Origin of the sequence: Paenibacillus sp. 203, from assembly GCF_037027525.1 — a bacterium.
Classification (GTDB): Bacteria; Bacillota; Bacilli; order Paenibacillales; family Paenibacillaceae; genus Paenibacillus; species Paenibacillus polymyxa_B.
On the sequence record NZ_JAXCHD010000001.1, the window covers coordinates 1 to 115,343 of the forward strand.

Here is a 115,343-nt window from a genome sequence, read left to right on the forward strand (position 1 = left end):
GCAGGAAAAGGATGTATCGGGTATTAGCTACCGTTTCCGGTAGTTATCCCTGTCTTGTGGGCAGGTTGCCTACGTGTTACTCACCCGTCCGCCGCTAGGTTATGTAGAAGCAAGCTTCTACATAACCTCGCTCGACTTGCATGTATTAGGCACGCCGCCAGCGTTCGTCCTGAGCCAGGATCAAACTCTCCATTAAAGACCAACCGAAGTTGATTTATAGAAAGAGCGATAAGCTCATTTTGAAACTGACGAGATAAAATATCTCTTGTTTGATTTTGCGAACAAAATCATTTACTCACTCGTTGTTCAGTTTTCAAAGATCAAACATTCATTGTCTGCCTCGGCGTTTCTTTCAACCCCTCAGCAACTTTTATAGTGTATCATATTTCCTAGAGTTATGTCAACACTTTTTTTCAAAAGTGTTTTTCACTCTTTTTGATAACACTTGAAGCGACAAGAAATAATATATCATACTTTCTTTATATTGTGCAACTGTTTTTTTAAAAATACTTAGTTAAGTAACAATACACTCGATATAAAGCTCTCTTTGCAGCATTAGGTTAATGATTTCCCCATCTACTTGAATCAACGGACGAGTCGGATGATCTCGATCAGCAAATATAATTTCCCCTGTACGGTTATCATTGAGGCGCACCTTGGTTCCATTATTGAATTGGGTTAGCTTATGAATAAAAACTTGTACGACACTTGGGTCCAGCTTTCCAAATGATTCTGACTTGATTTGCTCCAGAACCAGATACGGTGATTGGGCAGGCCGGTATGTTTTCTCTAGAGTCATAGCATGGAACACATCAGCTACTCCAACGATTTTAGCGTAGATGTGGATTTGTTCCCCTTTAAGACGCAGTGGATATCCAGTACCGTCCACTTTCTCATGATGCTGAAGAGCTGCCAAACGCACACCTTCGTTAATGGCTTTCACATTTTTAAGCAGCTGGTATCCTAGTGATGTATGACTACGTATTTCTTCTTGCTCTTCCCACGTTAGTTTGGAGGGCTTGTACAGAATGGCCGGGTCCATTTTAGCGTTCCCTATGTCATGAAGCAATCCAGCAAAAGCCACCTGCATCCAATCCTTTTGAGGTAATCCGATCCATTGTGCAATGGAGTAGGAAGTAAGGGAGGTTAGCACGGCGTTGTGAAAAATATAGTCCACTTCGATCATGGCAGGCGGAGTATAGGTCATTACATTATAGCGCTGAATGTGCACCAGTAAGGACTCCAATTGTCCTCGCAGTTCATATATAGATAAATTAGAGACGAGTACCGATTGAAATGCGTTCTTAACGAGCATCACCATTTTGTCATACTCATCCTGAAATTGTTCAGATTCATCTCGCCCATCTAACGAAGGACCTTGCGATTCCGATATTCCAGATCGAACAGTCGTAGACTCGCCACTGGATTTTGTAAGATCATCCGTTCCTACCTCAACTTGCTGGATCAGGAACGCCTGTAAAATCTCCAAGTCACGCGGTAGCAGAATGCGCCCTTTTGGTAGCAGCAAGCTGCCCATTTCTGTAAATACATCGCTTTGCAATCTAAGTCCTGCTTTTAATTCGGGTACGGGTACAGTTGTCATGGTCAACCTCTCTGTTCTCACAACAGCTGCTCCAGCTGCCAGTTATGATGTCATTATATTACTTGGGATTGATCCTGTACATTCATTTTATGCCATTTAAAGCATACTTGTCTGAATTCGTTAGCCAGAAAAAGAAAAAGGCTCCCCGACCAAATAGTCAGAGAGTCTCTTCCATCTAAAATTTAATAACTAATGTTGTTTCCATATGCAGGCTCTTATTCGCCCTCAGAAGATTCTGGGTCGTTACCTTCCGTATCTTCTGTATTCATTTCGAGAGTTGGTTCAACAGATGATAGAGAGGAGCCCTCTCCAGCTTCCCCATCCTCTAATAATTCTTCAAGCAGTTCATCCTGCTCCTCATTCTTGTTCGCTCGACAAACAGTTGCAACCGAATCATCATCGCGAATATTAATCAGCCTTACCCCTTGTGTATTCCGACCCATCGTGGAGATTTCCCCCATGCTAGTCCGAATCAAGGTGCCACTAGCTGTAATGATCATCAGATCCTCTTCGGTTTTTACAACCTTGAGACCGACAACCGGACCATTTTTATCCGTAACATTAATCGTCTTGATCCCCTTACCTCCACGGCTTTGGATACGATAATCCGCAACAGGGGTACGCTTGCCATAACCTTTGGCCGTTACAATCAGGATATCCAGGCTGGTATCTACGATGTCCATACCTATTACAGCATCACTCTCATCAAGGTTGATCCCTTTAACCCCTGTAGCGCTACGGCCCATAGACCGTACATCACTTTCAGGGAAACGGATAGACATGCCTTGTGCTGTACCAATAATCATTTCCTGCTGTCCGTCCGTCAGCTTCACTTCGATCAGGGCGTCATCTTCACGCAAGTTAATGGCAATCAAGCCACCTTTGCGGATATTTGCATAGTCGTCAAGTGGTGTCTTCTTAATGATTCCATGCTGGGTCGCAAAGAATAGATAGCTATCCTCCACAAATTCCTCGATTGGAATTACCGCATTGATCGACTCACCCTGTTCAATCTGAATCAGGTTAATAATCGGTGTCCCCCGGGCTGTCCGGCTAAGGTCAGGAATCTCATAGGCCTTAATCCGATATACCTTGCCCTTGTCGGTAAAGAATAACAAATGATGATGTGAATTCGTAATGAACAGATGCTCTACGAAATCCTCATCTTTGGTATCCATCCCCACTACACCACGACCACCGCGCTTTTGACTGCGATAGGTAGTAACAGGAAGGCGTTTGATATATCCCGTATGGGTTACAGTAATAATAACATCTTCACGCGGAATGAGGTCCTCATCCAGAATACTCTCTTCACCCACTGTAATTTCAGTGCGACGGTCATCAGCGAAACGTTCCTTAAGTTCATTCAGCTCTTCGCTAATGATGTTGAGTACCAGATGCTCGTTCGCCAAAATCTCACGGTATTCCGCAATCTTTTGTATTAACTCGTTATATTCGTTCTCGATCTTCTCACGTTCCAAACCGGTTAAGCGTTGCAGACGCATATCCAGAATAGCCTGAGACTGCTCAAGAGTGAGCGAGAAACGCTCAATCAGTCCTTCACGAGCTGCTTCTGCAGTTTGGGAAGAACGAATCAAGGCAATAACTTCGTCCAGATGATCAAGGGCAATGCGCAAGCCTTCCAGAATGTGTGCTCTAGCTTCGGCTTTTTTCAGATCAAATTCTGTCCGGCGACGAATAACCTCGACCTGATGTTTGAGATAATGATACAAGACATCCTTCAGGTTCAAAATCTTCGGTTCGTTGTTTACAATGGCCAGCATATTAATACCGAAATTCGACTGCATGGCCGTATGTTTAAACAAATTATTCAGAACGACATTCGGGTTCACGTCTCTACGCAACTCAATAACGACACGCATACCCGTACGGTCCGATTCATCCCGAAGATCCGTAATGCCTTCAATACGTTTGTCACGTACTAATTCGGCAATTTTCTCGACCAGACGAGCCTTATTCACTTGGTAAGGCAGCTCATGCACGATAATCCGTGCTTTATTGCCAATCTCTTCTATGGTGGTCTTCGCACGCATGGTCACAGATCCGCGACCAGTCTGGTACGCCTGACGAATACCAGAGCGTCCTAAAATATAACCTGCTGTCGGGAAATCCGGCCCTTGAATATAATCCATAAGTTCCATCGGCGTAATGTCAGGGTTTTCGATCAGTGCTTGTACACCATCGATAACCTCTCCCAAGTTATGCGGAGGAATATTGGTAGCCATCCCGACTGCAATTCCGCCGACGCCATTCACCAGCAAGTTAGGATAACGTGCAGGTAATACAACGGGCTCGCTCTCTTCACCATCGTAGTTCGGCATAAAATCAACGGTCTCTTTGTTCAAATCACGTAGCATTTCCATGGCAATCTTGGACAACCGTGCTTCGGTGTAACGCATCGCAGCCGCCATATCTCCATCCACGGAGCCAAAGTTACCGTGTCCGTCCACCAACATATAACGCAAGGAAAAATCCTGCGCCATCCGTACCATCGTATCATATACAGCCGTATCACCATGAGGGTGATATTTACCGATAACTTCGCCGACGATTCTTGCCGATTTTTTGTAAGGCTTATCTGGCGACATGCCTAGCTCGGACATCGCGTACAGAATACGACGGTGTACCGGCTTCAGTCCGTCCCGCACATCAGGCAAGGCACGGCTAACAATAATACTCATGGCATAATCCATAAAGGATTCGCGCATTTCCACTCCGATATCCCTATTGATGATTTGCGAGTTATTTTGATCCGCCATGCTGGTCCTCCTTCTTATCCTTCAATACAATGCTCTCTATGTGAAAAGCCTAACAAGATACTGCCTATACACTCCGCTCTCTGCGCAGGATTTTGGCTGAAATCCTCATCTGTGTAATTATATTACTTTCACAAAAAGAGCACAATTAAACGCATTGTCCTCTTTACAGCGTAAATCCCTCGTCATTCTCTTTCTGCGTGTAGCAGATTGCTATCTCTTGTACAACTCACAAGCCCTGATCATAACAAATTCCCCAGAGCTGGGGATTAGCCCCCACCCTAAGGGCCTTTTCCACATACAATACGTATACGGTCAGGGTTCACTTAGCAAAATTCCGAAAAACGCCGTATTTCTCTATTATATCATTGTTTTACGCGCTTGTCCTTTAGTTTCCCTTGTTTTGTCAAAGTGTTGCGGATTCCAAGTACATGACTCATATTTCGAAAAGAAAGGGATGAGATTACTTGTCTATTCAGCGAGTATCCAGTAAGTGGACCAAAACAAATGCCATTCTCCCCAATCCGACATTGGCGGCTTATGTACCAGAAACACGGTTGTACACATTTGATCACTTGAACGAAATGTTGGCCGTGTATGGTACTGTCTATATTAAGCCGGATAACGGTACTTATGGAAAAGGGGTTATGCGGGCAGAGAGGCTGACAGAGCCGCTTCCACCGACAGAAGAAGGAATTATCGAAGAGAGAACTTGGTATGTGCTTCGCTATGAAGTAGATACCTTCACCTTCGAAAGTCTAGAAGATCTGCATAAAGTGGTTACTTCCCGCATACGAAAACGTCCATATCTGATCCAGCGTGGAATTCCACTTCTTCAGCATGAAGCACGCCCTTTCGATCTGAGGGTATTAACCCAGATGAATTTGAGACACCAATGGGAAACAACGCTTATTGTAGGACGCGTAGCTGCTCCTGACAAAGTCGTCACCAATCATCACAGCGGTGGGACAACGCGCTTTTTCAATGAGCTAGTCGCTCCATACATGGATGTAAAGGAAGCTGTACGACTGGAGCAAAAATTATCAAAAATGGGCGAACGGGTAGCCTGGCAGTTGCAAAAAAGATACCCACGTTTAAGGGAAATTGGATTAGATGTGGGACTGGATCAGCAAAATTATCCGTGGATTCTGGAGGTTAATACGAGACCAGCAATTAAGGTGTTCTCTTCTCTTCCAAACAAGAGCCTCTATCATAAAATATTCAGATATGCAGTAGGCTACGGCCGGTACTCTTCATCCACGGGTAAAACCATACGCTCTAAGAAAAAAGCCTAAAACAATGAGTTCAAATATTCAAATACACCCGGGCTGGTTAATGAGAAGAAAAGGGACGCCCATTTGGGCGCCCCTTGTGAACTCCTACAAAATACTACCTAATGAGCACATAAAACAGTCACTAGGAAGGAACGTTAACATTAAAAATCAAGATTTTTCACGTACTTCGCATGTTCTTGGATAAAGTCGCGGCGAGGTTCTACATTATCACCCATTAAGGTATTGAACAGTGTATCAGCCAACATCGCGTCACTGACAGTTACCTGAAGCATAGTACGACTCTCAGGGTCCATCGTAGTTTCCCAAAGTTGGGTCGCATTCATCTCACCCAAGCCTTTATAGCGCTGTACATTGTATTTCGCGTTTTCTCCAAATTCCCTGATGATCTCATCACGTTCCGCCTCGGAGTTCGCATAACGTACAACTTTGTTACGCTCCACTTTGAATAGTGGTGGCTGAGCAATATAAATATAGCCTGCATCAATGATTTTACGCATGTACCGATAGAAGAACGTCAGCAACAACGTACGAATATGGGCACCATCGACATCCGCATCTGTCATGATAATGACCTTGTGATAACGGGCTTTGGCGATGTCAAAGTCGTCTCCGATCCCTGTACCCATTGCTGTTACCATCGACCGGATTTCATCACTGGACAAAATACGGTCCAAGCGTGCCTTTTCAACATTCAGGATTTTACCGCGAATCGGCAAAATAGCTTGAAAGTGACGATCACGACCCTGCTTGGCCGATCCTCCTGCTGAGTCACCTTCGACGATGTACAGTTCACTAATCGAAGCATCCTTAGAGGAGCAATCCGCCAGTTTGCCTGGGAGCGAACTGATTTCCAGCGCACTTTTACGACGTGTAAGCTCACGCGCTTTACGCGCTGCTTCCCGGGCACGTGCTGCTTGTAAAGATTTATCAACCACCCGGCGGGAAACAGACGGATTTTCCTCTAGGAATTCCTGGAGTTTCTCTGCGAATAGGGATTCGACAATCCCTCGCACCTCACTGTTACCAAGCTTTGTCTTGGTCTGACCCTCAAACTGTGGTTCTGGAATTTTGACGGAGATAATCGCCGTCAATCCTTCACGCACATCGTCACCGGTCAAGTTGGCGTTGTTGTCCTTAATCAAGCCATTTTTACGTGCATAATCGTTAATAATCCGGGTTAATGCACTCTTGAAACCTGATTCGTGAGTTCCGCCCTCATGGGTGTTGATGTTGTTGGCAAAAGAATAAATATTCTCGGTATAGCTGTCGTTATATTGCAATGCCACTTCGACTTGAATCATATCACGCGAGCCTTCGACATAAATCGGCTGTTCATGCAGCGCTTCTCTTTTTTGATTCAAAAATTGCACATATTCACTGATTCCGCCCTCGTAGTGAAATGTATCGCTGGCGCCCGTCCGTTCATCAGTCAAGCTGATTGCAATACCTTTGTTCAGGAAAGCCAACTCACGAATCCGTGTCTGGAGCGTATCATAGTCATATACGGTCGTTTCTGTAAAGATTTGATCGTCAGGATAAAAAGTCGTTTGGGTACCCGTCTCGTCTGTGTCACCGATGACTCTGACATCATACTGCGGAGCACCACGATGATATTCCTGCTCATACAGATGTCCGTCCCGTTTAACATGCACGATCATTTTGCTGGAGAGGGCATTTACTACGGATACACCAACCCCGTGCAGACCACCGGATACCTTGTACCCTCCGCCTCCAAATTTACCACCTGCGTGAAGCACGGTCATAACGACTTCCAGCGCAGATTTTTTCATTTTGGCGTGTTCACTTACTGGAATACCGCGACCGTTATCTGTAACGGTAATGCTATTGTCTTCGTGAACGACAACTTGAATGCTGTCACAGTAACCCGCCAGCGCTTCGTCAATGCTGTTGTCCACAACTTCCCAGACCAAATGATGGAGACCTTTGGCGCTCGTGGAGCCAATATACATCCCGGGACGTTTCCGAACCGCTTCCAGGCCCTCAAGGACCTGAATCTCGCCCGCATCATAAGACGGTTGATTCATAGACATGCCTTTCACCTACTTCTATAGATTCTATGGTTAAGCATTGGCAACAAACTGGTTTGCCCGCTTTTTGAGTGTTGTTGAGGAGATGGGGGAATAATACACCGTATTCTGAGTCACTACGATGGACTTGGCTTCCTCTTCGCCAATCATCTCGACATGCTTCTGCTGTTGGGCGTGGTTCACGTATTGCTTGGAGATTTTAGAGGATTTTTCAATCGAGATATCGAAAATAGCCACAAGCTCTGAAGAGCGGATGATTTTTTCTCCACCCAGATGAATATACATAGCGGTCACTCACTCCTTAGTGTTCCACATGCCCGTCGTGGACGTGATAAATATTGGCATCCTTGAGTCGTTCTGCGTTCAAAGTCTCAACCCCGGTTGCCGTGATAAAGGTCTGTACCTTGCTTTGGAAAGTCTCGATCAGCTGAGTCTGACGATAGGGGTCCAGCTCGGACAAAACATCATCCAGCAGCAGGACAGGATATTCACCAATTTCTTCATGAATTAACTCTATTTCGGCCAGCTTCAAGGACAGGGCCGTCGTCCGCTGTTGCCCCTGCGAGCCATACGTATGCACTTCTCTGCCGTTAATGGCAAAGGCCAAATCATCACGATGGGGTCCCGCCAAAGTCATGCCACGGCGGATTTCCTGTTCCCTCATTTGGGATAACTTTATCATAAATCGCTCCAATAAGACAGCTTCATCTTCTTCCTCTGGCTCACTGAAGGAGGGAACATAGGTTAATTTTAACTCTTCTGTCCCACCTGCAATCCCTTCATGAATGGCCTGAGCCCACTTTTGTAGCTTTGTTATAAATTGTTTCCGCTTTTTAACAATTTTAACACCATGCTCAACAAGTTGCTCATTCCATACCTCCAGCATCAGCTGCACTGAAGCCATATCCTTACCCCAAGCTTGCTTGAGCAGGTTATTTCGCTGCACCAATACTTTCTGGTATTGCTGCAAATGATACAGATATCCTGGCGCAACCTGTCCAATTTCCATGTCAAGAAACCGGCGGCGAACCCCCGGTGTTCCTTTGACGATTTCGAGATCCTCAGGTGCAAACATGACCACATTTAACGAACCGATAAAATCGCTCAGTTTTCGCTGCTCCAGTCCGTTGATCTTTGCTTTTTTGCCTTGTGTGGATAACGCGAGATCCAGTCTGATTTTCCCGTATTTTTTATCCACATCCGCAGCTAGGTGAGTGGAAGTAGCCCCGAAAGAGATTAACTCTTTGTCGCGGGACGTTCGATGACTTTTGGTTAAAGCCAATACAAAAATCGCCTCTACCAGATTCGTTTTGCCCTGCGCATTTTGTCCGATTAGCAAATTAACGGGACCAAATTCATTCAGCTCCAGCTGTTCATAGTTCCGGTACTGCTGCAAAACAATGTTGTTCACAAACACATAGGGTCCCCCTTGTTACTCCGTACCTAAAAGGAGTCCTTGCCACCCAGGCGATCATGCTCCTGCTGTAACTTCGAAACTTCCATTGTCCTCTACTTCTACGGTGTCACCTGGGTACAGTTTTCTTCCGCGACGTTCTTCCGGTTCACCATTCACACGGACTTGTCCCTCTTGCAGCAGGGCTTTAGCCATGCCTCCTGTGGATACACAATCGGCTAATTTTAAAAATTGATCGAGCTTGATGTATTCGGTCTGTATAGATATCTGTTTCAAGGCTTGTTCATCCTTTCGCTTGTCCTCGGGTGGGTTAAAGCTAAACGTCAGTTGGTTGTGCGATATGGCAGGATGATATACAGCGCATTGCTGGAATCTGCCGGTTTTAAAATAATGGGACTCATAATGCCGGTAAAAGCAATCGTCAGCTGCTCGCTATCAATCACCTTGAGCACGTCGAGCATGTATTTGGAGTTGAACGAAATTTTGAGCGGCTCTCCCTCAAATTTGGACACAGTTACTTCCTCACGCACTTTGCCAAGCTCAGAGGAACTAGAGGAAATTTCCAAGCCGCCATTTTCCAGCGACTGCATTTTTACAATATTCGTTTTTTCCTCACGGGACAGCAAATAAGCACGGTCAATTGACTCACTTAAACTTTTTGTATCCACAATCAGTTCTGTTTTGTAGGAGGTCGGAATAATTCTAGAAGTATCAGGATAGGTGCCGTCCAAGATGCGGGAATAAAATAGCACCCGATCTACTTTGAATAATACCTGATTGTCCGCTACTACGATATCCACAAGCATATTTTGGTCTGGAATAATTCTGCTCAGCTCATTTAGCGTTTTGCCCGCAATGACAACATTGCTAAAGCGCAAGCCTTCAGACGTCTCCAAATGAGCGCTGCGGGTGGCAAGGCGGTGGCGGTCCGTTGCCACAAACTTCAGTTCCCCCTCAGCCAGATTCCACAACACGCCGGTTAAAATCGGTGTCGTTTCGTGGGTGGAAATGGAGAACACCGTCTGTTTAATCATATTTTTAAGTAAATCTCCTGGCACAGAGATGACTTGATTTTCTTCAATGTTGGGAAGCACCGGGAATTCTTCAGGGTCCAAGCCAACAATCTGAATTTCAGTTGCACCGGACGAGATAAAGGTTTGGAATTGGTCTTTTACCTCCATACGGATCTCCTGAGACGGCAACTTTTTGATAATTTCGACAAAGAATTTGGCTGGCAGCACAACACTACCGGGTTGTTCAACCTGAACAACAGTTTGGTCACCATCCTCCATCGGAATAAAGGATTGAATGGAGATGTCTGTATCGCTGGCGGTCAGCGTTACTCCCTGGTGATTCACATCCAGCTTAATACCGCTCAGAATGGGAATCGTAGTCCGACTTGATATCGCTTTGGATACATGTTGTATAGCCTCGTTCAAAACGTTTTTCAGAATGCTGATCTTCATAAGTTCCTCCTACGGGTTTTAATCCTTCAAGCACGCGTTGACGCGGGCCTTATTTAGGTGATGTATATCTTTAAAATATATTAGTAATAGTAATAGGCGCACTGAATATGTGGATAAGTCACTGTAACCCTAATAAAATCAAGCCTATCCACATGTGTATAAATTGTGTATAGGCTCTGAACTTGTTCAGGTTGGATTTTTGATTTTTTCTATTAGGTTGTTGATAACTTTAAACAGATCCTGATCCACTTGAATGGATTTGGAGATTTTTTCGTGCGCATGAATGACAGTCGTATGATCACGCCCACCGAAAGCTTCGCCGATTTTCGGCAAAGAATAGTCGGTTAGCTCACGAGACAGGTACATGGCAATTTGTCGTGGAAATGCTACAGCCTTCGTCCGCTTACGCGCTTTAAAATCCTCCAGCCGTAGATTGTAAAATTCCCCGACTTGATGCTGTATATCCTGAATCGTGATCATTTTTGGACGGCTGGACGGGATAATGTCCTTCAACGCTTCAGCCGCAAGATGACTTGTTACATCCTGATTTGTTAAGGAAGAATAGGCGACAACGCGTATTAGCGCCCCTTCCAGCTCACGGATGTTCGTATCAATTTGATTAGCAATATACATCATGGCCTCATTGGGAATATCCAGGTTTTCCGCCCGCGCCTTTTTCCGAAGAATAGCAATTCTCGTCTCCAGATCCGGCGGCTGAATATCCGTAATAAGTCCCCACTCGAAGCGAGAGCGCAACCGTTCTTCCAGCGTTGGAATTTCTTTAGGCGGCCGATCGCTTGAGATTATAATCTGCTTGCGTTCCTCATGAAGCGCGTTAAACGTGTGGAAAAATTCCTCCTGCGTCGATTCCTTGCCCGCAATGAATTGAATATCATCAATGAGCAAAATATCGATGTTCCGATATTTATTCCGGAAACTTTCCCCGCGGTTGTCCCGGATGGCATTAATGAATTCATTCGTAAACTTCTCCGACGATAAATAAACGACCTTGCTGGTCGGATTGTGCTCCAAAATATAGTGCCCGATAGCGTGCATCAGATGCGTTTTTCCCAGCCCCACACCACCGTATAAAAACAGCGGATTGTAAGCTTTGGCCGGCGCCTCGGCGACGGCCAGCGATGCCGCATGGGCAAAACGGTTCCCCGATCCAATGACGAATGTATCGAATGTATATTTGGGATTCAGCATATGGGACACAGCTTCTTCATGAACGACCGGCTGCTGCTGAGGTTGTTGCTGAAGGTCGACCTCGGCGGGCTTGTTCTCTTCAATAACGAACTTGACCTCTAGCTGTTTGCCCAAAATTTCATAAACCGTTGCTCCGACTAGCTTGGTATAGCGGCTTTCAAGCCATTCCACGGCAAAAGTTGTCGGTGCAGAAATCACAATGGAGTGGTCATTTAGTTTCGCTGCCTTGGTAGCCTTAAACCAAGTGTCGTAACTCGGCTTACTCAGCTTGGTTTGTATAATGGATAGAATTTGCTGCCATAGTTCAGAGGTATGGCTGTCCACAGACGTCACTCCTTTTAAATCCTGACATTTTACCGAATTAAGCTGCAGAGAGCTGCTCTCGGCGCTTCGGCAAAACGCCTAAAATCCCAAAAATGTTGTTGAAGGCCATAAAAAGACATACCGCCGCCTAAATCATGCGGCAGTGTGGTGAGAGAACGCAGCACAAAATGACCCTGAAAAATAGCTAATGGAAATTCCGCTGCTGATCAGCAGAAGAGAGGCGATATTTCTCAGGAGGGAATGTGCGGCACGATCCGTTCTCTTGATCCCGCAGGCCAAAACGGGACTGCAATATGTCGAAATCAAATGAAAAATGTAGAATATATCCCCAGAATCCCAAATCCGCACAAAAATAAAAAGATGGATAAATTGAACTTGTTCACAACTTTATCCACAGGGTGTTGATAATATGGAGGGTAAAACAACATATTCACATTCAAAAGTAATATCATCATAGCAAAAGAAGCCTTGTATTTCAATGACTGGTGGTTATTTATCCACAAATTCAATCTGTTGTGTACAATTTTTATTCACAACACAAGATATTGTTTATAATTTGTTCAGTTTTCGACAATAACTCTTTTTTACTCTAAAATGTTATGCACAGGTTATGACCATTTAAATCACAATTCAGTTCTTTTTGTGGATCTGTGTATAACAGCCGTTGCCTTTTGGTCACAGAGGCTTATTTTTCTGTTGAAAATTTCCGGTAACGTTTCCGACATTATTTTTGAACGAACCCGATAACGTCGATCTGAAAATAGGATGGATTCAAATCAAAGAATGAAGGAATTAAAAAGAGCAGTTTTTGGAGGAGTGAAAACTACCAATAGAATGCTGATGATGGAGGAGAGGCGAAAGAAATTTTTTGAAATAAGGGAATAAAAGAGCGAAGTGAGTGAGCGGGGGAAGGGGAGGAGGCTTCCTGATTCGAAAAAGAGGGAGAGGATTCACAAGTACATTGACTTTGGCCGCTATTTGTGGTTAAATGTACAAAGGTGTTTTTTGTGGAGATTGCTACGTTAGGTATATTCCATATAAAACGTATTCCTTGTAAGGAGGTGCAGCACAATGAGACCGACTTTCAGACCGAATGTCAGCAAACGTAAAAAAGTTCACGGCTTCCGTAAAAGAATGAGCACGAAGAATGGCCGTAAAGTTTTGGCAGCTCGTCGCCAAAAAGGTAGAAAAGTATTGAGTGCGTAATGCGTGCATAAAGACCACTACGGTGGTCTTTTTTTTCATAATTGAGGTATTCAGGGATCGGATCCCTTCTTCTATTGTTGTAATAATGTAGTGAAAGAAGAGGGAGAAGTCCAGCATCCTGTCCTATATTAGATGAAGCTTTTGAAAACGGATATAAAATAAGCGAGATTACCATGTTGGAATGTTGTCCATACTTCTTACTATATAAAGGGTAAGGGTAAGCTTACCGACATGTGTAAAAGAGATGAGCAAGGAGAAGCGCCGTGCAAAAAAAATTGCGTCTACGACACCGGGCGGACTTTGGGCGCGTATACCGCCATGGCAAATCTTTTGCCAACCATCAGTTTGTGGTGTACTGGTTCCGCCGCAGAGAGGTAGAGCAGTTCCGCGTCGGAATTTCGGCCAGCAAGAAGATCGGCAATGCAGTAGTTCGCAACCGGATGCGCAGAATCGTTAAGGAAATTGTGCGCCATCATGAACATGAATTGGTGGAGCAGATTGACCTGATTTTTATCGTTCGTAAAGGTGCGGTTACAATGTCGTATCAAGAGCTGGAGAAAAGCGTGCTGCACGTTCTACGCAAAGCCTCGCTGCTCAAGTCTTCACGCCGATAGTCAGTATCTTTGTCCTACAGGATATGGTATGATTTACGTTGGAATGGATTGGTTAAGAAAGGGGTTATGAAGTGTCGCGTTTGAAGACTCAACGAGGAAAATGGTTCCTCCTGATTGCCTTATTGGCACTTGTTGCTGTGCTGTCCGGATGTGCCCAGACGGCCCACAATTCTTACACGACGGCAGACTTGGCCAATGGATCGTTTTGGCAAAGATATGTCGTTTACTGGTTTTCGTATGCGTTAGATACATTTGCCCAATGGTTCTCTGGAGAGTATGGCCTGGCCGTACTGATTCTGGTGATTATCGTGCGAACCATTATTTTGCCGCTTACACTCAAGCAAGTACGTAGTTCCAAAGCTATGCAGGCCATTCAGCCGCAATTAAAAGAAATCCAAGCGAAATACAAGGATACGCCTGAAAAAGTCCAGCAAGAGACGATGAGGTTGTTCCAGGAAAACAAGGTCAACCCGATGGCTGGCTGTCTTCCTTTGGTAGTACAGATGCCAATTTTTATCGCGCTTTATAATGCCATTTATTATAACTCGGCATTGCGGGATCATGACTTCTTGTGGCTCCAGTTAGGTAAACCGGATCACTTGTTTATCCTGCCGATTTTGGCAGCGATTACGACATTTGTCCAAACTTGGATGATGATGAAAATGAATCCGACGCCGCAGCAGGGACCGATGCAATTTTTGCTGTACGTCTATCCGGTGCTGATTCTGTTCATGTCGTACAACTTCCCATCCGCTTTGCCGTTGTACTGGTTCTACAGTAATATTTACACGATCATTCAAAACTATTTCCTTTATCGGAATAAGGATAAAGAAGCAGCACTGGCGAATGTGAAAACAGCCAGTCTCGCGAAAACAGGTTCCTCCAATAGTAAGAAAAAAGGTGGTAAAAACACGAAGGGGGCTAAAAAGTCGAGATGACCAAAGTCGTGACATCAGGAAAAACCGTTGAAGATGCTGTAAGACAAGGACTCTCCCAGTTGGGAGTAAGCCGTGAACGGGTAACCGTAAGCGTGTTGGAACAGCCGTCAAAAGGATTCCTGGGGTGGCTCGGGGTCAAGAAGGCGAAGGTGGAGCTTACGCTGCTCTCTGAGCCGTCTCCTGAAACCACACACGCGGCTGAACTTCATGTATCGGCTCAAGCACCTTCTAGCGTGGGACAGGCTTTATCAAAAGAAACTGGGCCTGTTGCACAGGAAGCACAGATGAACATGGAAGCACCCTCGGGACATATAGATGCTTATGAAGAGGCGGTGCGTTTCATCCGTGAAACAGCAGCAGGAATGGGACTGGACGTTAAAGTCGATGTCCGCCACCGCAAGGATGAAAGTACACTGGATATCTCCGGTCCGTCGCTCGGTATGTTGATCGGCCGCAGAGGACAGACGTTGGATGCATTGCAGTACCTGACGAATATCGTTGCCAACCGTCATTCTGACAAGTTCATCCGAATTGTGCTGGATGCCGAGCAATTTCGTGCACGTCGGCAAAAAACGCTGGAGGATTTGGCAGATCGGTTGGCGAACCAGGCTATTCGTTATGGCAAGGAAGTGGTACTGGAGCCAATGCCGTCACAGGAGCGGAAGCTGATTCATGCCAAGCTCCAACAGCATGCGCTGGTTAGAACATACAGCAAGGGGGACGAGCCCAATCGGCGCGTCATCATTGCTAAAAAATAATCCGACGCAATGGCTCTCTGCAAGATGCAGAAGCCATTGCTTTTTTTCTTATATTTCTCGCTGAAACGGCTGCCGTCCTTGATGAAGGACGGCAATGTCGTTTCTACTTGATAGGAGGTAGAAACTTTATGCTGAGTGATACTATAGCTGCCATTGCAACGGCTGTCGGCGAGGGCGGCATTGCGGTTGTACGAGTCAGCGGTCCAGAAGCGGTCACAGAAGTGGAGGCTTTGTTCCGTAGTAAAACACCTCTAAGCAAGGCTCCAACTCACACAGTACATTATGGACATATTATAGATCCTCAAAGCCAGGAAAAGGTGGAGGAAGTTTTAGTTACAGTGATGCGGGCGCCACGCTCTTTTACGACAGAAGATGTCGTAGAAATCAGCACTCATGGCGGGGTCGTAGCCGTCAAACGGGTGATGGATTTACTATTGCTGCAAAATATACGTCTGGCTGAGCCAGGTGAATTTACGAAACGTGCTTTTCTGAATGGTCGTATTGATCTGAGTCAGGCGGAGGGTGTCATTGACTTAATCCGCTCCAAATCAGATAAAGCTTTTTCGGTGGCTTTGAAGCAGGTAGATGGACAACTGTCCCAGAATATTCGTCGTCTGCGTCATGTCTTGGTGGAGACACTTGCTCATATTGAAGTGAATATTGATTATCCTGAGCATGATGTTGAATCTTTTACATCTGACTTAATCAAGGATAAAAGCAGTCAGGTCATGACGGAAATTGATCGGCTGCTGCATACGGCGGAGCAGGGAAAGATTTTGCGCGAAGGGCTGACTACAGCGATTGTCGGAAGGCCAAATGTGGGCAAATCGTCACTGCTGAACACATTGGCTCAGGGCGAGCGGGCCATTGTGACCGATATTCCGGGCACAACTCGTGACGTTATTGAGGAATATGTGACGATTAATAGTATTCCGCTCAAGTTGCTGGATACAGCAGGGATTCGTGAAACGATGGATGTAGTGGAACGGATCGGAGTAGAACGTTCGAGAACGGCAGTTAGTGAAGCGGATCTGCTGCTCATCGTTATTAACGCCAACGAACCACTGCATGAGGATGAAATGGCATTAATGGAACAAATCCGCGGTAGACAAGCGATTGTCATTATGAATAAAATGGACTTACCGGCTCAAGTAGACCGGGATTTGTTGCTCCGTTATGTTCCCGAAGAGCTTATCGTACCGATGTCTGTGAAGGAAAATGAGGGAGCGGACCGACTGGAGCAGGCGATATCCAAGTTATTCTTTAGTGGCAAGCTGGAATCAGCGGATATGACATATGTCAGCAACGTACGGCATATTGCTTTGTTGAAGAAGGCGCGCCAATCGCTGGTAGATGCCTATGAAGCAGCTGATCAATTTGTACCGATCGACATGATCCAGATTGATGTAAGACTGGCATGGGAGCATTTGGGTGAGATTGTAGGCGATACTGCGCATGATGCGTTGATAGATCAAATATTTTCACAATTTTGTCTGGGTAAATAGAACAATTAAGAATGGCTGGTATAAGCCTGCTATCGTTATAGATATACAAGAGCATATTCGGTGTGAAGACCGGAATGTATAAGGAGGTAAGAAAGGTATGGGTTACCAAGGAGGCGACTATGACGTAATTGTCGTAGGCGCGGGCCATGCGGGCGTAGAATCAGCCTTGGCAGCAGCACGGATGGGCTGTCGCACGTTGATGATTACAATTAACCTGGATATGGTCGCGTTCATGCCCTGCAACCCGTCTATTGGCGGTCCTGCAAAAGGGCATGTGGTGCGAGAAATTGATGCACTGGGCGGCGAAATGGGTCGGAATATTGATAAGACATTTATCCAAATGAGAATGTTAAATACTGGTAAGGGTCCGGCGGTTCATGCATTGCGTGCACAAGCAGACAAGTTCTCTTATCAGCATACGATGAAGGAAACGATGGAAAAGGAACCGAATCTAACCTTACGCCAAGGTATGGTGGAAGAGCTGATTATGGAAGACGGCCATTGCGTAGGTGTAATTACGAAGACGGGCACAGAGTATCGAAGTAAAGCAGTTGTCCTAACCACAGGCACTTATCTGCGCGGAAAAATCATTATGGGCGAGCTGATGTATGAGAGTGGTCCGAACAATCAACAGCCTTCGTTGAGATTGTCTGAGCATTTGAGAGAACTGGGTTTTGATCTGGTTCGATTTAAGACAGGAACGCCACCACGTGTGCACAAGGACACGATTGATTTTAGCAAAACGGAAATACAACCGGGTGATGATCAACCGAAGTTCTTCTCCTATGAAACGAAGTCTTCGGATAATGAACAGCTTCCTTGCTGGCTGACATATACTTCAGTAGAAACGCATCAGATTATTAATGATAACTTGCACCGTGCGCCCATGTTCTCTGGTTTGATTGAAGGGACGGGACCACGTTATTGCCCATCTATTGAAGATAAAGTGGTACGTTTCAGTGATAAGCCTAAGCACCAAATCTTTTTGGAGCCTGAAGGTAAAAACACATCTGAATACTATGTTCAAGGCTTGTCGACCAGCTTGCCAGAGGATGTGCAATTAGCTGTGCTGCGTTCGATTCCGGGAATGGAAAAGGTAGAGATGATGCGCAATGGCTATGCTATTGAATATGATGCAATGGTACCTACGCAGTTATGGCCTACTTTGGAAACGAAGAAAGTTCCTGGCTTGTTCACAGCAGGTCAGATTAACGGTACCTCTGGTTATGAAGAAGCTGCGGGCCAAGGAATTATGGCAGGGATTAACGCAGCTCGTAAGGTGCTGGGCAAAGAGCCTGTCGTATTGGACCGTTCGCAAGGCTACATTGGGGTTCTGATCGATGATTTGGTGACGAAGGGGACGAATGAGCCTTATCGTCTGCTGACGTCGCGTGCAGAATACCGTCTGTTATTGCGTCATGATAACGCGGACCTGCGATTGACTCCGATCGGGCATGATATTGGCCTAATTACGGATGAACGATACGAGCGCTTTTTGGATAAAAAGCAAAAGGTAGAGCAAGAGATTGAGCGTTTGCGCTTGGCGAAGGTTCGTCCGGTTGATATAAATGAGATGCTGGAGCAAGGCGGATCTGCACCAATACAGGATGGCAGTAATTTGTTAACGGTGCTACGTCGACCAGAGATCAGTTATGCGCAAGTAGCACAAATCTCACCTTCACCTATAGCTCTTACTGAGGAAGAACAGGAGCAGGTGGAAATCCAGATTAAGTATGCGGGCTACATTGAAAAGCAATTGATGCATGTGGAGCGTCTGCAAAAGATGGAGAAGAAGAAGCTCCCAGAGGATATTGTATACAATGAAGTTCAAGGACTGGCCATTGAGGCCAAGCAGAAGCTTGAAAAGATCCGTCCGATGTCGATTGGCCAAGCATCCCGTATTTCGGGTGTAACTCCTGCGGACATTTCCATTTTGCTGGTTTATCTGGAGCATTATAACCGCGTAACAGCAGCAAGGGGATCATAATGGACGCGATACAACAGCAATTTAAGCAGCGGCTGGCAGAGCATAGTATTGTGATTAATGACAGTCAGTTAGAGCAGTTTGAAACATATTACCGTGTGCTGGTTGAGTGGAATGAAAAAATGAACCTGACGGGTATTACTGAGCGCGATGCAGTGTACACCAAGCATTTTTATGATTCTCTTTCCCTGGCCTTTTATGTTCCGTTAAATGATGTGGGAAGCTTGGCTGATATTGGATCAGGTGCAGGTTTTCCAGGCATTCCTTTGAAAATATGCTTTCCGCAGATTCAGTTGACTATTGTAGATTCGTTGAACAAACGTATACAATTCTTGGCCCATGTAGTAGAGCAGTTGGGTTTGGAAAATGTTGAACTGGTTCACAGCAGGGCAGAGGAATTGGGGCGTAAACCAGGATACCGCGATAGCTATGATCTAGTGACAGCCAGAGCGGTTGCTCGTCTCGCCGTATTGAATGAATTTTGTTTGCCGTTTGTCCGTGAAGGGGGACACTTTGCCGCGATGAAGGGTAGTGATCCTACGGAGGAAATCAAGGAAGCCTCCTACAGTTTGAAAGAGCTAAAGGGAAAAATCAAACATGTTCAGGCTTTCCAGCTACCTGTTGAAGATGCAGCCAGACATATGATTATTATTGAGAAAAGAGCGGCTACACCACGGAAATATCCACGTAAGCCGGGTACTCCTTTGAAGACGCCGTTAGTGTAATTGTTTGAAAGAAAGTGAATGTTTCACGTGAAACATTCACTTTTTTTATGGCTGACAGACTCTTTACATAAAAGACACTTTGCTAACATGCGTTCTTGTTTACATGGGGGAAGAAGATGGATAGATAGTTGTCAAAGAGGATGCATAATTTATTATCTGATCCTTCCGAAAAGCTGATAGAGACGATAGGATTATGGCTGGAAAAGTGATAGAATAGAGATAATCGTTTTAATGTAAGTTGACTGCTCCCGTACCCATGAATTCAGATATACATATAGGGCAGTGGGATAACAAATGTCAGGGGTGTACGTGGAGTGTACCCGCTTACGGCGCTGTTTCATATAAAAGGGTCTACGATCCGCGTAAGGAACTGTTTTTCACGAAGCGCTGTTAGTATGGTGCTATTATGAAATTAGGTGGTATTATACGGAATGAAAGAACAATTTTCCAAGCTATTTGGTTTGACGGAGCGATCTACTGGGGACGAAATAAAACAAATTCCAGTTCGGGATATTGTCAGCAGTCCTTATCAGCCCCGTACCATATTTGACGACGAGAAGATTGATGAGCTATGCCAGACCATTAAGACGCATGGTGTAATTCAACCGATTGTCGTTCGTTTCCGTGATGGACATTATGAGATTATAGCAGGGGAACGTCGTTGGAGAGCTGTCACCAAGCTGGGTATGGAAACTATTCCAGCCATTGTTCGTGAGTTTAATGATTCACAAGCTGCATCCATCGCGTTGATTGAAAATCTTCAACGGGAAGGGTTAACTGCGATTGAAGAAGCTGTAGCTTACCAAAAGCTGATTGATCTACATCAGCTCACCCAGGAAAGCCTCGCTCAACGACTTGGCAAAAGCCAATCCACTATTGCTAACAAGATACGGCTGCTTCATCTGCCGGAGAGAGTGAAAGAGGCTCTAATGGAACGGAAGGTGTCCGAGCGTCATGCTCGTGCATTATTGTCATTAGAGACTGAAGAACTACAGTACAAGGTTTTAGATGAAGTCATTGCCAAGGAACTCAATGTGAAGCAGACAGAGGCACGAGTTGCCTTTTATAAACAAGTATCCACCAATAAGAAATCGAAGCGGATTTCCTTTACCAAGGATGTCCGGCTTGCGCTGAATACGATTCGTCAATCCATTGATATGGTGTCTGGCTCAGGCTTGGATATCAAAACCAAGGAATCTGATCATGAGGATCACTATGAGATTGTCATTCAAATTCCCAAACGTAAGTAAGGGATGAAGCGTACAGGCGGCAGCAATTGCCGCTTTTTCTGTCTAACGCCGAATAAAACCGCAGCATACTCAATTCTATTCTGAAATTGCCGTTATCCGTAAGTTAAGGACTAAGTAACGTCTCCATAGAGCGTTGTGTAGTTATGGAGTGTAGCAGGATTCCGATTAAATTATGAGGTGAATGAAGTGTCAAAAATAATAGCCGTAGCCAATCAAAAGGGCGGAGTAGGCAAAACAACTACTTCCGTTAATTTGGGCGCCGGACTTGCTTCCCTCGGCAAAAGGGTATTGCTCGTGGATATCGACCCGCAAGGTAATACAACCAGCGGTGTGGGTATCAATAAGGCGGACGTGGCAAATTGTATTTATGATGTACTCATTAATGAGGTTGATCCTAGCGAAGCTATTATGAGTACACAGGTTGAGGGATTAGATATTATTCCGGCAACCATTCAGTTAGCAGGCGCGGAAATTGAACTGGTGCCGACCATTTCTCGCGAATTGAGATTAAAAAGATCGCTTCAACTCGTTAAGCATAATTATGATTATATATTAATTGATTGTCCGCCATCACTGGGTATTTTGACGCTTAATTCATTGACGGCTTCCGATTCAGTCATTATTCCAATCCAGTGTGAATATTACGCATTAGAAGGATTAAGTCAATTGTTGAATACCGTGCGATTAGTGCAAAAACATCTGAACACCTCACTGCAAATTGAAGGTGTGTTGTTAACCATGTTTGATGCTCGCACGAACTTGGGTATTCAGGTGATTGAAGAAGTGAAAAAGTATTTTCAAAGCAAGGTTTATCAGACGATTATTCCACGCAATGTGAGACTCAGCGAAGCACCATCACATGGCCAGTCCATTATTACGTATGATCCCCGTTCCCGTGGGGCAGAGGTATATATTGAGTTGGCAAAGGAAGTGGTATCTTATGAGTAAACGGTTGGGAAAAGGACTTGATGCACTCATTCCCTCCCTTATGGTCAATGAAGAAGATAAAGTTGTTGACATTCCGCTCAGCCAGTTGCGTGCGAACCCGTACCAGCCTCGCAAAACGTTTGATGAAGAGTCTATTAAAGAATTAGCCGAATCCATTCGTCAGCACGGTGTTATCCAACCTATTATTGCACGTAGTGTATTGCGAGGATATGAAATCATAGCCGGGGAAAGGCGGTTTCGGGCGTCTCAATTTTGTGGGAATCCGACTATACCTGTAGTTGTTCGCAATTTTACGGATCAGCAAGTGATGGAGATTGCCCTGATTGAGAATTTGCAGCGTGAGAATTTGAATGCAATGGAAGTGGCAGTGGCTTATCAGGGATTGATGGATCAATTTTCTTTAACTCAGGAAGAGTTGTCCATGAAAGTGGGAAAATCACGTTCTCATATTGCCAATTTCCTTCGTTTGCTCGCATTGCCTGAAGAAGTTAAAGATCATGTTTCACGTGGAACATTGTCTATGGGACACGCTAGGGCTATTGTTGGGCTCAAAGATCCAGACAGGGTGAAACAGTTAGCACAGCAATGTATTGAACAGCAGTGGAGTGTTCGCGAACTGGAGGAAGCTGTACAGCAGTTGGATCATAAACCTGGTGAGGCGAAAGCCAAAGCAAAGGTACGGAAAAAGGACCCCTATATTGACCATATGGAAGAGTCCCTGCGTGAACGCTTTAAAACAACTGTTAAGATCAAGCACAATAAGGATAAAGGCAAAATTGAATTGAATTATTACAGCCAGCAGGATTTGGAAAGATTACTGGAGCTATTACAGTAGTTAGTTGAAATATGGACATGTCTCCTTGAGCAAAATGGAAAGTGAGATATGTCTTTGCTTTGTCTGGAATTGCAGGAATTAGAATGGTTTTGATGGATAAACTAATAGCCTTGTGTTATTTGTTTCGCTGTTCTCAAACGTATAAAATATAAGTATGCAGGTACATGATTTTTGAGGTAGAGGAGTAGAAGCAAGCATATGGCTGAATTGAATGGACTAATCATGGAACAGCTTGCCGGAATCGTTGCAGGGATCGTGCTTATTTTGCTCATCCTGTTGATTGTTATTATCGTGCAGGGTGCAAAGCTGAAGAAGATGCGGCGAAAGTATGAAACCATGATGGCAGGCAGCGGTGTCGAGAATTTGGAAACGCTGCTGATTGATTTGAAGGTACAGATGGATTCGATTGAGGATGAGCAGGAAACCCATCGTGCAAGTATGAAATCACTACGCAGCAAACTGACTGGCTTGAAGGGACATATAGGCATTAAACGCTATAATGCCTTTGGTGAGAGAGGAAGTGATTTAAGCTTCTCTCTGGCTATTGTAGACGACAATCAGGATGGTATGGTATTAACCGGCATTTATAACCGAGATGGTTCATATGTGTATGCCAAGCCTCTAGAAGCGGGACAATCCACCTATTCCTTATCACCTGAAGAAAAAGAAGCCGTTACTCTTGCGCAGCAAGCAGGACAGAACGGTAATGCCACTCCTTAATCGCGGAGTATAGGCTACCAGCAATGATATCTGATAATTTCATTACCAAATTTAGTCTTGTATTTTGTAGCACGAAGTATTCCATGAAGCCGCCGACGTTAACGATACCAGTCAAATGGATATCGCCGACCGGCGGTAATTCTTTATTTACACCTGCTCCCGGCTTGAGAGGGCCTTCTGAAACCTGAATGCACCCAACACTGGAGGTTTGTCCAAGACATGCATCTATACCAATGATATAAGGCTGTTCATACTGGTCTTGTATGCCGTTCAGCGTCGTTTGCAGGTTCATGGCATGTACAGGCTCTTCTAATGTACCGTATAGGTTAAACAGAGGGCTTTTGTAGCGTGCTAAATGCGTACCTACGAGCGGACCCAGGCAATCTCCAGTAGAACGGTCGGTGCCGATGCAAATAATGACGATATTTTGCAGACTCGGCGCCTGGTGCAGATGGAACAGCAGACGATGGATGATGGCTGATTGGATCCCGGGGTCTGTGTGTGATATTTTTAAGCTTAGGGGTTCTTGCCCCGGAATGAAGTCAGATGGATGAGTCATGGAATCTTCCTTTCGCTCTGTAATGGAGTGTGCGGGTTACGCTCGCTGTACCTTGGAGAATAACAATTAGCCTGCGGGTAACATTTATGCTCAAGATAGTAGCTAGTATATGGATAAACTTGTGTTTTTATACTCGAAGGAAGTAGATTATTCATAGCCATATGTTTGAAGTCAGTAGATAAGCTTATATAGTAGGAATAGAATTCGGGAAGCAGGAGGAGTAGTTCCCTTGTTTAAGGAGGAGTACAGCATGACCTTAATACATTGGTTGGCCGGTAATGTAGGTACGGATGACGTAGTGAAAGATGCGATTCAATGGAAGGATGCTGTATGGAAATGGCTCACTGATAGTACGATGTGGTCGACCCTTTTGTTTGTGATTTTGAAAATAGCGATTATTTTTATCATCACACGTATCTTTATTCGAGTTATTAATAAAATTATAGATAAGTCGATGCAACAAAAAGGAGATAACGGCAGGTTCCGATTGAATACAAGACGCTTAACGACTGTTGGGGAACTGCTGAAAAATGTAACCAATATTGTATTTAATTTCATTTTGATTATGCTGGTGCTATCGCAAATGGGTATTAATCTCGGCCCTCTGATTGCTGGAGCTGGAGTGCTTGGATTGGCTGTTGGTTTTGGGGCACAGAGTTTGGTTAAGGATGTAATTACCGGATTCTTTATTATTTTTGAAGATCAATTTGCCGTAGGAGATGTCATTCAGACAGGTACTTTCAAGGGTACAGTGGAAATGATCGGGCTGCGTACAACCAGACTGGTGAGCTGGAAGGGTGAGGTGTACATTTTACCAAACGGCTCAATTACAACGGTAACGAACTTCTCTATGTCCAACGCGTTAGCGGTAGTGGATGTGCCAATGAAGGCAGAGCGTAGCCTGGAGGAAGCGGTAGGTTTGGTAAAACAGGCAATTCAAGGTATTGAAGAGTCCAATGTACAGATACTTAATATACCGGATGTGTTAGGGGTTCAGTCCATGACTACCTCAGAGTATATTGTGCGTGTTGTGGCAGAATGTATGCCGAATACAGGGGCCGTGGTAGAGCGTGATATTCAGAATAACATCAAGAAGGCCCTAGAGGATGAGGAACATCGTCAAGCCGCTTTGGAGACAGCGATAACCCTAGAAAAAGAAGATGAACAAGGAAGAAAAGGGGGAGAGAAGGGTGGAGCGTAAGTCATTTGAACTAGGGGACATTGTACAGATGAAGAAGCCTCATCCGTGTGGAACGAATGAAATGGAAATTATCCGCATGGGGATGGATATTCGAATCAAATGTGTCGGTTGCCAGCATAGTGTGCTGATTCCGCGTGCCAAGTTCGAAAAGAATATGAAGAAAGTGCTGCGATCAAAGGCTAATGCCGACGAGCAAAACACAGAAGCAAATTGAGCCAAGAAAGATGAATGGCGATGAACCAGAATCAGCTTGCGTCACAGTTGCAATGATGATATAATTATCCTTGCTGCGGAAAGGTACCCAAGAGGTCTAAGGGGGCTGACTCGAAATCAGTTAGGCGTCGCAAGGCGTGCGTGGGTTCGACTCCCACTCTTTCCGCCACTAACTTCATTAAATAAACCAATCTCTTACGTCTGTGACGTAGGGGATTTTTTGTTTGTGGAATAAAAGATCAACAGACTGTGATAAAGTGAAAAGCACTAAGATAAACCATGAGGGTAAGATGGAAGAAACGATTACAAATCTATTGGGAATGAATAAGGCGTTATAACAAAAAAATGCTCCTAACAGCGGGGAAATTATTGCCGTTAGGAGCACTTTTTTGTTATAGCTGGTTAGGCGGGTAATGATAGCGTTTTGTTTTTTTTGAGCCAGAGATCATCAGAAGGATCGCTGCAATCAAATGGAGAGCCCAGCCTGCAAAGGGTATCCAGGCCAGCAAAGAAGTGAGTACTCCCCATACGGAGCCGTAGATCGCCTCCTGATTGCGTAACGACAGGATAAGTGTTACTGCGTGTAGGACAAGCATAAATCCCAGAGCCGAGTAGCCGGTCCCCATGACAATAGCTCCCCCCACAATCGGTACGGCAAGCACCAATTCGAATATACCTGATATCCACTTTAATATTCGAGAATAGCTCATCTTTAAACCTCCGTAGATAGTAGGTCTTTGTACTTGGATATATTCTAGCAGAAGGAGCTGAATTAATCTGCATTTTACCAGGATATGCAAAAAGTCCGATAATGCAACAAAGGAGGACCACAAAGGTCCTCCATCGTAGGCGATACATTTTTAACAGGATACGATCTGTCCAATCACATCATGAAACTCGGTGTACTGATAAGCAATACCGTGTTGAAAAGACAGTGTCCTTTTACACAAACCTAACGCTTCTAATGCCCGGAATGGATCTCCTAACAGTTTGTCCGGCTACGTCATCCAACGGAACCACACCTCTCTGTTGTATCGCCTAATCATAATATGGCCAGGATTCCGAGGAAATATACATTAGTGGACACGAGCTTTCGTTTTTTTCTTCCATTTGCGATTATGGTTGGCGGTCTCGGGAAAAGAATCGCCTCTTTCAAGCGTTACTTGCTGTGGGTTTTGGATTTCAGTATGGAAGCTCTTTTCTCCGACCTCCATGTATACGCCGTCGTTTGGGACCTTATCCCCTGGTTCGAACTCAGTCTTTTCACCCATACAGTGGTGCCTCCTTAGATAAATGAATTTGAACTGCAACGGTTATTGTGCGCTGTCTTGAACAGAAACATGCGAAATGAAGGTATACAGATAGTGAGTGAATCAAATGATTTCCTTTATATATGCGAAATTTTTGATGTTCTATAAAATTGTATAAAGCTAATGATATGCAGTGTTAGGCTTGTGTATTGAATTTGTAGGTTGCATTCAGTTGCTCAATTTGGTAAACTGTTTTAGTGCGAGCTTAGGCTCGTTCCTTGCTCTCAACTGAGATTGAGGGCCTTATGTCCATAAGGAGGTGTAAAGAATGCGCAAATATGAAGCGATGTATATTATTCGTCCTGACATTGAACAAGAAGCTGTTCAAGCGACAGTCGATAAATTCCAAGGTATCATCTCTAACGGCGGTGGCGAAATTACGAGTCACGATGTAACTAAACGCCGTCTTGCGTATGAGATCAAGAAATTCCGTGATGGTTCTTTCGTTCTGGTAAACTTCACAGCAGAACCTGCTGTTGTTACTGAGCTTGAGCGTATCATGAAAATTTCTGACGAAGTAATTCGTTATCTCATTACGAACGACGTAGCTTAATTATTGTACGTGATTATGTAATGAACAACGCTCAAAGGAGGGGATTGGATTGTTGAACCGTGTCATTCTGATCGGTCGTTTGACCAAAGATCCAGAGCTGCGCTATACACCGTCTGGTGTAGCAGTAACCCAGTTCACCCTGGCTGTAGACCGTCCGTTTACGAGTCAAGGCGGCGAACGGGAAGCGGATTTCTTGCCGATCGTAACCTGGCGTCAGCTTGCTGAAACATGCGCTAACTATCTTCGCAAAGGTCGTTTAACGGCTGTTGAAGGCCGTGTCCAGGTGCGTAATTATGAGAACAATGAAGGAAAACGTGTATACGTGACTGAAATTGTAGCTGATAATGTGCGTTTCTTGGAATCTAACCGCGATGGCGGTAACGGTGGCGGCAATAGCGGTGGAGCTGCGCGTGAGGAGTCTCCTTTCGGAGGCGGTAACAGCAATAGTGGACGCGGGAATAATAACTCGCGAAACAATCAGGATCCTTTTTCCGATGACGGAAAACCGATCGATATTTCGGATGATGATTTACCATTTTAATTGGGAAAGGACTGACAAAGAATGGGCTTCAGACAAAGAGAAGGCGGAGACGATAACAAAAGACCAGCTCGTCGTGGTGGTCGCAACAAACGTCGTAAAGTATGTTTCTTCACTGTGAACAAAATTACTCACATTGACTATAAAGATACAGACCTGCTTAAAAAATTCATCAGCGAACGTGGAAAAATTCTTCCTCGTCGTGTGACTGGAACAAGCGCGAAATATCAACGTATGTTGACAATCGCTGTTAAACGTTCCCGTCAAATCGCATTGCTTCCTTACACTACTGAATAGTAGTGGGTGGAAAAAAGAGACATTCCCGATCCCGGGAATGTCTTTTTTTGTGATCTTTTATATTGACAACAAGTGCCATCTATTGTAACTTACTAATAATACAATCCATGTTTACCCATAAACTATAGTATACCTTTTAATGGCTTGTGAAATTACAAGCTCCTCAACTCGCCAGAGTAAACATTTCGGCCTTCTGGAATGTTATTTTATATTACATGTAATCTTATTTTTTGTCATTTTCCACAAGTAAAATTCATAAAGTTTACATAAATAGATATTTTGCATTTTTATATTACATAAAAAAAGATATTGACGTGATATTATTTTACACTTAAGATAAACCTTAATAAAAATGTAATGGTTGTTAATGCACAAAATTGACCAGAGGTCTAAAACACGTGTTTACGCTATTAAAGACAGTAAGGAGGATGTGCAAACTTCATTTTCAAACCTCAAGCTTTAACGAATCACCGCAGGAATGAGACAGGCTGTTAAATAAAGAACCGACTAAGGGGGATTAACAGGATGATGCAGACGAAGAAATGGGTTTCTTTGCTTATGATGCTTACGATCGTTGGTGTTCTGTTTGCAGGATGTAGCGGAGGTGCCAATGAGGCACAGCCACAGCAAGGCAATGCGGGCAATAAAACAGAGGGAAATGAAGCAAGTGCACCTGTTACGGAGGGCGTTATTAAAGCAACTGATCTGTCGCAAAACCCTCCGGGAGCGACTAATCGGAAAGATAACATTGTAGTAGGTATGACATCACCTAAAGGGGTATTCAACCCGCTATTCTGGCAAACGACTTACGATTTATATGTAGTCAGAACAGTATTTGATTCCTTCTTACAGGTGAAGGCGGATGGTACATATGAAAATAGTTTGGCTGAAAAGGTTGATGTATCGCCAGATGGTCTAAAATACACATTCCATCTGAAACCAGGTGTGAAGTATAGTGACGGTACTCCAGTAACCGTGAAGGATTATGCTTTTGTACTCAAAGTGCTGCATGATCCGAATTATGATGGAGAAACCGATGTATTGTCTTTTAAGATTAAAGGCGGTAAAGAATATCACGATGGCAAAGCAAATGATATCTCGGGGATCAAGGTCATTGATGATAATACAGTAGAGGTCACCGTTACAGAAGCAACAGCGTATACAAAGGATTTTCTGGGTGAGCAATACTTCATGCCAGAAGCTTATTACGGAAAAGGGTTCAAAAAGGGTAACCTGGACAGCATTAAGGCGCTTAATAATAAGCCAATCGGCTCTGGTCAGTATGTGCTGAAGAGCTTTTCCCCGGGTCAACAAGTCGTATTGGATGCGAATCCAAACTACTTCAAGGGCGCACCAAAGGTGAAATCAGTTATTTTTAAAACAACAACAGAAGAAACGAACCTGTCTATGCTGCAAACAGGCGAAACGGACATGGATAACATCACAGTTACGGAAGACAATGTAGAGGAATTAAAGGCGTTGGGCTTCTTGGACGTGAATATTATGCCGACAAACGGCTATGGATATATTGCGTTTAATCACAAGGAAAAGAAATTTCAGGACCCTAAAGTACGTCAGGCTTTAACTATTGGGTTAAACCGCAAGGAGATTGTGCAGGGCGTGTATGGTCCATATGCGAATGTTATTAACATTCCACAATCTACAGAATCCTGGTCTTATACGGATGAAGGTATCAACAAATATGAATTTGATACAGCTAAGGCGAAGGCTTTGCTGGATGAGGCAGGCTGGAAGGTTGGTGCTGACGGAATTCGTGAAAAGGATGGAGAAAAGCTGACCATCAACTTCTCTGCGACCGCTGATAATCCAGTAGTAGAGGCCTTGCTACCGATCATGTCCAATAACTATAAGGAGCTAGGCATCAAGCTGACTTCCGAAACTTTAGATTTTAACGCCATTATGGATAAAAAGGACACAGGCAAGTTTGATATGTTCTTCGCGGCTTGGGGCTTAACTCCAGACCCGGATACAACGACTTTTATTACGAATGGTGCACAAAATGATATCGGCTACTCCAATAAAAAGGTCGATGAACTAACGCTTGCTGGTAAGCATGAGCTGGATCAAGAGAAACGCAAACAGATTTACAAACAGCTCTATCAAGAGTTGAACAAGGATCTGCCAACTATTTTTATGTACCAACGCAGAGATATGTGGCCAGTTAATGGACGTGTAACCGGCTTGGAAATTACACCATACAAAGATTTTGAGTTCACTCTGCATAACGCTCAGATCGCTCAATAAGGGTTGCCAAACGTATGCTCAGCTCTCACGAGCTGGGCATATCACTTTATTCGTCTGGAGGAATGAATATGAAGCAGTACATTATTCGAAGACTGCTGCAACTCATCCCCACACTTATTGGCATATCCATTATCGTATTTGCGATTTCAGCCATGGTGCCGGGTGATTATATTACAGCCAAGCAGAACCCGAATATGACGGCCGAAAAGGCTCAGCAGCTACGACATATCTACGGGCTGGATAAGCCGGAGTACCAACGCTATTTTATATGGGCCGGTAATATGTTAAAGGGGAATATGGGGGATTCATTACAGCATAAGCAGCCGGTAACGAAGGTCATTGGCAATTATGTATGGAACTCATTTATTATCGCTTTTTTTAGTCTTATTTTTAGTTGGTTGATTGCGGTTATTGCAGGGGTATTTTCAGCCAAGTTCCAATATTCGTTATTCGATAAGTTTGTCACATTATTCATTTTCTTATGTATGTCGCTGCCTTCATTTTTTATTGGTCTATTGGTCATCAAAATATTTGCCCTGGAGTGGGGAATTCTCCCGGTTGGGGGCATGACCACAGCAGGGATGGAGCCAGGTTCATGGGCTTATATGGTAGATGTCCTCAAGCATATGTTCCTGCCGACACTCGTACTTACGATGCTGAGCACAGGAAGTCTGACCCGGTATTTCCGTACAGGCATGTTGGAGGTCATTCGTCAGGATTACATTCGTACCGCACGCGCCAAAGGCCTGAAGGAACGTACGGTTATTTTCAAGCACGCACTGCGCAATGCACTGATTCCAGCCATCACACTACTCGGCTTCGAGCTTCCGGCCTTATTTGGTGGAGCGATGATTCTGGAGAAGGTATTTGTGTGGCCGGGTGTGGGTCAGGTCTATCTGGAGTCGATCAGTATGCGGGATTATCCGTTTATGTTGGGCTTCACGATTTTCCTAGCGGTACTTACGCTTATCGGTAATTTGCTCTCTGATGTATTGTATGGCATGGCAGATCCAAGAATTCGCTTGAAGTAGGAGGGATACTATTGTCCGCAGAAACAGTCACGATTGAAACGAATCAAAAGGCGGCGATCCGTCCTGAAGCGTCTCCATGGAGAATCGCCGTTCGCCGTTTTAACCAAAACCGTCTGGCTTTGGCTGGTCTCGTTATATTAATTCTGATGGTTACCATTTGTAGTTTTGGACCGATGATTTCACCTTATCATTTAGATGATTACAAGCTAGCTGACAAAAATTTATCGCCTAATGCTAAGTACTGGCTTGGGACGGATAAGTTTGGTAGAGATATTTTGCTGCGTACGATGCTGGCCGGCCGTATTTCCTTGACGGTGGGGCTGGTCGCCACGTTTATTTCGGTCATGATCGGGGCGACGCTGGGTGCGCTGGCAGGGTTTTATCGTAAAGGCGTGGATACGGTTATTATGCGGATTGCCGATATTTTCATGGCACTCCCTACATTACCGCTGCTTATTATTTTAGGTGCTGTTCTGTCGGATTTGAAGGTCGATCCGTCGAATCGCATTTATTTTCTGATGCTCATTATCGGGATTCTGAGCTGGACGAGCTTGTCCCGTCTGGTCAGAGGGCAGATTCTTACGCTGCGTGAACAGGAGTTCATGCAGGCGACGGAAGCGCTAGGTTTGAGAGACCGCCGCAAAATATTCCGACATTTGCTGCCGAACACGATTCCCACCATTATTGTTACGGCTACGCTTGGAGTAGCGGGTGCGATTATTACAGAATCTGCGCTCAGTTACTTGGGGATTGGCGTTGTGCCGCCCACACCTTCGTGGGGAAACATGATATCAGCTGCGAATAACCTGATTGACTTCCGCAAACGGCCCTGGATATGGGTCCCACCGGGAATGTGTATTCTCATTACAGTTGTAGCGATTAACCTGATTGGCGACGGTTTGCGTGACGCGCTGGACCCTAAAATGAAGAAGTAGGAGACGAACGTTTATGGAGAATGCTTTGATTGAATTTCGTAACCTGAAAACCCACTTTCATACCTCTAACGGAACTGTCAAAGCGGTCAATGACGTCAGTTTTAAAATTCGTGAGGGTGAAACGCTCTGTGTGGTAGGAGAATCAGGCTGCGGTAAGAGTGTAACAGCGATGACGATGATGCGGTTGATTGATTCTCCCCACACCTCAGACGGACAAATCTGGTTTGAGGGCAAGGACCTCCTAAAACTCAATAAAGGTCAAATGCAGCAGATTCGCGGCAATGACATCTCGATTATTTTTCAGGAGCCCATGTCTTCTCTGAATCCCGTGCTTACGATTGGGGAACAGATCACGGAGCCATTGCTGATGCACACATTAATGAGTAAAAAAGAAGCACATGCTCGGGCAATTGAGCTGATTAATTTGGTGGGGATTTCACGTTCAGAGGAAATATTTCATTCCTATCCTCATGAATTGAGTGGCGGTATGCGCCAGCGGATCATGATTGCCATCGCATTAAGCTGTAATCCGAAGCTATTGATTGCGGATGAACCGACAACGGCACTGGATGTTACGATTCAGGCTCAGATTCTGGATTTAATGCGGGATTTGAAGGATAAGCTTAAAACGTCCATTATGCTCATCACGCACGACTTGGGCGTCGTGGCAGAAATGGCTGATTATGTAGTTGTTATGTATGCTGGAAACGTCATTGAAGAGGCGCCTGTCATTGAGCTGTTTAAAAATCCGCAACATCCATATACTCAAGGCTTATTAAAGGCGAAGCCCGTCATTAATCAGAGAATGGATCGACTCTATTCCATCCCAGGACAGGTTCCAAACCCAATTGAGCTGGGAGAAAATTGTCATTTTCATGATCGGTGCGCCCATTGTATGCAAATTTGCAAGGATCAGGCTCCTCCCTTGAATGAAAAGGAGAATGGTCATAAGGTTGCCTGCTGGCTATATGAGAAAGAAGGAGGGCAACGGATATGAGCGAGCCTTTGATTCAAGTGGAAGGGCTGAAAAAGTATTTCCCGATCACAGGCGGAATTTTTCAGCGTACTGTCGGACATGTGAAAGCAGTCGATGACGTATCCTTTAACATTCATAAGGGTGAATCCTTCGGTCTGGTAGGAGAATCGGGTTGCGGCAAAAGTACGATTGGACGTACGATTCTCAGATTGATGGATAAGACAGAGGGATCGGTACGATATAAAGGCGAAGACTTGCACGCGTTAAACAAAGAGCAGATCCGTGCGCTTCGTCCGAAGTTGCAAATCGTCTTTCAGGACCCTTTTAGCTCACTGAATCCGAGAATTAAGGTCGGTGAAGCCATTGGAGAGGCATTGCTGGATCACGGGTTGATTGATCGTAGTGAGCTGCGGAAGAAGGTCAATGAAACGCTGAACATTTGCGGGCTGTCCTCGTATCATTATGATCGGTATCCGCATGAGTTCTCTGGCGGTCAGCGCCAGCGGATCGGGATTGCACGGGCTTTGATTTTGAATCCTGATTTTATTGTGGCTGACGAGCCGGTATCTGCTCTGGATGTGTCTATTCAGGCCCAGATCATTAACTTGTTAAGTGATTTGCAGCAGGAACGCCAATTGACCTATCTGTTCATCTCGCATGATCTAAGTGTAGTCGAGCATCTGTGTAGCCGGATTGGTGTGATGTATCTGGGTTCAATGGTAGAGCTTTCCTCCAAGGAGGAACTGTTCAGTAACCCGCTTCATCCGTACACGAAGGCGCTACTATCGGCTGTACCGATTCCCGATCCCACGATCAAGAGACAACGGATTGTGTTGAAAGGAGACATCCCATCTCCGGCCAATCCGCCTTCAGGATGCAAGTTTCATACACGTTGTCCTATGGCAGAAGCACGTTGTAAAACAGAGACTCCGGTATACCGCGATGCGGGCGGTCAGCATTTTGTAGCCTGTCACTTTGCCTAAAATATAATAATTAGGAAGCAAAATATCCGTCATTCTGAAAGCAGAATTGACGGATATTTTGGCGTGGAATAAAAAAGGTAAAAAAATTGTATCTTTTTTTCGAAAAATTGCAGACAAAATGGATTTTTCATCGTCTAATAAAGTATGGAGGTTATTACGATGATGAAAAAACATTGGTTACGTTGGGCTATTGTCGTCCCGGTACTTATTATATTGATTTTTATTACGCTTGGACCCCGCCTATTGATCGGAAAGCCGAATGTGGATGCAGAGGCTGCGGTGCTGATGGACATGCATACTGGGGAATTGCTGATGGATGTGAATGGTGATACGCCTATGCCTTCCGCAAATATGTCCAAGCTCATGACTGAGCTATTGGTGTTGGAGGATATTCGGGCCGGACGGTTAGGCTGGAATGATGAAGTGCGAATTAGCCGTTACGCCAGTACAGTGGGCGGTGTAAATCTCTCCCTCCGGTATGGTGAAAGGATGACCGTATCCGAATTGTTCCAGAGTATGGTTGTGTATTCAGCGAATGATGCCGCTGTCGCGTTAGCGGAGCGTTCAGCAGGGAATGAATCAGCTTTTGTAAAGCGTATGAATGGAAAAGCTGCCCAAATTGGATTGTCATCCGATAGTCGCTTTAGCAATGCGTCTGGGGCAGGTCAGAGTGAACTGGGGCCGAATCACCCTGAGGATATTCAGGGAGAAACGAAAATGACAGCAAGCGACACGGCAAAGTTAGCCTCCTATTTGATTACGTCACACCCGGAGATTTTGAGAACGTCTAGCCGCACGCAGATGGAGTTGAAGGATAAAGGCATCTACATTAGTAATACGAACTGGATGCTGCCTTCCTTGGCTGGACCGTACTCTTACGCGGGAACGGACGGACTGAAAGCAGGGTACACAAGCGATGCTGGATACTGCTTCACGGGCACAGCTGAGCAGCATGGAAGACGGCTAGTTGCTGTGGTGCTGGGTGCACCGAGCAAGGAAGAGCGTTTTGAGCAGACACGGAAGTTGTTCGATTATGGTTTTTCCCTGTCGACTTCTTTCCCGGTGAGACTGCAAAATTTGGTGAAACTGGCTCCACATTAAGGCAAAAAATGATTTTGAAAGCTACATAGGATACGAATATAAACATGAATTGGGGCTTTGACCGTGAGGTCGAAGCCTTTTTTGGTATGAATTCGAGGAGCTGACCACGCCATGATACTTTTGACAACAAGGTAGTAGACCTTTTATGCTTTGAGGGGAAGTTTCAGCTTCATGTGGGACCAATTTGGTTTAATGAAGAGATGGGATTTGTGACGGAAAGAAGGAAGGTACCTGTTATGGAGAGAAGACATAAGAGAAGGACCAGTGGAAAGCCCAAAAAGAAAAAGAGGTTTACCGCTCTATATATTTCATGTATTGTTTTATTTTTGATTGCAGTGGGAGGCTACCTGTTCCGCAAACAGCTGACACTGGTGGCTTTTGATTGGTTTGTATCACCGACGTTGGAAAGCAAGCTGGAGAAATCCTATCAGCCGCGACAATCCGGGGAACAGCAGCAGCAAGAGACAGTAGCTTACCGTAAGGAACCCTTTTCGGTGCTGTTACTGGGTACGGATCAAAGGCCAAATGAAAAGGCGCGTGGTCGTTCGGATACGGTTATGTATGCAGTAGTACGGCCCGCGGAATCGCGTGTGCTTTTGGTTTCCATTCCAAGGGATACGTACGTACAGATTGCCGGACATGATCCGAATCGCGATGGCGAGGATGATTTTGATAAGTTGGGGCATGCTTATGCGTTCGGAGGCGAAGATATGTCCATGGCTACAGTAGAGAAGTTGATGGAGCATAAGGCCGATTATTATGCTACGATTAATTTCCAGGGTATTCAGGAGGCGGTGAATGCAGTGGGTGGAGTTGTGCTTCCAATCGACAAGCCCATTGAGAATAAGAACCCGCTGCATATCAAGTTCCGTATTGAGGCGGGCAAGCCGCTTTATAATGGTGAGGAAGCCATGTATTATGTTAGGTATCGGGAAGATAGCGACTTCAACCGTACAAAACGGCAGCAAATATTTTTGAACGCTATGGCGGATAAGCTGCTGAATATCAACGGAATTACCAAGATCCCGGAGCTGCTCGATATTATGGGAGCCAATTTTAAAACCGATATGGAACCTACTTTTATTACTGGGCTTGGCAAGCAAGCTATTTCGCAGGGGAATCCACAAATTTTAAGTTTTACGATTACGGGGGAAGGGTTCAAGAAGAAGGGCCTGTATTATGACCGGGCTAATGAACAGGAACTTGAATATGCCAGACTCATGATTGCCAACTGGCTAGATTCCGATACAACCCCGCAGACGCTGAGGCTTCCCGACAAGCAGGACATTCAGTGAATAATCAATGGATTTATATTTGATTTTGAGGGGGATTCGTTTCTCATGAATATCGCTTTTTTCTTGCTTCCCAAACAGGAAGTTGCTTGTGTAACGGCGGATGCTACTTTACGGCAAACGTTGGAACGGATGGAATATCACCGTTTTACAGCGGTTCCTATTTTGGATAAAGAAGGTAGATATACAGGTACGGTTACAGAAGGTGATCTGTTGTGGCATATGAAAGAGTCTGAGGGGAAAATCACCTTTGAAAACGCTTCTAAGTTCATGCTTAAGGACGTTCCGTTGCGGGTTACGATGAAGCCCGTATCCATTGACGCGAACATGGAGGATTTAATTAATTTGGCGAAGGTGCAGAACTTTGTGCCCGTTGTAGATGATATGGAACGGTTTATTGGCATTGTACGTCGCAGCCAGATTATTGAGTATTGTGAAAAATTTGTGTCCAGGGAATCGCTAAATACTTCAAGCTAAAATAAGCAGCAAAGCTGGTCCGAAAATAACGATTTACCCTATGGGGTAACAGTTATTTTCAGAATAGGATATGCTATAATGGAGAATAAAGCTTTTTCAGAGGGGTGTGACTCTTCATCATATGCCTAAAGAAATGGATGTAGTTAAACGAGCCAAGGTTATTGAATGGCTTAAAACAGAGGTGCTTGACCAAGTCTCCCGTCTGTTTAAGGCGATGTGGGAAGGCAGTACAGCCCGCATCGGTGATTGTTTGGCGAGTTTGGTGATGAGCAGTTATATTTTGGGGAGGCGCCTTGGAGTGTCTTACCGTGAATTGGATGATCTACTCATCGACAAGCTAAGAAAGCACAGAAAAGAAGGACACCAGCTGGAGGATTGGTATCAGGACATTTCCGCACTGGAAGAACATATGCGTAAGAGGTGAAAACGTTGAAATTCCGCTTGGCAACTGTAGCATGGAGCGTCATTTATTTGCTTCTGCTGCTGACTCTATTGACACCATTAAGAATCATTACCGTATTTTTGCTGATTGTGCCTGGCGCTGTATTGTTTTCATCGCTGCCTTTCAAAGGATTTCTGGTCCACGTCATACCGGTGCTGTTAATTATAGCGCTACTCGATGTGTATTCGCTGCTCCCTGCGATTTATTTTCTGATTCCTTCAATAATGATGGGACGGATTTATAAAAAGGGAGGACCTGCTTTTCAAGCGTTGATGACCGGAATGGGCATTATTTTAGCCGAGTTGTTGGTTGTTCTGTTTATCGCTACGTATGCCTTTGGATTTGATCTTTCGCAGTACCTTCGTGATCAGGCTGCGATATCGGCAAGTATTGTACAGCAGGTTTTGAGTGCTAATCCGATGTTTTCAAACATGAATTGGACGGCAGAGGACACGCAGAAACTCGGCACAATGCTGATTGGAAAAATTCCGTATGTGCTGATCGTGACCTCGTTCATATTGGCGGTGATTACGCATGCTTTGGCACGTCCGGCATTGAGCAGTCTCGACGTACCGGTACGCAAAATGAAGCCTGCCCGCGAGTGGAGGCTACCGCGCGCGCTGATCTGGTATTATCTGCTGGCAATTGTAATTGAATGGATAGCAGGGTCTTCTGATAGCAGCTGGATTCAAATGGTTTCCATTAGTATGCTACCGCTGATTCATGCATGTTTTATTATCCAGACGATTGGTTTTGTATACTTCTGGACGCATAGCCGTAAAATGAGCCCGGTGATTGCGTTGCTGCTGTCGCTCGTCGTTCTGGTGTTCCAGCCGCTCCGCATTATAGGTATTATTGATTTGGCCTTTCCGCTGCGTGAAGCTATTACAAGATCAAAGAAATAGGGTGAACAGTCATGCCTAAATTTCTACAAAAACGCTGGCACGGCTATCAGACCGTCTGGGCGTTTTTACTGCTGCTGGTGCTTGTCATATGTATTTCCATGTACAACTGGGAACTGGGTGTGATAGGACTGCTGCTGTCATTCTTGCTCGGCGGGCTGATGCTGAAGACGGAATTGGATTTTCGTCGGGAACTGAATCAATATATCAGCGGTCTTTCCTTCCGGATCAAGCGGGTGGAAGGGGAAGCGATTAGTGCATTGCCGTTCGGCATCATTTTATACAGTGAAAATCGAACGGTAGAATGGCACAATCGGTTTGCCGGGGAGATGTTCGAGGAGCAATCACTGATTGGTGAGTCTCTTCAAGATTTGTTTCCTCAACTCGCAGGTGCTCTAAGCACCAAGAAGGAAACAAAGGAGCCTGCTCGTGAGCTGAAGGTGGAGCTACAGCATGATGAGCGTCATTATCAGTTTCTGATCGTGCCCGATGAGCGTCTGATATATTTGTATGAAGTCACGGAGTTGGCGGTGCTACGCAAGCAGTATGAAAACGAGCGATTAGCGCTCGGTATCGTCATGCTCGATAATATGGACGAGGCTGCTCAGGGGATGGACGATCAGCAGCGCACCGCGCTTATTGCGAAGGTGTCAAGCGAGATTACATCCTGGGCTAATCAGTACAATATTTATTTACGTCGATTATCTTCTGAGCGTTATCTTATTATGCTAAATCATAAAGCGCTTCAGGAGCTGGAGCAAAGTCGATTCGTCATTCTGGATACCGTTAGGGAAATGACGGCGGATTTGAAAGTACCGATGACACTGAGTATTGGCTTATCCTTTGGTGCAGAGAGCATCAAGGAGCTAGGGGAGCTGGCCCAATCCAGTCTAGATATGGCGCTTGGGCGTGGAGGCGATCAGGCAGCAGTGAAGGCGGGACAACGCCTGTCCTTTTACGGAGGCAAGTCCAATGCTGTCGAGAAGCGGACCAGGGTACGTGCCCGAGTCATTGCACATGCGCTGCGTGATCTGATGCAGGAGAGCGACCGCGTGCTGATTATGGGACACAAAATACCGGACATGGATGCAGTGGGAGCGGCCATCGGTGTGTGGAAGGCTGCGGCGCTTTACAATGTAGAGGCACATATCGTACTGGATAAATCCAATCCGTCTATCGACCGAATGATGGAGCAGGTAAACAAGGATGAGAAGTTATCGCAAGCGCTCCTGACGCCAGAGCAGTCGCTCCAGCTAATGACTGAGCACAGCCTGCTGGTCGTGGTGGACACGCACAAGGCCTCCATGACGATTGAGCCGCGTCTAGTGCAGACGGCCAGTCGGGTGGTGGTTGTCGACCATCATCGTCGGGGCGAGGAATTTATTAACGATTCGGTTCTGATCTACTTGGAGCCCTATGCGTCATCGGCCTGTGAGCTGGTGACCGAGCTGCTGCAATATATCCATGAGAAGGTCCAACTGACACCGCTGGAGGCAACATCACTGTTGGCAGGGATTACGGTGGATACTAAGCATTTTTCCCTGCATACAGGCTCGCGTACATTCGAGGCAGCCGGCTTTTTACGACGTAGCGGGGCAGATACAGTTATGATCCAGCGGATGTTAAAAGAGGACCTGGATGAATATATTGCTAAGGCGGAAATTATTAAGCATGCTAAAATGATATATGGGCATATCGCAATTGCGGTGACAGAGCCCGGACAGAAAATACCGCAGCTCCTGATTGCTCAGGTGGCGGATTCATTACTCAATATGACGGATGTACTGGCCTCCTTTGTGGTCAGTGAACGTCCTGACGGCCTGGTGGGGATCAGCGCCCGTTCACTCGGACGCATGAACGTACAGGTCGTCATGGAACGGCTAGGCGGCGGAGGACATCTGACGAATGCGGCGGTTCAGCTGGATTGCCCGCTGGAGGAAGCTAAGCGCAGAGTGGTCGACGTGCTGGCCGAAATTGATGGGGAAGAGGGGTTATTTGAATGAAAGTGATATTCATTAAAGATATGAAGGGCCAAGGCAAGAAGGGGCAAATTAAGGAAGTTTCGGACGGTTATGCAGCGAATTTCCTGTTGCCGCGTGGTGTTGCCCGTCCAGCGACAGAAGGAAATATGAAGACGCTGGAAAATCAGAATGCTGCGGAGGAAAAACGCAAGCAAGAGGAAAAGGAAGAGGCGCAAGCGCTCGGCAAAAAGCTGGAAGAGACAACGGTTCAGCTCAAGGCGAAGGCTGGTGAAGGTGGACGGCTGTTCGGCGCGATTACAAGCAAGCAAATCGCGGAGGCAGTAGCTAAAACGGGCATCAAGCTGGACAAACGCAAAATTGAGCTGGAAGAACCGATTCGTACGTTGGGCGTGACTCAAATGACCGTTAAGCTTCATCCTGAGGTCAAAGCTACGCTGAAAGTACAGGTGACAGAAGAATAATTATGGGCGGCGAATTTTTTGATCGGATTCCTCCGCAAAATCTGGAGGCTGAACAGGCGGTTATCGGGTCTATTTTGCTCCAGTCTGAAGCACTGATTACCGCAATGGAGCGGGTGCAGACCGAGGACTTTTATGATAAGGCTCATCAGATGATTTACGAAGCAATGATTGAGCTGGGTGAATCCGGACAGCCGATTGACTTGGTTACGCTGACCTCGAAAATTCAGGACAAGGGACAGCTAGAGGATATTGGCGGTGTCAGTTATCTGGCGAAGCTGGCTCACGGGGTGCCAACAGCGGCTAACGTGGATTACTATGCCCAGATCATTGAAGAAAAAGCGATGCTTCGTCGCTTGATTCGTGCAGCTACACAGATTGTGAGCGAAGGCTATAGCAGTGGCGAGGATGTCGCTGGTATGCTGAGCGATGCTGAGCGCAAGATTATGGAGATATCCAACGGGCGCTCAGGTAGTGGCTTTATTGCCATCCGCGATGTCGTGATGGAAGTGTTTGACCGCGTTGAATTGCTGCATCAGAATAAGGGCAATACGACCGGAATTCCGTCTGGATTTGTTGATTTGGACAAGATGACGGCGGGTTTCCAGCGCAATGACTTGATCATTGTGGCCGCCCGCCCATCCGTAGGTAAAACAGCGTTCGCTCTGAATATTGCGCAAAACGTTGCAGTTCGGGCAAAAGAGACAGTAGCCATCTTCAGTCTGGAGATGTCGGCCGCTCAGCTCGTGCAGCGGATGATTTGCGCCGAGGCCAATCTGGACGCGAACGTCATGCGGACAGGTGAATTTAAAGGTGACGACGATTGGGCGAAGCTGACGATGGGCATTGCAGCCTTGTCAGAGGCGGAAATCTATATCGATGATACACCCGGCATCACTGTGGCTGATATCCGTGCCAAATGCCGCCGTCTTAAGGCGGAAAAGGGACTGGGTATGATCGTAATCGACTACTTGCAGCTTATTCACGGACGAGGCAAAGCAGGCGAGAACCGGCAGCAGGAGGTATCGGAAATTTCACGGACATTGAAACAAATTGCTCGTGAGCTTGAAGTGCCTGTAATTGCCCTCTCCCAGCTGAGTCGGGGTGTGGAGCAGCGTCAAGACAAGCGGCCGATGATGAGTGACTTGCGGGAATCGGGTTCTATCGAGCAGGATGCTGATATCGTGGCGTTTCTGTACCGGGATGATTACTATAATCAGGAAACAGAAAAGAAGAATATTATTGAGATTATCATTGCCAAGCAGCGTAACGGCCCGGTCGGTACGGTAGAGTTGGTCTTTCTCAAAAATTATAATAAATTCGCTAATTACGAGCGTGCCCATTCGGATGCGTTCGCCGGATAACATATTAGTATCATTAGAAAAGGCTCTTTCGACGCGGATTTCGCGATCTCGAAAGGGTTTTTTTTATAGGATTCACGTATTTTCATATAAGGAATGAAACTCTCAATTACGAACAATACTATTTTCATGTAATATAATGTTCGCTTTTTATTTGACTTTAAAAAATGGTGCTGTTACACTTATAGTGCTGCTTCAACGCAGTGGGGAGATCATTACGCCCGGGGCTTTCCGAACCTACGGAATGTCTGCGACGGACGTTTTTTCCTGCTGTCCGAGAACGCTCCATATCTGCTCGCTCAGGCGGTTGAAGTCGGATATGCGTAGTGTGTCAGCTCAAAATCAGAGTGTCTGTGGGCACTCCACGGAGGAATGAAACATGTCAACTGTAGTCGTTGTGGGAACACAATGGGGAGACGAAGGCAAAGGTAAAATCACGGACTATCTGGCGGAAAGCGCTGAAGTGGTGGCCCGTTACCAAGGCGGAAACAATGCTGGTCATACGATTCTCATTGACGGTAAAAAGTACAAGCTGAGCCTGATTCCATCCGGCGTTTTTTATGAAGATAAAAAGTGTGTTATTGGCAACGGCATGGTAGTCAATCCAGCCGCTCTTATTGAAGAAATTACTTACATTCATGATAATGGCTTTTCTACGAAAAATTTGGTCATTAGTGACCGTGCACATGTGATTATGCCGTACCATATGACGCTGGATGTGCTGGAAGAAGACCGCAAAGGTCCTAACAAAATTGGTACTACCCGTAAAGGGATTGGCCCTGCTTATATGGATAAGGCTGCACGTAACGGTATTCGTATTGCTGATTTGCTGGATGCAGAGGAATTCGAAAAGAAGCTGCGCCTCCAAACGAAAGAGAAAAATCAAGTGATTGAACAAGTATATGGCGGCGAGCCATTGGATGTAGAAGCAATACTGAAACAGTATCTGGAATATGCTGAATTTATCCGTCCTTATGTAGGCGATACGTCTGTCGTGTTGAATGATGCGATTGACGCAAATCAAAAGGTACTGTTCGAGGGTGCGCAAGGCGTTATGCTCGATATCGACCAAGGTACGTATCCATACGTTACGTCCTCTAACCCGTCGGCTGGCGGCGTGTGTATTGGTTCCGGTGTGGGACCATCCAAGATTCAACAAGTCATTGGTGTAGCTAAATCGTACACAACTCGTGTAGGTGATGGCCCCTTCCCAACTGAGCTGAACGATGAAGTCGGCGATTACATTCGTGAAACAGGTCATGAGTACGGTACGGTTACAGGTCGTGCTCGTCGTGTGGGCTGGTTTGACAGCGTCGTTGTGCGTCATGCCCGTCGTGTCAGTGGGTTAACGGGTCTTTCCCTGAACTCGCTGGACGTATTGACTGGTCTGAAAACGGTGAAAATTTGCACAGGTTACAAGTACCGCGGCGAGGTGATTACGCATTATCCGGCTAGCCTGAAAATGCTGGCGGAATGCGAAGCGGTATATGAAGAAATGCCAGGTTGGAGCGAAGACATCACTGGTGTGAAAACGCTGGAGGAACTGCCTGAGACTACACGCAATTACGTACAACGTGTGTCTGATCTGACAGGTATCCCAATCGCTATTTTCTCGGTTGGGCGTAATCGCGATCAAACGAATCAGGTGCTTCCGATTTATTTGTAGGACAAGAATGATATAGCTATTGATACACGTTCAAAGAGAGAGGCTGTTAGTAGCCTCTCTCTTTTTTTATTCTGTGAAGTGTTAAATGGTATCTTTCCCTTTACATAATCTTATCTTCCTTGTCGATTTGTGATAACAAACCCTCTCTATAATCCAAATAGAAAAGAGATTCGGACGTCTAGACGTCTTGAGAGGGATGAATTATGAACTGGTATCTTCGCTCACTCGGCACACGCAAAATTGTAGAATTCATTGTGCTTATCATCTTCGTCATTTTTTTCCTGGGGCCTCTGACCAATCTTCTCCTTTTGGCGGTTTCGGGAAAATGGCAGTATCCTGCACCGCTCCCGCAGAGCTTGTCACTGGAATGGTGGAAGTTTGTACTTACCCAGGATGATGTCCTCAGCTCGATTTCTCTATCCTTCCTGATTGCGATTACCGTTACAGTCTGCTCCATTATCGTATGTATTCCTGCTGCTTATGCCTTTGCACGAATTTCTTTCCCGTTCAGTAAGTGGTTCCTTTTCTCATTCCTACTTACGCATGCTTTTCCGAAAATGGGTTTGTATGTGTCTATTGCCGTACTATTCTACCAATTCGGGTTGATGAACACCTTTGCAGGCATTGTGCTTATCCATATGGTAAACACGCTCATGTATATGACCTGGATTCCTTCCTCTGCCTTCCGTAGCGTACATCGTGCACAGGAGGAGTCGGCGCGGGATGCTGGGGCCGGACCATTTCGGGTGTTTTGGAAAATCACCTTTCCTATGGCGCTGCCCGGCATTGTGGTCGCCTCCATTTTTACCTTTCTTGCTTCACTGGATGAAGCACAGGGGACACTCCTTGTCGGAACGCCGGACTATAAAACAATGCCAGTCATCATGTATTCCATCATTGCTGATTATCCAAGCACAACGGGTGCTGTTTTCTCGGTCATTCTTACCCTGCCAACGATCATTCTGCTATTGGCAGCCAAGCGTTTTGTGAGTGCGGATGTCCTGGCAGGCGGATTTCAGGTGAAATAACGTAATTGGTCAAAAGAGGAGTTTGTAAAATCCTGAAAAAGGAGCCTAAGCTAATGCCCATTCAATTATCCATTCAAGAGTTAACCAAGCGCTTCAAGACAGGAGACGGAGTCAAAGGCATTTCACTTGACGTGATGAAGGGAGAGCTGGTGACACTGCTGGGACCTTCCGGCTGTGGTAAAACAACCGTGCTTCGCTCCATTGGCGGCTTTTTGGACCCGGACAGTGGCGACATTCAGATTCAGGGTAAAAGCGTACTCAAGCTGCCGCCCGAAAAGCGTCCGACGGCTATGGTGTTCCAAAGCTATAATTTGTGGCCGCATATGACCGTGTATGACAACCTGGCTTTCGGGTTGAAGATTCGAAAGGTGAAGAAGCCAGAGATCGACTGTCAGGTGAAGGAAGCGCTAGCGCTGGTTCGGCTAGAGAGCGCAGAGCGTAAAACGCCGGGACAGCTCTCGGGCGGTCAGCAGCAGCGGGTAGCACTCGCTCGGGCTTTGCTGCTAAAGCCTGATGTATTGCTGCTGGACGAGCCCTTTTCCGCGCTTGATGCCAAATTGCGTATGGAGATGAGAGAGGAGCTGCGCGATATCCAGACCCAGACGGGGATGACGATGGTGTTCGTTACCCATGATCAGGAGGAGGCGCTGTCCATTTCCGACCGCATCGTCGTTATGAATGCGGGCCGGATTGAGCAGCTCTCTTCACCGCAGGAGATTTATGACAAGCCACAGTCACTTTTTGTAGCGGGTTTTATTGGCCGGATCAATTTATTAAAGGGGGTGAGTACAGGTCGCAGTGTCTCTGTGAGCGGAATACCGTTTGCACAAGAGCATGAATACACGGGTGAATCCATGGTTGGTGTAAGGCCAGAGGATATTGTTCTGACGACGGAAGAAAAAGGTTCTCTAGCCGGAACGATCAGACAAGTGATGATTCTCGGGCATTATGCGGAAGTTTCGCTGGATAGCGGTACCCATCATCTGAAAATGTTTGTGCCGCGTGAACGAGCGGCCGAGCTGCGCAGTGGAGAGCATATCAGATTCAGCTTCAGTAAAATTGTTACTTTTCCAGCAGCACAGTGAAGATTCACGATCAACCTCTATATCGCATCAATGTCCATCACGAACGCATCATCTGGTGATGCTGCGAACTTGTGCAACTATCTAAAGGAGGCAACAACGTGTTTGGGAAAAAGAATATGGGTCTGGTTTTGGCAGGGGTACTTAGTTTATCGTTGTTGGCTGGCTGTGGAAGCGGCGGTAATGCCGCTACGGCTACAGGGGAAGCCAAGTCTACCAAAGCGGGAGCCGCTACCGGAACGACGGAAATCTCCCTGTACACTGGAGGGTCTCTGAACGTTAAAGAGCTGTGGGAAACGTTAATCAAGGACTTTGAAGCTAAAAATGATCACGTTAAGGTCAAACTGGTGTATTTGCCAGCAGGGACCGGAGGTGCATCTACACTGGACCGTCTGATCGCAGCCAAGAAAAGCGGACAAACCGATACAGATATCGACCTGTACGAAGGTAGTCTGGATGACATCACTAAAGGGGTAGGCGAAAAACTGTGGGAAACGGTGGACGCTGCCAAAGTTCCAAATTTGAAGAATGTGGATGAAACGTATCTCAAGCAAGTCAACAATCAGGCCATTCCATACCGTGCCTCTTCGGTTGTCCTTGCCTATAATAGTGCAAAAGTAGCGACACCTCCGAAAACAGCCGACGAGCTGTACACGTGGATTCGCCAGCATCCGGGCAAGTTTGCCTATAATGATCCGTCCACAGGTGGATCAGGCAGCTCATTTGTGAACACGGTTATCTATAATTTCCTTCCGCCAGAGGCGATGAACAGTGATGATCCGGCAAATATGAAGAAATGGGATCAAGGTTTCTCACTGCTCAAGGAGCTGGGCCCTTCAATGTACCAAAAAGGAGTCTATCCTAAGAAGAACCAAGGCACGCTTGATATTTTAGCAAGTGGAGAGGTAGACATGGTTCCAGCCTGGTCTGATATGGCGCTCGAACAACTGGCTAAAGGGCTGCTTCCAGACACGGTGAAGCTGACACAGATCGACCCTGCTTTTACAGGTGGCCCCTCTTATCTGATGGTTCCTTCACTTTCCTCCAAAAAAGAAGCAACCCAGGAATTCTTGAATTATATACTGACGCCTGAAGCGCAAACGGTGGTTATTAATAAAATGTACGGCTATCCGGGGATTAAGTGGAATCTGATGCCAACGGAACTGCAAGAGAAATTCAACAGTGTATCTTCTGGATACCGCAGTTTTAACAGCGGAGAGCTTCAGCAGGAAATCTACAAACGCTGGCAAAGTGAAGTAGCGGGCGGTTGAGCATGAGTTCATTGTCCAAAAGGGGGATGCTGGGGCTTGCTCTGGTCATCCCGTCTTTTCTCATTTTGCTGGTCGTCGTTATTATTCCGATTCTTTATGCCGTGAAGGAAAGCTTGATTGATCAATATGGAACGGGCTACGGTCTGACCAATTATATTCGGCTGTTCACGGAACCTGCCATGCGTAGAAATATCATGTATACAATTAATGTCACGTTAGTCTCGACGGCCCTTACTCTGGTCATCAGCTATGCTTTGGCGATTTATCTGAGATTCGGCAAAGGAGTTGTCGTGAAGTGGATAGGCCGCTTGTATTTTATTCCGATGTTTGTTCCCGGTGTAATTGCAACGTATGCGATCATTACGATGTATGGCAATCACGGTTGGGCTGCACGTCTTTTGCTGCCGCTTGGTATTGAAACGATTCCGAGGATTATTTATGACTACAAAGGGCTGGTGCTGGCTAATTTGTGGTTCAACATTCCGTTCGCAACCATGCTGCTCAGCTCGGCACTTGCCAGCATTCCAAACGCCGTCGTCGAAAGCGCCAGAGATGCCGGAGCCAGCACGATGCAGCTGTTTGGGCGCTTTATTTTACCCCTTTCCTACAAAACGATGTGGGTTGCGGTGACCTTCATTTTTATGGGAATCATGGGTAGCTTTACGGCTCCCTTCCTGATCGGTGCCAACTCGCCGCAGGTGCTGGGTGTTGCGATGCAGCAGGTGTTTTCCAGCTATCAGGAGACGCATACGGCCAGCGCAATGGCAGTGTTTATGTTTTTACTGTGTTCTTTTATGGGCTACTTTTATATTCGGACAATGGTGAAGGATGCGGATGCCAGCTAGACCGCCGTTATACACTAAGGAGGTTACAGGGATGAACAGCCAAGCAGAGGTGCAAATTACCGGGTTTAGTGGGCGAGTATGGGAAAAGGATCTGCTGGATTGCGGTTATCGGATTGCCTTACACAAGGCGGAGGTTGAGCTCAGCCCGGGAAACGGGTTCCGGTTTAGGTTCTCCATGCCAGAAGACGGATACGCGGAGCTTGATCTGTTCGCCAGATCAGACAGTGACTGGGCTGCGATAGATCGAGAATCTGCCTTCGTACGCCTCTACCTGAATGAAGCCTATAATCAAGATGTCATTTTGTACTATGGCAGCAGTCAGGGAGTGTACACCCGTCTGTTGGGGTATCTACAAGCAGGCGATTACGAGGTCTATGCTGAATTTCGCGAATTGGAATCGGCTCCGCTTGTATCTCGAGCATGGATCGACGGGGTTGAACTGCGCTGCGTGGCTGATTCCTCTCCAAGATCGCTGATTTATCGCCATACCCCGCTTTTATATGGCCGCAATCTGTCACATCCCTATGAGAATCGCTTTACGGATACACCGCTTGTTTTGTTCTATTCTGTGGAAGGGAATGAGGAGAAGACAGTCATCGAATATCAGATGATGTTCAGTCATGAAGATGAGGGAACGCCCGCGCCGCTGCTTATGAGCAAATGGGGAAGAACCACCGATATCGAATGGATGTACCGCGTGGAGCTAGATGCAGAGGACAATGTTCTGGAAGCTGTTTTCCAGGGGGCACATCATATTACGACTGCGTTTAATGGGAATTATGATCTGGGTGGGCATCCTGTTCTCCAATCCGCAACAACTAACGGAAACTTTAAGGATGACATTTCATCGGACTATCGTTTTATGCTGCCGCCTGCTTTCGAGTGGAAACCAGAGGAAGAGCCACGTGAGGCGGTCATGAGCCGTTTTCCTTTTGCCTATCAGGTCACTGGGTGGGAGATGGAACGTCAACAGGAGCTGGAAATACCGTCACAAGCGTCTTCCATTGCACTTGCACACCAGCGTAGCTATGTGTTTATCCAGACTTCCAAACGCCCCTTACGGGATTCAGACAGAGAATTGTCTCCAGGGTTCAAGTCGGGCTTCAATCGGCGCGAGGAAGATGCCTGTGTCGATGTTCAGCTTCGCCTTCACGGCTCGGAGCAGTGGTATTCATCGTGCCATCATGATCTGAGACTGGGGGATTTTAGAGCCGCTTATGAAGGGGCAGAGTCACATTTTTCCACCACGATCAAGCTGTCTGGAGAGGCTGTGCTTGAGGATATAGCTGAAATCAGAGCCGTATTGCTTGAAGGCGGTGCTGATAGCATGGAAGTAGCCGGACTGTGTGCCTTTACGTTAAACGAGGATAATCTCCCGCAGTTTCCAGGTATTCGTACAGACCGGGTAATTGAGCTGACGCGGCTTCAACCCGTGGGTGTTTTATGGGCGGCAGACAAAGACATGTCGGGTGATGAAGAACATCCTGTGAATGATATGGTAAAGCATGTTGTGGATGAACTGTCTAGCCAGGATGGGAAGTCATGAGCAGACTACTGTATGTGGAAGGAACGGTCGACAGAACCTGCACCCAGAGCCATATTACGTACTCTTTTCATATTCCACAGCCGACTGAAACGATCCGTATCCACTTTTCTTACACGCCCAAGTTATTGGAGGATCAAGAGCAAGCACGAGGAATCATTGAGGAAAGCATGAGCAAATATGGATACGATGAGCCGGGGCATTCATCCGATCTGTGGAAGAAGTATATCCCGCTGCAAAATTTATTAACGCTGTCTGTCGATGATCCTCTCCGTCACCGTGGAAATGCGCACCGTCCCGAGATGCAGCAGGAGCATTGGCTCGGTTCGTCTGCGGCTTCGCCAGGATTCCTCGCAGGAAATAATCCGGCGGGCGTGTGGCGGATTACGGTCAGTCTGCATGCCGTTGTAACCGAGACGCTTGCCTACCAAATTCATGTATTGGGGGAGGAAGCAGCATATGCTTAAATGGATTCCGGCTGAGCTTCACACCCATACGCTTCACAGCGACGGAAAGCAAACGCTGGAGGAGCTTGTTCAAAGCGCAGTGAATCTGGGACTTGAGTGCATCGCTATGACGGATCACAACACGCAATCGGCATTTGCGGATCAGGAACAGGTTCAGCGGCAGTTTGGTCTCCCGATCATTTCAGGGATGGAGTGGACGACCTTTTACGGGCATATGCTGACGCTTGGGGTTGACCGCTTTATCGACTGGCGTGTGCTGGGACCAGATGACATCCATGAGGGGATTCGGCAGGTGCATGAGCAGGGAGGCATTGCAGGGATTGCCCATCCGTTCAGGATTGGAAGTCCGATCTGTACGGGGTGCTTTTGGGAATACACGATTCAGGATTGGCATGAGGTGGATTATATAGAAGTCTGGTCAACGCTTATGCCATCTATTAAGCGGGATAGCCAGCGGGCGTTTGCCATGTGGACCGACTTGTTGAATCAGGGGTATCGCATCACTGCGGTAAGCGGTCGGGACTGGCATGTATCTAAACCGGATGATGCGCTTCCGGCTGTTACGTATCTGGGGGTTCATGATGAGGCAGAAGAGCGAGAAGGTTTAGCAGACCGGGCAGTTGAGGCGATTCGCCACGGTTCAGTGTCAGTTACGATGGGACCGTTACTAACGATGTGGGCACAGATTAAGGGCAGAGAACATCGTTATCACATCGGCGAATGCATAGAGCTGACTGTAGAAGATTCACTATCTGTGACGGTTCAATTGGATGTGGAAGCAAGAGCAGCCCATTACAACCTCAAGCCTCAGAATCTTCGTCTTCTGCTGACAAGTAGTCACGGAATATGCTCCGAGATTCAGATCCCTGCTCACACAGGAGAATATACGCTATCATTGCAAGATCCGCTAGGTAAGGGCTGGATACGAGCTGAGCTTTACGGCTGCATGGAAGACTGCGTGATGATGATTGCTTTTACGAATCCGATTTATATGGCTTAACACAATAGAAAGGCTGGGCTTCGGACGGTGTCAACAAAACAAGAGAACATAAAGCAGCGTATAGAAGAATATATGAAGGTTAATCAAATGGGTCCGGGGGATCGGCTGCCGTCGGAAACTGCACTTTCCCAATCGTTTCGTGTCTCGCGTACGACGCTACGGGGAGCTATTCGCCAACTGGAATCGGAAGGTAAGCTGCTTGTAAAACACGGGAGTGGCACGTTTGCGACTTGCCCGCTGCCGAGTATTCCAAGCTCCCTCGACCGCCTGTACAGCATCGGGGACATGATTCGTTCGGCAGGGTTACGGGAAGACGAGCAGCTAGAATCCATTCAGAGAATCTCGGTTTGTCCTCCTGATATTGCCGAACAGATGAGATTTTCCGAGAATGAGCCCATGATTGCTCTAGAGCGTACACGCACTGCCAACGGAGAGGCTGTAGCCCACTCTATCAACTGGATGCCAGAGAAATTAGCCGGACCCATTCTGGAAGGTGACTCTTTTTCAGGCTCGCTTTTTCAGAGTCTCGAGTTCAAGGCGGGGGTGCGAATCGTCGGAGCGTATTCCGAGCTTACCGTTCCCAACTATGACGATGCACATATGACGCGTCTGTTGAAGCATCCACAGGCCACGGTATTACTATTAAAGCAGCTTCACTATGATGAAATGAACAGGCAGGTGCTGTATTCTCTGGATTATGTCCGCAGTGACATTTTCCGTTTCTGGGTACGTCGTACACGCTAATTCAATCAGAAGGTGGCATCTCCTATTGAATTGTGCTAGTTTTACATATTCCATGGGTTAAAAATCGTCATATCTCGTCAATACTGATCTATATGCACTTCATGATGATACACACATGGCAGGATGCGTATAAGGAGGTAACGGGATATGAGGTGGCTTGGATGGCTGCTCAAAAAAGGAATGACAGTCGTGTTGGTTAGCGCACTGACGCTGGCAGTGACAGGTGTAGTCGTTAATGCTTATGTTCAATCGCTGCTGCGGCAGTTTAACATTCAGCTTGATCATCAGCCCATATGGGGATTGGGTTGGCTAAAGGGCAGTACGGGTACGGACCAAAGCACAGACACGGGGAAGAACAAGACGACAGGGAGTGACTCGGGAAGTGTAACACCACCTGATGGTGCGTTGCCTGTCATGGGACAGGGCTTAGAAGAAAGCGGAAGTGAGGCTGGTGGCGCAGCCAATGGCAAGGCATCTCAGGAGGGTGCCACGTCGGCGGGAACATCAGGCAATGAGTCTCGGAAGCAGGCAGAAGGTACAACAGCTACACCCGAAACGAGTATTGAAGGCCATGATTTGGTTATTACGCCCGACCATTTGACGGAAAAGAAGAACAATTTACCAGCGGCACAGAAGCAGGAGATTTTTGCGATTCTGATGAATAAGCTGCCGCCGGAGGAGATGCAGAAGATATCAGCTGCGATGGAAGGCGGTCTCACCGAGCAGGAGCTTCAGAATATTCAGCAGGTGCTAGCGAAGTATTTGACCAAAGAGGAATACAACAAGTTAATGGATTTGCTTAAATGAGTATTTTGCAAAATCCTGAATAAATAACCTTGAATTCAGGGGAAATGTTTATGCTCAAAATAGGACTATAGAATCCGCGCCATGCGCGGATTTTTTTGCGTGCCAGGAAGGAATTGGAGTGTAGTTGAATTCTTTGTAAAGGCTATGTTAAAGTAAACAGTGTTGTGAAAAGGTTAAATTTTTGAAACCTTTTACGCAACTATGCAATGGTAGATAGCGACTAATATCATAGATGCTTGTGAATACAGGCTAAATTCATAGTGTGAAAGACCAATAACGAACGCATTTATATAGAGATAAGATATGCTGAAAAGGAGAGAGTCATGAAGGTTTTGAAGGAGCAGGATTCACCAGGCAGCAGGAATGCAGTTTCAAATGTTGCAGACAAGCCTGCTGTGGAAGCGGGGAAAATAGCAAAGTGGTGGAGCGGTCGGAGAAAATGGTTGAGCTGGACGGCAGGCGGTGTGGTGATTGCAGGCAGTCTTATTTTTGCGAGTAATCAGTATGTCGGAGCTAACACAGTTCCTTATTATAAAGTGTATGTAAAAGGCGTCGAGGTCGGAAATATCTTGAATGAGCAACAACTTAAACAGCTGTACGCAACGAAGAGCAAACAGTATAAGGATAAGTATCCCGGCGTCGATATGGTGCTCAATACGAGCGCGGTAACGACAGACATTGAGAAGGCATATAAAGCGGATATCGACAGCGCAGCCACGCTGAAGAAGCTGGATGGTATGCTGACAGCGTATGCCAAAGGGGTAGAAGTGAAGGTCAACGGACAGACGGTTGGCATTGTAAAGGATAAAGCGACTGCACAGGCGGCTTTAAAGCAAGTACAGAAGAAGTACACACCTGTGGGTGAGGGTACATCTACAGGCATCAAGGGGCTGGTTCGCAAAACATCTGTGGGCAGTAGTCATGCGAGTGCTAGTACTAAAACGCCTAAGGCATGGCTGGAGTCTGCCAGTATCCGTGAGAAAATCGCTTATGAGCCTGTAAAAGCAGACCCGAACAAGGTGCTGACAGAGGCTGAAGCAGTCAAAGTGTTGACTGAGGGGCGTGAGGCTCCTATCACGTATACAGTGCAAGAAGGCGATTCTTTGTCGTCGATTGCAACTAAATTTAATATGACCGCTTGGGAGATTAAGCAGAACAATCCCGGCTCGCGTGAGCTATATTTGCAAATTGGAGATGAATTGAAGCTTACTGCTCCAAAGGCTCCGGTTACGGTGCGAACAGTAGAGAAGGTCGTCGAACAGATTGCCATCGAGCCTGAGGTTGAGATTCGCCAGAGCGATGAACTGAAGGCAGGGGTTACCAAAGTAGTCAGACCAGGACAAGTAGGTCTTAAAGAGATGGACTATCGTTTGACCAAGGAGAACGGTGAGGTTGTGCAAGAGGAATGGCTCGGTCAAAAGGTGCTACAGCCGTCTGTTACTGAGGTGGTTCTTAGAGGAACGAAGGTCGTGGGAGAAGGCTCAGGACAGTTCGCTTGGCCGGTGTCCGGTGCATCGATGTCAAGTAGCTTTGGCGCACGCTGGGGACGTATGCATGAGGGTGTCGATTTGGTCGGTAGTGCTGACATTCACGCATCAGATGAAGGTGTGGTAACATTTGCAGGTCAGCAGAATGGATACGGCAATGTCATTATGATTGATCATCGCAACGGCTACCAAACCGTGTACGGGCATTTGAGCAGCATTGGCGTTCATGTAGGACAGGTGGTTCAGCAGGGCGAATCGATCGGGGTCATGGGGAACACGGGACGCTCGACTGGAACGCATCTGCATTTTGAAATTCGTAAAGATAATACGCCACGCAATCCAATGACGTATTTAAGATAGGCTGGATGTTTATATCGAGAGTTACATGATTTATGGGATCAAGGGGAAAGGCCATGTTTTTCTGCATGCTTAACAGTAGGTGCAGGCATGGTTTTTTTCTGCGTAAAGAAAAGGGTCTGGAGAAGTAATGGAATGGCGCACGGGTATGATAGAATAGAATAAACATCTTATAGGTACTGATAAACGAAAGTTAATTATAGATTATGATCCGTGAAAAGAGGTGAACGCTGTATGCAGGGAACGATTCTAGTAGTGGATGATGAACAGCCCATCGCTGATATTTTGAAATTTAATTTGGAAAAAGAGGGCTACCAGGTGATTTGCGCCTTCGATGGAATCAGCGCAGTGGATATCGCGGTCAAGCAGCAGCCTGACCTGATTCTGCTGGATCTGATGCTGCCGGGCATGGATGGCATGGACGTATGCCGCGAGGTGCGCGGGCATCAGCTCCAGACGCCGATTATTATGCTGACCGCCAAGGACGGCGAAATCGACAAAGTGCTGGGGCTGGAGCTGGGCGCGGACGATTATGTGACAAAGCCGTTCAGCACACGGGAGTTGCTGGCACGAGTGAAGGCACAGATGCGCAGACAGCAACGTGGCGGGGCAGGCACGTCGGAAAGCCGACCGCAGGAGGATAAGCAGGGGCTGCGCGTGGGCGACCTCTTTTTTGATACAGATATGTATACAGCTTACAAAAACGGAACACCGCTTGACCTGACGCACCGCGAATATGAGCTATTGCACTATATGGCGAAGAATGCTGGAAAAGTCATGACGCGGGAGCATTTGCTCCAGGCAGTATGGGGCTTCGAATACTACGGGGATGTGCGGACAGTAGATGTGACCATTCGGAGGTTGCGCGAGAAGATTGAGGAGAACCCGAGCAAGCCGGAGACCATCCTAACGCGCCGTGGTCTTGGATATATCGTGAGCGGGGGCAAAGGTGGCCTGCGGGCATGAGATGGCTGTCTTTCTTTCGTACCATTCATGCAAAGCTGATTATTATCTATGTGCTGCTTATCTTGGTGGCTATGCAGCTGATTGGGGTCTATTTTGTCAGCTCGATGAAGAACTCTCTCACGAGTAATTTTACGCAGGATTTGCAAGCACGGGCGGAAATGCTGTCCGTGCTGGCGGAGCAGGATCTGAGTGGCAGTGACGGCAAAATGGAAGAAGACAGCGTGGAAAGCCTGCGTGCACGCGTGAATAATTTGTTTGATTTCAGCGGCGCGGAAATTCAGGTGCTGGATGCCAGCGGCAAAGTGTTAATTACTTCTCAAGGTTCACACGCCGATTATGTTGGACGCAAAAATACGCAGACAGTGGTTAGCCGCGCACTCCAAGGTATCCGTGATAACGAGGAATACATGGTGGACGAGGATAACGTCCGCAAGAAGGTCGTCGCCAAGCCCGTCATCAGCCAAGGCAAGATTGTCGGCGCAGTGTACATCGCCGCTTCGATGACCGAGCTCTACGATACGATGAAACGCATTAACAATGTGTTTCTCTCAGGTATGCTCATTGCGCTGGCGCTAACGGCTGTGCTGGGCGTGGTATTGGCCCACACGATTACGCATCCGATTAAGGTGATGACACGTCATGCAACAGAGGTTGCCGAGGGCAAATTCGATCAGCAGATGCCTGTATTTGGGGATGATGAGATCGGCAGGCTCAGCGTGGCCTTTAACTATATGACAGGCCGTCTGCGTGAGGCACTGTCTCAAAATGAAGAGGAGAAGGAGAAGCTCTCCTCCATCTTGACCAATATGAGCGACGGTGTGGTCGCTACTGATGACAACGGCCGGGTCATTCTGGTCAACCGTCGGGCCAGCGCCATGCTGGGCGTGAACGAAAACGAAATGACCGGCAGGCATATCGCGGTACTGCTGGGGATCGACCCGGAGGAAACCGAGGCCCTGTATAGCGGATCTTCGGCCTCCACGCTCTTGCAGCTGGAGCCAGCCGGTCAGGATGAACCCATCGTCATCCGTGTGACATTCACGCCGATTCATCGGCGGGAAATTGGCATTACGGGGACGATTGCCGTGCTCCAGGACGTGACGGAGCAGGAGGAAATGGAGACGACACGGCGGGAATTCGTAGCGAATGTATCACATGAGCTGCGCACTCCGTTGACGACCATCCGCAGCTATGCTGAGGCGCTGGATGACGGCGCGATGGCTGAACCGCAGCTCGCGGAGCGCTTTGTAGGCGTGATCCGCAACGAGACAGAGCGTATGATTCGGTTGGTTACGGATTTGCTGCATTTGTCGCGGCTTGATTCCAATGAGGCGCCTTTGCGGATGCAGCCTGCAGATGTGATGGAGATGCTGGACGAGGTCGCAGATCGGTTTTCTTTTCAAATGAAGCAAAAGCACATTCACTCAGGGATGTTCGTAGAGCAGGGAATCGGTAAGGTCGTGATCGACCGGGACCAAATTGAGCAGGTGTTGGACAACCTGATGTCTAATGCATTGAAATATACGCCAGATGGCGGGAGTATTCGGATTGAAGCTCGCCGCAACAGTGAGGGAATGCTGTCCATTTCGGTACAAGACACCGGAATTGGTATTCCCAAAAAAGATCTGGACCGGATTTTTGAACGGTTTTATCGTGTAGACAAGGCGAGATCGCGCAATATGGGTGGCACGGGATTGGGGCTGTCGATTGCCCGGGAAATTGTAAAGGCGCATGGGGGCCAGATTTTTCTGGAGTCGGAATACGGTCAGGGAACCTGCACGACCTTTACGCTACCCATGTCGAGTGAAGGGAGGGAAGCACAGTGAAGGAACGTTTGAAGTCCTGGACGCTTATTTTGCTGGTTGCTTCCAGCCTGGTACAGACTTATTTTCTGATTTACCGCCTTCCAGGCAGTGATTCTGTACTCACTTCAGAAACGAACTATGTCAAAACCGAAAGCATGGGGCAGGAGAAAAAGATTGAGAACCTTGTGTTTCCTGATAAAATGCTCATTCACCAAGGTGAGAAGAAGCATACCGTTTTTTATCCGGGTGTTACTTTTTACGATTTAATTTATACACGGCTGGAAAGCCGGAGCTTTAACAACTTCCAACGTCGAAGTATCCAATCGGCGGACTGGGCGCAGATTCGCAGCGAAAATGAAGGCCTCGAATTATCCTTTTCAGGCGGAGTCCCGGTTTCATTACTGGAACGGGTTATGCGTCTGACGCCGGATTCGGTGTTTCAGGGAGAGACGATTAACCGCATTTGGATCTATATAGATGAAAAAAATGCCAAGCCACACGCGCTCTTTTTCAGTGCCAGAGGCGATGTCGTGTATGAGGCGAACCAGTTCGACATGACGGTAGAGGACATTCGGCAGCATGTGAATTTCGGTGAAAGTGCCCCGTTGTACGAGCTGGTGGATAATCAGTACTACATTCCCGTGAATGACCTGGAAACAGTGCAGCCTGTGGTGTATGCCGGGTTGTTTACGACGGAGCAAATGCAGCGGAACTTGTTCTTTGATCCGGGGATTACGCGCAATATTCAGGAGAAGGACGGCTCACAAATTTACACGGACAGCAAGCGTAGTCTGCAAATTAAGCAGGAGCAACGATGGATGAGCTATACCGATCCCAGTGCGCCAGGGGCAAGTGGCAGTAGTCCAATTAGGGATGTACTGGCCGCAGTTGATTTTGTGAATCAGCATGGCGGTTGGGATGCTTCGTACCAAATGAAATTAAGAAGCAGTGATGAAAATCGTACGACTGTGATGTTTCAGCAGTATTATGGTGCTTATCCGGTGCTGGACACACCATCGTTCCGCTTTGGTACAATTTCGCTGCAAATCCAGCAAGAAACGGCATCTGTCTATGAACGTTCGTTGCTGTACCTCAAGGGAGGAGAGCAATCCTCGAAGAAGGTTATGCTGCCGGGTGGCGAGCCCTTGAAGAAGCAACTGGAGTCTGTAGCAAAAGGGAAGACAATTCGTGAGCTGACTCCTGTATATCAGCCGGAGCTGACCAATGATGGATTGAAGCTTGCTCCTGAGTGGCGCGTTACGCTCAGTGACGGTTCTGTTGCAGAAATTCATGCTGTTCCTGTAACGACAGCATCCAACACAACACAAACGAAGCCAGACCGGGAGACAAAGAGGTGACAGGAAGGGGGAACGGGAATGGATTGGAGCCGCGCCAAGAACGTATTGATTTGTACATTTTTGCTGCTCAATGTGGTATTGGGTTACCAATTGTGGCATGATGCGCAGGAAACGGCAGGGCCGAATCTGGATTTTACTTCATTGGATGAAAATACGCAGCGTTTAATGGAAGAGAAAAGCATTCAGGTGCTGGCTCCGATTCCCGGGGATACCCCGCAGCTGCCTAAACTTTCTTACACATATGTTCATAGTGGAGAAAAGGATGATCGTGTGCAGCTGGTGAAGCCGGTGGACAGCAAACTGGTATTCACCCATGACGCGCTAGTTGAGGCATTGGAGCCACAAATCAAGGATATCGATAACTTTCAGTATGATCCGCTGGATGTTCAGGAGGAATTGGCATCCGGACAAGCAGATGCTTTTGTACTTCATCCGCTGGTTCAGGGCAAATGGCCGCTATTTAATGTGAAGTTGGCTCTGTTTTACAGCAATCAAAAGATTACAGGGTATCGCAAAATTAAGGTCGATCTCCAGCCTTCGGATGAGGCAAAGAAAATGCTGCCTGCGTCCAAAGCACTGGCAAGGCTGATCGATGGCTATTTGCCGCGTGATACGATTGTGAAGGATATCCGGCTCGGTTATTACGGACAGACCTTTAACTCCGATAGCCAGGTGGCTGCCCCCGTGTGGCGGTTTATGCTGGACAACGGGAAAGGTGTGTATTATGTGCAGATGAACGGAGATGTCATTAGTCCAAAGACAGAACATACAGAAGGGTCTTGAACAGATATGGGGATTTCATTTACCGTGCTGTCGAGCGGTTCGACCGGCAACGCTACCGTTGTGCGGAACGAAGACACGACATTGCTCATCGACGCAGGTCTCAGCGCGAAGCGTATTGACGAATTGCTGAAAGAACGCGATCTGAGCGGAGAAGAGTTGGATGGTATTTTGGTCACGCATGAGCATTCTGATCATGTTAAGGGACTAGGCGCCATGGCGCGTAAATATAATTTACCTATATATGCTAACGAGAAGACATGGTTTGCCATCAGCAATGCTGTTGGGCAAATCGCAGACGATAACCGCAGAATATTGGAGACAGGCGCAACGCGGGAATTTGAGTCATTACGCGTGGAGTCTTTTGGCATATCCCATGATGCGGCTGAGCCTGTAGGGTATAGCTTTTATGATGGGGCAGAGAAACTCAGTGTAGCTACCGATCTCGGCTATGTCAGCGACAAAGTGAAGCAGGCGATATCAGACGCGGACGTATTGGTGTTGGAGTCTAATCATGATGTGGAAATGCTGCGTATGGGTCGTTATCCGTGGAACATCAAGCGCCGTATTCTCAGCGATATCGGTCATTTATCCAATGAGATGGCGGGCGCGATTCTTAGCGAGCTGCTGACAGGTCGTACGAAGCGAACGTATTTGGCACATTTGAGCCGCGACCACAATATGATGGAACTTGCGAAGTTGACTGTACGTGGGGCGATGGAAGACCGCGGCTGTTTTTACAAGGACAGTGAGTTTCGATTGTGCGATACGTACTATGATCGTCCTACACCTTGGGATAAGGTAAGTGAGCCATAAAGCTGTCCAGCTCGGCGGCTTTGCGTTCTACCTCTTCACGGGTCACTACGCCTTTGTCCACCAGTAGTTCAATCAATGTACTTAGCGCCAGTGTATTGCGGTAATGCTCGTCTTTCAAATCCGCAAGCTTGGCAGCCATGCGAACTTCATCCATAGCTGAACGATGTGAATTCATCATATATTCCTCCTGTAAAAATATTTTAGAAATGGCGTGCAATGAGCTTGGTTCTGCCTGTGGTTTTGCTGGGTGCTGTGATACAATAAAGCTAACAACGGAAAGCTTTCTGAAGGAAGGCTCTCATCGAAAGTATAGGCAGCTTTAAGCGGACGGGAACAGGCCAGAACGTCTCTATGAGACGATCATTTTGTAATAGAATAGAAGACTTGTTACTATTGTAGTCCATTGGTTTGGAAATCATTCCTCTTTTTTCCTCTATTCGGAGTCAGATTCGGCGTGTATGCTAATTTATGAGATTCGGTTGCTTAGGAAGGCACCATTTGTGGTGATTAATAAGTAGGCCGGAACGATTGGTTGCTGGATTCCGATGATAAGGGATATTCAATCCATTTGAGATGTTCAACGGAGCAGGTTCTCTGTAGCATAGGTTGGCGCAAGCCCGAATAGCCCTAATTTTTTAGTGAGTGTCGGTGCATGACAACGAAGGGGAGAGGATTAGCATGGGCTTGTTTGAGGACGATTTTTATTCAACGAAGGTATCCACACGTGCGGCTAAAAAAATGGCATTTAAGGCGCGCCGTGGAGAACGGGGACGTTGGCCACACAGGAAGCGTGGAGTAAGTCCGGTGCAAGCTGCTGTCATTAGCGGTGCAGTCAGTGCAGTGATTGCCGTGCTTCTGTTCAGCTTTATTACAGGTCTGCCCTCCACTACGGCGGTAACCGGAGCCAGTCACTATCCCTTGCGGCAAGCAGCGGGTGATCCGTATGACCGGATTGTGCAGGCGGCAGCCAAGGTGCGCCCAGCCGTCGTCAGCATTGTGAATCTAAAAGAGGAAGATGGTAAAAGCACGGAACAATCCGCGCTTGGATCGGGTGTCATTTTCCGAGTGAGTTCGGGCAAAGCCTTCATTATGACAAATAACCATGTGGTCGAAGGATCAGATGATCTGGATATTGTAACGGTAGACGGTGTCAGAAAAGAGGCAAAGCTGATCGGCAAGGATCGCATTAGTGATATCGCTGTACTCGCAGTGGACGATAAAGGTATTAGCACGGTAGCGGATATCGGTGATTCCAGCAAACTTCGTCTGGGTGAAACGGTCATTGCTATTGGCAATCCGCTCGGCTTGGGAGACACGCTTACCTCCGGTATTGTGAGCTATACGAATCGCATCATTCCAATTTCCATTAACCAGGATGGCGTATATGACTGGGAGCAGCATGTTATCCAGACCGATGCGGCGATTAATGAGGGAAACAGCGGCGGCGCCCTAGTCGATCTGGACGGACGTGTGATTGGCATCAATACGATGAAAATCGCTGATACAGGTGTTGAGGGACTTGGCTTCGCCATTCCCGCCAATGAGGTGATGAAGACCGTGAATGAACTGGTTGAGGACGGCAAGATCACCCGCCCTTATCTGGGGGTATACACGGTCGACCTCAATAATGAATATGCACCGCTGGATGAAACTCAGCGCAAGGAGCTTAAGTTGCCGGACAGCGTGAAGAATGGGGCTGTCGTTCTGGAGGCCCATGGTCCTGCCAAGGAGGGTGGCTTGAAGCTGAACGATGTCATTACAGCGTTTGATAGCGAACCGATTAACTCTACGCTTGATTTACGTCGCTACTTGTACGATAACAAGAAGATTGGCGATGAGCTGAAAGTTACTTTTTACCGGGCAGGCAAGGAAGAATTGGTGACGTTAAAATTAACAGATAAGCCGGAAGGCTAAGGTTTAACTTATAGGCTTAACTATAAAAAAGGCGTTCTCCGGCTCATTCCCGGGAACGCCTTTTTCGATCTTCTGCTGCGCCTTAGATTAAGATGTCGTTCCCGTCACACGGGTTCCGCTCTTGGTGATCTTGTATGTCACCACATCGCCGCTCCAGAAATGGAACTTCAACGTGACGTCACCATCTTTTACACTATTAAAAAATTCAGGCAGCAGCTTGATGCCGTTGGCATCATAGGCAGGGGCAAAGGTATTGCCAAATTCCTTATAAGGTGTCCAATCCTGTGGACCGGCATTGCCACCATTCGTATACACGGCTTCCATCGTCGCAAGCTGGCTACCACGGAAGTCTGTTGGAATGGTAAAGGCTTGCGTAGTCCCTTCGACAGCACTAAATTTCGGTGTATCATACACGACGACTCTAAAATTCCAGTCTGCCCCCTTGTTAAACTTGGCGGTAATGACGGCATTCTCACCATATTTATCGGAAGTGGTCAGGCTGGTGAGCAAGCTGGCTTTGAAGGTTAATGTGTCTCCGCTCAGTGTGTAGTCGGTGTCCTGTTTCAGTTTCTTGCTGTTGACACTGAGTGATTTCAAATGGTTGCCATTCAGGTTTAAAGTGACCTTGGTGTCCTGAGCAGAGGTGTCTTTCTTCAAGTGAATGAGGTCACTGGCTGCGTTAGAGGAACGTCCTTTTAGGCTGGACTTAATGACATTGAAGAGTTCAGGATCAGACCATTTGTACGTTGTCCGGTTCAAGTGCTGGCCGTTATCCCAGAGCATACCTGTTATTTTTTTCTCTTTCATATAATAGGTCAGGAACTCGAAGAATTTTAGCTTTTCGCCCTGTTCAATAACGCCTGTATTTTTATCGAAGCCGAGTAGGCCGTATTCACCAACAATGACTGGGATTCCCTTGGCTACAAAGGTGTTATAGACGTTATCAAAGGTTTGGATGATATCGTTTTTAGTGTCTTTATCAAAAGTAGTATGGCCCGCAATATTTACACTGAAGGGCCAATAACCATAATAGTGGACGGTGGCAATCAGATTGGGATCATTCAGCTTGGTTATCGTGTTGTACAGCTCGTTGATTTTGGCCTGAGCAGGTGCAGTGTCCAAGCCAGGCAGAACAAGGGGACGAGTGGCATTTTTACCGCCAGAGGCGCGGACAATTTTGTGAAAGGATACGTTCAGTTCTTGGAGCATCTGGTTCATTTTTGTTTCATCCGTAGTCCCTCCTTCGGAGAAACGGGGTTCGTTAATACTTTCGAACATCAGCTTGTTGGGCTGATCTTTAAAGCGCTGGGCAATTTGTGTCCATAACGTGTTATAGCGAGCCAACACTTCATCATGTTTGGGCTCCATACTGCTTACCCACGTCCATGAATCATGATGGACATTAATCATGACGTACAGATTGGCATCCAGTGCCCAGCGAACAACCTCTTCCACACGGCTCATGTAGGCAGACTCTACGGTATAGTTGGGTGCTGCTCCAATGTGCTTATCCCAGGTGACGGGAATACGAATACTTTTGTAACCTTGGGCAGCAATTTGCTGGATCAACGCCTGGGTAATGCGCGGATTACCCCAGGCTGTCTCATCCGCCCCGACAGCATCCAGCGAGTTTCCTAAATTCCATCCCGGCTGCATGGCTTCCACATACGATTGCGTGCTGTTTGCAGCCGCAGTTTGCGGTGCTTGTCCGTTGGATTCGGCAGCAGCGGCAACGGATGCGAACGTAGATAACAGTAGAGTGATGGCAAGCGTCAACGACAGCAATGAAACGGGTCTTCGTTTTAACATAACAGGCCCCTTTACAAAGTTATTTTTGAAAGCGCTTTCTAATAAACACTACCATACGATTTGAATATGGAATACCTGTATAATTTATATAAAAATCATGTGTTAATTAGATATTTTAAATTTGTAAGCGTTATTATTGAAAAAATACAGAAATGAGTGTAGAATCTATGGCCCTACGTGGATTGTAGTATAGCATCGGATTTGTAAATACAAAAGAAAGAAGGAGATGAATATGAATAAGTGGGACACGGAAGAGGCCATTCGACGCTGGGATATGCATGCAGAAAACTTTACGGCCAAGTACACGGAGGAAGGGGATCGGTCTCGCGAAGTCCTGCTGAATCCAGCATTGCAAGCTTGTATGGGGCCCCTTGAGGGCAAAAAAGTGCTGGATGCCGGCTGTGGCGAAGGTTATCTAAGCCGGAAAATGGCCAGGGCGGGTGCTTGGGTAGAGGCTGTCGATTACTCGACAGAGATGCTGAGGCTAGCCAAAGAGCGAACGCCGTCAGCGTTGGGAATTACATATCACCATGGCAATCTGGAGAAGCTGGAGATGTTCGGGGACCAGAGCTTTGATCTGATCGTGTCCAATATGGTCATTCAGGACTTGGCTCATTATGAGCAGGCGATTGCCGAAATGCGGCGGTTATTAGTTCCAGGAGGCCGCTTTATTTTTTCTATTCTGCATCCGTGTTTTCAGACACCGCAGAGTGGATGGGTGAAGGACGAGACAGGGAAAAAGCTGTATTGGAAAGTGGATCAATATTTCAACGAAGGCCCATTGGAGCAAGCGATCCCTTATGATCAGGAAGAAAAGCTTTTGTACTTTCACCGTACGCTGGGCAGCTATGTACAGACCATTGTTGAGGCAGGCTTGTTGTTGGATGGGATGATCGAACCGAAGCCGTCTGCTGACATGCTGGAGAAATATCCCCATTTCCGTGAAGACCTGAACGTCAGTAATTTCCTCATTTTTAAGACCAAACGTCAGGGATAGTGGGCAAGCCCTTTCCTTTCCGCGTCAAGTGTGGTAGAACAAAAGAAGGCAGTTTTGACACACTTACAACAGGAAGAGCTTCAAACGGAAAGGGATGCAACTGGAATGTACGTGGTATGTAAAGAGCATGTGGAACTGGCAATTGATATGTTCGTCGATGAATACGAGGATGCACCGGATGTCGTCGATCTTAAGGAAACGAAATTTTCGGATTGGGACCCTCCAGTGAAGTGCAAGGAATGTGAGAAGAAAGCCGAGTTTTTGGTCGTCTAAAAAACAAGCACGGGCGTTTCGGGCAGAAACGTCCTTTTTGTATACCAGGATTTATTGCAAAAACACTCATACATAGAGCTATATTTATCCCTACCACGTACTGAGACAGGAGTGAACGATGGATGGACCCTTTACTGCATTCGTTATTTCGTCCGCTTCAAGTCAATGGAAGTGATTTGTCCACGTATTATATCGAACAAAAGCCGTCTGCCGCACTGAAAGCTTACGTGGCCTGTTATTGGGAGTCCGGTCCGGCTAATAGGGTGGTAGAAGAGAATCTAGCAACTTCGTGCGAAGACACCGCTTCGTTAAGCCTGCCGCAGGAAGAAACCATGGAGCGGGTATTACCTGACGGCTGTACGGATATTCTATTAGAATATGATCCGGTGAATAAGCGTCAGGAACTCTCGTACTGCGGGACATTTACGCAACCGTTTGTGTCTGCCAGACAAGCAGGGTCCGAGACACGCATTTTTGCCGTGCGATTTCTTCCGGGTGGTGCGCATTATTTTCACGGGATGCCGACTCACTTGTTTACAGGTGGTAATTATCACTTGGAAGATCTCTGGCCCGAAAGCATCACCATCATAGGTGAGCGCATTATGGAAGCGCAGAATTTCAATGAACGGGTGCGCATAATGGATGAGTATCTAAACCAGCTTCTACTGCGCCGTAGGACAAGCGATTGTGACCTGATGAAAAACCTGCTGCATCGCATCTTTGTGAGCGGTGGGAGTGTGGGGGTTAAGGAGCTTGCGGAGCGTGAGGCGATCAGTGAAAGGCAGATCAATCGTAAGTTTGGACAATGGATCGGAATCAGCCCCAAAAAGTTCAGTGAAGTCGTCCGCTTCCAGAGCGTTCTGCACAGTATCCAAAGCGGCGGGGGTCTGGATTGGGCGGAGCTGGCATTGAAGCATAGCTTTTTCGATCAGGCGCATTTAATCCGCGATTTTCGCAGGTTTTATGGAGATTCCCCGCTTACTGCGGCTAAGGATTTACGGAAGTTGTCCGATTTTTACAATACACGTCCAGAGGCTTCGGCTATACTCAAAATATGAAAAAGAATGGCAAAGGAGAGATGAGAATATGAGTGGAACGCTGCAAGTTCGAGATCATCTGCTAAATGAGCTGGAGACCGGAGTACGAACGGGGGAAGCCTTGATCCGTAAAATACGTCCAGAGGATTGGAACTTTCGCCCGCAGGACAATTTCCGTTCGCTGCTGGAGTTAGTGCATCACTTTGTGCTTATTCCTGCTTCGGATCTTGCGATAATGCAGGAGAAGTCTGAGGGTGAAGTGGGAAGCATTGAAAACAGCCTGTCCGGGGTGGAAGATCCCGAGCGCTTGGCTGTGACTTTTAGGCAGAATTTTGAGGCTTATAAGGCTTACATTTTTTCGCTTAGCGAAGACGAATATCTGAATCGTTCGACGAAGGCCTTCTATATGGAGCACGGACATCTACAGGTTCAATGGCAGATTGAGGCTGTGACCCATGTGTTCCATCATCGTTCGCAGATTTATAATTATCTAAAGCAACTGGGACATGAAGTGAGCTTTTTTATGTTGTACGCTTGAGTATGTTTGTGAAGATTTATGGAGGGCACCTGTGCGGTGCTCTTTTTTGGTTTTATTCAAGGCTTTTTTAGGGTGGTATGGCTTACTCGAATGCGCGTGAAACTTCTTTACTAACTCGTCTGAGAATGCCGATTTGCTCCTCATTCAATCTGCTGGTCAACGCAACAAACTCATCTATCGCCTCTTGCCGAATAGTTTCGTCTTCAGTCATATGTTCTTTGGAAAACATCAATTCACTGATAGACACGTTTAAGGCGGTTAACACTTTCTCCAAGGTATCAATCGAAAAGTTTCTTTCGCCACGCTCTACCGATCCAATATATGCATCATCTAATCCTGAAAGTTCCGCAAGTTGTTGCTGTGTTAATCCCTTAGCCTTCCGAATCGTTCTAATTCTTTCTCCAACCGAATTCCGTAATTTTGTCATATTAGCCACCTCATAACAAGCTTATGAAAGATGAAGTGTAAAAGTCAGGTAGAAGAGAATTGTTCAATTCTTTTTTTGTTGTAACTCAACTAAACTAACAATATTTTTTGTTATAGTAGTGAGAATTTCGAGCTCTGTTGTTTCTCTTGAATTTATGAGCACCATAAGTTCATTTATGATTTGTTTTCGATCCGTATTTTCGTCGAATTGGAAAAGTTCAAAGGCTGGAACTTTTAAAGCTAGAATTATTTTTTCCAATGTCTCCAATGAAATATTTCGATCTCCACGTTCTACTCCACCAATATAACTGTAATGAAGTCCTGCTGCTTCAGCCAATTGTTCCTGTGTCCATCCTTTAGCTTTTCTTAGTTCTCGTATTCGGTTTCCGACACTTTCTGGTAAACTCATGTAATCACCTCCACTTAAGGTTAGAAGAGGAGAGAATATCGTTACAGACCATCTTATACAAAATAAATACATATAAAATTGTACTTTTAAGTACCTTTTATATTGACCTCCTTTTTTACTTTCTATACAATTGGTTGTAAATGGAAATATAAGGAGGGGCTACTCTTGAGAACTTCTATCCTGAAATCACTCAAACCGGACATTATTGTTGAAATGTTGGAGATGGCTGTGGCTTTTGAAAATTGGAAGAAGGTGATGGAGACGGCGGATATTTTGTACCAATGTGTACAGCGTATCTATGAAGAACGGCAGTATCATAAAGCAATGAAATTATCCATCCCGCATGTCAATTTAGAGCATCCGTTGGTATACTATTTTGGATTCAGTCACCTGATGTGTGGAATGGCTCACCAGAACCAGGGTGCATATGAGCAGGCAAGGGAGTGCATCTATAAGTATGCTGAGCTGGGGTGGATGGAAGATTTAAAGGAAGAAGACAATCAGGTTGTGGAGGAATTCAGATTTTTAGCCAAAACTAATTTATATGCAGTAGATATTTTGTCTGGAAATATAGACTTGTCGAGGAATACGTAGCCTTTTTGCAGGATAATCTAGAGGAAATATTACCGGGGCTGAATACCATATTACAGGCAGCGCTTATGTATCATTTGGATGTAGGAGATATTTTACATACGTTTGCAGAGCAGATTGATGAATTCGGGAGTTATGAAGACGCAGAGAATATATCTTACTATTATAGCTACTGCTATCACTTGGCTTTGTACTATCGGAAGTACGGCAGATTACAGGAAGCAGTGGGACTTACTGTGCGGGCGATGCAACTAGCCGATCAGTCGGGTAATGATGGTCAATTTAAGAAATGTACAGCATTGTTCGAATCATTACGGGAGTCAGCGACAGCGGAACAAATCAGCGAATATCGACAGATGCTAATGCAGAGTCTTGATGAATATGAAACGGATAGGCATTTCACTGTGAAGAGCATAAATGAATGATCCGCTATAATCTGAACAGGGAATAGGCTCGTAGTGGAGAGGAAATAGATAGGTAAGAGACGTTGCAGGTGCTAAAATAACTATGTTAAAGGTATGTTTTTAAGTTAGGGATCGTAAATACGATTTTACATTATCATTCGACATAGATAGGGGTATGGAATTTGTTTATTCAGCTTATAGGTGTGGGGAAGTTAAAAGAGAAGTATTTGGTCATGGGCATTCAGGAATACGCTAAGCGGCTGGGGCCATACATTAAGTTTCAAATGATCGAAGTAGCCGATGAAAAGGCTCCCGATACACTGAGCGAGGCGGAGGTTCGACAGGTCAAGGAGCGAGAGGGAGAGCGCATCCTTGCTCATGTGAAAAGCGAAGCACACGTCATTGTACTCGCCATCGACGGCAAACTGTGGAGCTCGGAAGAACTCGCAGAGGAATTGGACAAGCTTGGCACCTACGGTACAAGCCATGTTGTCTTCGTCATTGGCGGCAGCCACGGTCTTTCTGACGAAGTCCTCCGCCGCGCCCAGCAGAAGCTGAGCTTCGGAAGGATGACCCTGCCTCATCAGCTGATGCGATTGGTGCTGGTGGAACAGATTTATCGGGCGGTGAAGATTAATCGGGGGGAACCGTACCATAAGTAACGGCAAGTTTTTGTTTTGGGTGGGCATAATAGATTCATTGTGTGTGAAGGTAAGGAGCTGCACGACAAGGGAATGGATCTTCCCTATGTAATCTTACCTGAAGAACAAGCGCCTAATGGTATAGAGCATTGTGAATTTTGCGAACTATCCAAGCAGCGGAATCGTGTCATCTGGGGTGAAGGAAATCGGTCTCTATGTGGTACCCGAGAAACACTCCAATTCGGCATGTCTCCCTCATCTACAGCTGCAGCTCTTTCAGAAGCAGCTGGTATGAGTTACAGGGTATACCCATCAACTTCACCTATCAACCGCTTGCAGTAAGAAGACGGCTCAATCTACTTAGGTTCTTCGTAGAAGATTTGAAAGCTTTGAAGGAGAAGTGGAAGGAGACCCAACTCCGCTTTTAATATTGCATTTTGCATTGATCATGATCGTAGCTTGAAGCTAAAACCGTACGGATTCTTAAGGGGAAGCTGTTAGGGCAGATTAACAAGAATGAGTTGGAGTACTTGATAATCACACGGTATATTTCGTGGAATATATCCCCACCATTTTATCTAAATAATTTCGAAATTCTTCAACATATGCTTTGGGCTCTACGATTTCTAGGTTTGTACCGAAGCTTGCTAAAAATTGAAATCCAATACTGTTTTGAGGAACATGGATGGTAGCTAAGAAATAATCAGAACTATAGTCTTCAATACTCTTTCGGCCGTACCTTTCTATAAATTGATCTTTTATGCTAGGCGAAATTAATGCCTTAATAGCGACTGATTCCGGTTTATAACTTGCTACATGTTCTTGTCCCAATGAATCAACTCTAAGGTTAAATGTGATTTCATCCATAAGAAGATGATCGATCCTGGATAATTTAAATGTTCTATATCTCTGACGATGTAAACAGAATCCCTTCAAATACCAACTCATTTCGCTAAAATGAAGCTGGTATGGCTCGACAGTTCTATTCGTCGTGGTGCCATTTTTATCTATATAATCAAATGAAACCAACTTTCTCTTTGATATCGATTCTTGGCATATCTTCAAGGTTTGAAGAATCTCAGACCGACCCTCCCAATCATAAAATGACAGTTGGATTGAACCTTTTGGAGACAATGGGCTAACCATGGCTTCTATTTTTTTAATAGTCACTTCAACTTCTTCACTAATTAGAATTTGTCCCAATCCGCCGAGCGCAGTCAATATATTCTCCAAGTCGGAGTTGCTTAAAAGACGTTTATCAACCTTGTATTCATCCATAATGCCATAGCCGCCATGAATTCCATGAATAGAATAGATCGGGATGTTCGATAAACTCAGAGTTTCCATATCCCGAAGAATCGTTCTTTTGGAAACGTTAAATAGTTGTGCGAATTCTTTTGTTGTAACGACGTCTTTTTTTAGCAAAATCATGATGATGGATATTAACCTCTCGACCTTTTCCATAGGTTCTCCTTCTTTTTTGTACTATATCTATAAATGGTGACATACATCTGTCACCTCTTATTCATTATACTGCATGTATAACACGAAGGAGGTTTTACTTTATGTCAGCTATTGTATATTTAAACTTTGATGGAGTTGCAGAACAAGCGATTGATTTTTATTCGAAGGTTTTAAATGCGAAAGAAGTTAAAAAAGTTAAATTTAAGGATTTCCCGCAAGATCCTAACTATCCATTATCGGAGAATGAATTAAATATGATCATGGAATCCTCAGTCGAGTTTGCAGGCGGAAAAATCATGATGTCGGATATTTTGCCTTCCATGATGGCGGTAACAGGGGAACTAGTGAAGGGGAATAACGTACTTATTAGTCTAGTTAATGATGATAAACAAACATTGGAAGAATACTTTAAACATTTGTCTGTTGGCGGCCATGTTGTGATGCCGTTATCAAATACGCCTTGGTCTTCGTGCTTTGGAATGCTGGTTGATAAGTTTGGGGTCTCCTGGAAATTTAATAGTGACGCAATTCAGTTTCTTGATAATGTAATTTTAAACAAACAGTAATCCATTTTTTTATGTAGCTTTTATCTTAAAAAGGTAGTCATGCTTAGTATAACACAAACCAATAGAGGCACTATTTATGAACAATATTCACTTTAATTGTTGCTATTTCAGGCTCATTTCTGACAATACTCGCTTTCGGCATTAATCGAAAAGTTATTGTACTTTCCGATATCCTTATGTTTGCTATCCCTAATATGGTGCATGCCACTACCAAGTTTGAAGTTATATTGGCCTACCAGCAAGTTGTGAGCGCAGAAAACTCGATGCAGAATGAAACGGACTAGCGTAATGTCGAACGGTAGTCCGTTTCTGTTTGTTCATTGAAGGAACGACATCATTAGAGAAAGCTTCAGCTATAAGCAATTGCTCATGCTACAGAAGTTGCCAAACGTTTCTAATAGGTGGCATCGTTCTCGAGCCCTCCAAAATTGAAGTAATGCTTCGAAGCTGATTTCAATTACTTTTTGGGGAGCCACGTAAGGTGGGGAGGATGTTGTTTTCAGGAGGCAGTTAGGTGGAACCAACTTGGAGGAAGATTACATAGTTTGTATATGATATATTGATATATGTATTCATATTTTGGGATGCCTGTAGATGGTGCAAAAATTAAGTTATGCTTTATTTACAGATTTTTCGAATAAGGACTCTGAGGCCAGAAGTATTGCCTTTAGGAGTCCTTTTGACATATGTGTGATATTCATTTAGATTGCCAACGTGCATCAACAATTTTACAGCTACTTTTACCCCATAATTCCCTAACTAGGGTGTGCCTTCAAACCCATCCAAGCCAGATCATCCATTATAGAAACAAAATGTAAGGAGCCTTGAACTTGAAAACATTAAATTTTAATTAATAAAAATCCGATATATAAAAATGAACAAGCCCTACTCTACCCTACCCAGTCTATTAAAAATCTCATAGTACTGGTAGATCCAGCATCAGAGGGAGGTAATATGAGAAATGAAGAAGGGAGGAATCCATGTCTAGCTTACTGTGTTTAGTTCTTTAGACTTATGCCAAACTCGGGTCTAAAGTCTGGAAAGTGTTTAGAATTTGTATAGGTCTCTATATTATAATGGTCGGACACGCCATATAAATATGGCGAAATTGGTAACTTTCTGTTGTAAGCGGCGAAGATGACCTAAGATGAGGGAAAAAGTTACTGGCCGCTCCCAAAAATTTTTAGAAATGGAGGAGATTTTCGTATTGAAACAAAAAAGCAGTTTAGGTAAAACTATGCTATCTTTCTGCCTGGCAGTTTTGCTTGTTTTGCAGACAGTGGTATTCCCTGCTGCTGCATATGCGGATGACGAATCCGGCTCGCAGAATGCGGCTGAATCACCTTCGGTATCTGAGGCGGTGTACGGCGCGCCAGACCAACCGTCGTCAGCACCTGAGGCGGTGTACGCTCCGCTGCTCACTTTCGCGGCGATGACGGCAGATCTGAAGGACAAAACGGCGGTGTTGGCGAACGCCAATCCGACGTTCAAGCTCACAGTGAAGCAGGGTAACCCTGAAGCTGTGGTTCCGGCAGGGGGCGAGATTAACGGCCGGGAGAACTTTACCCTTGAGCTGGATAGTATCGCTGTGCCGACCAAGGGCGACGATCTCAATGCTCCGCCCGAAAGTGTGATTCAGCAGGGAGATTATGCCGTCCTGGATAAGGCGACCTACTTCCCTGGTGTGAATTTGGCGCCTACAGGTCCTATGCCAATCAATCAGGGCGGACTGAAAATTGCTACCGTCCAGTTTTTTGCCGATTCTATCAAAATTACGTTTGATGGCGCAGGAGTATATGACGGCAGTAGACGCGACGTCAAAATCGGCTTTTCCGCTGCTGCTAGAGCGGCAGATCAGACCCCTGGCGGTGGTGGGGATACGACCATTTTCGGAGATGGCTATAAGTTTAAAAACTCCGATTTGGTGCCCGAGTATACTATTACTGTAAACTCTTTAAGCAACGGCGGCTATGACAGTGGGATTAACAGCCCTTCTTTTCAAGAGGGTACCATTACGTGGCGAGCGGTAGTAACTGCCACCGATATGGACGATAAGACCATCCCCATGCGGCTGGATGGGTTGACTTTCTCTGATGAGCTTGCGAACGTCGGTGTATATGTGCCTGGGTCCTTCACTGTGGATGGAAATGCGGCAGATCCTGATTATGCTGCTGATCGCACACTTTTCTACAAGTTCCCAAACGCATCCACTGTAGATAACGTCAAAAGCACGGCGACTATTACCTTCAAAACGTGGATTCCTAAGAATAGTTATTACTACGAAAAGAACGGCAATTTTGCTGATCAGTATGGATGGAACCGCATTGATAATACCGCAAAGCTTTTGGGTGACGCTACCGATGTGAAGGCTTCATCAAATACCCATCGGATTGCTATACGCCCCAACTGGATTGCGGCGAGCGGCAAGCCGGGCAAGAGTGGAAACGATACGCTCATCACATGGACGGTGGAGGTCAACAAGAGGATTAACAATAACGGCGTACTGTCCAGAACCGGCTTGCAGAACGTTAAGATTACAGACATCCTGCCCGAGGGGACGGAGTTTGTTTCTGCAACCTATAAGAATGGGGACAGCGGTACGGATACCCCAATTACCCGCAACGCCGCAGGGGAGTATGAGATCGGAACCGCCATCGGCGGGAATCTGGATGGTCCCCTCTATATGACAGTTGTGACGAAGGTGACAGACAGCAGCAAGTCAATCTTCGACTACAAAGCGCGCGCAAACTGGGAATTGGATGTGAAGGATGAAGGAACTGCCATCCAGAACAACGATGCAACTGGCTGGGCCGCTCCTGCTGCCGTTGTGGACACTGCGCAGGTTAGAATTGGCGCACATGCCTTCACGAAAAGTGCGACCACAACCACCGCGCTGCACAACGTCGCAGGCACCAAGTGGACGATAAACTTGACGTTACAGTACGATCTCGATGCTCCAGTCGTCTATGATTTGCTGGTTCACGGCGGTTCTCTCGATGTACTGAATAATTTGGACGCCAATCCTATGGTAACGTCGACAGCTCTGGGTGCAATCAAGAGCCAGATCGACACCAAGCAGCTTTGGCAAAAATACCGCGAGAATACGCTGACTGTGAGTAATGGGCTGAACGGTGAAGTGATCCCCTTGACGGTGAACGGCGAGCGGGTGGCGGACCTTATCAAAGTGACCGGGTACAAAGGAGATGTACCGAGGAGCGTTTCCTTTGAGTCTGTCACTACCAACCCGGATAACCTGTTCCGCCAGGATAACGCCGCAAACACATGGAGCAACCGGGGGCTGCTCTTCGACGGTGACGATTATGTGAGTCGCGCCGAGGCCAACACCTCGAACCTTGTGCGGATGCTGAACAAGGAGATGCTGTATGCGAACACGGCAGGTTTAGAGGGGGGCGCAGCCGATTGGAACCGAAACTATTCAGGCCAATGGAGCGACAGCGTATGGAAAAGAACGCCCGTGGCCAACGATCCGAACTGGTATATGGACAACTCCCGTCCTGACAATTACATCCTGGCAGGCTATGATCGCAAGGATAGAACGGCCACCTTCCGGCTGGCGGTGAACATGCCGGGCTTCAATACGGAAGAGATGGCCAAGGATGGCGGCACTCGTGTAGCCAGCGACATCAAGCTGGTGGATGTATTGCCGGAGGGCTGGGAGTTTGTAGATTATGCTCCGGGCGAGGCTTATAGGCTTTATAAAGGTAGTACAGGCTATAGAACCGATGGTAAAGGCGGAAGTGGTAGATATGCACAGGCCATTTCAGTCATTGCGCCGGGTACGCCTCAGCATGTGGTGAGCTTTACCAAGGGTGGCAATGAAGGAACCTTCACCTTTTCTAAGCTGGAGAGCCCCTACGTCATTCTGGTGAAGGCGCGTCCAACCAATGCCGCTCTTGCCAATTACCAGCTAGGTAACAATAATGCTGGGGAGAATCAGGCTGTGTTCTCCATGAAATGGGGAGACAAGCCCTATAGTGCTACCGAAGCTCACAGAATCATTGTGCCTGTGCAGTCTCTGAGCAAGACGGCGCAAAAGCCTGTTTCTGGTGTACAGGAATGGACGGTGAATTACACGCCTCCGTTTGAGATGAAACAAGGCGTTTATTTGCTGGATACCCTTGCCAAGGGGCTGAAGTTGCGCCAAAATGCGGGGGGCGGCCTATCCCTCGAACCTTCCGACATCGCTGTCTATCCCGGCAAGTTGAAGCCGGACGGCACTTTGGAGCGTGACGGAGGTCCGCTGAATCTTGCGGATCCAGATAGTGAGGTGAAGGTCACCGCAGGCACAGACCCGGCAACCGGGGGATCGACGCTTAGGTTTGATTTTGCCGATCCGAACAAGTTCTATCAGATCGTTTACCAGACCGAATCTCAGGGTATGCAGCCGGGAACGGCTGGGAACTCCATTAAGCTGATGGGCGATGATACCCTTCCACCGATCGGAGCGCAGAGCAGTATTACGCTGGACGCGAACGATGTGGCGGGAAGTGCCAATGAAAACGGCCTGCTCTTCCTCAAGAAGGTCGGTCCCGACGGCACAACACCGCTGAAGGATGTAAAGTTCCAGTTGCTCAATCTTGACGGTACACCGGCCAGAGATAAAGAAAATAATGTAATGGCGGAAAAAACGACGGGCACGGACGGCAAGACGAATTTCATTATTCAGGTGCCAGGGGATTATTTGCTCAAACAGACATATATTGATCCCCTCACTTACTTGCCTACGACTACGTTATACCGGGTACGTATCATCGATGCGCCTGGCAAGCCTGTCCTTGTTGACGGACAGAAGGTGGAATCGAACAATCCGCTGATCGTGCCTACACCGGCCGAAGGCAAGCTGACCATCACCAATAAGGTGGAAGGCAACGGCAGTGACCCGGACAAAGAGTTCGAGTACACCGTGACCTTCAACGGCGAAGGTAAAGACGGAGAGTACACCTATAAGAAGCCAGATAATACGTATGGCAAGATCAAAAGCGGTGACAAGATTACCCTTAAGCACGGACAAACTGTGATGCTGCCAGTATTGCCTGCGGGTCTGGTTTATACTGTAACCGAGGGCGATTATACGACCGTTGACGGTTACACAACTGAGCCGGAGACGAGAGAACGGTCCGGAACAATTGTGAATAAAGGTGACCACAAGGCGGACTTTGTAAATGAACGGATTGTCAGCAAGCTGACCATCAGCAATACGGTCATGGGCAACGGCGGCGACAAGACGAAGGAGTTCGAATACACCGTCAGCTTTGCGGGTGCAGGTAAGGATGAAAGCTACTCTTACGTGAAGTCGGACGGCGACAAAGGTTCGATCAAGTCCGGTGGTACCCTCCGGCTCAAGGATGGAGAGACACTGGATGTTTTGGAACTGCCTAAGAATCTAAATTACACAGTTACCCAGAAAGACTACACAACCGATGAATACATGACTACTCCTGGGGAGCGGTACTATACCGGAGTCATGAAGGGTAAGGATGAAGTTGCCCCATTCAAAAACATGCGAGTCATGACCGGGAGCCTGCTAATTGGCAACAAGGTTCAAGGTAATGGCGGTAACAAAACGAAGGCGTTCAAGTACAAGGTCACCTTCACAGGCGAGGGAGCGAACGGCTCCTACTCCTATGAGAAGTCGGACGGCAGTAAGGGCACCATCAAAAGTGGGGATACCTTTGAGCTTAAAGATGAAGAACTGTTCATTGTGGAAGGACTTCCTACGTATCTCCAATATACGGTGACCGAAGATAATTACACGGACGACGGCTATGTGACAGATCCTGCAAGTCTCATTCGCACGGGTACCATTCCGGTGAAAAGCGCGGCTGAAGCACACTTTGTGAATACCCGCCAGCTTCCAGTTCTGGAAGGCGTCCTGCGTGACAACAACACAGGAGAAGTCATTCCGAATGCGTCCATCACAGTGACCAATCTGAAGACAGGTGAGAAGCAGACGATTCAGACGAATGAGAAGGGTGAGTATTCGGTCATTGCCGAGGCAGATACCGACTACACGATCACATTTACGAAGTGGTATCCGGTAGGCGGAAAGGATGTGCCTGTCGAGTTCACGCAAAAAGCAAATGTGGACAGCAGTGTGACGGACGAGACCGTTCCGGCTGATATTACGGCGGTAGGCATCGTGCTTCTGAAGCAGCCCGAAGGGCAGGCCTCGCTGCTGGGCAGCAAGCTCGCTGGCAAGATGCACATTTACTTGCGGGATGCCAACAACCAATATGTAGTGGATGAGAATGGCGCGCCCAAAGCGTTCAACCTACAGTCGAACGGCGTCTTCTCAGCGGACGGTTTAGCCGCGAAGACCTACAAAATGGAAGTGCGCTACGAAGTGGCGCCAGGCCAAGAATTGACGGTCCTTCAAGCGGATCTGGACGTGAAGGCCAACGGGGAATTGAATATTTCCCAGGGGCTCGTTGACCCGTATGGCATCATTACGGACGCAACAACCGGCATGGCGATTGAAGGCGCTGAAGTGACGCTATACTATGCTGATACGCCGGGAAACAAAGCCAACGGCATCGAGCCGGGCACGAAAGTAACGCTGCCAGCGATTCCGGGCTTTGCACCGAATGATAACGCCAGCCCAAGTCAAAACAGTGACGCAACCGGCGCATATGCGTACATGGTATTCCCGGACACGGATTACTATCTGGTTGTAACCAAAGCCGGGTATGATACGTATACAAGCCCAACTATCTCGGTCGGAAGCGACATCGTACGCTACGATATACAGTTGAAGCCGATAAGTTCCGGCGGCAGTGGCGGCGGAACTGGGTCCGGCAGTGGCAATAGCGGAACCGATAACAGCGACGACGGAACTAGCAACGTCAACGACGGAACTAGCAACGTCAACAACGGAACTAGCAACGTCAACGACGGAACTAGCAACGTCAACAACGGAACTAGCAACGTCAACGACGGAACTAGCAACGTCAACAACGGGGCTAGCAACGTCAACAACGAAGCTAGTAACGTCAATAACGGAGCAAGCAACGTCGACAACGGAGCAAGCAACGTCGACAACGGAGCAAGCAACGTCGACAACGGAGCAGGCAACGTTAATAACGGAGCAGGCAACGTGAACAACGAAATCAACAAAGGCAACAAAGGCAACAACGCAAGCGGCGGTAGCGTCGACAATGAAGTCGCCAATGACGATTACGAGCTGGACGATGCTCCGAAAACAGGGGATAGCAGTCCATCGCCAATCTTCTATATGGTTTTGGCGCTGATGTCCTTGATTACGATTGGATTCTGTTTACTCAGCGGCAAGAAGAAAAAGCATATTCAGTAACCGGAAAGGCGGTAAGAAAATGAGTAAAATTAAAAAAGTTCTTATCGCCGTTTCCTTTCTTGTGTTGGTATTTTCTCTGGCCAATATAGCGAGAATTTCCCTGTGGGGTTATGCCGATCAAGTGAAAATCGAAGAGTTAGCAAAGGTTTGGGAGAAAGAATCGGACAAAGGAGGAGGGGAGGCGTTCGCCTCCCCTTTGATTACGAAAGCGAATGAGCCGGTCATGCTTCCCGAATTTCGAGAGCTTTACGAGAGAAACCCGGACATCGTCGGTTGGCTGAAGATTAACGGCACCCGAATTGAGTACCCGGTTATGCAGAATCCACAAGATGATCAGTACTATCTCGATCATGATTTCGATAAAAAGAAAAGCAAACTCGGCCTCCCCTTTTTAGGCGAGCACAGCCGGATCAACGGTCCGGACATTTTGCTGATTCACGGACATCATATGAAAAACGGCTGGATGTTCAAAGATTTGATGAAGTATAAGCAGGAAAGCTTCTATAAGGAGCATGCTACGTTCCAGTTTAGTACGCTTTACGAACAGGAAGAGTATGAGATTGTTGCCGTTATTCTATCACAAGTTTATCGCAAATCGGACGATGTATTTAAATACTACCAGATTGAGAAGGTAAGTACGCCCGCCGAGTTCGATTCGTATGTTCAGAACATCAAAAAACTTGCTCTTTACGAAACGGGTATAACCCCCCGTTATGGCGACAAGCTTGTTGTACTGTCTACGTGTGAGTACTCAACCGAAAACGGCCGGTTGGCAGTGATCGCCCGAAAGCGTAAATGACGATATTGAAAGACGGTGTCAAGCTGGTTTATATTGCGTTCTCCCTTGGAGGACGCAATTTTTTTAGGCTTCTTTTGATCCGGTTTAGGGGTTCACCTCCATTACGGTGGCATTCTGGTCACACCTAACATTCCCGAACTAAAGATTGTTGATCAACATGATTTTCGTACTATGAAGTTTCGTGTCTACAATTAGGGAGGATTGGGTTTGGAAGTGTAATCCCATGTGCGTGACTCTGGGTTTCTAACAATTTCACGATTTATCCATAACTCTGATGTATAGAAAGGTGTTTGGCGAACGCTGTCGAATATTGTTTCATGTTACCTCGAGATGGACTAGATGGGAGTGAGGCATAATGAGAGGAATGAAGTTCATGATGACGATCAGGAACAAGGTAATTCTAACGATCGTCGTTACTGTAATCACCAGCCTTGTGATCGGAGGCGTTGGGATTTACAATTTGAAGCGGGTACAATCCTCGCTTGAGGAGAGCCTCAGTATTAGGGCGGAAGTCATTGATCTCATTCGTACAGCAGATATCGACCTATATCAGATGCTGTTGGCAGAGCGATCGCTGTACAGTTATGAACCAGGATCGGAACAATTTTCGAAACAACTGGAGGATTACGGGAAACAAAAGGAGTCGGCAAAGAAAAAGCTTAATAAGTATAAGTCAATTGGAACAATTTTTGATAATGAGGAAAAGTTGATTCAAGACTACGAAGCAACGGTTGCAGCGTATGATTTGGTCTCCAAGAAGGTGATTGATGGATTATCGTCAAAGGATTCAACTGTCCGTGAAAGGGCGAATCTTCTTTCTTATCAGGAGGGCAGCGAAAAGTTTGATCAGATGGAGGACGCTTTGGATCACATAGGCGATCTGTACTACGATGATAATCAAATCATGTTGGACAGCACACAAAAACAATACAGCTTCCTGCGATTGGTCAGTATCCTCTTAACATTGGCAGGCTTGATCGCTTCATCGTTGCTTGGTTATTTGATCATCCGATCCATCCATCATCCGATCCGTTATTTGCGTGGACGTGTCCGAGAGATTGCGGAGGGCAATCTGGCCGTCGATATACGTACCTTCTCCCAGGATGAGCTTGGGCAATTAACCGCTGATTTTAATATAATGGTATCTCGTATGAAAGAACTCATTTCGACAGTAAGCCAATCGATTGGCCATGTAAATACTTCCGCTCATGAACTTACCTTTATTGCGGAACAAACAACGGCAACCGGCGAGGAAATGACGTCAGGCATTAATGAAATTGCAGTTGGTGCTTCCGAGCAAGCATCCTTGACAGAGGCAACGAGCCGTGAAACGATGGCGCTATCGGACACGATTGAAAAGGTAAATGTAAGGAACAAAAAAATGACCAGCTTGTCTTCGGAGGCGGAAATCGTTTTAAGAGGCGGCATGGATAAAGTAAAGAAATTACAGGATCACAATCTCCAAACGACAGAAGCAAACCAACTGGTCGTGCAACATATTGAAGGCCTGGCAGAACAGATGCTTACGATTTCCACAATCGTACAGACGATTAATGAAGTATCCGAGCAAACGAAGCTCCTCGCATTAAATGCGAGCATAGAAGCGGCGCGTGCCGGCGATTCCGGAAAAGGATTTGCAGTCGTCGCTACAGAGATTCGCAAGCTGTCGACCATGACTTATGAATCAACAGAGAGAATTAACGCAACTATTGCACGCCTCAAGGCAGAAGTTTCTCAAACGTTGCAGGTCATGAATCAGACAGAGGTGGTTATCTCCGAACAATCTCTCATTGTTCAGGAGTCGGGAACGGTATTTGAATCGATTATGGATATGCTAAAGGAAATCATCAGCTCGATTCAAGAGATGGATGGGGATATAGGGCAGATGAATGTTAGTAGGGAACAGGTCATCTCATCCATTATCAAGATATCAGATGTAGCTCGAGACGCAGCTTCTGCCACAGAAGAGATAAGTTCGGCTTCTAACGATCAGAGTCAAGCGTATTCCCATCTGCATAGTGCAGCTGAACAATTGAAACAATCAAGCCAACAAGTGAGCGAAATGATCAGCAGGTTTCGAATTGTACAAGAATAGTTAGTGCTGAGAATAAGAAAAGGAGCTATCTGACTACGGATGGCTCCTTTTCTGCTCTCGTTGATGAAATGCGTGCGTACCGTCTCACCTCTAGGGGGAATGGTGAATTATTCGGAAGTGTTGATGCGTATCTCCATTCAATGCGATCATCACAACCGTTAGATTTTATATGGCTTCTGTCTAAAAAGCATCACCACAAGGGATAGCTAAAACTTGCCGTTGTAGATAGCACGGTGACTGTATCATAAGCAGGGCGAAACTTGCAGATTAAAATGGTGTAGATTCGAAGGGAGGTTTTTCCTTTATCTTCTGTCTATAAAAAAAGATCCTCTCTCAAAACCAACTCCTACCCACTCTCCCGATTTCTATGCTTTAATAAAATGAGCAGTATTAACAAGAAGCGTTGAAAGTGGGATTCTATGAAGCGACTAACGATTGGCCTGTTCGCCCATGTGGATGCAGGTAAGACAACTTTTGCGGAACAGCTGCTGTACCATACGAACAGTATCCGGTCGCGGGGGCGGGTGGATCATCAGGATGCGTTTCTGGACAGCCACGACATCGAGCGGGCAAGGGGTATTACGGTGTTCGCAGATCAGGCGGTAATAGAATATAAAGGAGACAGCTATTATTTAATAGACACGCCCGGACACGTCGATTTCTCCCCGGAGATGGAGCGGGCGATTCAGGTCATTGATTATGCCATCCTGATTGTAAGCGCAGTTGAAGGTGTCCAGGGCCATACGGAGACGGTCTGGCAGCTGCTGCGCAAGCATCGGATTCCGACGTTCTTCTTTATCAACAAGACGGATCGGATCGGCGCGGATGCAGGCAGAACCGAGGCGGATATCTGTCAGCAGTTGACGGGGGAAGTTTGCTGCATTACACAGAGCTTCGCTGACGGCATAGTTGGCGAGCCGCTGCGGGAGGCCATGGCGGAGCGGGATGAAGCTTTGCTGGAAGCATTCCTGGAGGGGAGAGAGGATTGCGGCTTCTGGCTGGAGGCTTTGCAGAGGATGATAGCGGCGGGTCTTCTCTTCCCCTGTGCTTACGGCTCTGCGCTTCAGGATACAGGCGTCATTGAATTTTTAGATCAGCTGCATCTGCTGACGACAACCACTTATGACGAGAATGCCTCGTTCCAGGGGCGGGTTTATAAAATTCGGCACGATGCAGGCGGAGCGAGACTCACGTTCATTAAGGCGCTGGGTGGTCGGCTGAAGGTGAGAGAACAGCTTAGTTACGAGAGCGGCGGGGTTCAATATGACGAAAAAGTTACGCGGCTCTTCTTGTTTAACGGCCTTAAATCGCAGCCGGTGGAGCAAGTGGAAGCTGGCGATTTGTTTGCGGTTGCCGGCTTGTCCGCCGCCGGGGCTGGACAAGGCCTGGGGTCGATATCGGACAAGTTAGCTTACGAGTCGGAACCGACGTTACAATCGAAGGTAGTATTCGACAATTCGATACATGTACAGAAGGTGCTCGGTGCTTTTCGCATGCTGGAGGCGGAGGAGCCGTCACTGAACGTCGTTTGGGATGAGAAATTGCAGGAGATTTCTATCCGCGTCATGGGATTGATTCAACTGGAAGTGCTGGAGCAGCTTGTTAGAGAGCGGTTTGGCTTTGCTATCTCTTTTGGACAACCGGAAATCTTGTATAAGGAAACGATTCAATCGACTGTGAAAGGGTACGGTCACTTCGAACCGCTCAGGCATTATGCGGAAGTGCATTTGCTGATTGAACCGGGAGCAAGGGGCAACGGCATCATGTTCGAAAGCAGATGTCATGCCGATGATCTGAATGTCAGCTATCAGAATCTGATTCGGAATCATCTCTATGAACGGGAGCATCACGGACTGCTGACCGGCATGCCGGTCACCGACGTGAACATTACGCTACTGAGGGGCCGCGCGCATAAAGAACATACCCATGGTGGCGATTTTCGTGAAGCTGCCTTTCGAGCACTACGGCAGGGACTGGAGAAGGCGGACAATGTGCTGCTGGAGCCCTATTACGATTTCAAAATCAAGGTCGCTATCGATGAAATGGGCAGGGTGCTGTCCGATATTCAGCGTGCTTCAGGTATTTTTAATCCGCCGCAGACAACCGGAACGCAAGCGGTGGTCACGGGCAGGGTGCCCGTGTCGACTTTCATGAACTACAGTGCCGAATTTGCATCCTTTACGCATGGACGAGGCAGTATCCGCTGCGTGTTCAGCGGCTACGATCGCTGCCATAATACGGAGGAAGTCATAGAGCGGATGGGCTACCGCAAAGGGGCAGACCCACTGTATACATCCTCCTCCATCTTTTGCGCTAAGGGGGCGGGTTACTCGGTGCCATGGGATGAGGCGGAAGCCAAGATGCACCTTGAATTAGAACCTTGAATGAGCTTGCTCTAATGGGGATGAAACTCCAGGTAGGAGAGCAAAACCCCATACCTCAAGTGGCGGTAAAAATGTTGTAGTGAATGCAAAATAGTTCAAAAGGGCATTCGCGTTTCTTGAGGGAGAGTTGTAAAATGCCTAATGAAAATCAAGCGAATATTTACTTGAGAGAACAGATTGTATTCTTTATTATGCGGGATCGGCCCTATCGAACGAACATAGTGCAGGCTGGATCGGTGGGAATGCACCCGACTTCTTTGATGATCAATCAGATCTCATCCACGAAGGTAACCAAAAATATGTTTTTTTACTTGAGCCTCGTCCATCCCTTTAAACCTGAGAGCATGATTTCGATTTTCATCCCTGAAGACTATGAGGAGTATTTGGAAAACAACATTTATCCTAATTGCCCGATCAAGGTGGTTGAGCATCCCATTTCGACTGAAAGCGTCAAAGATATGTTTACTAACCCGGGTCTTATAAAGCATGTAATTTCAAACGGGGAACTAAGCCATGACGAAAAGTCGATGGATCAGCCTTATTTGATCAAAGTAGGCGGAAACCCGAGACTTATTCAAAATGAAGACTATTATTTTGCGAAGCTGAAGGAGGAGTCATTCTCTTTTTTATTTCAGGTAGATGAAGATGGTTATCCCGAAAGGTTGCTTCAAGAGGATTACAATTATCCTTTTGGTTTTGGGTCACTATATATTTTCGCCAAAATGGAGACGACTGAGATACAACATCCAGTAGCAGGTTTTTGGCAATTCTCTTGATTTAGTGTGGGGCTGTGGTTAGCGGTGTTATTCTTGGGAGGACTTGAACGGCGGTGAGATCATCAAGCGATTTTTGGCGTGCGTATGTCCCATTCGCACAAGCAGACAGCCCGCCCCTGGCGTAAACTGAATTATAATCAGTGAGCGAGGTGAACTTCCATGGCACAATCGAAAGAGATGCGTGCACGGGCTAAGAAGTTTCAGGGCCGTCCGGTCTGTGTCACCCTGCACAGCGGAGAGACTTATGTCGGCTACATCACCGATGTTAATTACGGCGGGTTGGTACTTGCCAGCGCTGGAGTCCCCCCACGCACTTCTTCCGGGAAGCAAGGCTCCCGATCTATCAAACGCAGAGCTGGTACGCATGCCCCGGGCGTCCGTCTCGGCAACCGGAAAAGCGGCGCGCGCAAGCCGTCTGGCCGTTCGCGCTCCCGCAAGCCGGACGCCAAGGTGTCGGCATTTCTGCCGATGATGGGCTCGCTGTTAGGCGGCCTTGGCGGCTCCACTGCGGGCGCAGGAGGGCTTGGCGGTATGCTCGGCGGCGGCTTGCGGCTATTCGGCATGATCCAGAAATTTGTCCCGGTCGTGAAGATGGGCTACGGTATGATCAAGTCCATTCGCCCGTTTCTCGGCGCCGTTAAAGGCTTAATGCCCCTGGCCAGTCCGGCCACGCCGGATAATGAATAATCGTATCCCTGTGGACTTTAAGTCCCCTTTGAGTGGTCAAAGGGGGCTAGCTCACACCGTCATTTTCTAACAAGAATAAAAATGATCACGGTCTTCGTCATCAAATTTGCCAAGTGTCCGTCTCCTAACAAATTCGTGTTGGCCCCCATATGGATTCCATTCATATGGATTTTTTTCTGTGGTACTCTAAGGTGGTTCAGTGGTGACCTTAAGAGAAGCTACAATGAAAGATTACTTAAAGATACATATCATTTTAAAGAGGTACGACCCATAGAAAAAATAATAAAATTGCTGGATAAGCAAACAAAGGAAACCTGGCTATGGTCAACAGGAGGGTTCAAATATGTGGTTTAGGAAGAAAGAAACGCAACTGGATCGAATAAAAAACAAACTGAGTCAAGCTTTGCGCAAAGACGCGGATTTCTCGGTGTTTGGAGCATCCTCACATCAATATAGGGTTAAAGAGAAGCTTACAGCAAAAGAGCTGGCGGACTGGCAAGCCCACAATCAGGTTACCCTTCCTGAGCCCTACGCGCAGTTTTTAACGAAAGTGGGCAACGGAGGCGCCGGACCCTATTATGGAATCTATTCAATTGGAAAGGCAACTTCCTACACCGAGCGCCAGGCGCTCCTTGCAAAATCCGTTCTGTATCCCGGGATGACCAAAGAGGAATGGAACCATCTGATTGAGCCCCTGACCAAGGACGAGGACATTCCCGATGAGGAATACGACGCCACCTGTAATAAGGTGCTGGGCGGCATGTTGTGCATAGGCACCCAAGGCTGCGAATACGACATGTATCTCGTACTTGAAGGGAAATACAGGGGGAGAATTGTGTACACCTCCGATTTCCATCCCGATCATCCCTTTTTCTTTGTCTATGAAGACAGCTTTCTGGACTGGTACGAGCGCTGGCTGGATGAAATTATTCTGGATTATGATATCGGGTGGTTTGGTAGTCGAATGCCGGGTGATGAGAATGCGCTGATCCAGATTTATCAGAGCGCTCCAAATGAAGAAATCCAAGCCAAAGCGCTTAATGGAATGTTCAAGTTTAAGAAAGTCTCTCAGCCAACCCTTGGTTTTTTGAAAAATACTGCGGAGCAAAGCCTGAAAAATCGGACTACAGCCATTTGGCTCATCTGCAAAACTTCTTTTGACGCGGGTAGAAAATACCTTCTGGAGCTGTTGCAATCGGATGGGCATGAGGACTTTCTGCAAGCTTTACAGATCCTGCACGCTTCCAGTAAAACTGTGAATTTAACGGATTTTATTCCAGTGATCTTGCAAAGGCTTGACAGGATTCACGACCCGGAAACGTTGCGTTATGCAGGGTATATCTTGGAGGATTATGGTGCGATTACTCTCCAGGACTTTACGCCTTTCTTGTGCCATGCTGACCCGAAAATGCAAACCACTGCCATCTATGCCGCGCGCAGTTGCGAAAACAAGCTGGGAAGCTGGCAGATCATTCAACAGATGTTGATGGGGGGCGGCCCGCAGGTTCTGAATAACTTGATTTTATACTGGGGCATTATTCCACATGAGAAGTTGCTGCCTTACTATAAGGAGGTATGGCCGGAATACAAAAGCAATCCGAATTTCAGAGAAAAATTTATCGGTTGTTTGCGAGAGCTGCATTTGCCAGATGATTATTTCGACAAAGACGAATGGTGAAGAAGGTGTACATGGATTATCCAGCTCACCTTCGATTTAATTTGACGTGGCGGAGCCTGAACATTCCGAAATTGGATTTACGAGGAAACCAAAAAAATGAAAAAAAGCTACTGACATCCCGTTGTCAGTAGCTTTTTTGTACATTAGGAGTATGCGAATAGCGCAGTGTTTGGAGATGGGGCGACCTTTCTCAAAATCTTATCATAGAGGTGGTATTTATTTATGAGCAATATCAATTGGGAAGTGGATCCGGACCACAGTTCCGTCGAGTTTTCGGTGACGCATTTAATGATTAGTAGAATTAAAGGAGTATTCGAGCATTTCCAAGCGATCTTGAGTTTTGACCCCAACGATTTAACAACCATGGGTGTTCAGGCTTCTATAGATGCAAATAGTATTACAACTCGCCAATCGCAACGAGATGAACACCTGAAGAGCGACGACTTCCTTCATGCAGCCAAGTATCCAACCATTACGTTTCAAAGCACCAGCTGCGTCCTTGCTGGCGAAAGGCAGTATGAGCTTACGGGCAATCTAACTCTGCATGGAGTAACCAAACCCATCACTTTTCATACCATTTTTGAAGGACTTAACAAAGACCCTCGCGGCCGGGAACGTGTAGGATTTCATTCAACAGCCAGTATCGAACGCAATGAATTTGGTTTGACATTCAACTCGCCTCTGGAAAAAGGTGGGGTTATTGTCGGAAATGAAGTGAGAATCGAGCTTTATATCGAGGCAATTAGAATAGATTAGCGATCCTAAAGGCCATCCTTTTAGTGGGGTGGTCTTTAAACTTGCCGCTACAGGTAGGATGGTGAACCGTATCACAAATAAGGGCGAAAATGTTGAACCAAAATTGTACAGAAACGAACCAAGACTAAAAGCTTACTAATAAGAATGTGGACTAAATGCTAATGCTTCGATAGAATATCATTCTATATTGTTGTATTCATGATTTTATTAATCGGATTGGAGAGGTAATCATGGGAAATACGGATAAGTTTGAAATGATAGCTAATATATATGACACTTCTGAAAGAATTCAAATTGCAAAGGTATCATCTGATGCCATTCGTGAATATGTAGTTGACGCTAATAGTAAGAATGCTATTGATTTTGGGTGTGGAACGGGTCTTGTCGGAATGAGATTGTTAAATGCTTTTAATTCTATGCTTTTTCTGGATACTTCACAAAACATGATTAATCAAATAAAGCAAAAAATTACTGATCTTCATATTCAGAATGCAGATACATTATGTTTTGATTTTGAAAAGGAAGGTCTAACGGATTTACATGCTGACTATATTTTTATGGCTCAGGTTCTACTCCATATTCATGATGTTGAATTCGTTTTATCAAGGCTATTTGATGTTCTAAATGAAGGAGGACATTTACTAATCGTAGATTTTAATAAAAATGAAAAAGTAGTTTCAGATATAGTTCATAACGGATTTAATCAAGAAGAGCTGACTGACATTATGACTAAAATAGGATATAGAGATATTCAGTCCAAAACTTTTTTTAATGGAAGTAAAATATTCATGGGACAAGATGCATCTATGTTTATTCTTGATTCTCAAAAATAAAACTTTTAGGCAGAAATCAGCTCTCCTTACCGGAAACCATGCTTTGTGTCTTCTCATGCATCGCAGAGGGATTGGATCAAAAGCCGCTTGACTCTGCAAAGACGATTACCATTACTATGCGATATTTAAAAAATGGCGAAGAATCAGTTGTTTTTAGTTGTTTTTCCTCATTAGGTTTGCAGACCGATTTCGCCTTGTGTCATATGACATTATGGCACTGGTAGATTTGACATCAAGAGCCGTAGGATACGACTACTACTTGTAAAGGATGTGGGCTCTTTGATGACAAGAACCGTCGTCAGCTTTATTCAAAATGGCTATTTCCTACTGCTTACTTTCGCTACCGGATTGTTTTACTTTTGCTTTTATCTGGTCGCTCTTACATTAGGTTTGAGTCTTTCGTTTACCGTCGCGGGCGTTCCTCTGATTACTCGCATTTTGCGAACTACATACGCCTTCCTGCAATTTGAACGCATACAGACCAAGATCTATACGGATATTACCACCGAGCTTTACGTTAAACCAATAAACACCGATGTCTCTATCTGGCTTCAAGCAAGGAAGGAGCTGCTAAATCGGCGCAACTGGATTGCTATCGGCTGGCTGATGCTAAAGCTTCCGGTGGGGATTTTAAGCCTCATTAGTGCGGCCTTGCTTTATATAACTCCACTCGCAATGATTGCGACCCCGCTTCTCTTTCCGTTTTCTAATTATTATTTTATGGGTTTGCTTGTAGATACTGTGATAAAATCCATACTGGTTTCAGCCTCAGGAGTCGTATTCACTATGGTGAGCTATAGGCTTGCGAACAGCTTAACGTGTATGCTAGGCGGCTACACCCGTCTTATGATCAAGAGTGTGAACCGTTAACCGGAATGTCCCGGTCTGGATTTAAAAGTATTGTTGGATGATGTTCTGCTCTATAATAGTTACGTAATGTCATACTGATAGTTCTTAGGGGTTGATGGTTTTGTTCGATATGGTAAAGCAGTGGTTCTGGTACGACTGGTTCATGCTTATGATCCGCTTGATTTGCAGTACTTCTCTCCTGCTCACTATCATAGAGCGGCAAGCTCATTTCACGCTGCCGCTTTGGGTTCTTGTGTTTTGGCAGCTTATTGCTTTTTCCGTTCCCTGGCTGTGCTTGCAGCTCAATTATAGATACTACCTGCTTACCGAGATTGTGATCCCGGGCGGGCTGTGCTTGTATTTAGCTTCGTTTTTTCCGGAAGCCTACCTCACATTCCTGTTGTATCCATTTTTGATTGCCGCTAACAGCAAACAAAGAACATATCTTTGGTCAGGTCCTTTATCGGTATTGCTCCTACCCACTATAATTAAGCTGCTTGTAGAGCAGACTGATTTTTGGGTTATGACCATTCAATTCGGGACGGCTTATGCATTCGGATTTTCCTTCCATTTATTGATGGTCAATCATCGTCAAAGCGAAATTATACGCGAGCAAAATGCGGTGCTTGAGCAGTACTTGTCCCAAATCGAGCGCATCACGCTGGCCGAAGAACGGAATCGGCTCTCCAAAGAGCTTCATGATACTGTTGGTCATGCCTACACTTCCCTCATTATGGGATTGGAAACCTTGCGCCCTGAGCTAGAGACGGATACAGGAACGAAACGGCTCGATTCTCTATTGAACCTGGCCCGGAAGAATATGGATGAAGTGAGAGGCTATGTACATCAAATCGAATCGCCGCATGAAGAACTCCCACTGCTTCAGTCTTTGCGGAAGCTGGCAGAGGAGTTTCAGGAGCATGCTAAGGTGTCGGTTCGTTTCCAGGCCTTCGGAGAGGAATACCCTGTAACGAAGCAAGCAAAGATAGCGCTGTATCGCTGCTTGCAAGAATCATTGACGAATGCCGTGCGTCATGGACACTCGACGGAGATTACGGTTTTGGTGCAATTTGAGCCTCAGCAGACGAGGCTCGAAATTAAGGATAACGGCCGCGGGATGGAACATGGACGGGATGGTTTCGGCTTGAACGCCATGAAAGAGCGAGTAATGAATTTGCAAGGTCATGTTGGCGTCTATACCCAACCGGGTGAAGGCACCCTCGTTACCTGCACCCTGCCACGACAAACGGAGCTTAAGGATGAAGTCATCCGTCTGTTGGTCGTCGATGACCAGCCTTTTATCCGTGAAAGTCTGCGGACTCTTCTGGAGGAGCAGCAAGATTTGCAAGTCGTAGGGGTAGCAGAAGATGGCGAGCAAGCCATCGAACTGTGCAGGCAGGTTCAGCCTCAGCTGGTGCTCATGGATTTGGACATGCCGAACCTGGACGGAATCTCCGCATCCCGTACCATAAAACAAACGTGGCCCCACATCCGCATCTTGATTCTCACCACGTTCGAAGATACTGGACAGGCTCTGGAAGCGCTGCGAAGCGGAGCCGACGGATACTTATTGAAGTCGATGAAGCCAGTAGAGCTCGCCGAAACAATACGCACGGTCTATCGCGGAGGCACGCTGATCGATCAGGAGATGTCGCACAAATTGTTTGCACAGCTGGAAGCCGCCAAGAGCGGGGAAGATCCGTCGACAACCCAAGTGGCCGCGACCTATGACTTAACTCCACGGGAGCTTGAAATTTTACAGTTCGTGTCGAAAGGACTGCGATATAAAACCATTGCCTCCAAATTGTATTTATCTGATGGTACGGTTAGAAACTATGCGTCATCGGTCTATCTGAAGCTGGGGGTTCGCAACCGGGAGGAAGCGGTGCAAAAAGCCCGGGAGGCAGGGCTTCTGGAATAAACCTTACGGCTCGATGCGGATTTCCGTTGGATATGGAGAAAACTAAAAATAAGCGGCAACATCAGCAGCCGCTTGTTTCTTATTATACAAGAAAACCCCCAGTTTGATCGGGGGTTCAGGAAACCTTATATAAAGTATCATTATCTTACTTTTTCCGGTTAACCTTTTGAATTAGTGACTGATTGGCAACGTATAGTAATTAAATGCTTGATCCAACAAGGCACTGGCTTCTTGACGCTTCAAAAGCTGTTTGGAGCGGAAATCTATGGAGCCGTCTGAATTGATCTTGGTATCCGGGTCCATGATACCTTGGGAAACAAGAGCTGTGACTGCTTTAACTGCCCAAGCATCCGTTTCGCCACTCAATTTAACCTTAGTTCCAGGCTCAACCTGTTTCAGGTTCTGGATCATTACCGCCGCCATTTGTCTAGTGATAGGAGAATTAGGCTGATAATTACGTAGTCCGGCCATCATCTGCTTCTTATTCGGTTCAATCATGAAGGGTTGTTTATACCACCCGTGGGCGCGCAGCAGCACTTCTGAGAATTCTCCCTGAGTCATCGTTCCTTTCGGATCGAAGAGATTGGCTGACTTTCCGCTCATGACGTTCAAAGCATTAAGATTGTTAATATGTGGATTATATTTACTATCCGCAGGCACATCAGAAAATGGTGAATCAATGTTTATTTTTTGCGCATAAGCAACGAGGTCTGGGAGCTGCATGTAATACAAATATGCAATATGGCCTGCTTCATTTTTATTAAACGTCAATTTATTACCTGATTCATCTTCAAATAATAAAGAATGGATCATTTTTAGTGTATGTTTCCCTGATGTTCCTGTCTCCATTATTAATTTCCCGTCCGAATACGAAACCTTCGTCCTTAAGGCAGCGATACGCGTGTTTTGGTATAATCCCACGTAGTCTTGGGCCTGCTGCTCACTTATTGCCGCGTAGGTTGACTTTGGAACTTCTGATTTTCTCGGATAATAATGATTCATAAATTCCTCATACACGTCAAGACTCATCATGGAGTCGTTATTGTAGGACATGTACATCGCTGTATTCTTCTCAGGCAGAATAACAATCAAGGAAGAATGCCCTGTAACATTTCCTCCTTTTAGAATCACATGCTGATTATTCATCTTCTCTTTGAAGTAGCCTTCGAATCCAATTGTTGTAACCGGGAACTCCTTGTCAGGGAATAATTGGTACGTGTGCATTTGCTCTATGCTCTTTGGACTCACCACTTCTTTACCTTTGTACTTGCCTTTGTTCAGGTGCATCATGAGGTACTTCGCCATGTCATCTGCTGTTGAAACCATACCGCCTTCAGGTTTTTCCGTTGGTTTAAACCCGTCCAAGGGTATCAGTTCACCTGTTGGTCCATAGTGAGCAGCCATTCTGCTTAACAATTGGGGGGTAAACCGCACATTCGTCGAATTCATGCCTAACGGTTTAAAAATATTCTTTTCCATATATCGGGAATATGACATGCCCGTTACGTTTGCTACTGCATATCCGGCTAGCATGAAACCAAAATTGTCATAAGTGTACGCTTCTCCTGGAGGCCTGACAACAGTTGGCATATTTGCTGCAATGTACTTCTTCATTGGAAAATATTTGTCCGCGTATTCTGGATGCATTTCCATGAGAATATCTGGTTCATCAAATCCACTTGAATATGTAAGTAGATCAAACATCGTCAGTTTTTTTCCTGTTTTATTCGGAACCTTTATTCCTCCTAAATACTCTTGGATATCGTGTTTTAAATCCATTTTCCCCTTATCGACCAACTGCATAGCTGCCAATGCAGTGAATGACTTTGTAACAGAGCCGATTTGGAAAACGGTATTTTTATCAACAGGAATTCTTTTTTCCCTGTCGGCATAACCGTAACCTTTGCTTAGCATCACTTTCCCACCCGTGACGACCACAAAATTAGAACCAACTGTATTAAACTTCTTCATCTTGTCCGCAAAAACACCATCTGCAAAAGCTTCTAGTTCCTTGGCATTTCGCGGCCCCTCCAAGCTAGCCTTTACAGATGCAACTGGTGCGTTAACGGGTGCGGCAACTGACGCGCCGTTGGGTGCCATACAGGCGGTAGTTATCGTAGCAGATAACAGTAGAACCGCGAGATTGGTGTGAATCATTTTTTTCATGAATGATTTCTCCTTGAAATGTATTTTTGCCTCATAGCGTCCGGCAAAACCAAGTATGGCAAAGGACTTGTCATACCAACAAGTTACATTTCGTCACCGATCCATACCAGTCACTTCAAAGTGTGTCATATGACAATTAGGCACTAGGTGCCTAGTGTTCAATGGTAATATCGTTTTGGGTGTGTCCATTTGATTGATTACAATGAATGTTGGACCCCTTCACTTCAGTTTCTTCTTTACCGTTTCTCCTTCAATTAACACAGGTTGATAATAGGTGTGGTTGCGTAGGTCCTTCTTCCCTTGCAGCTTCTTGATAACCCAATCGGCGGCATCACGTCCCATTTGTTCCTGTGGGTGTGTTAATGTCGTAAGTTTGATGTTTGCATTCTTGGAAATATAGGAATTATCTTGACCAATAATGGATATGTCTTCAGGAACAGATATACCAAGTTGTCTGCATACATGTACAACTTCTAATCCTACCTCGTCGTTATAGCAGACAATTGCGGATAACCCGTCCCTTTGTTCGGTTAGGAATTTTTTTAAGTTGGTGGACAGGTCCTGCTTCGTCTCTGTATAGAATGAGAGCACTTGCTCTGGGTAAAACCGTAATTTGGCTTCTCCAAGCGCCTTGATATAGCCCTTCATTCGATGCTTTCCTTGTAAATCGTCCATTTTGGCAATGATACCAATGTGTGTGTGTCCGTTAGCAATCAATTCTTTTGTTGCCAGATAGCTGGACTGTACGTCATCGAGACAAAAGAAGGGAACCTCCAACTCTTCATAATAAGCATTAATCATGATGAACGGAACATCCTGCTCCTTGAACGTCAGATAGTAAGAGATATTGGGATTATATAGATTGCTCTTCGTAGGCTCAATGATCAAGCCATCCACACCAAAGGACAACATCATCTCCAAAGCTTTCTTTTCCTGTGCGACATCATTATTTGTACTAGCTAATAGCAATGAATAATTATCTTCATTCAATCTGGCTTCAATCCCGCGAATAATAGAAGGGAAGATGTAATCGGAAATGTAGGTTGTGATGACTCCGATGGTTTTATTACTGGAATTCCCGCCGTTTTTTGATCGAAATTGGTTACTGACATAAGTGCCCGATCCTTTTTCACTTCTTAAAAAACCCTCGTTGGATAGTTCTAAAATTGCCTTACGTACCGTCTGACGGCTAACTTTATACATATCCTGCAAAGCCGATTCCGTTGGAATTTGTTCTCCTACGCTGTATGCTCCTGATAGAATGTTGCTCTTTATATCCTCAAGGATGACCTGATACTTTGGTTTCACTTTATTCCTTCTTTCCTGGTTGTCCTAATACTAATTTACCTACCCATAATATTTGTATGTACATATTTTAGCATAATTATGAGCTTATTATAATCCATAGCCTAACATGCATTAATACTAAAGAAAAAATAGATAAATTCTCGGTTTATCAGAATATTTGTATGTATAACTATGTATGTGTGTTGACAAATGTACGAACAAAAAATATACTAAGGTTGTAAATTAAAGAAAGCGCCTTCTTTCAATTATTGCGATTATAACAGTTGTTCAGAGAGAGGAGTAACGTGAGCATGGATCAAGACATTAAACAAGCGATTACTAAGGGAGAAACCTCACTTGGTATCGAATTTGGATCCACACGTATCAAGGCAGTGCTGATTGATCATCATTTTGAAACCATCGCATCTGGAAGCTATGAGTGGGAAAATCTCTTGGTGGACGGTTATTGGACGTACAACTTAGAGAGTATTATTACGGGTCTGCAAGAGGCTTATAGTGAAATGAAGCAAGAGGTTGAACGAAAATATGGGATTACCCTTCGTACCGTTGGTTCTATAGGATTCTCTGCAATGATGCACGGCTATATGGCTTTTGACAGCAAGGGTGAGATGCTTGTTCCGTTCCGGACTTGGCGGAATGCGACAACCGGTGCTGCCGCAAAAGTGTTAACTGATAAATTCCAATTCAACATCCCTGAGCGATGGAGTATTGCTCACCTGTATCAAGCTATATTGAACGAAGAGCAACATGTCCCTCAGATTGATTTTATGACGACGTTAGCTGGATATATTCACTGGCTGCTGACTGGAAATAAGGCTATTGGCGTCGGGGATGCTTCGGGCATATTCCCAATTGATGAGACTACACATGATTATAACGAATCGATGGTTAAGCAGTTCGATGAACTCATTGCAGCCAAAGGTTACGATTGGAAGCTAGAAGGAATTCTCCCTAAAGTTTATATTTCAGGCGAGCAGGCAGGTGTACTAACCGCCGTGGGAGCTAAAATCTTAGATAAATCCGAAGATTTACAACCAGGTATTCCGCTTTGTCCTCCAGAAGGTGATGCGGGAACAGGGATGGTCGCTACGAATAGTGTGAGAAAACGGACGGGCAACGTCTCTGTGGGAACCTCGGTTTTTGCCATGCTTGTATTAGAGAAGGACCTTTCAGCGGTATATCCGGAAATTGATCTGGTGACTACACCGAATGGTAATCCGGTCGGAATGGTTCATGCCAACAACTGTTCAAGTGATCTCAATGCTTGGCTGGGATTGTTCCGTGAATTCTCTGAGGCCATGGGACAAAAGGCGGATCCGAATCAATTGTTCAGTGTGCTGCTGAACAAGGCTTTGGAAGCAGATCCAGATGGCGGCGGTTTACTCAGCTATGGCTATTTGTCAGGGGAGAATATCACCGGAATAGAGAAAGGCCGGCCATTGTTTGTCCGCTCTCCTGAGAGCCGTTTCAATTTGGCCAATTTCATGCGGACTCATCTTTTCACTGCGTTTGCTGCTTTGAAAATCGGAATGGATATTTTGACAAAGAAAGAAAATGTAGCAATTGACAGCATTCTGGCTCACGGTGGTTTATTTAAAACCCCAATCGTCGGACAAAAAATTGTTGCGGCTGCCATGAATGTCCCGGTATCAGTGATGTCAACAGCCGGAGAAGGCGGGGCGTGGGGGATTGCTATTCTGGCTTCTTACATGATGAACAAGGATCAACAAGAAAGTCTGGAAGACTTCCTCGACCAAAAAGTGTTTAGAGATGCTGAGGGGCAAGAAATTTCTCCCGACAGTTCCGACGTTAAGGGATTTGAAACATTCATGGAACGCTACACACAAGGCCTGGCGATTGAACAGGCTGCTGTAGATAATCTAGTGGAAAACTGGAGGAATTGACGTGTTAGAGCAACTGAAAGAAGAAGTATATCAAGCCAATCTGGATTTGCCTAAACATGGACTCGTGAAATACACCTGGGGTAACGTAAGCGCTGTTGATCGTGAGAGCCGCTTATTCGTTATCAAACCAAGTGGTGTTAGTTATGACACGATGAAACCTAGCGATATGGTGGTTGTTGATTTTGATGGCAATGTTGTTGAAGGAGAAATGAGACCTTCATCAGATACACCGACTCACGCCGTACTTTATAAGCATTATGCAGAGATCGGCGGTATTGTACACACGCATTCGACTTGGGCGACCATTTGGGCTCAAGCAGGCTTGGATGTACCTGTAATGGGGACTACTCATGCAGACACCTTCTATGGTTCTGTTCCTTGTGCCCGTTTCTTGACGCAAGAGGAGATTGATCGTGGTTACGAAGCGGAAACCGGCCGTGTCATCATCGAAACTTTTGAGCAGCGCGGGCTGGATATTTTAGCAGTGCCGGGTGTTCTGCTTAAGGGTCATGCTCCCTTCACTTGGGGCAAAGATGCAAAATCGGCAGTCATGAATAGCGTCGTGTTGGAAGAAGTTTCGAAAATGAATTTATTCGCACGAGAATTGAATCATTTTGCTGAAGAATTGCCGCAACGCATTCTAGATAAACACTATTTACGCAAACATGGGAAAGACGCGTACTACGGGCAAAAGTAATATAAATTAAAAAATTAAGAAAAGAGGATGAATGATGTCAACAGTAGGTACAAAACAGTTCTGGTTTGTCGTAGGTTCACAACATCTGTATGGAGAAGAAGCATTAGCAGAAGTTAAAGCACACGCACAAGAAATGACCGATGCCTTAAATAAGAGTGGCGTTCTGCCTTATCCGCTTGTATTGCAGGATCTGGCGGTTAGTGCAGACAAAATCACCAATCTCATGAAAGAAGTCAACTATCGTGACGAGGTTGCTGGTGTCATCACTTGGATGCATACCTTCTCACCTGCAAAAATGTGGATTCGTGGTACTAAATTGCTGCAAAAGCCGCTACTTCATTTGGCTACACAGTTCAATGAAAGCATTCCTTGGGCTACGATTGACATGGACTTCATGAACCTCAATCAGGCAGCTCATGGTGACCGTGAATATGGATTTATCAATGCTCGCCTGAAGAAACAGAATAAAGTGGTCGTAGGTTACTGGGAACGCGCAGAAGTGCAAAAGCAAATCGCAGAGTGGATGGATGTAGCGGTTGCTTATAACGAAAGCTTCAATATCAAAGTTGCCCGCTTTGGCGACAATATGCGTAACGTTGGCGTTACGGAAGGCGATAAGGTCGAAGCTCAAATTCAATTTGGATGGACCGTTGACTACTTCGGAATTGGCGACCTTGTTCAGTACGTCAATGCTGTGAAAGAAGAAGAGATTGATGCTTTGTTCGCGGAATACTCCGAACTCTATGAACTTGATTATGGTACTTATAGCAAGGAAGCTTGGGAAGCCAGCGTAAGAGTGCAAGCAAGCTATGAAATTGCCCTTAAACGGTTCCTGGATCATGGCGGCTATACTGCCTTCACTACGAACTTCGAAGACCTCTATGGTATGAAACAACTTCCTGGTCTTGCCGTTCAACGTTTGATGGCACAAGGATACGGCTTCGCCGGTGAAGGAGATTGGAAGACTGCAGCGCTCGATCGTCTGCTTAAAGTCATGAGCCATAACCAATCCACTGGCTTTATGGAAGACTACACCTATGAATTAGCGGCTGGTCAGGAATCGATCCTTCAATCCCATATGCTTGAAGTTGACCCAACGTTGGCAAGCAACAAGCCTAAAATCATCGTTTCTCCGTTAGGTATCGGCGATCGTGAAGATCCAGCTCGTCTGGTGTTTGACGGCAAGGCAGGAGACGGTGTAGTTGTTTCCATGGCTGACTTTGGCACGCATTATAAACTGTTGATCAATGAGGTTACTGCATTTGAACCGACAGTTCCTGCTCCAAATCTTCCAGTGGCCCGTGTACTGTGGAATGTGAAGCCAAACTTCCAAGATGGGGTTAAAGCATGGATTGAGAACGGCGGTGGTCACCATACCGTGGTTTCCTTGAATCTAACCACAGACCAAATTGTTACTTATGCAAAACTGGTTAACCTGGACTACGTAATTATTAAGTAACTAGAAGATAGTCATCTAAAAAAGCATTGGGTCAGTCCTCAGGACCCAGTGCTTTTTATTGGTTTTCTAAGAATGTATAGATATGGGAAGGTTCCTAAGCTATCTGGCATTATAACGGGATAATTGGTTTCTCCTTAAGGTAATCATTTAATTCATAAGGATGTGATACTATGGCCAATTTACCAGCTGCGAAAACGAAACTGGTTATCGTTGAAGGTATACCTGGCTCTGGCAAATCCACATTATCTAGACACATACATGACATGTTAAACACACATCAAATAGAATCGGAACTATTTTTAGAAGGGAACTTACGACATCCCGCTGATTATGAATCGGTTGCATGTATGCCGAACGAAGAACTTGATCGGCTCCGATCTATCTATTCTGAGGTGTTTCATTACATTGCTCCATTTGTATCTGTGAATGGCAACGACTCTTTAATCGCATATGCACTTGCGCAGCAATCAGCTCCAAATGGAATCCCTTCTAGTTTGTATGAGGAAATCCGGCGTTATGAAATTTACGATGGAGTACCCGTAGAAAAGCACTGCGAGTTGATGATTCAACGTTGGAAGTCTTTTGTTAAAGATCAGCGAGAAAAAGAAAAGTTGATAATACTCGAATGCTGTTTTTTACAGAACCCAGGGTGTGCATTACTTGCCCGACATAACGCTGGAGAAGATCGTTTTATTCAGCATGTATTACAGATTGCGGAGCAAATTCAGGAGTTAAATCCAATTTTGTTCTATTTGAAGCAACCGAATGTACATGAGACGATTGAGCGAGTTAAAACAATGAGATCTCAAGAATGGTTAGATTTCGCGATTTGGTACCATACGGAGCAAGATTATGGAAAGAACAAGGGGCTTTACGGATATGAGGGATATATTCAGTTCCTTGAACATCGACGAGAGCTAGAATTACAAATTATTGAGCAACTCCCTTTTCAATCGTTTATTATGGATAACTCCGATTATGATTGGGGGAATCAACAACAGACCGTTTCGAATATCATAATGAAGTATTTATTAGGGTCTATCCCGTAAAGACATATTTTACCGAGTTATTCATATACATGGATTGTTGATTCAATCATTGGAAATTTGTTACTCTACATCATTTGCTTCTAAACGCTTTTTTTGGTGTCTGTTATTACTGCTAGTAAGTGAAGCCCAAAAAATACAGCGTGTTGAGATCCATTCTTATTATTTCTGCAAAGAAAATTCTCACTTTTTAGCAGAAATGATTTATAATTATCAGATAATAGACAATATAATTTTTAAAAGATTATATTTTAGTTATAATAGAGACAGAAAAGATATGTTCCTGAGTGGAGCCTTGCTTCTTGTATCACCTAAGCAGGAGGGCCTGCTCTTTTTTGCAAATATAAGAGATAAGGAAGGTTTTTATGAATAGCATTCAGAAAAATACAGACGTTATCTTAATTGGTGCCGGAGTCATGAGCGCGACTCTGGGATCATTGCTGAAAGAGTTAGCACCAGAATGGGAAATCAAAGTGTTTGAGAAACTCGCAAACGCAGGAGAGGAAAGCTCTAACGAATGGAATAATGCAGGTACGGGCCATGCTGCACTGTGCGAGCTGAACTATACATCCGAAAAAGCTGACGGATCTATAGATATTCGTAAAGCTGTAGACATTAATGAGCAGTTTCAGCTTTCAAGACAGTTTTGGTCTTTTCTTGTAAACAGCAATTTGATTCGTAATCCACAGGACTTTATCAAACCAATACCTCATATGAGTTTGGTAACAGGAGAGAAAAATGTATCTTTTTTGAAAAAAAGGTTTAAAGCGCTTTCAACTATTTCTCTGTTTCAAGGCATGGAATTTTCCGACGCCCCTGAAAAGCTGAAGGAATGGATTCCGCTGATTATGGAAGGCCGTACATTGAATGAACCCATCGCGGCAACCAAAATCGACTCTGGAACAGATGTCAACTTTGGTGCTTTAACACGCATGTTGTTTGAGCATTTAAAAAGTAAAAACGTCGAGATCAATTACAAACATAGTGTAAAGGATATTAAACGTGCGAGCGACGGCTCGTGGAAAGTCAAAGTCCATAATCTGGACAACGGTAAAATCGAATACCATAATGCCAAATTTGTCTTTATCGGTGGTGGGGGTGGAAGTCTACCTTTGCTACAAAGAACCGGTATTCCTGAGTCCAAATATATCGGGGGATTCCCGGTAAGTGGACTATTTATGGTATGTAACAATCCTAAGGTTGTCGCCCAGCATCATGCAAAAGTATATGGTAAAGCTAAGGTTGGTGCTCCTCCCATGTCTGTTCCGCATCTGGATACAAGATATATCGGTAACCAAAAAGCACTGCTATTTGGACCGTTTGCCGGCTTCTCACCGAAGTTCTTGAAAACGGGCTCAAATTTGGATTTGATCGGTTCTGTAAAACCTAATAATCTCATTACGATGTTGGCCGCAGGCGCAAAAGAGATGGCATTGACCAAATATCTGATCCAGCAAGTGATGTTATCGAATGAAAAGCGTCTGGAAGAATTACGCGAGTTTATTCCGAACGCCAAAATCGAGGACTGGGGGATCGTGGTAGCAGGCCAACGTGTGCAGGTGATCAAAGATACGGAGGGCGGAAAAGGAACACTTCAATTTGGTACGGAAGTGGTTAGTGCCGCTGATGGTTCGGTAGCTGCACTGCTCGGCGCTTCTCCGGGTGCTTCTACTGCTGTTCACGTTATGCTGGAAGTATTGGAAAAATGCTTCCCACAACATATGGAAGAGTGGAAACCAAAAATCAAAGAGATGATTCCTTCTTATGGGGTGTCACTAGCGGAAAACCCAGAGCTTTACCAAGAAATTTACAATTCCACAACGGAGGTGCTGGGTCTGGGCGAAAAAGAACCGCTTCATCGTTAATTTTTGCATGGCGGTCATTTAGTTTACTATTTTTTGAAGTGAGTTCACTTATCAATAATAGAAGAATTAAAATTATATTCAAAAACTCTTGCAAGAAACTTAATCGAAAAAGCAGAAGACCGTGAAATTTAACGGTCTTCTGCTTTTTTTAAGATTTTAATTCTTTGAATGGGGAGCTAGGGTATTAGATCATTTACACTTTTTTTAAAATTAACTTATGAACAATAAAATCACCTTTAGGATTTTCAAGAGAGATTCCGCAATTATATAACTCTGATCCACTATAAGTAGCATTTGTAATAACTTCGAGATAGTTGGCTTCTTGGTCTAAATAAGGAATTCGAACAAGTAATGATAAATCAAATACTTGATAGGTGTTCCGAAATACATAAATAATGGCATTACTTTTATTTCCATCGACAAACATCCAACTACAAATGTTTGATTCATTAGGAGAACTCAATCGATAGAATTCTCCTTCAAAAACGAGCTTTCTTTCTCTTTTGTAAGTCGATATATGATTCGCTACCTTCTTCTTCTCTTCTTCAGATATGGAGATAACATCCATTTCATAGCCCATATTGGTTGAAGAAGCCAAGGCTGCTCTTGTCTCAAATTCAGTTATGCGACCAGTTTGATGATTTGGAACATCGGAAACATGACCAGTTATTGAAGAGATTGGAAACATGTAAGAAGCTCCATATTGGATTTGTTGTCTGTCCAGAGCATCGGTATTATCACTGATCCATGTTTGAGGAAAATAGAACAACATACCAGGATCTAATCTACCTCCACCGCTAGAACAATTTTCAAAGAGTACTTCTGGATGGCTTAAAGTGAGTGTGCTAATAATATGATAAAAGCCCAGCATATATCTATGAGAAAATTCTTGTGAGTTGTTTTCTGTTTCAGTCGGGGAGAAAGGATCAGTCATATGTCGATTCATATCCCACTTGATATAGTTCACTCCGAAATTTGTAATTGCATCTGACAATGTCTTGATAACGAAGTTTTGAACTTCTTTATTGGTTAAGTCTAAGAAGTATTGACTTCTGCCCAAAATGGGTTCATAGCTTTTACTCTTCATTACCCATTCGGGATGTTGTTTGATTAGGTTTGTATCGGGTGATATCATCTCGGGTTCAAACCAAATCCCAAAACCAATGCCTTTCTCTTTAGCATAATCCACCAAAGATTTAATTCCATTGGGGAATTTTTTTTCGTCAACCTTCCAATCTCCTAACGAAGTTTTACTACTATTGCGTTTACCAAACCAGCCATCATCCAACACCACTGTTTCAAAACCCAAAAGACTAGCAGAATCAATCAATTTTTTTAGCAAAGCTTCAGAAACATCGAAATAAGTCATTTCCCAGCTGTTGATTACGATGGGTCTCTTTCTTTTTTTCCATGATGGATTAATCAAGTGATTATTGAAAAAAGTATGGAATGCTTGAGAATTACTATTGAACCCTTGATTGCTGTATACTAGCAGAGCTTGTGGACTCTGAATGGTCTCCCCTGATTTTAAAGTCCATGAGAAGCCCTCATCATTTAACCCAATTTGCATTCTTAAGTTATTATATTGATCACGTTCTAAAATCTCTTCGTGATTGCCACTGTAAAGTAAGGTCATTGCATGGACTTCTCCTTGAAACTCTGTGGCCTCTTTTGATAAAGCGATGAAGGGAGGATATTGAGGCCCACTTGCACCTCTAGCACTACCAATTTTAAATAATCCATGTTTAATATCATTTCTATTCATTTGGAACTCTTTTTGATGAGTGCCATAAAATGAGGTGCATACTTGATTCTCGTAACGTATATCAAGAGAAGCACTTAGAAGTTTTTCAACTTTTATTGTACTAGAGCCTTCGTTAATTACTTTAGTAGAACGTACGATAATCGGTGAATCCTCAAAAATCGTATAAAACAAATCTAGAGCAATATTTGCGACTTTATCGTACAAATGGACAATTAAGGTCTGACAAAAAGCTTCATTGCTTCTTGCAGAGGGCAGATCTTGAAGCGTTAACGCTTCATCAAGAATTTCGTACCCAACATAGACAAATCTTGTAATTCCTTGTCCATCTTCATTTCGAATCTTTATGGAAGAATTTCTAAAATCACCTTGATGAGGTAAAGAAACCTCTTGAGGTAAAAATTCAAGAGATAGTTCAGGTATATTAATATCTGGAGTTGCAGCAAATGTTCTCTTTTTTAATTTTGGTCGATTGCTAAAATTGTAACTAGTAATCTTTTGTCCCCAATACCGATGTAGCAAATAGGTATCTTCTACAATTTCTATAATATAACTGACATGATTATTTGTAAGATGAAATACTTTTTTCTCTTCAACAAAATGAATTAAAGGATTCATTGATCATTTATGCTCCTTTCTATACTGGGAAGGTGATATCCCAAGTTCTTTTCTAAAAAATTTAGAAAATGATAATGCATCAGAAAAACCAACTGAGCTAGCAATAAGGTTAATTGGATCGTCGCTTTCAGCAAGTAGTTCTTTTGCTTTGTTTATTTTTAAATTAGAAAGATATTTTTTGGGGGGGATTCCCACCTCATTTTTAAACATAAGAGACAAATAATTTGGATGAATGCCAACAGAATAGGCAATATCTGAAATTTGGATGTCATCGTGATAATGAAGATCCATATAACGCATCGCTTGAAAAGAAATGGAGGTACTGCTATTCACAGTTGTTTGAACCGGGCATTCATTCAATAAATTTCCTGCGATATCATACATAATGCCGTTAATTTTAAAAAAAGAGGCTAAATCATTTTTATTCAGTTCGATAATATCTTCGATTCTACTTTCATAAAAGGAAGCATCTTGGCAATTCATTACAAATTTTTCTTCATCAGACTGAAGTAATGTTTGAACAAAGTTTCCAGATTGAATGCCCATAAAACCAATCCAAGAATATTTCCACGGCTTATTTGGGTCAGCGGTATAAGTAGAAACAACATTCGCTGGTACAATAAAAAGTTGATTTTCATGGACTTCAATCTTTTGATCTTCAATTTCCAGTATTCCCTTGCCCTCCTTTACAAAATGAATAAAGTGGTAGTCTCGTCGTTTTGGACCATAACTGTAACCCGGTTCACAATATTCAATGCCACTGTTATAAAGAATAAAGTCTGAAATACTTTTTTTTGTAAAATCAGTGAATCTATCCGTATATTCTCTTAAGTTATTATTCATGCCCTTATTATACATAGGAACGCTTCAAAGAAAATGTCGATATTAGAAAGTTCCATATTTCTCTTAAATATTTCTATATTATAAATGTAGGTTGAAATGATAATATCTCATTAACAAAGGTAATGAAAGCGCATTAATGAAAATTTGAAGAGGAGGACTATTTCAAGTTGGAAAATCGGCATAAGAATTATTTCCATATTGAGCCGGATAAAGGATTACTTAATGATCCAAACGGTTTGATTCAGTTTAAAGGAAAATATTATTTTTTTCATCAATGGAATCGTTTTGATACGAGCCATGATTACAAAGAATGGGGATTGTTTTTATCTAAGGATTTAGTTCATTGGACAAATATTCGATCAGCGATTTTACCTGATAGATATGATGATAAAGATGGTGTTTACTCAGGAAGCGCGATTGAGAACGATGGGAAAATGTATCTCTTCTATACAGGGAATACTAAACTAAATGGAGTTAGAAAAAGTTATCAAAAAATTGCTGTATCTAACGATGGACGAACATTCATCAAACAGGAAAGCGCCATTGAAACCCCTAAAGGTTTTTCTGAACACCATCGCGATCCTAAAGTTTGGAAAAAAGATAATAAATGGTGGATGATTGTCGGAGCTCAAACAAAAGAAAATGTGGGAGCAATCACGCTGTTTCAATCAGATGATTTATTAACATGGGAATATCAAGGTATTTTTTACACGGATACTATATTGGATCAGATGTGTGAATGCCCGGACTACTTTACCTTAACCGATGGAATCGAAATACTAATGGTTTGTCCACAAAAGCGAACTTCTGACAGACAAAGTGATCGGCCAATTTCAAGCTATGCTGGATATTTAGCAGGAAAAATGGATTATAAAACAAATAAATTTAATCAGTCTACTGAGATAAAAATGATGGATGAAGGATTTGATTTTTATGCGCCGCAATCTTTTTTAGATGATAAAGGTCGAAGAATTATCGTTGGCTGGATGTCTAGAATGGATGAGAATCAAGAAAGAAATTGTCCTACAGTGAAAGATGGCTACCTTCATTGTTTATCAATGCCGAGAGAACTGAAGTGGATCGATAATCACCTTTATCAAGTCCCCTTGAAAGAATACGAGAATTTGAGGAAGAGAGAGCAAGAATACAAAAATGAATACGGCATTATTTCTAACAATAGTAAAGCCTTTGAACTCATTATTGATTTTGATGAAGCTATAAAAGATTTTTCAGTGTCTTTGAATTCCAACACAAATCCAATTATATATCGTTGTGGAAAACTTGAGATTGGACGAATTAATTGGGTTACTGAGAAATTGGAAACAAAAATTCTTCAAGTAAAGGACCTAACGAAGTTGCACATTTTTTGTGACAGCTCTACTTTAGAAATTTTCATTAATGATGGACAGTATGTTTTTTCAATGAGATATTTTTGCGATGAGCAGAATCGTAATATTGAATATAAGAGTTTGAATGAGAAAGGTATGATTAATTTTTACTCTTATGAGGAGGAAAACGAATGAGTAACAAAGAAATCGCCGAAAAAATTTTAGAATTAGTCGGTGGAAATGAAAATATTCAATCAGTGACACATTGTGCAACTAGACTCCGAATTATTATTAACGATAAAGATAAAATTGATATGAAAGGAGTAGAGGCAATTGATAAAGTCAAAGGTAGCTTTTTTAATTCCGGGCAATATCAAGTTATTTTAGGGACTGGATTGGTTAACAAAGTTTACGATGAATTTGCTCCAATGCTTAATGGCTCGGGTAAGAAGGCAACTGAGGCTTCAAATGAATCTCAAAAGGTTACTTTCCAAAAAGCGATTCGAGTTTTTGGGGATGTATTTGTTCCAATTATTCCAGTATTAGTTGCGACGGGGTTATTCATGGGATTACGAGGTTTATTCACTCAAGAAGCGTTATTGGGACTTGTTGGCCTGACTCCTAATGATATTCCACAACAGCTTTTAATGTTTACTCAAATTTTGACTGATACTGCCTTTGCATTCTTACCAGCGCTAGTAGCCTGGTCTACATTTAGAATTTTTGGTGGAACACCTATTCTAGGAATTGTTCTAGGATTGATGCTTGTTAGTCCAGTACTTCCTAACGCTTATGAGGTTGGTCAACAAGCAGCAGAGCCACTTACGTTTTTTGGATTTATTAAAGTTGTCGGTTATCAAGGTTCTGTTCTTCCTGCGTTCGTAGCAGGTATTCTAGGTTCAAAAATTGAAATCTTCTTGAGAAAGAAAATTCCAGATTCTTTAGACTTAATTCTTACTCCCTTTTTAACTTTATTATCAGGATTAATTTTAGCGCTATTTATTGTTGGACCAATCTTCCATGAAGTAGAAATCGGTGTTTTATATGCAGTTGAGTTCCTATTGAATCTACCATTGGGGATTGGCGGCTTAATTTATGGAAGTTTCGGACAGTTATTAGGTATCTTCGGTGTTCACCATATCCTGAACTTTCTTGAAATCAGCATGTTAGGAAAAGATGGCTGGAACTATCTAAATCCTATTGGGACTTGCGGGAATATTGCTCAGGCAGGAGCAGTTTTAGCTGTTGCAATTAAAGCAGTTTCGCCAAAAATGAAGCAAATTGCTTTTCCTTCTGCTCTTTCCGCAGCATTGGGAATTACCGAGCCAGCTGTTTTTGGAGTTACTTTACGCTTAGTAAAACCTTTTGTGATGTCTATGATTGGTGGTGGAGTTGGTGGTTTTCTAGCCTCTATTTTCCATTTACGTGCAACAGGTATGGCATTAACAGGAATTCCGGGGACACTACTTTATCTTAATGAGCAATTACCGTTATATATCTTGGTGAATGTAGTATCATTCGCAGTATCATTCGGGTTGACTTGGACATTTGGTTATAAGAAAGATCAAGGATTATAGTCAAAAAGATAAATAATATACTAACTAAAATTAGACATAGACTCTTAGCAATGAGAGTCCATGTCTTTTTGTATCTTTAGTTGCAGAGTTTTTATTTAACTGTCATTCTGTTAGACAAGAGGAGGTGCCCCTATCTATTTATATTACATTTGTGCGGTTGGACGGATTACGATTTCGTTCACATCAATATCGGCCGGTTGTTCAATTGCGAATCCAATTGCACGGGCTACCGCGTCAGGTGTCATGGCTAGTTTATCCCGAATGGCAGCGAATTGATCTCTCAATGCTGGATTGGTCATACCCTCCGTGAAATTCGTCTGCACAATACCAGGCGAAATGATGGTCACGCGCAGCTTGTCGCCAGCCTCCTGGCGCAATCCCTCTGAGATGGCGCGCACGGCGAACTTCGTACCAGAGTAGACCGACTGGTTCGGCACAGTATTATGTCCTGCTACAGAAGCGATGTTCACGAAATGTCCGGAACCCTGCTTGCGAAAGATAGGCAACGCTGCGGCTATACCGTACAAAACGCCTTTAATGTTGACATCAATCATGTCCTCCCAGTCCTCGACACACAGATCGTCGAGAGGGGAAATAGGCATAACGCCAGCGTTGCTGACGAGAACATCCAGCTTTCCGTACCGTTCGCAAGCCAAATTAACGAGGTTGCACAGATCCTCGCGCCGTCTCACGTCAGTGCGTGCATAAACAGCTTCGCCACCTCCATTGGAAATGCGTGTCGCCAGCGCTTCAAGGCGCTCCGCTCCGCGCGCTCCAAGCACGACTTTTGCTCCACGCTCGGCAAGCAACAGTGCTGTTGCTTCTCCAATTCCGCTGCTTGCACCTGTAATCACGACGACTTTGTTCTCTATTCTTCCTTCCAAATGCATAGCCTAATCCTTCTTCCTTAGATCTATTTGCCTTAGGCCCTCTGTTGGCCTTGCAAGTAAATTTTAAGTAGAATTCGATTGAGACAGGTAGACCGATCAAGTCCAATTCTTGCCTAATCCTATTCGGCGCGCATATAATTAGCACATCAATATTAGCGTTCAACGGAAAGGAAGGTGAAGCATGAATGATTTCGTCTCCTCCCCCCTCTGATATTTCTACGAATCTACAAGAACTGATTCATCTAATTGATCAACATGCGTCTTCGGATGGTACGTTTGTCTCGTCTGTGCCAGGACTTTATTTCAGACGTGCAAGCCATGTGTCCGAGCTGAATCATACGGTCCATATGCCCTCCCTGTACGTGGTTGCACAAGGCTCAAAGACAGCAATGCTGGCTGGAGAAAACTATGTGTACGATCCAACAACCTACATGGTCACATCAGTTCAACTTCCCGTAATTGGTAAAATAACTCAAGCCACGTCGGAGCTTCCTTATCTAAGTCTTCAATTATCCATTAGCCCAGACGTCATTCTGGACATTATCAAGAAGAGTCCTCCTCAAGGTGCCGTAAAGACTGGACGCGGCATACTAGTGAGCCAATTTGACCCTCTGCTGCTTGATGCGCTGCTTCGGCTTGTCAGACTTTCGGATACGCCTGCGGATATTCAATTTCTTGCGCCGCTTATCACGCGCGAGATCCTTTATCGTGTATTACAAGGTGAGCAAGGGGCTTTAATCAGGCAATTTGCCGTAGTTGGTAGCTATGCACATAGCATCTCCCAAGCGATCCATCTGATAACCCGCGATTACTCTAAGCCTCTTGTGATTGAAGAATTGGCGAAGGAAGTAAACATGAGCCCTTCTTCCTTACACAAGCATTTTAAAAAGGTAACGGCTATAAGTCCTCTGCAGTATCAGAAGGCCATTCGACTGCAGACTGCACGCCGCTTGCTGCTCTCGGAGGGATTGGAAGCCGCCAATGCAGGCTTTCGCGTTGGCTATGAGAGCCCTTCGCAGTTCAGCCGGGAATATGGACGCATGTTTGGGCGTCCACCGATGAGTGATGTTAAACATTTGCGCAATTCCCTTAGTGTCTCAGTTGATTGAGAGATTCTTCGGGTGATCTGTGGAGGAGGCCCAGAGCAAGTTGTCTTTGGTCTGGTCAAAGAGGATATATCACACCAACGGAAGTTCGTCGAGCCGTTCGTAAATCAACAATCCTTTCTCTTTCGCCACCCTTACCATTTCATCGGCACCCTGAGAGAGTCCTCCAACCCGAAGCACGGCGTTACAGTAATCAAGCAGGCGAATGGAAGACGGGTGAAAGATTTTGTTAAAGGTCTCATCTCCCAGAGCAGTGGAACCGGCTGTGGCGATAAGGGGCAAAGCATACCACTCTCCCAGCACCGGCATGTGACCAGCCTCGTAAACTTGAAGAGCAATTTCATTCATGTAGTTGACGTTCTTCTCGATTAATACATGATCATCATTCGTTCCAGATCGATAAGGGCCTGCGATAAGGATATGAAGTGGTTTCGATTTCACTTTCAAGAGGCCCTGGATCTGAGCGTATTGAAGCAGCATTATCGTCTTGGCGTCACGAATCTCGCCGCTTTCGACCATGTCTAGCGCTTGAGCAAACGGAAGTTCTATCACTTCAATGTTTTCCTGTTCCTCCTCAAGGCCACCACCGCCACCCGTTGTCATATCTTCACTATACTCGGCTATATAGAAGTGCAGGATTTCGGTAACGGAGCCCGGTGACATATAGGCCTCGCCAACTTTCTGCACCCGGTCGATACGGTATCCCGTCTCCTCCTCCGTCTCCCGAAGAATACCTTCTTCCGGTGTTTCTTTATCGAGTAATCCTGCACAGGTTTCGATAAGCATTCCAGTTTCATTACCGTTCCGATAAGTAGGCATTCGGAACTGTCTGGTCAGTACAACAGTTTGTTTGTGCTGATTATAGAGCAGGATCGTTACGCCGTTGCCACGATCGTACACTTCACGGGATTGTGTCTCCCATTGTCCATTATTTTTTTCAAACTCGAATGTGACCTTATTTAAGATGTACCAGTTATCCGATAGAAGCTCCTCTTTTACAATCCGTACTCTTGGGTGATACTGTTGTGCCTTCATCTCATTTCCTCCCTAGAAAGATTCCGTTCTCTTTAGTCATTTCGAGAGTTCCGTTCTGCTGCAAAAGCCGATTGATGTGGTCTCGAAACTTGTCAATAGCCGCTCCGACAAGTCGCTCTCTTGCGTTCATCGGAGTCGAAATTATATATTCGATCAGGGGTTCCGCTTCGTCGACCAACAGACAGTCCTCGTATCGAAGCAACCGAAGATCGGAAAAGCAAGAAGACAGCAAGTCCCCTCCGTTATCCAGGTGGAACCGTTTAATAGCATGATCCAACACATGAAGCTCAGGATCGAACGAAACCGCCAAGTGTTCGACCTCTTGTAAGTGTTGAGTGCTCATTGTAGAGGTGCATACTATACCTCCTTGCTTTAAGATACGGTGCATCTCGCGGATTGCTCTAGGGATGTCCGGCACGTGGTACAGCATGTTGTTAGCGATAACCATATCGAATTGCTCTTCATGGAAGGGGATCTGTTGCGCGTCAACAGATAAAAACTTAAACTGCGAATTGTTGCTTCCCAAGCGGCAACGTACTTCTTCCACCATCCCGCTTGACATATCGGTAAGCGTGATACGCCAGCTGCTTGGAATTCGTTCGGCGTTTCTTATCCAAAAGGTTCCGTCGCCGCAGCCCAACTCGAGAATATGGGCTCCCGGTTGCACCTCCAGTTGTTCAAAGATCCAACGGTGCCAGCCTTGGGGATTCGTACTGTACTTGTCGTAAAGATGTATCCGCGTTTGCAGGCGGTTCGCCGTCCGATATTGCTCCCCCCAATTTTGCTCACTCTGTACGGTTTGGATAACATCCGCCAAATGGTTCCAATCGGAGCCATAGGCCGACATTTCCATAGCATCTCGTATTGCATGCACTACGTGCTCCGTATGGGCAATTTTCTTTTGTAAAACATCGAGTTGTGCTTGCAACGAATGTCTGATCTCTCCGTTGGATGGCGATTCTGCATCTAAAATGTCCATTATTTTTTGAAGCGATAACCCTAGATACTTCAACATCTGAATTCGCTGTAATCTTTCCATATCTTTCATGTTGTACAGTCTTATGGATCCAGTGCGGTGACCTCCTGGACTCAGAAGCCCAATTTGATCGTAATATCGCAATGTCCTGACCGTTATCCCTGTACGTTTGGCAAGCTGTCCTGTCGTCAGACAGTTCTCTTTGTCCATCCATTGCTCACATCCAATTGATTGCTCCAGTATGTCGTTCTCAGTCAGTATAGCAAATGACGCAACGTCACCTTCAAGAAAAATTTATGCAATAAGAAATAAGAGAAAACCGCCCTAGCAAAAGGTGACTTGGTAGTTAGTCACGAATATCATGTAATAAAAATTCATCAGCTCTTCATGGAGGATACTATGAAAACTTTCATTTACATGGTGAGACATGGCGAATCACCGAAGACGGAAGGAAATGAAAGAACAAGAGGTTTGACTGATAAAGGCAAGTCAGATGCTTTTCAAATAACAGAATGGAATTCAATGATCAGGAATTAGTTGAGGTAAAAAGATTGTGGAACATGCCGTAATAGTTTGTGAGGAAAAGGTATAAGAACTATTCTCCAAAAAGAGACCACCTTTAAAAAAGGATGGTCTCTCTTCAAAGCTTTTCTTTTATAGCTATTGCGGTGAACCGTTAAGCAAATCCTCGGCTATTTTTACCAGGTCTTCTTTGCTCAGCGGGCTGTCCTGGTTATCAGATATGTTGTAGTGTAAACGCCTTTTTTCATCAAGCCAACCCAGTCGGTTTTTCCCTACCTCCAAGGGCGTGCTTGTTTCGCTTGCTCTGATGTAATAGGCCTTGGTTCCTTTGATCATCAGTTCCTCAGCCGAATCCTGTTCATTTTGCATCACGGTCGTCTTTGTGACTTCGGGAGCGTACTTGGTGACGGTGATGTTTACATAGTCATTTCCTCTTGTATACCGGGCAAAGGTGAAGTCTGACTTGTCCCAGCTCAGCTTTTGAATAAACAGATTTTCACCTTTCGGTGCGGCCTTGGCCTGTTGCATCAGTTTATCCGTTAAAGCCCGATATTCCTCTTTGTTCATCATCCCAGGATATGCAGCGACTGGATAGACGTATCCGAAATCAAATCGGTAGCCATTCGGCAGATGAGTAGGATTGTGGAATAGTGGGGCTTCTGTACGCTTGATTTCATCCTGCAGACTGCTGAAGCTAGAAAGTTCAGTCGGTTTGTATGCAAATAGGACAGGATTAGACGAATTTCTTGGATTCATAGAATCGTCCTTAACGTAATAGGCCGCATACTCTCCAGGCTGTAGACGGTCTCTCACCTTTTCGTTCCACTGTGTGTAGGTGGTTGTATACGTTTGGGAAGCGTCCGTTTTGGCAGGAGTTTTGGCGGTATTTAATACGACATCGCCTTTGCTGTTACGTAATTCCAGATATTGCGAAGCGGCGTACCCAGTCACAGAGGCGCCCAATACAAAAAGTAAGATCATAATAGGAGCGGTGATGCGCGGTTGAAGACGCATTTTTACGATGAGTCCCTTTTTGGGTTTCGCCTTTTGGTAGACCTGTTCCATCACTTTGTCAGAGACGTCAAAGGCTTGTATTTTTAAGACGTTCTCTGGCTCCGTCAACATGTCCATATTTTTAAAGTCTTTGTCTTTCAAATCGGTGTATTTCAGACCTTGTTCCTGAGTTCTGTCTTGTAATTCACGCATTTTGGGTCCTCCTTTATGGGCTCCATCATTTTTTTTAGCTTTGTTTTTGTTCTGCCGTATTTTTTCTTGATAGCTTCCTCGCTTTTGTTCATAATTTCCCCGATTTCTCCAAACGATTTTTCTTCAAAAATGCGTAGCACCAGCAGGTTTCGTTCTTCTGCATTCAGTTGGCCCAATGCCCGGCTTAGCGGTTCACTGAAAAGCTGACGTTCCATAACCTGCGCAGCGCTGTCTGAAGTCATGTTAGTTGAGTTGAACAGGGTAATTTTAAATTTGCGCTGTAGATTTTTCCTGCGAATCAGGTTCAGGCAGTGATGATAAGCCATTTTATACAGCCAGGAGGAGAAGCCCACTGTGGGCTTGTACATACTGATTTTCTCGAAAGCACTAACGAAAATATCTTGTACAGCCTCTTCCGCTTCCTGCTCACTTCCTAATATCCGCCAGCAGTACACAAAAATCTGACGCTGATACTCCTTTACAATGTAGGCGTAATCCTGGATCTCGCCAGCTTGGACCCGTTTAATTCTATATTCGATTTCCTCATTCAAAGATTTAGGCACCCCCTCTGATTAAAAAGAAAACTATATCTGTATAACAAATGAAGATGAACCAAAGGGACATCTTTTCTAAAATTTTTTAAGTATTAAATCAACCCTCTAAGAGAATACGATAAAGCAGAACAATTATCACCAACGTTGTTGATTTCATAGAGCTTGGATTTTTATTGTGGAAATAAATAGAATAATAAATATACCTATCCAAAAATTTAAAAATAGATTGTAAAGAAAAAAGGGGATGGGAAATGAAGTTTTATGATAATAGGGGAGTCCAGATGGTAGTTGCACTTTTATATCCTGTTATAACATTTGTTATATTAAGTAATGGTCATATGATAGGTTCATGGACTGTTCCGGCCATTATTGCAATTTTGTTTTGTCTGTTATGGAAAAATACTTTTTATGTAATCATCTCTAATGTCTTGGTGCGGAATATATCCGTACCTATGTGGTGGCTGCTAGTTGAACGTGTGAAAACAAACCAGGGCGCTGAAATTTTCATTTCGTCATTACCATTCATTATATTGTTATAACGTATTGACTCTTAGGCGGACGCTCTTGCCGCCTTAGAACCAGTAGCATGAGCCAATTTCCCTGCTTGCCTCTCTTGCTCACCGAATCGGAAGCCAGCCTCCTTGCTACAGATACCCAGGCTGGTTCAAACAAGCCTTTAGAGTTTCAACCGGCTCATGAAAAAAAGGGTGTTTTGGGATTACTCCAGAAACACCCTTGCTATCAATTCGTTTAAGTATACATTTTATTCAAGCAATGTATCAGAAAA

98 protein-coding genes, 1 tRNA gene, 1 rRNA gene and 2 pseudogenes are annotated in these 115,343 nt (G+C 45.4%); 76 read left to right on the top strand and 26 right to left on the bottom strand.

What is annotated here, in order from left to right; translation table 11 throughout:
* The 3 genes from WA407_RS00005 to gyrA form a co-directional block, all read right to left on the bottom strand.
* Positions 1–196, bottom strand: a 16S ribosomal RNA gene (locus WA407_RS00005); the annotation flags it as partial.
* A gap of 318 nt (positions 197–514) precedes the next feature.
* Complete coding sequence (locus WA407_RS00010; protein ID WP_061830448.1) at positions 515–1,603, bottom strand: HD-GYP domain-containing protein; 1,089 nt, start codon at positions 1,601–1,603, stop codon at positions 515–517.
* Positions 1,604–1,818: 215 nt separating this feature from the next.
* Positions 1,819–4,383: a DNA gyrase subunit A gene (gene gyrA / locus WA407_RS00015; RefSeq protein WP_235306832.1), complete on the bottom strand. Its 2,565-nt coding sequence runs from the start codon at positions 4,381–4,383 to the stop codon at positions 1,819–1,821.
* A 464-nt stretch (positions 4,384–4,847) separates the two neighbouring features.
* Here gyrA and WA407_RS00020 point away from each other — a divergent pair, with 464 nt between their 5' ends.
* Entirely contained in the window at positions 4,848–5,675 is an 828-nt protein-coding gene (locus WA407_RS00020) for a YheC/YheD family protein (RefSeq protein WP_235306831.1), read from the top strand.
* Positions 5,676–5,815: 140 nt separating this feature from the next.
* Here WA407_RS00020 and gyrB read toward each other — a convergent pair whose 3' ends face one another.
* From gyrB to dnaA, 6 genes are all read right to left on the bottom strand, one after another.
* On the bottom strand, positions 5,816–7,726 hold the full coding sequence (gene gyrB / locus WA407_RS00025) for a DNA topoisomerase (ATP-hydrolyzing) subunit B (RefSeq protein WP_061830445.1): 1,911 nt from the start codon (positions 7,724–7,726) through the stop codon (positions 5,816–5,818).
* A 30-nt stretch (positions 7,727–7,756) separates the two neighbouring features.
* Positions 7,757–8,008 (bottom strand): extracellular matrix regulator RemB, encoded by a 252-nt coding sequence (remB, locus tag WA407_RS00030; RefSeq protein ID WP_007433255.1) that lies wholly within the window; start codon positions 8,006–8,008, stop codon positions 7,757–7,759.
* Positions 8,009–8,024: 16 nt separating this feature from the next.
* Positions 8,025–9,140: a DNA replication/repair protein RecF gene (recF, locus tag WA407_RS00035; protein WP_013308098.1), complete on the bottom strand. Its 1,116-nt coding sequence runs from the start codon at positions 9,138–9,140 to the stop codon at positions 8,025–8,027.
* Between the two features lie 54 nt (positions 9,141–9,194).
* The gene (gene yaaA, locus WA407_RS00040; RefSeq protein ID WP_023986416.1) at positions 9,195–9,413 is read right to left on the bottom strand and encodes a S4 domain-containing protein YaaA; all 219 of its coding nucleotides are present in this window, start codon (positions 9,411–9,413) and stop codon (positions 9,195–9,197) included.
* Positions 9,414–9,460: 47 nt separating this feature from the next.
* Positions 9,461–10,603, bottom strand: a complete 1,143-nt coding sequence (gene dnaN, locus WA407_RS00045) for a DNA polymerase III subunit beta (protein WP_029518977.1) — start codon at positions 10,601–10,603, stop codon at positions 9,461–9,463.
* A gap of 186 nt (positions 10,604–10,789) precedes the next feature.
* Positions 10,790–12,136 (bottom strand): chromosomal replication initiator protein DnaA, encoded by a 1,347-nt coding sequence (dnaA, locus tag WA407_RS00050; protein ID WP_103049703.1) that lies wholly within the window; start codon positions 12,134–12,136, stop codon positions 10,790–10,792.
* A gap of 1,071 nt (positions 12,137–13,207) precedes the next feature.
* Between dnaA and rpmH the strand changes: the two genes are divergently transcribed.
* The 11 genes from rpmH to WA407_RS00105 all read left to right on the top strand — a co-directional run bounded on the left by rpmH (position 13,208) and on the right by WA407_RS00105 (position 23,619).
* Positions 13,208–13,342: a 50S ribosomal protein L34 gene (rpmH, locus tag WA407_RS00055; RefSeq protein WP_007433250.1), complete on the top strand. Its 135-nt coding sequence runs from the start codon at positions 13,208–13,210 to the stop codon at positions 13,340–13,342.
* Positions 13,343–13,605: 263 nt separating this feature from the next.
* A complete protein-coding gene (gene rnpA, locus WA407_RS00060; RefSeq protein ID WP_254327996.1) occupies positions 13,606–13,956 on the top strand; it encodes a ribonuclease P protein component in 351 nt (116 codons plus the stop codon).
* A 71-nt stretch (positions 13,957–14,027) separates the two neighbouring features.
* Entirely contained in the window at positions 14,028–14,894 is an 867-nt protein-coding gene (locus WA407_RS00065; RefSeq protein ID WP_254327997.1) for a YidC/Oxa1 family membrane protein insertase, read from the top strand.
* Positions 14,891–15,652 (top strand): RNA-binding cell elongation regulator Jag/EloR, encoded by a 762-nt coding sequence (gene jag / locus WA407_RS00070; RefSeq protein ID WP_235306829.1) that lies wholly within the window; start codon positions 14,891–14,893, stop codon positions 15,650–15,652. Before WA407_RS00065 ends, jag begins: the two co-directional genes overlap by 4 nt.
* 128 nt (positions 15,653–15,780) lie before the next feature.
* Complete coding sequence (gene mnmE / locus WA407_RS00075) at positions 15,781–17,157, top strand: tRNA uridine-5-carboxymethylaminomethyl(34) synthesis GTPase MnmE (RefSeq protein ID WP_039272137.1); 1,377 nt, start codon at positions 15,781–15,783, stop codon at positions 17,155–17,157.
* A gap of 97 nt (positions 17,158–17,254) precedes the next feature.
* A complete protein-coding gene (gene mnmG / locus WA407_RS00080; protein WP_235306828.1) occupies positions 17,255–19,144 on the top strand; it encodes a tRNA uridine-5-carboxymethylaminomethyl(34) synthesis enzyme MnmG in 1,890 nt (629 codons plus the stop codon).
* Positions 19,144–19,866 (top strand): 16S rRNA (guanine(527)-N(7))-methyltransferase RsmG, encoded by a 723-nt coding sequence (gene rsmG / locus WA407_RS00085; protein ID WP_235306827.1) that lies wholly within the window; start codon positions 19,144–19,146, stop codon positions 19,864–19,866. The genes mnmG and rsmG overlap by 1 nt, the downstream gene beginning before the upstream one ends.
* A gap of 431 nt (positions 19,867–20,297) precedes the next feature.
* Positions 20,298–21,116 (top strand): nucleoid occlusion protein, encoded by an 819-nt coding sequence (gene noc, locus WA407_RS00090; RefSeq protein ID WP_235306826.1) that lies wholly within the window; start codon positions 20,298–20,300, stop codon positions 21,114–21,116.
* A gap of 186 nt (positions 21,117–21,302) precedes the next feature.
* On the top strand, positions 21,303–22,064 hold the full coding sequence (locus WA407_RS00095; RefSeq protein ID WP_013312810.1) for a ParA family protein: 762 nt from the start codon (positions 21,303–21,305) through the stop codon (positions 22,062–22,064).
* Entirely contained in the window at positions 22,057–22,899 is an 843-nt protein-coding gene (locus tag WA407_RS00100) for a ParB/RepB/Spo0J family partition protein (RefSeq protein WP_254327998.1), read from the top strand. The genes WA407_RS00095 and WA407_RS00100 overlap by 8 nt, the downstream gene beginning before the upstream one ends.
* A 198-nt stretch (positions 22,900–23,097) precedes the next feature.
* Positions 23,098–23,619 (top strand): DUF4446 family protein, encoded by a 522-nt coding sequence (locus WA407_RS00105; RefSeq protein ID WP_061830444.1) that lies wholly within the window; start codon positions 23,098–23,100, stop codon positions 23,617–23,619.
* Here WA407_RS00105 and yyaC read toward each other — a convergent pair.
* Entirely contained in the window at positions 23,573–24,178 is a 606-nt protein-coding gene (yyaC, locus tag WA407_RS00110; protein WP_336076513.1) for a spore protease YyaC, read from the bottom strand. The two genes, WA407_RS00105 and yyaC, sit on opposite strands and share 47 nt — an antisense overlap.
* A gap of 250 nt (positions 24,179–24,428) precedes the next feature.
* On the opposite strand from yyaC, the gene WA407_RS00115 reads away from it, so the two are divergent.
* The 3 genes from WA407_RS00115 to WA407_RS00125 all read left to right on the top strand — a co-directional run bounded on the left by WA407_RS00115 (position 24,429) and on the right by WA407_RS00125 (position 25,761).
* Positions 24,429–25,379: a mechanosensitive ion channel family protein gene (locus tag WA407_RS00115; RefSeq protein ID WP_235306825.1), complete on the top strand. Its 951-nt coding sequence runs from the start codon at positions 24,429–24,431 to the stop codon at positions 25,377–25,379.
* Complete coding sequence (locus tag WA407_RS00120) at positions 25,369–25,593, top strand: DUF951 domain-containing protein (protein WP_025723137.1); 225 nt, start codon at positions 25,369–25,371, stop codon at positions 25,591–25,593. The genes WA407_RS00115 and WA407_RS00120 overlap by 11 nt, the downstream gene beginning before the upstream one ends.
* Before the next feature lie 77 nt (positions 25,594–25,670).
* Positions 25,671–25,761: transfer RNA gene (locus WA407_RS00125), tRNA-Ser, on the top strand.
* Positions 25,762–25,984: 223 nt separating this feature from the next.
* Here WA407_RS00125 and WA407_RS00130 read toward each other — a convergent pair.
* Positions 25,985–26,302: a hypothetical protein gene (locus tag WA407_RS00130; RefSeq protein ID WP_336076514.1), complete on the bottom strand. Its 318-nt coding sequence runs from the start codon at positions 26,300–26,302 to the stop codon at positions 25,985–25,987.
* 366 nt (positions 26,303–26,668) lie between these two features.
* Positions 26,669–26,863, bottom strand: a complete 195-nt coding sequence (locus WA407_RS00135; RefSeq protein ID WP_013312803.1) for a YjzC family protein — start codon at positions 26,861–26,863, stop codon at positions 26,669–26,671.
* A gap of 307 nt (positions 26,864–27,170) precedes the next feature.
* Here WA407_RS00135 and rpsF point away from each other — a divergent pair, with 307 nt between their 5' ends.
* The 32 genes from rpsF (at position 27,171) to WA407_RS00295 (ending at position 60,517) form a co-directional block, all read left to right on the top strand.
* Positions 27,171–27,455, top strand: a complete 285-nt coding sequence (gene rpsF / locus WA407_RS00140) for a 30S ribosomal protein S6 (protein ID WP_013312802.1) — start codon at positions 27,171–27,173, stop codon at positions 27,453–27,455.
* 49 nt (positions 27,456–27,504) lie between these two features.
* Positions 27,505–27,996 (top strand): single-stranded DNA-binding protein, encoded by a 492-nt coding sequence (gene ssb, locus WA407_RS00145; RefSeq protein WP_013312801.1) that lies wholly within the window; start codon positions 27,505–27,507, stop codon positions 27,994–27,996.
* Positions 27,997–28,017: 21 nt separating this feature from the next.
* Positions 28,018–28,290 carry a 30S ribosomal protein S18 gene (gene rpsR, locus WA407_RS00150; RefSeq protein WP_013312800.1) on the top strand — a complete coding sequence of 91 codons (273 nt, stop codon included), beginning with the start codon at positions 28,018–28,020 and terminating at the stop codon, positions 28,288–28,290.
* Between the two features lie 525 nt (positions 28,291–28,815).
* Positions 28,816–30,555 (top strand): ABC transporter substrate-binding protein, encoded by a 1,740-nt coding sequence (locus WA407_RS00155; RefSeq protein WP_165178321.1) that lies wholly within the window; start codon positions 28,816–28,818, stop codon positions 30,553–30,555.
* Between the two features lie 68 nt (positions 30,556–30,623).
* Entirely contained in the window at positions 30,624–31,586 is a 963-nt protein-coding gene (locus tag WA407_RS00160; RefSeq protein ID WP_061830440.1) for an ABC transporter permease, read from the top strand.
* 11 nt (positions 31,587–31,597) lie between these two features.
* Complete coding sequence (gene opp4C / locus WA407_RS00165; protein ID WP_039272121.1) at positions 31,598–32,521, top strand: oligopeptide ABC transporter permease; 924 nt, start codon at positions 31,598–31,600, stop codon at positions 32,519–32,521.
* A 13-nt stretch (positions 32,522–32,534) separates the two neighbouring features.
* Positions 32,535–33,518 carry an ABC transporter ATP-binding protein gene (locus WA407_RS00170; protein ID WP_336076515.1) on the top strand — a complete coding sequence of 328 codons (984 nt, stop codon included), beginning with the start codon at positions 32,535–32,537 and terminating at the stop codon, positions 33,516–33,518.
* On the top strand, positions 33,515–34,480 hold the full coding sequence (locus tag WA407_RS00175; RefSeq protein WP_336076516.1) for an ABC transporter ATP-binding protein: 966 nt from the start codon (positions 33,515–33,517) through the stop codon (positions 34,478–34,480). Before WA407_RS00170 ends, WA407_RS00175 begins: the two co-directional genes overlap by 4 nt.
* A 159-nt stretch (positions 34,481–34,639) precedes the next feature.
* Complete coding sequence (locus WA407_RS00180) at positions 34,640–35,581, top strand: D-alanyl-D-alanine carboxypeptidase family protein (protein ID WP_061830438.1); 942 nt, start codon at positions 34,640–34,642, stop codon at positions 35,579–35,581.
* Between the two features lie 236 nt (positions 35,582–35,817).
* Complete coding sequence (locus WA407_RS00185) at positions 35,818–36,876, top strand: LCP family protein (RefSeq protein WP_235306822.1); 1,059 nt, start codon at positions 35,818–35,820, stop codon at positions 36,874–36,876.
* 45 nt (positions 36,877–36,921) lie between these two features.
* A complete protein-coding gene (locus tag WA407_RS00190; RefSeq protein WP_013312792.1) occupies positions 36,922–37,350 on the top strand; it encodes a CBS domain-containing protein in 429 nt (142 codons plus the stop codon).
* A gap of 121 nt (positions 37,351–37,471) precedes the next feature.
* On the top strand, positions 37,472–37,774 hold the full coding sequence (locus tag WA407_RS00195) for a MazG-like family protein (RefSeq protein WP_013312791.1): 303 nt from the start codon (positions 37,472–37,474) through the stop codon (positions 37,772–37,774).
* 5 nt (positions 37,775–37,779) lie between these two features.
* Positions 37,780–38,697, top strand: coding sequence for a DUF2232 domain-containing protein (locus tag WA407_RS00200; RefSeq protein WP_302058496.1), 918 nt, complete (start codon positions 37,780–37,782; stop codon positions 38,695–38,697).
* 11 nt (positions 38,698–38,708) lie between these two features.
* Positions 38,709–40,697 carry a DHH family phosphoesterase gene (locus WA407_RS00205; RefSeq protein WP_039272108.1) on the top strand — a complete coding sequence of 663 codons (1,989 nt, stop codon included), beginning with the start codon at positions 38,709–38,711 and terminating at the stop codon, positions 40,695–40,697.
* A complete protein-coding gene (gene rplI, locus WA407_RS00210; protein ID WP_013312788.1) occupies positions 40,694–41,137 on the top strand; it encodes a 50S ribosomal protein L9 in 444 nt (147 codons plus the stop codon). Before WA407_RS00205 ends, rplI begins: the two co-directional genes overlap by 4 nt.
* Positions 41,138–41,139: 2 nt before the next feature.
* Entirely contained in the window at positions 41,140–42,498 is a 1,359-nt protein-coding gene (gene dnaB / locus WA407_RS00215; protein ID WP_013373892.1) for a replicative DNA helicase, read from the top strand.
* A gap of 376 nt (positions 42,499–42,874) precedes the next feature.
* Positions 42,875–44,161 carry an adenylosuccinate synthase gene (locus WA407_RS00220; RefSeq protein ID WP_336076517.1) on the top strand — a complete coding sequence of 429 codons (1,287 nt, stop codon included), beginning with the start codon at positions 42,875–42,877 and terminating at the stop codon, positions 44,159–44,161.
* 203 nt (positions 44,162–44,364) lie between these two features.
* A complete protein-coding gene (locus tag WA407_RS00225; protein ID WP_039272106.1) occupies positions 44,365–45,189 on the top strand; it encodes an ABC transporter permease in 825 nt (274 codons plus the stop codon).
* Positions 45,190–45,242: 53 nt separating this feature from the next.
* Positions 45,243–46,274, top strand: a complete 1,032-nt coding sequence (locus WA407_RS00230) for an ABC transporter ATP-binding protein (protein WP_336076518.1) — start codon at positions 45,243–45,245, stop codon at positions 46,272–46,274.
* Positions 46,275–46,372: 98 nt separating this feature from the next.
* Entirely contained in the window at positions 46,373–47,542 is a 1,170-nt protein-coding gene (locus tag WA407_RS00235; RefSeq protein ID WP_322154469.1) for an extracellular solute-binding protein, read from the top strand.
* Between the two features lie 2 nt (positions 47,543–47,544).
* A complete protein-coding gene (locus WA407_RS00240; protein WP_336076520.1) occupies positions 47,545–48,387 on the top strand; it encodes an ABC transporter permease in 843 nt (280 codons plus the stop codon).
* Between the two features lie 31 nt (positions 48,388–48,418).
* Complete coding sequence (locus WA407_RS00245) at positions 48,419–49,933, top strand: hypothetical protein (RefSeq protein ID WP_254328006.1); 1,515 nt, start codon at positions 48,419–48,421, stop codon at positions 49,931–49,933.
* Entirely contained in the window at positions 49,930–50,397 is a 468-nt protein-coding gene (locus WA407_RS00250; RefSeq protein WP_254328007.1) for a hypothetical protein, read from the top strand. Before WA407_RS00245 ends, WA407_RS00250 begins: the two co-directional genes overlap by 4 nt.
* Positions 50,390–51,397, top strand: a complete 1,008-nt coding sequence (locus tag WA407_RS00255; protein ID WP_336076521.1) for a CehA/McbA family metallohydrolase — start codon at positions 50,390–50,392, stop codon at positions 51,395–51,397. Before WA407_RS00250 ends, WA407_RS00255 begins: the two co-directional genes overlap by 8 nt.
* Positions 51,398–51,424: 27 nt before the next feature.
* Positions 51,425–52,141 (top strand): GntR family transcriptional regulator, encoded by a 717-nt coding sequence (locus WA407_RS00260; protein WP_165178314.1) that lies wholly within the window; start codon positions 51,425–51,427, stop codon positions 52,139–52,141.
* 147 nt (positions 52,142–52,288) lie between these two features.
* Positions 52,289–52,948 carry a hypothetical protein gene (locus WA407_RS00265; RefSeq protein ID WP_336076522.1) on the top strand — a complete coding sequence of 220 codons (660 nt, stop codon included), beginning with the start codon at positions 52,289–52,291 and terminating at the stop codon, positions 52,946–52,948.
* Between the two features lie 323 nt (positions 52,949–53,271).
* A complete protein-coding gene (locus tag WA407_RS00270; RefSeq protein ID WP_336076523.1) occupies positions 53,272–54,795 on the top strand; it encodes a M23 family metallopeptidase in 1,524 nt (507 codons plus the stop codon).
* A gap of 231 nt (positions 54,796–55,026) precedes the next feature.
* Positions 55,027–55,758: a response regulator YycF gene (gene yycF / locus WA407_RS00275; protein ID WP_023991124.1), complete on the top strand. Its 732-nt coding sequence runs from the start codon at positions 55,027–55,029 to the stop codon at positions 55,756–55,758.
* A 71-nt stretch (positions 55,759–55,829) separates the two neighbouring features.
* Positions 55,830–57,584 (top strand): cell wall metabolism sensor histidine kinase WalK, encoded by a 1,755-nt coding sequence (walK, locus tag WA407_RS00280; protein ID WP_442952020.1) that lies wholly within the window; start codon positions 55,830–55,832, stop codon positions 57,582–57,584.
* Positions 57,581–58,921, top strand: a complete 1,341-nt coding sequence (locus tag WA407_RS00285; protein ID WP_235306810.1) for a YycH family regulatory protein — start codon at positions 57,581–57,583, stop codon at positions 58,919–58,921. The genes walK and WA407_RS00285 overlap by 4 nt, the downstream gene beginning before the upstream one ends.
* Before the next feature lie 18 nt (positions 58,922–58,939).
* A complete protein-coding gene (yycI, locus tag WA407_RS00290; RefSeq protein WP_028540969.1) occupies positions 58,940–59,704 on the top strand; it encodes a two-component system regulatory protein YycI in 765 nt (254 codons plus the stop codon).
* A gap of 6 nt (positions 59,705–59,710) precedes the next feature.
* Positions 59,711–60,517, top strand: a complete 807-nt coding sequence (locus WA407_RS00295) for an MBL fold metallo-hydrolase (protein ID WP_023991120.1) — start codon at positions 59,711–59,713, stop codon at positions 60,515–60,517.
* Here the strand turns inward: WA407_RS00295 and WA407_RS00300 are convergent.
* On the bottom strand, positions 60,486–60,692 hold the full coding sequence (locus WA407_RS00300) for a hypothetical protein (RefSeq protein ID WP_025723164.1): 207 nt from the start codon (positions 60,690–60,692) through the stop codon (positions 60,486–60,488). The two genes, WA407_RS00295 and WA407_RS00300, sit on opposite strands and share 32 nt — an antisense overlap.
* Before the next feature lie 503 nt (positions 60,693–61,195).
* Here WA407_RS00300 and WA407_RS00305 point away from each other — a divergent pair.
* On the top strand, positions 61,196–62,431 hold the full coding sequence (locus WA407_RS00305) for a S1C family serine protease (protein ID WP_235306809.1): 1,236 nt from the start codon (positions 61,196–61,198) through the stop codon (positions 62,429–62,431).
* 87 nt (positions 62,432–62,518) lie between these two features.
* Here WA407_RS00305 and WA407_RS00310 read toward each other — a convergent pair whose 3' ends face one another.
* Entirely contained in the window at positions 62,519–64,240 is a 1,722-nt protein-coding gene (locus WA407_RS00310) for a cellulase family glycosylhydrolase (RefSeq protein WP_336076525.1), read from the bottom strand.
* Positions 64,241–64,472: 232 nt separating this feature from the next.
* Here WA407_RS00310 and WA407_RS00315 point away from each other — a divergent pair, with 232 nt between their 5' ends.
* From WA407_RS00315 to WA407_RS00330, 4 genes are all read left to right on the top strand, one after another.
* Positions 64,473–65,237, top strand: coding sequence for a class I SAM-dependent methyltransferase (locus WA407_RS00315; RefSeq protein ID WP_235306807.1), 765 nt, complete (start codon positions 64,473–64,475; stop codon positions 65,235–65,237).
* A gap of 105 nt (positions 65,238–65,342) precedes the next feature.
* Entirely contained in the window at positions 65,343–65,510 is a 168-nt protein-coding gene (locus tag WA407_RS00320) for a CxxH/CxxC protein (RefSeq protein WP_013373879.1), read from the top strand.
* A 122-nt stretch (positions 65,511–65,632) separates the two neighbouring features.
* Entirely contained in the window at positions 65,633–66,568 is a 936-nt protein-coding gene (locus WA407_RS00325; protein ID WP_336076526.1) for an AraC family transcriptional regulator, read from the top strand.
* A gap of 28 nt (positions 66,569–66,596) precedes the next feature.
* The gene (locus tag WA407_RS00330; RefSeq protein WP_336076527.1) at positions 66,597–67,085 is read left to right on the top strand and encodes a DinB family protein; all 489 of its coding nucleotides are present in this window, start codon (positions 66,597–66,599) and stop codon (positions 67,083–67,085) included.
* Positions 67,086–67,167: 82 nt separating this feature from the next.
* On the opposite strand, the gene WA407_RS00335 is transcribed toward WA407_RS00330, so the two are convergent.
* The gene (locus WA407_RS00335; RefSeq protein WP_076264609.1) at positions 67,168–67,512 is read right to left on the bottom strand and encodes a helix-turn-helix domain-containing protein; all 345 of its coding nucleotides are present in this window, start codon (positions 67,510–67,512) and stop codon (positions 67,168–67,170) included.
* A 63-nt stretch (positions 67,513–67,575) separates the two neighbouring features.
* Positions 67,576–67,920 carry a helix-turn-helix domain-containing protein gene (locus WA407_RS00340; protein WP_254328015.1) on the bottom strand — a complete coding sequence of 115 codons (345 nt, stop codon included), beginning with the start codon at positions 67,918–67,920 and terminating at the stop codon, positions 67,576–67,578.
* 165 nt (positions 67,921–68,085) lie between these two features.
* Between WA407_RS00340 and WA407_RS00345 the strand changes: the two are divergent.
* From WA407_RS00345 to WA407_RS00355, 3 genes and pseudogenes are all read left to right on the top strand, one after another.
* Positions 68,086–68,936: pseudogene (locus WA407_RS00345) on the top strand (DNA-binding protein).
* A 161-nt stretch (positions 68,937–69,097) separates the two neighbouring features.
* A complete protein-coding gene (gene rlmH / locus WA407_RS00350) occupies positions 69,098–69,577 on the top strand; it encodes a 23S rRNA (pseudouridine(1915)-N(3))-methyltransferase RlmH (protein ID WP_013312768.1) in 480 nt (159 codons plus the stop codon).
* 39 nt (positions 69,578–69,616) lie between these two features.
* Positions 69,617–69,898, top strand: a complete 282-nt coding sequence (locus WA407_RS00355; protein ID WP_442952014.1) for a hypothetical protein — start codon at positions 69,617–69,619, stop codon at positions 69,896–69,898.
* 195 nt (positions 69,899–70,093) lie between these two features.
* Here the strand turns inward: WA407_RS00355 and WA407_RS00360 are convergent, their stop codons facing one another.
* Entirely contained in the window at positions 70,094–71,020 is a 927-nt protein-coding gene (locus tag WA407_RS00360) for a helix-turn-helix transcriptional regulator (RefSeq protein ID WP_336076528.1), read from the bottom strand.
* A gap of 101 nt (positions 71,021–71,121) precedes the next feature.
* Between WA407_RS00360 and WA407_RS00365 the strand changes: the two genes are divergently transcribed.
* The 12 genes from WA407_RS00365 (at position 71,122) to WA407_RS00420 (ending at position 91,694) form a co-directional block, all read left to right on the top strand.
* The gene (locus tag WA407_RS00365; protein ID WP_235306801.1) at positions 71,122–71,586 is read left to right on the top strand and encodes a VOC family protein; all 465 of its coding nucleotides are present in this window, start codon (positions 71,122–71,124) and stop codon (positions 71,584–71,586) included.
* A 1,207-nt stretch (positions 71,587–72,793) separates the two neighbouring features.
* A complete protein-coding gene (locus tag WA407_RS00370; protein WP_336076529.1) occupies positions 72,794–78,916 on the top strand; it encodes a DUF7601 domain-containing protein in 6,123 nt (2,040 codons plus the stop codon).
* Positions 78,917–78,935: 19 nt separating this feature from the next.
* Positions 78,936–79,715 carry a class B sortase gene (locus WA407_RS00375; RefSeq protein WP_336076530.1) on the top strand — a complete coding sequence of 260 codons (780 nt, stop codon included), beginning with the start codon at positions 78,936–78,938 and terminating at the stop codon, positions 79,713–79,715.
* Between the two features lie 355 nt (positions 79,716–80,070).
* The gene (locus WA407_RS00380; protein ID WP_336076531.1) at positions 80,071–81,810 is read left to right on the top strand and encodes a methyl-accepting chemotaxis protein; all 1,740 of its coding nucleotides are present in this window, start codon (positions 80,071–80,073) and stop codon (positions 81,808–81,810) included.
* A gap of 419 nt (positions 81,811–82,229) precedes the next feature.
* The gene (locus WA407_RS00385; protein WP_336076532.1) at positions 82,230–84,194 is read left to right on the top strand and encodes a translation factor GTPase family protein; all 1,965 of its coding nucleotides are present in this window, start codon (positions 82,230–82,232) and stop codon (positions 84,192–84,194) included.
* A gap of 134 nt (positions 84,195–84,328) precedes the next feature.
* Positions 84,329–84,970 carry a hypothetical protein gene (locus tag WA407_RS00390; protein ID WP_336076533.1) on the top strand — a complete coding sequence of 214 codons (642 nt, stop codon included), beginning with the start codon at positions 84,329–84,331 and terminating at the stop codon, positions 84,968–84,970.
* Positions 84,971–85,129: 159 nt separating this feature from the next.
* Positions 85,130–85,657 carry a hypothetical protein gene (locus tag WA407_RS00395; RefSeq protein ID WP_336076534.1) on the top strand — a complete coding sequence of 176 codons (528 nt, stop codon included), beginning with the start codon at positions 85,130–85,132 and terminating at the stop codon, positions 85,655–85,657.
* Positions 85,658–86,000: 343 nt separating this feature from the next.
* Positions 86,001–87,335 (top strand): SMI1/KNR4 family protein, encoded by a 1,335-nt coding sequence (locus tag WA407_RS00400; protein WP_336076535.1) that lies wholly within the window; start codon positions 86,001–86,003, stop codon positions 87,333–87,335.
* 222 nt (positions 87,336–87,557) lie between these two features.
* On the top strand, positions 87,558–88,091 hold the full coding sequence (locus WA407_RS00405) for a YceI family protein (RefSeq protein ID WP_336076536.1): 534 nt from the start codon (positions 87,558–87,560) through the stop codon (positions 88,089–88,091).
* Between the two features lie 230 nt (positions 88,092–88,321).
* Entirely contained in the window at positions 88,322–88,924 is a 603-nt protein-coding gene (locus WA407_RS00410; protein WP_336076537.1) for a class I SAM-dependent methyltransferase, read from the top strand.
* Between the two features lie 282 nt (positions 88,925–89,206).
* Positions 89,207–89,794, top strand: coding sequence for a sensor domain-containing protein (locus WA407_RS00415; protein ID WP_336076752.1), 588 nt, complete (start codon positions 89,207–89,209; stop codon positions 89,792–89,794).
* A 100-nt stretch (positions 89,795–89,894) separates the two neighbouring features.
* Positions 89,895–91,694, top strand: coding sequence for a hybrid sensor histidine kinase/response regulator transcription factor (locus tag WA407_RS00420; protein WP_336076538.1), 1,800 nt, complete (start codon positions 89,895–89,897; stop codon positions 91,692–91,694).
* A 171-nt stretch (positions 91,695–91,865) separates the two neighbouring features.
* Here the strand turns inward: WA407_RS00420 and WA407_RS00425 are convergent, their stop codons facing one another.
* Both WA407_RS00425 and WA407_RS00430 read right to left on the bottom strand, forming a co-directional pair.
* Positions 91,866–93,860 carry a serine hydrolase gene (locus WA407_RS00425; protein WP_336076539.1) on the bottom strand — a complete coding sequence of 665 codons (1,995 nt, stop codon included), beginning with the start codon at positions 93,858–93,860 and terminating at the stop codon, positions 91,866–91,868.
* A gap of 219 nt (positions 93,861–94,079) precedes the next feature.
* Positions 94,080–95,168: a GntR family transcriptional regulator gene (locus tag WA407_RS00430; RefSeq protein WP_061829743.1), complete on the bottom strand. Its 1,089-nt coding sequence runs from the start codon at positions 95,166–95,168 to the stop codon at positions 94,080–94,082.
* A gap of 290 nt (positions 95,169–95,458) precedes the next feature.
* On the opposite strand from WA407_RS00430, the gene WA407_RS00435 reads away from it, so the two are divergent.
* The 5 genes from WA407_RS00435 (at position 95,459) to WA407_RS00455 (ending at position 102,139) form a co-directional block, all read left to right on the top strand.
* Entirely contained in the window at positions 95,459–97,072 is a 1,614-nt protein-coding gene (locus WA407_RS00435) for a xylulokinase (protein WP_336076540.1), read from the top strand.
* A 1-nt stretch (position 97,073) separates the two neighbouring features.
* Positions 97,074–97,769 carry an L-ribulose-5-phosphate 4-epimerase gene (locus WA407_RS00440; RefSeq protein WP_068939259.1) on the top strand — a complete coding sequence of 232 codons (696 nt, stop codon included), beginning with the start codon at positions 97,074–97,076 and terminating at the stop codon, positions 97,767–97,769.
* A 34-nt stretch (positions 97,770–97,803) separates the two neighbouring features.
* Complete coding sequence (gene araA / locus WA407_RS00445; RefSeq protein WP_336076541.1) at positions 97,804–99,228, top strand: L-arabinose isomerase; 1,425 nt, start codon at positions 97,804–97,806, stop codon at positions 99,226–99,228.
* Positions 99,229–99,398: 170 nt separating this feature from the next.
* Complete coding sequence (locus WA407_RS00450) at positions 99,399–100,277, top strand: hypothetical protein (protein ID WP_336076542.1); 879 nt, start codon at positions 99,399–99,401, stop codon at positions 100,275–100,277.
* Positions 100,278–100,639: 362 nt separating this feature from the next.
* Positions 100,640–102,139 (top strand): malate:quinone oxidoreductase, encoded by a 1,500-nt coding sequence (locus WA407_RS00455; protein WP_336076543.1) that lies wholly within the window; start codon positions 100,640–100,642, stop codon positions 102,137–102,139.
* A gap of 193 nt (positions 102,140–102,332) precedes the next feature.
* Here WA407_RS00455 and WA407_RS00460 read toward each other — a convergent pair whose 3' ends face one another.
* Positions 102,333–104,519 carry an alpha-galactosidase gene (locus tag WA407_RS00460; protein WP_336076544.1) on the bottom strand — a complete coding sequence of 729 codons (2,187 nt, stop codon included), beginning with the start codon at positions 104,517–104,519 and terminating at the stop codon, positions 102,333–102,335.
* 3 nt (positions 104,520–104,522) lie between these two features.
* Positions 104,523–105,362 carry an AraC family transcriptional regulator gene (locus WA407_RS00465; RefSeq protein WP_051717984.1) on the bottom strand — a complete coding sequence of 280 codons (840 nt, stop codon included), beginning with the start codon at positions 105,360–105,362 and terminating at the stop codon, positions 104,523–104,525.
* A 167-nt stretch (positions 105,363–105,529) separates the two neighbouring features.
* Between WA407_RS00465 and WA407_RS00470 the strand changes: the two genes are divergently transcribed.
* Both WA407_RS00470 and WA407_RS00475 read left to right on the top strand, forming a co-directional pair.
* Positions 105,530–106,885, top strand: coding sequence for a glycoside hydrolase family 32 protein (locus WA407_RS00470; protein WP_336076545.1), 1,356 nt, complete (start codon positions 105,530–105,532; stop codon positions 106,883–106,885).
* Positions 106,882–108,267 carry a PTS transporter subunit EIIC gene (locus tag WA407_RS00475; protein WP_039272017.1) on the top strand — a complete coding sequence of 462 codons (1,386 nt, stop codon included), beginning with the start codon at positions 106,882–106,884 and terminating at the stop codon, positions 108,265–108,267. The genes WA407_RS00470 and WA407_RS00475 overlap by 4 nt, the downstream gene beginning before the upstream one ends.
* Before the next feature lie 143 nt (positions 108,268–108,410).
* Here WA407_RS00475 and WA407_RS00480 read toward each other — a convergent pair whose 3' ends face one another.
* Positions 108,411–109,157 (bottom strand): SDR family oxidoreductase, encoded by a 747-nt coding sequence (locus WA407_RS00480; protein WP_336076546.1) that lies wholly within the window; start codon positions 109,155–109,157, stop codon positions 108,411–108,413.
* A gap of 185 nt (positions 109,158–109,342) precedes the next feature.
* Here WA407_RS00480 and WA407_RS00485 point away from each other — a divergent pair, with 185 nt between their 5' ends.
* Positions 109,343–110,266, top strand: coding sequence for an AraC family transcriptional regulator (locus WA407_RS00485; RefSeq protein WP_336076547.1), 924 nt, complete (start codon positions 109,343–109,345; stop codon positions 110,264–110,266).
* Between the two features lie 69 nt (positions 110,267–110,335).
* Here the strand turns inward: WA407_RS00485 and nudK are convergent, their stop codons facing one another.
* Positions 110,336–111,298, bottom strand: coding sequence for a GDP-mannose pyrophosphatase NudK (gene nudK, locus WA407_RS00490; RefSeq protein ID WP_336076548.1), 963 nt, complete (start codon positions 111,296–111,298; stop codon positions 110,336–110,338).
* A gap of 1 nt (position 111,299) precedes the next feature.
* Positions 111,300–112,484 (bottom strand): MerR family transcriptional regulator, encoded by a 1,185-nt coding sequence (locus tag WA407_RS00495; RefSeq protein WP_235306780.1) that lies wholly within the window; start codon positions 112,482–112,484, stop codon positions 111,300–111,302.
* Between the two features lie 189 nt (positions 112,485–112,673).
* Between WA407_RS00495 and WA407_RS00500 the strand changes: the two are divergent.
* Positions 112,674–112,787, top strand: a pseudogene (locus tag WA407_RS00500) (histidine phosphatase family protein); the annotation flags it as partial.
* A gap of 147 nt (positions 112,788–112,934) precedes the next feature.
* On the opposite strand, the gene WA407_RS00505 reads toward WA407_RS00500, so the two are convergent.
* Both WA407_RS00505 and WA407_RS00510 read right to left on the bottom strand, forming a co-directional pair.
* A complete protein-coding gene (locus tag WA407_RS00505; RefSeq protein WP_336076549.1) occupies positions 112,935–114,002 on the bottom strand; it encodes a DUF4367 domain-containing protein in 1,068 nt (355 codons plus the stop codon).
* Complete coding sequence (locus WA407_RS00510) at positions 113,963–114,553, bottom strand: RNA polymerase sigma factor (RefSeq protein WP_235306778.1); 591 nt, start codon at positions 114,551–114,553, stop codon at positions 113,963–113,965. Before WA407_RS00510 ends, WA407_RS00505 begins: the two co-directional genes overlap by 40 nt.
* Between the last annotated feature and the right edge of the window lie 790 nt (positions 114,554–115,343).

Bases quoted from the DNA above. Each gene is read 5' to 3' on its own strand.
- WA407_RS00205 (WP_039272108.1), top strand. From the start codon at position 38,709: ATGCCTAAATTTCTACAAAAACGCTGGCACGGCTATCAGACCGTCTGG.
- WA407_RS00425 (WP_336076539.1), bottom strand. From the start codon at position 93,860: ATGAAAAAAATGATTCACACCAATCTCGCGGTTCTACTGTTATCTGCT.
- WA407_RS00265 (WP_336076522.1), top strand. From the start codon at position 52,289: ATGAGGTGGCTTGGATGGCTGCTCAAAAAAGGAATGACAGTCGTGTTG.
- WA407_RS00505 (WP_336076549.1), bottom strand. From the start codon at position 114,002: ATGCGTGAATTACAAGACAGAACTCAGGAACAAGGTCTGAAATACACC.
- walK (WP_442952020.1), top strand. From the start codon at position 55,830: ATGCAGCTGATTGGGGTCTATTTTGTCAGCTCGATGAAGAACTCTCTC.
- rplI (WP_013312788.1), top strand. From the start codon at position 40,694: ATGAAAGTGATATTCATTAAAGATATGAAGGGCCAAGGCAAGAAGGGG.
- WA407_RS00340 (WP_254328015.1), bottom strand. From the start codon at position 67,920: ATGAGTTTACCAGAAAGTGTCGGAAACCGAATACGAGAACTAAGAAAA.
- WA407_RS00455 (WP_336076543.1), top strand. From the start codon at position 100,640: ATGAATAGCATTCAGAAAAATACAGACGTTATCTTAATTGGTGCCGGA.
- WA407_RS00390 (WP_336076533.1), top strand. From the start codon at position 84,329: ATGCCTAATGAAAATCAAGCGAATATTTACTTGAGAGAACAGATTGTA.
- WA407_RS00465 (WP_051717984.1), bottom strand. From the start codon at position 105,362: ATGAATAATAACTTAAGAGAATATACGGATAGATTCACTGATTTTACA.
- WA407_RS00185 (WP_235306822.1), top strand. From the start codon at position 35,818: ATGGAGAGAAGACATAAGAGAAGGACCAGTGGAAAGCCCAAAAAGAAA.
- remB (WP_007433255.1), bottom strand. From the start codon at position 8,008: ATGTATATTCATCTGGGTGGAGAAAAAATCATCCGCTCTTCAGAGCTT.
- WA407_RS00320 (WP_013373879.1), top strand. From the start codon at position 65,343: ATGTACGTGGTATGTAAAGAGCATGTGGAACTGGCAATTGATATGTTC.
- rpsR (WP_013312800.1), top strand. From the start codon at position 28,018: ATGGGCTTCAGACAAAGAGAAGGCGGAGACGATAACAAAAGACCAGCT.
- WA407_RS00495 (WP_235306780.1), bottom strand. From the start codon at position 112,484: ATGGACAAAGAGAACTGTCTGACGACAGGACAGCTTGCCAAACGTACA.
- yycI (WP_028540969.1), top strand. From the start codon at position 58,940: ATGGATTGGAGCCGCGCCAAGAACGTATTGATTTGTACATTTTTGCTG.
- WA407_RS00190 (WP_013312792.1), top strand. From the start codon at position 36,922: ATGAATATCGCTTTTTTCTTGCTTCCCAAACAGGAAGTTGCTTGTGTA.
- WA407_RS00270 (WP_336076523.1), top strand. From the start codon at position 53,272: ATGAAGGTTTTGAAGGAGCAGGATTCACCAGGCAGCAGGAATGCAGTT.
- WA407_RS00315 (WP_235306807.1), top strand. From the start codon at position 64,473: ATGAATAAGTGGGACACGGAAGAGGCCATTCGACGCTGGGATATGCAT.
- WA407_RS00310 (WP_336076525.1), bottom strand. From the start codon at position 64,240: ATGTTAAAACGAAGACCCGTTTCATTGCTGTCGTTGACGCTTGCCATC.
- dnaB (WP_013373892.1), top strand. From the start codon at position 41,140: ATGGGCGGCGAATTTTTTGATCGGATTCCTCCGCAAAATCTGGAGGCT.
- araA (WP_336076541.1), top strand. From the start codon at position 97,804: ATGTCAACAGTAGGTACAAAACAGTTCTGGTTTGTCGTAGGTTCACAA.
- noc (WP_235306826.1), top strand. From the start codon at position 20,298: ATGAAAGAACAATTTTCCAAGCTATTTGGTTTGACGGAGCGATCTACT.
- WA407_RS00450 (WP_336076542.1), top strand. From the start codon at position 99,399: ATGGCCAATTTACCAGCTGCGAAAACGAAACTGGTTATCGTTGAAGGT.
- WA407_RS00180 (WP_061830438.1), top strand. From the start codon at position 34,640: ATGATGAAAAAACATTGGTTACGTTGGGCTATTGTCGTCCCGGTACTT.
- WA407_RS00195 (WP_013312791.1), top strand. From the start codon at position 37,472: ATGCCTAAAGAAATGGATGTAGTTAAACGAGCCAAGGTTATTGAATGG.
- WA407_RS00330 (WP_336076527.1), top strand. From the start codon at position 66,597: ATGAGTGGAACGCTGCAAGTTCGAGATCATCTGCTAAATGAGCTGGAG.
- dnaN (WP_029518977.1), bottom strand. From the start codon at position 10,603: ATGAAGATCAGCATTCTGAAAAACGTTTTGAACGAGGCTATACAACAT.
- WA407_RS00395 (WP_336076534.1), top strand. From the start codon at position 85,130: ATGGCACAATCGAAAGAGATGCGTGCACGGGCTAAGAAGTTTCAGGGC.
- WA407_RS00255 (WP_336076521.1), top strand. From the start codon at position 50,390: ATGCTTAAATGGATTCCGGCTGAGCTTCACACCCATACGCTTCACAGC.
- WA407_RS00410 (WP_336076537.1), top strand. From the start codon at position 88,322: ATGGGAAATACGGATAAGTTTGAAATGATAGCTAATATATATGACACT.
- WA407_RS00475 (WP_039272017.1), top strand. From the start codon at position 106,882: ATGAGTAACAAAGAAATCGCCGAAAAAATTTTAGAATTAGTCGGTGGA.
- WA407_RS00305 (WP_235306809.1), top strand. From the start codon at position 61,196: ATGGGCTTGTTTGAGGACGATTTTTATTCAACGAAGGTATCCACACGT.
- nudK (WP_336076548.1), bottom strand. From the start codon at position 111,298: ATGAAGGCACAACAGTATCACCCAAGAGTACGGATTGTAAAAGAGGAG.
- WA407_RS00115 (WP_235306825.1), top strand. From the start codon at position 24,429: ATGACCTTAATACATTGGTTGGCCGGTAATGTAGGTACGGATGACGTA.
- WA407_RS00375 (WP_336076530.1), top strand. From the start codon at position 78,936: ATGAGTAAAATTAAAAAAGTTCTTATCGCCGTTTCCTTTCTTGTGTTG.
- mnmG (WP_235306828.1), top strand. From the start codon at position 17,255: ATGGGTTACCAAGGAGGCGACTATGACGTAATTGTCGTAGGCGCGGGC.
- WA407_RS00010 (WP_061830448.1), bottom strand. From the start codon at position 1,603: ATGACAACTGTACCCGTACCCGAATTAAAAGCAGGACTTAGATTGCAA.
- gyrB (WP_061830445.1), bottom strand. From the start codon at position 7,726: ATGTCTATGAATCAACCGTCTTATGATGCGGGCGAGATTCAGGTCCTT.
- WA407_RS00230 (WP_336076518.1), top strand. From the start codon at position 45,243: ATGCCCATTCAATTATCCATTCAAGAGTTAACCAAGCGCTTCAAGACA.
- WA407_RS00130 (WP_336076514.1), bottom strand. From the start codon at position 26,302: ATGAGCTATTCTCGAATATTAAAGTGGATATCAGGTATATTCGAATTG.
- WA407_RS00335 (WP_076264609.1), bottom strand. From the start codon at position 67,512: ATGACAAAATTACGGAATTCGGTTGGAGAAAGAATTAGAACGATTCGG.
- mnmE (WP_039272137.1), top strand. From the start codon at position 15,781: ATGCTGAGTGATACTATAGCTGCCATTGCAACGGCTGTCGGCGAGGGC.
- WA407_RS00220 (WP_336076517.1), top strand. From the start codon at position 42,875: ATGTCAACTGTAGTCGTTGTGGGAACACAATGGGGAGACGAAGGCAAA.
- WA407_RS00435 (WP_336076540.1), top strand. From the start codon at position 95,459: ATGGATCAAGACATTAAACAAGCGATTACTAAGGGAGAAACCTCACTT.
- WA407_RS00385 (WP_336076532.1), top strand. From the start codon at position 82,230: ATGAAGCGACTAACGATTGGCCTGTTCGCCCATGTGGATGCAGGTAAG.
- WA407_RS00295 (WP_023991120.1), top strand. From the start codon at position 59,711: ATGGGGATTTCATTTACCGTGCTGTCGAGCGGTTCGACCGGCAACGCT.
- gyrA (WP_235306832.1), bottom strand. From the start codon at position 4,383: ATGGCGGATCAAAATAACTCGCAAATCATCAATAGGGATATCGGAGTG.
- WA407_RS00365 (WP_235306801.1), top strand. From the start codon at position 71,122: ATGTCAGCTATTGTATATTTAAACTTTGATGGAGTTGCAGAACAAGCG.
- rsmG (WP_235306827.1), top strand. From the start codon at position 19,144: ATGGACGCGATACAACAGCAATTTAAGCAGCGGCTGGCAGAGCATAGT.
- WA407_RS00485 (WP_336076547.1), top strand. From the start codon at position 109,343: ATGATTTCGTCTCCTCCCCCCTCTGATATTTCTACGAATCTACAAGAA.
- WA407_RS00325 (WP_336076526.1), top strand. From the start codon at position 65,633: ATGGACCCTTTACTGCATTCGTTATTTCGTCCGCTTCAAGTCAATGGA.
- WA407_RS00225 (WP_039272106.1), top strand. From the start codon at position 44,365: ATGAACTGGTATCTTCGCTCACTCGGCACACGCAAAATTGTAGAATTC.
- WA407_RS00400 (WP_336076535.1), top strand. From the start codon at position 86,001: ATGTGGTTTAGGAAGAAAGAAACGCAACTGGATCGAATAAAAAACAAA.
- WA407_RS00360 (WP_336076528.1), bottom strand. From the start codon at position 71,020: ATGGAAAAGGTCGAGAGGTTAATATCCATCATCATGATTTTGCTAAAA.
- WA407_RS00460 (WP_336076544.1), bottom strand. From the start codon at position 104,519: ATGAATCCTTTAATTCATTTTGTTGAAGAGAAAAAAGTATTTCATCTT.
- WA407_RS00480 (WP_336076546.1), bottom strand. From the start codon at position 109,157: ATGCATTTGGAAGGAAGAATAGAGAACAAAGTCGTCGTGATTACAGGT.
- WA407_RS00160 (WP_061830440.1), top strand. From the start codon at position 30,624: ATGAAGCAGTACATTATTCGAAGACTGCTGCAACTCATCCCCACACTT.
- WA407_RS00250 (WP_254328007.1), top strand. From the start codon at position 49,930: ATGAGCAGACTACTGTATGTGGAAGGAACGGTCGACAGAACCTGCACC.
- WA407_RS00100 (WP_254327998.1), top strand. From the start codon at position 22,057: ATGAGTAAACGGTTGGGAAAAGGACTTGATGCACTCATTCCCTCCCTT.
- WA407_RS00300 (WP_025723164.1), bottom strand. From the start codon at position 60,692: ATGAATTCACATCGTTCAGCTATGGATGAAGTTCGCATGGCTGCCAAG.
- WA407_RS00155 (WP_165178321.1), top strand. From the start codon at position 28,816: ATGATGCAGACGAAGAAATGGGTTTCTTTGCTTATGATGCTTACGATC.
- WA407_RS00415 (WP_336076752.1), top strand. From the start codon at position 89,207: ATGACAAGAACCGTCGTCAGCTTTATTCAAAATGGCTATTTCCTACTG.
- rpsF (WP_013312802.1), top strand. From the start codon at position 27,171: ATGCGCAAATATGAAGCGATGTATATTATTCGTCCTGACATTGAACAA.
- WA407_RS00135 (WP_013312803.1), bottom strand. From the start codon at position 26,863: ATGGGTGAAAAGACTGAGTTCGAACCAGGGGATAAGGTCCCAAACGAC.
- WA407_RS00240 (WP_336076520.1), top strand. From the start codon at position 47,545: ATGAGTTCATTGTCCAAAAGGGGGATGCTGGGGCTTGCTCTGGTCATC.
- WA407_RS00380 (WP_336076531.1), top strand. From the start codon at position 80,071: ATGAGAGGAATGAAGTTCATGATGACGATCAGGAACAAGGTAATTCTA.
- WA407_RS00405 (WP_336076536.1), top strand. From the start codon at position 87,558: ATGAGCAATATCAATTGGGAAGTGGATCCGGACCACAGTTCCGTCGAG.
- WA407_RS00170 (WP_336076515.1), top strand. From the start codon at position 32,535: ATGGAGAATGCTTTGATTGAATTTCGTAACCTGAAAACCCACTTTCAT.
- jag (WP_235306829.1), top strand. From the start codon at position 14,891: ATGACCAAAGTCGTGACATCAGGAAAAACCGTTGAAGATGCTGTAAGA.
- yycF (WP_023991124.1), top strand. From the start codon at position 55,027: ATGCAGGGAACGATTCTAGTAGTGGATGATGAACAGCCCATCGCTGAT.
- yyaC (WP_336076513.1), bottom strand. From the start codon at position 24,178: ATGACTCATCCATCTGACTTCATTCCGGGGCAAGAACCCCTAAGCTTA.
- WA407_RS00175 (WP_336076516.1), top strand. From the start codon at position 33,515: ATGAGCGAGCCTTTGATTCAAGTGGAAGGGCTGAAAAAGTATTTCCCG.
- WA407_RS00245 (WP_254328006.1), top strand. From the start codon at position 48,419: ATGAACAGCCAAGCAGAGGTGCAAATTACCGGGTTTAGTGGGCGAGTA.
- rpmH (WP_007433250.1), top strand. From the start codon at position 13,208: ATGAGACCGACTTTCAGACCGAATGTCAGCAAACGTAAAAAAGTTCAC.
- WA407_RS00105 (WP_061830444.1), top strand. From the start codon at position 23,098: ATGGCTGAATTGAATGGACTAATCATGGAACAGCTTGCCGGAATCGTT.